This is a genomic window from Bradyrhizobium manausense, from assembly GCF_018129685.1.
In the GTDB taxonomy this organism is placed as follows: Bacteria; Pseudomonadota; Alphaproteobacteria; order Rhizobiales; family Xanthobacteraceae; genus Bradyrhizobium; species Bradyrhizobium manausense_D.
This window is the reverse complement of record NZ_JAFCLG010000001.1, coordinates 1-110872: the sequence shown is the minus strand read 5'-3', so window position 1 is coordinate 110872 and position 110872 is coordinate 1. Positions and strand designations below refer to the sequence as shown.

Genomic DNA, 110872 nt, shown 5'->3' with positions numbered 1-110872 from the left:
ACTGGCGCACTGGCGCCCGACGCCGCCGCAAAGGCGGTTCCTAGCAATGTGGCTTCGAGGACGGTTCGACGGTTCATGGTGTTTCTCCTTGCCGGTCAATCGGCCCATCGGTCGCGGCCGATGGACATGATCATCACAAGGGGGGATCGGCGCCGCGATTACGCGGCAGGTAAGACCGCTCAACGCGATCAGGCGAAATCGCCAGATGAAACCATTTTGCGGAACCCGCGAAACGATCCGGAAACAGATGGCCCTTAAGACATCAGCCTACAGACGGCGCCAAAGCCCGTCGGGAGGCTTCGATGAACCACTCAATTCACTCTGCAGATCGGGGTACCCACCTGAAGATTGTGGTGGTGGCGCTGGTGGCCGGCATTGCAGTCGCCGCCTTTGGGATCGCAGCCCGCACCAATGCCGATTTCAGCCAGACCGCCCAGTCCACCCACGTGATCAAGGCCGGCAAGCCGGTGGCGATCACGAGCTCGGGCACCTCGACGATCCGTTAATTGCGGGAAAAAGGTCCGATTTGAGATGCAACGGCCGCCTGTGGCGGCCTTTTGCTGTTTTGGCATAGCCTCAACATTTCAGGCCAAGCCCTTGAATCAATGGGCCTGCGCCGCGCAATAGTCGCGCCAGAACTGGCGGTAGGCTGCTTCCACATGGCGTGTGTAGGTCGCGCCATTGCCCGCCGCAGAAGCCGCGATCAGGGCCGGCAATTGCTGTCGCAACCCGGCCAGGGCGGCCGGGTCCCCGGCAAACCGCTTGGCGACCGCGATGTAGGCTTCGTCGTCCTCGACGACCCAGTCGTCCAGCCCGACCGCCTTGAGGATGCTGCCAGCCGCCCGCCCCGACGTCGTCTGGCCGAGCTTGGCGAGGACAGGCACACCCATATGGAGGGATTCCCAGGTGCCGGCGCCGCCGTTCTGCGGGAACGGATCGAGCGAGATGTCGATCCGGGCGAATTCGGCAAGATGCTCCTCACGGATACTCGCCCCCAGGCAGACCACGTGATCGGGGCCGACGCCATGTTCGACGAAACGGGCCACCAGGCTGTCGCGAAGGCCGGCATCGTCGAGGCTGGTGTGCTTGATGACGAGCTTCGATCCTGGCAACTCTCGCAGCAGCCGCGACCACACCGGCAGGACCTCGTTGGAGATCTTGTCGACCCGGTTGAAGGAGCCGAAGGTGACGTAGCCATTGCGCAGCATCGGCAGGTCCGGCCGGTACAAGCCCGGTGGCGGCTCCGACATCGTCAGCATGCACGGCAGGTCGTGGATCTTCTCGGCGAACTCAGGCCGCGCTGCCTCCGGAATCGCGACCGGGTCCGCGAAGATATAGTCGATGGTCTTCAGGCCCGTGCCGGTCGGCGCGCCCCAGGCCGAGATCTGGATCGGCGCGGGCTTGCGCGAGAACATGCCGAGGCGAGCGCCGGCGGAGTGTCCGGAAAGGTCGACCAGGATGTCGATCCCGTCGGCCTCGATACGTTCAGTCAATTGATCATCGGTCAGCGCAACCGCATCGACCCAGCGGTCCGCGAGCGCGCGGAATTCGTCGGTGATCTCATCCTGAAGCGGCGATGACGAATAGCAGACGATCTCGAAATTGGCATGATCGCTATGACGCAGCACCGGCATGAAGATGAAGCCGGCCGAGTGGCGCCTGAAATCGGCGGAGACGTACCCCACCACCAGACGCCTGTCGGGATCGAGATCACGCGGCCGAAGCGTCCTTTGCGGAATCCTGCTGCCGATATTGTCCCACCAGTATTTGCGCACGGCCTGCAGCATCGCGAAGTCCGCTTCGGGCAGGAAATCGAGCGCAAAGATCTTTCTGTGGATCGCATCCTCGAAATCGGGCTTAAGCTCCAGTGCCCGATCGAAATGTTCGATCGCCGTCGCGATGTCTCCGAAGCTTGCGAAGCACGATCCCATCACGCTGATCGCGGCCTCCGATTTGGGATTCTGCTCGAGCAGCCTTTTGCAGGCCGCCATCGCCTGGGTCGGCTTGTTCAGCAGGAGACAGACACGCGCCTTTTCGCGCAGCGCCATCTCGAGATTGGGATCAAGCCCGAGCGCGGCCTCGAGGTCGCGCTCGGACTGCTCGAGGCGCAGCAGCCGCAGATGGAGCCGCCCCCGATGTGCCAGCACCTTGGCGTTGTTGGGCTTTATCGCCAGGGCGGTGTTCAGCGCGGTTTCGGCAGCTGCGTAGTGGCGCAACTCCAGCAGGGCCATGCCGCGGCCGGCCAGGGCCTCCGGATGGTTCGGCTGAAATGCCAAAGCGCGCTCGAAGCTCTGCAGGGCTTGCTCGGAGCGCCAGATTCGCAGCTCGGCCATGCCGCGATTGCAAAATGCATCGGCGTAGTCGGGCTTCAACCGGATGGCCCGGTCGTGCAGCTCGATCGCCTCCAGCGGCAGCGCCAGATGCATCAGTGTATTGCCGAGGTTGGTCAGGGCCATCGGAAAGTTCGGATTGAGCGCGATCCCCTTCTCCTGACAGGCGCGCGCCTCCTCAAATCGCTTCAGGTCGAACAGCACGGTGCCGAGGTCGCAATAGACGTTGGCCGCGCGTGGACTGATCGCGATTGCGGCGCGCAGGACCTGTTCGGCCTCCCCCAGCCGCTTCGGATCGGCGCTGAGGCAGACCCCGAACAGATGCAACGTGTCAAAATGATCGGGAAGCACCTCGAGGATTCGCCGGCACAGCGCCTCGACGTCGGCGAGCCGTCCCTTGGCATAGGCCTGATGGGCCGCAGCCAGCGCGGCATCCGCCTCCTTCTTGAATTTCTTCTGGAGCCTTGCGTTCTGGAAGGCGCGCGAGCCGACAGTCAAGCCTGATGTCCCCCCGAGAATTTGCCTGTGGAGCTTGTAACACCATTGATTGATTCGAAGCCCGCTGGCAGCGGTCCTGGCCGTAGCGATACGGTCCCGCCCTGCTCCGCACCAGGTTTAGCCCCGTGAACGCAACGTCCTTGACTTCACCATGTCCCCCCTTTAAGTCCCCCCTCGTTCCGCGCGGACATAGACGCGTCACGCGGGAGTAGCTCAGTTGGTTAGAGCGCCGGCCTGTCACGCCGGAGGTCGCGGGTTCGAGCCCCGTCTCTCGCGCCATTTTTGGCAATATCTTCAAAAACTTAAGTGAATATCCTCAGCCCGGTTGACGGCATCGCGCCGCAGCTCGCTCGTTCCGCTTCCCCGGGACCCGCGGAACGCGAGGATTTGTCTGAGAAATCCAGCGAAAATCCAGCTTCCGGGATGGCGGCATAGTCAGTCGCATCCCGAATCGTCTACGCCTGCGGGAACTTGGCAGTTTGGGAGCCGGCAGGCTCCGCACGACACCCGAGGAGGCCAGGACATGGCTAAGAAGGATTCGGCGAAGAAGGCAGCGGCGCCAGCCACGATCACGCTCAAGCATCTGGCGGCCGACATCGCCGAAAGCCAGGACCTCTCGAAGAAGCACGCCGAGGCCGTCCTGACCGACATGGTCGATTTGATCGCCAAGCACCTCAAAAAAGGCGACCGAGTCCGCATCGTCGGCCTAGGCATCCTCCAGGTCCGCAAGCGGGCGGCCCGCACCGGCCGTAATCCTGCCACCGGTGAGGCAATCCACATCAAGGCCAGCAAGAAGGTCGCGTTCCGTCCGGTCAAGGAACTCAAGGAAGCGATCTGAGCGCTCGGTCCTTTGCGTATGATCCGCCCAGCCCGGCCGCAACGCGGCGCGCTTTTCTGGTATACCGGCTGCTTGCCAAGACCTGTTTCCAAAGCCCCGGTGGTTTGACCAGAAATGTCCCTGACCTTCACGCATACCGTGACCGAGCGCTTCCTGCGCTACGTCACCATCGACACCCAGTCCGATCCGAATTCACCGGCCTCACCCTCGACCGAGAAGCAGAAAGATCTCGGCCGTGTGCTCGTCACCGAGCTGAAGGCCATGGGTGTCGCGGACGCCCATCTCGACGATTACGGCTACGTCTATGCGACCATCCCGGCCAACACCGACAAGAAGGTGCCGGTGATCTGCTTCTGCTCGCACATGGACACCTCGCCCGACGTCACCGGCAAGGATGTGAAACCGCAGGTCGTGAAGAACTATCGCGGCGGCGACATCACTTTGGTCGGCGACACCAGTCAGGTGATCCGCTTCGCTGAACATCCTGCGCTGAAGAACCAGATCGGCAACGACATCGTCACCTCCGACGGCACCACGCTGTTGGGAGCCGACAACAAGGCCGGTGTCGCCGAGATCATGGATGCCGCGTACTTCTTCATCAACAATCCCGATGTGAAGCACGGCACCATCAAGATCCTGTTCACGCCCGACGAAGAAATCGGCCGCGGCGTCGACAATGTCGACATCAAGAAGCTGGGCGCCGATTTCGGCTACACCATGGACGGCGAAAGCGCAGGCTCGGTCGAGGACGAGACCTTCTCGGCCGACGGCGCCACCATCACCATCACCGGCGTCAGCGCCCACCCCGGCTACGCCAAGGGCAAGATGGAGCACGCGATCAAGATCGCGGCCGCCATCGTCGAGCGTCTGCCGAAGGAGGGCTGCTCGCCGGAGACGACCTCGGGCAAGCAAGGCTTCCTGCATCCGGTCGGCATCGAAGGCGCGCTGGAGCAGGCAACCCTCTCCTTCATCGTCCGCGACTTCACCGAGGAAGGGCTGAAGGAGAAGGAGGCCCTGCTCGAGGGCATCGTCAAGGACGTCATGAAGGACTATCCGCGCTCGACCTACAAGTTCGAGGTGCGCGAGCAGTACCGCAACATGAAGCAGGTGATCGACCGCCACCCGCACATCCTTGAATACGCCATCGAGGCGATCCGCCGAGCCGGCTTGCGTCCGATGCGCACGGCGATCCGTGGTGGCACCGACGGCTCGCGGCTGTCCTTCATGGGCCTGCCCTGCCCCAACATCTTTGCCGGCGAGCACGCGTTTCACTCGCGCCTGGAATGGGTGAGCCGGCAGGACATGGAGAAGGCGGTTCAGACCATCGTGCATCTGGCGATGATCTGGGAGGAACGGGCATAGGCAGGTCGCGGACGCCGCACGACCTCAGATGTCATTCCAAGTTGTCAGCCGGTGCCCGCCCGCGACCGCAAGAGTTGCAAACTCGACGGTGTCGGCCCACTCGGCTTTTCGCCAAGCCTCGTCGTGGCCCGGGTGAACGCCGACCTCGATGGCATTTCCTGAAAGCCTCTTCAGCAGCTTTGGGCCCCACCCGGCATGTTCGCTGCTGCTGGTCGGCATGAAGAAATGGTCCGTGGTCTTGTATCTCCGGGCAAGATCGCGCCCCCAATAGCTTCCGAACCAGTAAGTGGGGCTGGTGTACGGCTTCTTCAGGTAGATGTCCTGAACGCCGCGAACCTTTCGGATTTCGAACCGCGGCAGGACCGTCGCCAGCGCGCGCCGGAACGGCGCGAACTTGTGCAGGTGACCGTGGGAGTCGACATGAGACAGAGGCACTCCCATGTCCCGCAGCAGGCCGATTTGCGCGCTGGCTTCGGTCACGATTTCGTGGATGGGGATGCGCCCCTGTAGCGCGAGAAGGCGGACGATCGGCGTCGGCCGGAGCCGGCCGTCGGGATGAGCGAGAGTCGGCACGAGGCGCGGGTCGGCGACGGCAGTTTCTTTCGAGCTTTCGGACTCCGCCGCGAACGTGAGGTGGACACCAAAGCTGAACTCGGGATGCGCCCGCGCAAACGATATGGCTGATGTCGATCCCGGCATTTTCGCCATGATCGTCGCACTCGTCAGCGCTCCCGCCCTGAAGCACTCTGCCGTGGCCGCGACGGTTTCGTCGGAGAGGCCGAAGTCGTCGGCGTTGATGATGATATTCACTTGGGACGCTCCAAGTCCCGGGAGGGACCTGCGTATTTCTCCGCTTTCTCGTAAAGCGCGATGTTGTGGCCGGTCAGCTTCCCGAGCAACTCGATCCGATCGCCGTAGTCGGTGATTTTGCTGATGGAACGATCATATTCCAGCGCTTTGGCGGCGACCAGGAAGCGATACCACAATCCCTGCAGCAGATGATATGTGAGCGCCTTCCGCCCATCGAGGAACCCAAGCAATAGAACGTAGCGATACAGGAAATACGCAATCGGCCCAACCGAAAGCGGGAGTCGATTGTAGATCTTGTCGCGCAGCAATTGCTTGAGTCTTGCCTGCCTGGTTACGCCGCCGCGGATGGCGGCATCATTCGCATCCGAATTCGGGTATCGCTCGAGCATGAGCTGGATGGCCTCACGCGTCGCGTAGCCGTTGTGTTTTTTGACGAAACTGGTGAGGTCCTTGAGATTGTGATCGAACATCTCTCCAGAGAACGTCACGATGCGGCCGCTCGTCACCACCAGGTGCTCGTCCATCCAGCGAGGCTCGACCGCGGATTTTCCTCTGCGCACGATTCGCAGCAGACGCAGTCCCCGGCCGCCGAAATTTATCTTCTGGTTCTGGAATATATAGCGCAGCTTCAGGACGACTCCCGTCACGTCTGATGGCAACGAGGGTAGCCGGTTCGCGATTTCCGCAGCGAGCCCGGGCGTCAGCACCTCGTCGGCATCCAGGCGCAGGATCCAGTCACTTTCAATAGGCAGGTTATCGAGCGCCCACTGGAATTGGTACGCCTGATTGACGAACAGATGATCCACGACGTCAGCGCCCATCCGGCGTGCGATATCGACGGTTCGATCTGTTGAGCCAGAATCGACGACAAAAACACGTTCTGCGATATTGCTGATCGATTGAATGGCTCGCTCGAGGTGAGGCTCCTCATTCAAGGTCAGAATAATCGCCGTTAAGGAGACCGGTTGCACAGTCATTAAGGCGGCGCTGCTTCTCGTCTGTACAAGTGAACCTGAGGGAGGGGGTCGGAAATCTCCAATACAAATGTGCTGCAAGAATATTCCCGCCGAGGTGCAATAAATGTCGTAGCGTTGATGCGTCGCAGCTGGGCCATCACAGGCCTATAGCATATCAATTATGTTCGGCATGCGAAGGCGAAGTTGCCTCTGATGGTCAGAGCACCGAAGCGGGACCATCGATGCGATCGTCAAGTTCCCTCGTGTAACATTGTTGCAATAACCTCCCCGATATCATGTTTGTGATCGAACTGGATCGAGCCCCCAAGCAGTTCGAGAATTCAAATGTCTCCAAGTGTCCGCGTGACCGCGATTTCCGGATGCAATTGACCCGGCTGGCTGGAGAGCTGGGGCAGCCTGCAGGCGACGCTCATGGCAGTCATGTCCCCGGCAGCGGTGCTCAAAATGGCGCGCTTGAGATGGATGTCCGTCCAGCGCTGCGAGATCTCATCGGTGCGCGACGAGAGGCCGCAGGCCGCAAGAACTCTCACGCGGAGATCGAAGTCCTGCGACAGATGGAAGCAGAGATGCCGAGTTCCCGGGTCGCCAGATCGAGCAGCCTGATCTGAAGCGCGCCTCGATACCATGTTCCGGTGCCGTGCAGCGGCCGCTCGCGACCGTGGTGATCGGTGGCATGATCTCTTCGACCGGGCTGACGCTTCTGGTACTGCCGGCGCTTTACCTGCTGTTCCGCCGTGACGCAGACGCGCCTACAATGGCGCCTGATTTGGCCGCGTCCGGGGAGCGCTAGAATTGAGTAGCCACGATCATCACGGTCATCATGACCATGCCGGCCATGCGCATGATCATGGGCACGGTCATGATCACGGCCACGCGCATGTGCATGCGCCGGCCAGTTTCGGCAAGTCATTCGCCATCGGCATCACGCTCAACACGGCGCTGGTCGTGGCCGAGGCTGTCTACGGCTATCTCGGCAACTCGACCGCCCTGCTCGCCGACGCCGGCCATAATCTGTCCGACGTGCTCGGCCTGGTCGTTGCCTGGGGGGCCTCGATCGCGGCGCGTCGCGCGCCAAGCGGCCGCTTCACCTATGGTTTCCGTGCCTCCACGATTCTGGCGGCGCTCGCCAATGCCGTGTTCCTGCTGGTCGCAACCGGCGCGATCGGCTGGGAGGCGATCCTGCGGCTGCGCGAACCCGAGCCGGTCGCGGGCGTCACCGTGATGGCAGTCGCCGGCATCGGCATCCTCATCAACGGCTTTACCGCGATGCTGTTCGCGCGCGGCCGCAAGGACGACATCAACATCGAGGGCGCGTACCTGCACATGGCGGCCGACGCGGCGGTCTCGCTCGGCGTCGTCGTCTCGGCGGCGCTGATCATCTGGACCGGCTGGCTATGGCTCGACCCCATCACCAGCCTCGTCATCTGCGCCAGCATCCTGTGGGGCACGACCAGCCTCCTGCGCGGGTCGATCGACATGTCGATGGCGGCAGCGCCGAAGGGCACCGACCTCGCCGCGGTCAAGGCGTTCCTGCTGGCGCGGCCGGGCGTCTCCGCGATCCACGATCTCCATGTCTGGCCGATCTCCACGACCGAGACCGCGCTCACATGTCACCTGGTCATGCCCGCCGGCACCGCCGATGCGTTTCTGATGGAGACGGCAAAGCAGCTGAAGACATCGTTCCGCATTGGCCACACCACGCTCCAGGTCGAGACCCATCCGGACAATGGCTGCGCGCTCGCGCCGGACGATGTTGTGTGAGGGGCGCTTCCATCTCCAATGACGGTCGACAGAGCAGCGAGCGCTCTACCCCGCCTTCGCCGTCACGATCCAGATCGCGCCCTGCAGCGCCACGCTCTGCCCTTTCAGGAACGGCGCGAGCGCCTCGCGGATCGAGGCTTTGGCGGCCGCGACCGTCTCCGGCGGGTGCCCCTGCAGCGCGCGGCTGGCAGGACCGATCTGGAGCGAGCCATCGACGGCAGCATCGAGACCGCCGCCGATGGCAATGTCCATCGGAAGATTGTGCGGCTCCATTGCCACGTCAGCGAAGCCTGCGCCTTTCAGGATGCGCGTCACACGCTCCTCTGACGCAAACGCGAACGGGCCCGGCTCTTCCGGCCCGACCGGCGGCATCTTCGGCACGTGCTTGTAGACCGCCATCAGCGGCGCCATCATCCACGGGTTTTCCTTCGGCTCGCGCCAGCAGACGAAAGCGAGTCGCCCGGTCGGCTTCAGCGCGCGGCGGAGATTGGTAAAGGACGCGACCGGATCGGCGAAGAACATCACGCCGAAGCGCGAGGCGAGCAGATCAAAACTCGCCGGCTCGAACGGATGTACCGTCGCATCCGCCAAAACGAAATCGAGCGGCAGCCCCTTGGGTGCAAACGCGCGCGCCTGCGACAGCATCGGCTCGGACACATCGAGGCCGAGCGCGAAGCCGTCAGGCGCCACGGCTTTCGCGAATGCAAAGGTCGTCGCCCCCGAGCCGCAGCCGACATCGAGAACGCGCTCGCCCGGCCTGGGCCTGGCACGGTCGATCAGCACGTCGGCGATCGGCCCGAGCAGGTTCTCCTGCGCGTCATGACGATCGGCCCAACGCTGGCCGCTGGGGCCGTTCCAATAGGCGATCTGGTCGGCGTTCTGCTCGTGTCCGCTGGGCTGTTGCATGGGAGCCTCTCCGATTTTGCCAGCGGGTGATACCACGCCGGCCGCCCACCAAGCGGTCAAATGAGTGCGGCTTTGTGACGAGGCCGCCTCTTGCTCCTCCCCCCGCCGTGGCGCTAAAGAGGCGCCGTGGGGCGGTTAGCTCAGCTGGTTAGAGCATCTCGTTTACACCGAGAGGGTCCGCGGTTCGAATCCGTGACCGCCCACCAGCCTTCGCCCGCTTCGCGGGCTATGGCTTGCCAAGTCTGCCCTCAATCCCCAGGCCTCCCCGGCAGCAGCGGTACCGCGTCGATCCAGACTGCGGCCGACTGGCACCAGATCTGCCTAGCGGGCCGCAATTGGTCGCGTTGGCGGATCGAGCCCCAGCGGATGCCCCAATCGTCGGCCTGGTCGCCCTCGCCGCTGGTGAACAGCGGGGAACCGCAGTCGCCGCAGAAGTGCTGGAAGCGCATCCGGCCGTTATCGCCACGCTTGCCGTAAACCTTGGGCGTGCCGCCGGTGAGCTTGACGTCGGCAGCCGCGCAGATCGCGGTGACCCGGAACGGAGAGCCCGTCAGGGTCTGGCAATCGCGGCAGTGACAGACCGAGACCGCCTCAGGATCGACCTCGGCTTCGAAGGTGATGTTGCCGCAATGGCATTGCCCGTCGACTTGCATCGCCATCTCCTTCCCCAAAACAAAAACGGCGCCCGAAGGCGCCGTCTTATCATCTTTTCAATCTGCGATCTCAGTGAGCGGTCAGGCCGCCGGCGGCTTCATCGCCGTCGGGCTTCACGGTCACCTTGGTGTCCTCTTCCCAGACGATCGGCACGGGCTTCTTCACCAGCGCCTTGGCAACGACGTCGTCGAGACGGGAGACCGGGATGATCTCCATGCCACCCTTGATCGCATCGGAAATCTCCGTGAGATCCTTGGCGTTGTCCTCGGGGATCAGCACCGTCTTGATGCCGCCGCGGGCCGCGGCGAGCAGCTTCTCCTTGAGGCCCCCGATCGGCAGCACGCGGCCGCGCAGCGTGATCTCGCCGGTCATCGCGACATCGTGGCGGACCGGAATGCCGGTCATGACCGAGATGATCGCGGTGGCCATCGCCACACCCGCCGACGGACCGTCCTTCGGCGTCGCGCCCTCAGGCACATGCACGTGGATGTCGCGCCGGTCGAACAGCGGCGGCTCGATGCCGTAGACGATCGCACGCGAGCGGACGTAGGACGCCGCCGCCGAGATCGATTCCTTCATCACGTCGCGCAAGTTTCCGGTGACCGTCATCTTGCCCTTGCCGGGCATCATGACGCCTTCGATGGTCAGCAGCTCGCCGCCGACATCGGTCCAGGCAAGGCCCGTGACGATGCCGACCTGCGGCTCGCTCTCGATCTCGCCATAGCGGTACTTCGGCACGCCGAGCAGCTCTTCCAGCGTCTTCTCGGTGACCTTGACCGACTTCCTCTTGGACAGCATCAGCTCCTTCACCGCCTTGCGGGCGAGTGTGGAGAGCTCACGCTCCAGATTACGCACGCCCGCTTCGCGGGTGTAGCGGCGGATCAGAAGCAGCAAGGCCTCGTCGTCGATCGAGAACTCCTTGGAGTCCAGGCCGTGCTTTGACACCGCGTTGGGGATCAGGTGCTTGCGCGCGATCTCGACCTTCTCGTTCTCGGTGTAGCCGGCGATCCGGATGATCTCCATGCGGTCCATCAGCGGCCCGGGAATATTGAGCGTATTCGCGGTCGTGATGAACATGACGTTCGACAGATCGTAGTCGACCTCCAGATAGTGGTCGGCAAACGTCCCGTTCTGCTCGGGGTCGAGGACCTCGAGCAAGGCCGAGGACGGATCGCCGCGGAAATCGGCGCCCATCTTGTCGATCTCGTCCAGCAGGAACAGCGGATTGGACGACTTCGCCTTCCGCATCGACTGGATGATCTTGCCGGGCATCGAGCCGATATAGGTGCGGCGGTGACCGCGGATCTCGGCCTCGTCACGCACGCCGCCGAGCGACACGCGCACGAACTCGCGGCCGGTCGCCTTCGCGATCGACTTGCCGAGCGAGGTCTTGCCGACGCCGGGCGGACCGACGAGGCACAGGATCGGGCCCGTCAGCTTGTTGGCGCGTGACTGCACCGCAAGATACTCGACGATACGTTCCTTGACCTTCTCCAGCCCGTAGTGATCGGAGTCCAGAATGGCCTGCGCCGATTCCAGATCCTTCTTCACCTTGGACTTCTTGTTCCACGGGATCGACAGCAGCCAATCCAGATAGTTGCGCACGACGGTCGCTTCGGCGGACATCGGCGACATCTGGCGCAGCTTCTTCAATTCATGCTGCGCCTTTTCGCGCGCTTCCTTGGAGAGCTTGGTCTTGGCGATCTTCTCTTCGAGATCGGCGAGCTCGTCGCGACCGTCATCGTCGCCGAGCTCCTTCTGGATCGCCTTCATCTGCTCGTTGAGATAATATTCGCGCTGGGTCTTCTCCATCTGGCGTTTGACCCGCGAGCGGATGCGTTTCTCGACCTGCAGCACCGAGATCTCGCTCTCCATCAGGCCCAGCACCTTCTCGAGGCGCGTGGTGACGGACAGCGTCTCCAGGATTCCCTGCCGATCGGCGATCTTGACGGCGAGATGCGAGGCGACGGTGTCGGCGAGCTTGGCAAAATCGGTGATCGCCTGCACGACGCCGACGACCTCGGCCGAGATCTTCTTGTTGAGCTTCACATAGCTCTCGAAGTCGGACACGACCGAACGCGCCAGGGCCTCCGCCTCGACCGACTTCGCATCGGTGTCGGCGAGCGCAATTGCGGTGGCTTCATAATAGTCGGCGCGATCGGTGTACTTCTGCACGCGCGCGCGCTCGAGCCCTTCGACCAGCACCTTCACGGTACCATCGGGGAGCTTCAAGAGCTGCAGCACGCTTGCGAGCGTGCCGGTCTCGTAAATGGCATCGGGCGCCGGATCATCATCGGACGCATTCTTCTGCGTCGCGAGCATGATCAGCGCATCGTTCTTCATCACCTCTTCGAGCGCGCGGATCGACTTCTCGCGACCGACGAAAAGCGGAACGATCATGTGCGGGAAGACGACGATATCGCGCAGCGGCAACACGGGGTAAGCGTGCGTCTCGCCATGGACGATGGTTGGCCGGGGTTTTGGATTTGTCATGGCCTTTTCCTTTTGCTTTGCCCCCTCGCACGCAGCCCGCGTCTGTCATGCGCAACCGCCACAAGGTGCCGAGGTGATCCACAAAACCGGTCTACCATTCGAAGGTTGGACCGGGCTTGCCGGATCGGAACTGAGGCGAATCTTGAACAGAATTCTCGCTCGCCGCCGACATTAGGTGGCTATCGACCGGGGGGGTGTCAAGTCATTGAAAAACACGCGCCATCAGGCGCTTACGCACAAGTGTAAGCGACGCAAGCCCGGCTGCGGAGAAGCATTCCGCAGCCGCTACTATGAAAGACGTTTGGAGCGTTCCAGCGCCGCAATTTAGGCGCTGGCGTTCTCGACCGCGCGATCGGAGCGATCGGCGTAGATGTAGAGCGGACGGGCCGTGCCTTCCACGACTTCGCGGGAAATCACGACTTCTTCCACACCTTCCAGGCCCGGCAGGTCGAACATGGTCTCGAGCAGGATCGCCTCGAGGATCGAACGCAGACCACGCGCGCCGGTCTTGCGCTCGATCGCCTTGCGGGCGACCGCGCCAAGCGCCTCGTCGGCGAAGGTCAGCTCGATGTTCTCCATCTCGAACAGCCGCTGGTACTGTTTCACCAGCGCGTTCTTCGGCTCGGTCAGGATCTTCTTCAGCGAGGTCTCGTCCAGATCCTCCAGCGTCGCCACGACGGGCAGACGGCCGACGAACTCGGGGATGAGGCCGTACTTCAGGAGATCCTCAGGCTCGACGTGACGGAATATCTCGCCGGTACGGCGATCTTCCGGCGCCATCACCTGGGCCGCAAAACCGATCGAGGTCGACCGGCCGCGCGCCGAGATGATCTTCTCGAGGCCGGCGAACGCACCGCCGCAGATGAACAGGATGTTGGTGGTGTCCACCTGCAGGAATTCCTGCTGCGGATGCTTACGGCCGCCCTGCGGCGGGACCGAAGCCACCGTGCCTTCCATGATCTTCAGCAGCGCCTGTTGCACGCCCTCACCCGACACGTCACGCGTGATCGAGGGATTGTCGGACTTGCGGCTGATCTTGTCGATTTCGTCGATGTAGACGATGCCGCGCTGGGCGCGCTCGACATTGTAGTCGGCGGCCTGGAGCAGCTTCAGGATGATGTTCTCGACGTCCTCACCGACGTAACCGGCTTCGGTCAGCGTGGTCGCATCCGCCATCGTGAACGGCACGTCCAGGATGCGGGCGAGCGTCTGCGCGAGCAGGGTCTTGCCCGAACCGGTCGGACCGATCAGCAGGATGTTCGACTTCGCAAGCTCAACGTCGTTGTGCTTGGTCTGGTGATTGAGGCGCTTGTAGTGATTGTGCACCGCGACCGACAGGACTTTCTTCGCATGGCTCTGGCCGATGACGTAGTCATCGAGAACCTTGCAGATTTCCTTCGGCGTCGGAATCCCGTCGCGCGACTTGACCAGCGAGGATTTGTTCTCCTCGCGGATGATGTCCATGCAGAGCTCGACGCACTCGTCGCAGATGAAGACCGTGGGACCCGCGATCAGTTTGCGGACTTCGTGCTGGCTCTTGCCGCAGAACGAGCAATATAGCGTGTTCTTGGAGTCGCTCGTGCCGACCTTACTCATTCATGTCTCCGTCCGCGGTTCGATCCCGTCCGCTCGATCGTCCCATCCCGAAACGTTTGCGGGTAAGGGACTCAAATAGAGCAAATTCCGTACCAAAAAAGACCCTACGCGTTACATCGCCGTGCGAATCACGGTCACTCGATTCTCCGCGATCATAGCCGATCATTCGTAGCCAACCATGCTGTCACCCGATGATCAAGAATTCGCTAATCGGGGGTCGTCGGCTACCCGTTACAATACCGTGATTTCAGGTCTTGGCACGGGTGAAGTGACCGAAATCACCCCGACGTTGCTGGATTACCACGAAAAAACGAGCACGAAAGCGGAACTTTCTGCCTGTCGCAGGGCGCAAAAATGGCTTTTCGCGCCATGCGAACGCGTTCCCGACGTGAACGCCGTGCTGGCGAACCCCGCTCAATCCGGGGCTCGCCGTTGCCGTCCCGGTAATGCTACTGGGGCTTCGCCGCCGGCTCTTCGGCGCGCTTTTCGATGACCTTGTCGACGAGACCGAAGTCCCTCGCGTCGTTGGCGGTCAGGAACTTGTCGCGTTCCAACGCGTCCTCGATCGTCTTGTAGGTCTGGCCGGTGTGCTTCACGTAGATTTCGTTGAGCCGCTTCTTCAGGTTCAGGATTTCCTGGGCGTGCAGCATGATGTCGGTAGCCTGGCCCTGGAAGCCGCCGGAGGGCTGGTGCACCATGATGCGTGAATTCGGCAGCGAGAAGCGCATGTCCTTCTCGCCGGCGGCCAGCAGCAGCGAGCCCATCGAGGCCGCCTGGCCGGTGCACAGCGTCGAGACCGGCGGACGGATGAACTGCATGGTGTCGTAGATCGCAAGGCCCGACGTCACCACGCCGCCCGGCGAGTTGATGTACATCGAGATTTCCTTCTTCGGATTTTCCGCTTCAAGGAACAACAGCTGCGCGACGATCAGCGTCGACATGCCGTCCTCGACCGGCCCGGTCACGAAGATGATACGCTCCTTCAGCAGGCGCGAGAAAATATCGTAGGCGCGCTCGCCACGGTTGGTCTGCTCGACCACCATGGGCACGAGGTTCATGTAGGTTTCAACCGGATCGCGCATGAGTCACCTAGGGTTTTAGAGGCGGACATCGCCAGTCTTGGCTGCAATTCCTGGCTGCCGGTTGGACTGGATGTGCCGGAAGGCCGATGGACGTCCCGTGATGCAGGAAGTTGGTAGAGGTAGAACGCGTAGGTACCGACAGATATAGCGCAATTTGCGCCAGACAAGTGCGGAGCGAATTAAGGCTTAATCCATCCGGCCCTTTGGGTCACTTGAAGCTGATTCTCGCAAAAAGGCCCAGCCGGCCATCTGGCTAGCTGGGCCGTGCGCGGATCATCCTTAATGGAAGGCTTCCTTAAGAGAGCTGCTCAAAGCCTTCAGGCTGCAGTCTTTTCGTCTTCGTCCTTGTACAGATCCTCGCGCGAGACCTTCTTCTCGGTCACGTTGGCAAGCTCGAGGATGAAATCGACGACCTTGTCCTCGTAGATCGGTGCACGAAGCTGGGCCAGCGCCTGGGCGTTGTTGCGATAGAAGTCCCAGACCTCCTTCTCGCGGCCCGGCATCTGGCGGGCCCGCTCGATCACGGCGCGGCCGACCTCGTCGTCGGTCACGGTGATCTTGTTCTTCTCGCCGATCTCGGAGAGCACGAGACCGAGACGCACGCGGCGGTCGGCGATCTTGCGGTACTCTTCCTTCGCCTTCTCCTCGGTGGTGTCCTCGTCGGCGAAGGTCTTGCCAGCGGATTCCATCTCGGCCTTGACCGAGTTCCACATCAGATTGAACTCCTCCTCGACGAGCGAGGGCGGCGCCTCGAAGCGGTGCGCCTCGTCGAGACGGTCGAGCAGCGCGCGCTTGACGCGCTGGCGCGTGGCGCCGGCGTACTCGGCGACCAGACGCTCGCGCGCGGCTTCCTTCAGCTTGTCCAGCGATTCGAGCCCAAGCGTCTTGGCGAACTCGTCGTCGATCGTGAGATCCTGCGGCGCCTCGATCAGCGTCGCCGTGGTCTCGAACTCGGCCGGCTGACCAGCGAGCTTCTCGCTCATGTAGTTCTTGGGGAACGTCACCTTCAGCGTGCGCGTCTCGTTTGCGCCGATGCCGATCAGTTGCTCCTCGAAGCCCGGGATGAATGTGTTGGAGCCGATCGCGACCTGGATGCCCTCACCGGTGCCACCCTCAAAGGCTTCGCCGTTGATGGTGCCCTTGAAGTTGATGGTGACGCGGTCGCCCGAGGCGGCCTTCTCGCCCTCAGCCTTGGCCGCATAACCGCGGTTGCTGTCGGCGATGCGCTTGATCGCCTCGTCGACGTCCGAATCGGACACGTCGGCGACGGGCTTCTCGACCTGGAATGACTTGAAGTCGGCGAGCGTGATTGCGGGCACGACTTCGATCGCGACCGTGTAGGTCAGGTCGGTCTTGCCTTTGAGAAGCTCCTCGACCTCGGCCTGCTCGGTCGGCATCGTGATCTTCGGCTCGGTCGCGAGCTTGAAGCCACGCTCGGAGAACAGCTGGGTGTTGGTGTCGCGGATAGTCTGGTCAATGGTCTCGGCCATCACCGAGCGACCATAGACCTTCTTGAGATGAGTGACCGGCACCTTGCCGGGACGGAAGCCGTTGAGGCGGACCTTGTCCTTCAGGTCGACGAGCTTGGCACCAGCCTTGGCGTCGAGATCAGACGCGGGAACGCTGATCTTGAACTCGCGCTTCAAACCTTCCGAGAGGGTTTCTGTGACCTGCATGGCGTCCAATCTTCTTCTCGTTCGGTCCCGGCACGCTATCGCGTCGGGACGCTGTCATTAATCGATCCTGCGCAAGGCAAAACGCCTCAACGCCGGTGGTTCATCGAGCCCGGCCCCAGACGGAAAAGGATCCGCGCGGAGCAAGGCCCCTCAGTAATCCGTGCAAACGCGATAAGCGCTTGGTGCGGGCGGAGGGACTCGAACCCCCACAACTTTCGTCACTGGAACCTAAATCCAGCGCGTCTACCAGTTCCGCCACGCCCGCGTGAATTCGCATCTAGACCGGCCGCGATGCCGCGGGCGGCCGGGCTTATAGCATGTGCCCGACCGTTCGCAGCAAAAAAATGGCCTGATGGAAGCATCCTTCAGGTAGGCATCGCGGCTGGACTTATCCAGCGCCGCGTGGTCCGGATCGGGCCATGAAACCGCGGATTTTTGACCCGACCCGGCGCGAGGTTTTGGCTGGGCTTGGCACCTCACTGGGAGCTACGGCCGCCGGGCTGATGGCCGGCGGCGCATCCCCGCTTCCGACCGCGCAGGTCCTGCTTCAGGCAAGGCCAGCCACGCTGGCTCTGCGGCCGGATCAGGCGGCTACACCGATCTGGGAACTAGCGGCGGCAAGCCATATCGGGAATGTCCGTTTCAAGCGCGGAGATCGCTGCGAAGTGGTGTTTCGGAACGACCTGCCTGTGCCGATTGCACCAGCCTGGTACGGCATCGATGGCCCGACCATGCCGGATCCGCTGGCGGGACGGGCGCCGACCGCGCCGGGCTCGACCGAAACATCAATTATTTCAATACCAAACGCGGGAACCCTGCTTGCCAACTTCTGCCTCTTTGAGGACCGGCTGAGCCAACCGGCCCGCCCGCTCCCGATCCTCGCCGCGGAGACGAGCCCGCCCACCACCGATCGAGACGAGGTCCTCCTGATCGAGGAATGGCGCCTGAAGCCGGATGGCACTGCACTTCCGCCGGGCCGGGATCCCAGGGACGCGACGCCGCTCTACACGCTCAACGGACGGGCTTCATTTGAACTCTCAGCTTCCGCAGGCGAGCGGCTGCGGCTCCGCTTCATCAATGGCTCGCAACGCTCTGTTCTGGCTATCAAATTGGAGGGGCATGAGGTCCACGTGATGGCCCTGGATGGCCAGCCGGCCGAACCGTTCCCGGCCCGCAACGGCGCGCTCGTGCTGGCCCCCGGCGCGCGCGCCGATGCCTTTGTGGATGCGGCTGTTTCGGCGCCCTTCGTGCTGCATGATGGCAAGGAGGCACGTCCGGTCGGGCGCCTGGCGGTCTCCGGCAGGCTTGAGCGGCGCGCTCCGCTGCCATCGCCGCAACCGCTGCCGTCGAACGACCTGCCCGAAAAACTCGACCTCAAGGGCGCCCTGCGGTTCGATGTCGCGCTCGGCGGGATTGAGGCCGGCTGGGCCCGGACGGCCAATTTCTCCACGGCGTCCGCCCCCGCCTTCCGCGCCAAGCTCGGACGCACCGTCGTGATGGCTGTGAAAAACCCCGCCCCTGCGACGACCGTCTTCCATTTGCACGGCCACCATTTCCGCCTGCTTGACCGGCTCGACGACGGCTGGAAGCCTTACTGGCTCGACACGCTCGCCATCGAGCCCGGTCAGACCCAGCGCATCGCGTTCGCCGCGACCTCGCCGGGGCGCTGGCTAATCGAAGCCATCGTGACTGATTGGGCGGCGCCGCGGCTCGTGCGGTGGTACGCAGTGGAGTAAGCTAGCGGCCCGGTCGCGTCCAAACGTAGCGCGCATCGGGTTCCTTCTCCTCGTTCCGCGTTCCGTCCGTTTCCTCGGCCAACACGAAGCCGCGCGCTTCGTAAAATCGCCGCGCCCGCGTGTTGCGCTGGAAGGTCCAGAGTTCGAGTCGCTCAAAAGTGTCGGTGGCGACGCGGAGAAGTTCGGTGCCGATGCCGCGCCCATGCGCGGTGGGACGGACGTAGAACTGCTCGATCCATCCATCATTGAACGCAATGATCCCGCTGAGCTCTTCGCCAGTGAAGCATCCCCAGACGTGACAGGTCGGGAAGACGCGCTCGCGATAGAACCAGTGATCCTCGTCGGGCGTGTGCAGCCCGGCCAGCCATGGCATGGCGTGATCGAACGCGATCCGATGGACCTGCGCCGCTGCACCCATGTCGGTCTGCGCAAGCTGTCTGAGCATCAATACTCGATCCCGAGCGCATGATAGATCCGCCGGTGCACCGCCGGCAGCGTCTCGGTGAGATCTTCGGCGATCAGACCCGGCCCTGCTTCGCTTGCCGCCTCGCCGTGCATCCAGACGCCGATGCTGGCGGCTTCGAACGCCGGCACGCCCTGCGCCAGGAGACCGGAGATGATACCGGCGAGCACGTCGCCGGCGCCCGCGGTGGCAAGCCATGGCGGCGCGTTGGCGGCAATGGTGGCGCGGCCGTCGGGCGCGGCGATCGTGGTGTCAGGGCCCTTCAAAAGCACGATGGCGCCGGAGCGTTCGGCAGCAGCGCGCACGCGCTCCAGCTTCGAACGCCCGGGTGTCTTGTTGCTGAGGTCGGAAAACAGCCGCGGAAACTCGCCCTCGTGTGGCGTCAGCACCACCTGGGCCTCGGGTACGGACTTGATCGATTCAAACAGCCGCTCGGGATTCGCTGCAAAGCTCGTCAGCGCATCCGCATCGAGCACGACATGGCGCTGCGCCGCAATCGCGCTATGAACCATGTCGCGGGTGCGATCGCCGACGCCGGTGCCGGGGCCAATCATGCAGGTATTGTATCTGACGTCGCCGAGCAGCTCGGCGAATTCGACCACGGTGTCGACGGGGCGAACCATCACAGCCGTCAGCGCGCTCGCATTGATCACGAGGGCATCGCGCGGCGTTGCGAGCGTCACGAGGCCCGCGCCAGCGCGCAAGGCGCCACGCGCGGCAAGCCGTGCAGCACCGGTGGCGGCGGCGTCGCCCGACACCGCCAGCACATGGCCGCGCGCGTATTTGTGGCCGTCGATGCGCGGCACCGGGAAGGCTGCGCCCCAGAAATCCGGATCGTTCTCGAAAATCCGCGGCGCGATCTCGCCGAGCACCTGTGCCTCGATACCGATGTCGGCGACGCGCACCCGACCGCAATGCATCCGCCCCGGCAGCAACAGATGCGCGGGCTTCTTGCGGAAGAAGGTGATCGTCTCGGTGGCGTTCACCGCGACGCCGAGCACGGCCGCATTGGTGCCGTTGACGCCGCTGGGCAGATCGACGGCGAGCACCGGCGCGTCGTTGGCGTTGATCGCCTCGATCATCGCGCGCGCCTCGCCGTCGACGGGCCGGCTGAGGCCCGCACCGAACAGCGCATCGATGATCAGCGCGGGCTTGCCGATCGCCTGCGGATTGAACGGCAGCACTGGATGCTTCCAGCCGCGCGCCGCCGAGGCCGCGTCGCCCTGCAGCTGGTCGCGCTCGCACATCAGGATGATCGAGACCTCGCGCCCTTGCGCGGCGAGCTCGGCGGCTGCGACAAAACCGTCACCGCCGTTGTTGCCGGGGCCTGCGACGATCAGGATCGTCCCCTCCTCGACCAGCGCGCTTGCGGCTGCCGCGACCGCCTGGCCGGCGCTCAGCATCAGCTTGAAGCCGGGCGTGCCGGCCGCGATCGAGAGCTGGTCGGCCCGCTGCATTTCCGCGTTGGTCAGAACTTCCATGCCACTTCCCTGGTACAAACGCCTTTTCAACAGGCATTTCCTGTGCCGTTCCGAAACATGAAACTTTCATCTGCACAGAGATTGAACTGTTTGCCTATTCCGTAGTCTTCGGTATTTTGTGCGGGCCGGCACCACCTATCAGGGATGCTCGTTAAAAGGCTGATAACGCTCCCATAATCAGGGCATTTGCAACTTGGCATAGACCCTGCTTTCGAGGAAGCCGCTTCGGTTCGTCGTGCTCACTGGCATCTTTTGGGTGTGGCCGGCCGTTGTTGCCGGGCTGGTCAGGTCCCGGCATGACGAACGCAACATCGTGCGTGAAATAAAGCGCATCCTGACGAAGACGTTGCTATTTGTTCGATAAGGCCGGGAGGCGCGCAGTGAAGAAAATCGAAGCCATCATCAAGCCGTTCAAACTCGACGAGGTGAAGGAAGCGCTTCAGGAAGTCGGCCTCCAGGGCATCACCGTGACCGAGGCGAAGGGTTTTGGTCGTCAGAAGGGCCACGCCGAACTCTACCGCGGCGCAGAATACATCGTCGACTTCCTCCCCAAGGTGAAGATCGAGATCGTGATCGGCGACGACCTGGTCGAACGTGCGATCGACGCAATCCGCCGTGCTGCGCAAACCGGGCGCATCGGCGACGGCAAGATTTTCGTCTCCAATATCGAAGAGGCGATCCGCATCCGAACCGGCGAATCCGGGCTGGACGCTATCTGAGCCGGGTGCTATCCCGAATCTTGCGACACTCTGAAAGAAAAAAGGCTGCTTTGGCGGCCTGATTTCGTTTGTGCGGTTGCGCAAAACTCGCCGAAAGCGAGAACGAATCTGCTCATCTGGAAACCGTCCCGCAGAGCCAAAAGGGGTATGCATGAAGACCGCCAAAGACGTCCTGAAAGCAATCAAGGACAACGACGTTAAGTACGTCGACCTGCGCTTCACCGATCCGCGCGGCAAGTGGCAGCACGTGACGTTCGACGTCAGCATGATCGACGAGGATATTTTCGCCGAAGGAACGATGTTCGACGGTTCCTCGATCGCCGGCTGGAAGGCGATCAACGAGTCCGACATGTGCCTGATGCCCGATCCGGTGACTGCGACGATCGACCCGTTCTTCGCCGAGACCACCATGGTCATCACCTGCGACGTGCTCGAGCCGACCACTGGCGAGCCCTACAACCGCGACCCCCGCGGCATCGCCAAGAAGGCGGAAGCCATGGTGAAGTCGATGGGCGTGGGCGACAGCGTGTTCGTCGGCCCCGAAGCCGAATTCTTCGTGTTCGACGACGTGCGCTATTCGACCGACCCCTACAAGACCGGTTTCCGGCTCGACTCCTCGGAGCTGCCGATCAACTCCGACACCGAATATGAAGGCGGCAATCTCGGCCACCGCGTTCGCACCAAAGGGGGTTACTTCCCCGTTCCCCCGCAGGACTCGGTGCAGGACATGCGCTCGGAGATGCTCGGCGCCATGGCCAAGATGGGCGTCAAGGTCGAGAAGCATCATCACGAAGTCGCTTCCGCCCAGCACGAGCTCGGCATGAAGTTCGACACGCTGACGCTGATGGCCGACCACATGCAGATCTACAAATACTGCATCCACCAGGTTGCGCACATCTACGGCAAGACCGCCACCTTCATGCCGAAGCCGGTCTATGGCGACAACGGCTCGGGCATGCACGTGCACCAGTCGATCTGGAAGGACGGCAAGCCGGTGTTCGCCGGCAACAAATATGCCGACCTGTCAGAGACCTGCCTCCACTATATCGGCGGCATCATCAAGCACGCCAAGGCGATCAACGCCTTCACCAACCCGTCGACCAACTCCTACAAGCGTCTGGTCCCGGGCTATGAGGCCCCCGTGCTGCTCGCCTACTCGGCGCGCAACCGTTCGGCCTCCTGCCGCATCCCCTACACCGCTTCGCCGAAGGCCAAGCGTGTCGAGGTGCGCTTCCCCGATCCGATGGCCAATCCCTATCTCGGCTTCGCCGCGATGCTGATGGCCGGTCTCGACGGCATCAAGAACAAAATGGATCCGGGTCCGGCGATGGACAAGGACCTCTACGATCTGCCGAAGGAGGAGCTGAAGCAGATCCCGACGGTCTGCGGTTCGCTCCGCGAGGCGCTCGAGAACCTCGACAAGGATCGCGGCTTCCTCAAGGCCGGCGGCGTGTTCGACGACGACTTCATCGACGCCTATATCGAGCTGAAGATGACCGAAGTCGCCCGCTTCGAGATGACCCCGCATCCGGTCGAGTTCGAGATGTACTATTCGGGCTAAGCGGCTCGAGATCACGAATGCGAAAGGCGCCCTTTGGGGCGCCTTTTTGTTTGCGGCCGTCGATTTTCGTTCTGCATCCGACTCCATTCCGTTCTCAAAGAACGAATCGGAATCGTGAAAATCGGCACACACCAGATCCTGACAATTGGTTTATTCCGTCCTCCACCCCACCCGCCTTGTTAAAGCAGCGGTCTCAGCCATTCCCGCCCCAGGCGAAGATCATCCTCGGTGATCGAATGACCCGTTGGAAGCTGGTGGTGCGTAATCTCTGCACCCACGTGAGCCAGACGTCTTGCCAAGCGGGCCCCATCGCCAGGCGATCGCCTCTCGTCGTGATGGCCGTCGAGGATGAGGACTGGTGTCCGCGGAAGGCGCGTGCCTGGATCGGTGGCGAACGGGGACAACGGCCTGAGAAGAACGGCAGCCGAGAGACACCTGGGATAGAGCATGAGCAGTGCAGCCGCCATGATTGCACCGTTCGAAAAGCCAATGGCAATCGGAGGTTTGGGGAAGCGATAATCTATGCCGAATTGGGCCACGTCGTCGGCGAGCCGACCGGCACGGGCAAGGAGGTCGCGCTCATCGATGGATCGATCCTCGAACCGGCGAAAGAATGCAAAGCCACCTTCCCAAGGCATGCTGCCCCGAACCGCGACCGCCATCGAGGATGGTGCAAATTGGCCGGCGAGCGGCACCATGTTCTGCTCCGTCCCGCCAGAGCCATGAAGCATCAGCAGCGGGGTGTGATCCAACCTTTCGGCCCCTAGTAGGCTGTGATCGTGTGAGTGCATTCACTGCTCTCGCCTGCATAGCAACTTTCGTTCTGCATCTGACTCCATTTCGTTCACAAAGAACGAATCGGAATCGCAAAAATCAGCGCAAACCAAATCTTGCCGATTGGTTTATTCGAGCGAGGCAATCGGAATCCGGACACGGAAAAAAATTCGATTGCTTCACGGTGCTCGCAATGATGGCCGGAGCAGGAGCATGCTGTACAGCCTCTCGCCTAGGCCGCAGCCCTCTGCTTGGCCACCATCGCCTCGCCGAAGGCCTCGAACAGCTTGCGGTTCACAGGATTGCGCTGCGGATCGTATTCGGCGTGCCATTGCACACCGAGCGCGAAGCTCGGGGCCTCCGCGATGCGGATCGCCTCGATGGTGCCGTCCTCGGCGACGCCTTCGATCAGCACGCGCTTGCCGGGATCGAGGATGCCCTGCCCGTGCAGCGAATTGACGCGGATCTTCTCGCAGCCGAGAAGCTTTGCGAAGGCGCCGCCCGGCGTGAGGTCGACGTCGTGACGGTCGGCGAACACAACGGTCGGATCGGGATGAATCTCGCCATTCTCAAGCCGGGGCATGCGGTGATTCATGCGGCCGGGAAGTTCGCGGATCTCGGGGTGCAGCGAGCCGCCGAAGGCGACGTTCATCTCCTGCAGGCCCCGGCAGATACCAAACAGCGGGATGCCGCGCGAGACGCAGGCGACCGAGAGCGCGAGCGCGACCTCGTCCCGGTGGATGTCGTAGGGCTCGTGCTTCTCGCAAGGGTCGACGTTGAAGCGGGTCGGATGCACGTTGGCGCGGGCACCGGTCAGCACGATGCCGTCAACAGTATCCAGCAAAGCGGCGATATCGGTGATGTCGGGCGAGCCCGCGAACATCAGCGGCAAGCCGCCGGAAACCTCAGCCACGGCGCGCAGATTGCGCTCGCCGACCATCTGGACCTGAAATCGATTTTCGATGCGACTGGCGTTCCCGATCACGCCGACGACCGGCTTTCTCATCTCCCGTTCCGACCTCCCGCCGAAAAAGATTCCCGAACATGCCCCTGGGATGGAACAAATTCAACAGAAGGGATCGCGGGACGGCAATGCTATTTTCGCGCAAATCGCCCGGTCCGGCGTTAGTCCGGCCCCCTTTGGCCCGGGCGGCGTTGGCGTTGAGCGCCGGGAAGCGTCAAAATCAGCGCTTGGGCGCCGCTTGATCCGCGAGGACATTTCGCGAAAGACTGCCTGCTGCAGCCGCCGAAAAGGACATGACGTGACAACTCCCGCGAACGAACGGCTCCAGGCCCGCGCCGATCTGGCCTGGGCGATTTCAGTCGGAGGCATCGGCGTCGTGCTGTTCGCCGTGCTGGTCGTCTTCACCTGGTATTTTGCCGCCACCGTGCTTTTGGTTTTCGCCGGCATGCTGCTCGGCCTCGGCCTCAACGCGCTAGCCAATGGGCTGGGTCGCCGCGTTCACCTTCCTCATGCTGTGCGGCTTGCGATCGTCTGCGTAACGCTCGGCCTGATGCTCGCGGGCGCGGCCTATCTCGGCGGCGCGACCATCGCCGATCAGGCGTCCCTGCTCAGCAAAACCATCAAGTCGCAGCTTGCCAATGTCAAATCCTTCCTCGACAACCACGGTGTCGACACCAGCTTCTTCGACTTCGGTAGCGCCGCGACCGCCTCCCCGGACGCAACGCCCGCCGTCGCCAGCCCTTCACCCGGGGCCGCGCCAAAAAGCGGGCTGTCTGGCGCCGGTGCGCTCGCCTCCAGCGGAGGTGCCATCGTGAGTCAGACCTTCAAGCTGCTGTTCGGCGCGATCAGCGCCGTCGGCAACATTTTCATCGTGTTGTTCCTGGGGCTGGCCTTCGCCGCGCAACCCGGCGTCTATCATGACGGCCTGCTGTTTCTCGCACCGGCCAGGCACCGCATCCGCGCGGCCTTGATCATCGACCGGATCGGCGAGACGCTCGAGCGCTGGCTGATCGCACAGATGATCGTCATGCTGGCGGTCGGCGCGGTCACCTGGATCGGGCTTGCCATCATCAAAATCCCGGGTTCTTTCATCCTGGGGATCCAGGCCGGCCTGCTCGCCTTCATCCCGACCGTCGGCGCCATCATCGCCGGCGCCGTCGTGGTGCTGGCGAGCCTCGCATCGGGCTGGATCGCAGCGCTATCCGCCCTCATCCTCTTTCTGGGCGTGCACGTGATGGAGAGCTACGTGCTGACGCCGCTGCTCCAGCGCCAAGCGCTCGACATTCCGCCGGCCACGCTGTTCGCGTTCCAGATCCTACTCGGCGTCGTTTTTGGAATCTGGGGCCTGGCGCTGGCGCTGCCACTCGTCGCCATCGCCAAGGTCATGATCGACCATTTCAAGACCTATGAGGGGCCGCCTCTCAGCGAAGCGGCCTGACCTCCCTCAGGTCGTCAGCACGGTCTCGGTGTGCTCGACCTCCGGCGGCGAGGCAAAGTACTGGCCGACAAGGCCGCGCCATTCGGTGAAATTCTCCGAGCCGCGGAAATCGACGGTGTGGTTCTCCAGCGTGGCCCACTTGACCATTAGCCGGTAGCGCTGCGGCTTCTCGATCGACTTGTGCAGCTCAAAACCGTGAAAGCCCTTGGAGCGGCCGAAGGCGGCCTTGGCCTTGGCGACGGCGGCCTCAAAGTCCTTCTCGCTGCCCGGCTTGACGTCGATTTGCGCGATTTCGGTGATCATCGTTTCCACCCCTTTTGTCTGGTGGCCGTATCTACCGCAGCCCGGGCCAAAGAAAAAGGCGCCCAAACGGCGCCCTGCCCGGCCTAAAATGCGCCGCGGTCAGGCGAACAGCAGCGCGGTGCCCAATACGATCAGCGTGCAACCGACGAACAATGCGACCGGCCACAAGCTGCGAGCCTGCGTGTAGCGCCCCTGCGCGCGACGCTCGGCGATGAGCGCCGTCTCGTATTCGTCCGCGGTCGAGAACAGGCAGGCGAACCCGCCGCGCGCCGAGCTAGCGGCGGCTTCGAGCGACATCAGGGCAGCTTGCGGACTCTGTCGACGGATCGATTCCATGACAGCAATGATAGGAACCGAGTGGTAAACAGAGGATTACCGCAAGGCCCTTGCGTCTCAGGCCGTCGCCGGCTGTGTGTTGGTCGGTCCCTTGGGAACACCGATCCGCGCCGCGCTCTGGCGGCGCCAGTTCTCCAGCGACAGCGGCAGCTCTTCGGCTGCCTCAACGCGGTTACGTCCGCCGCGCTTGGCCTGGTACAGCGCAGTGTCGGCCGAGGCGAGCAGCACCTCAAGCTCCGTGCCGGCGGGACCGCCCGCCACACCGATGCTGACGGTCGTGTCGACCGCGCCGTCATCGACGACGACGCCGGAGGTCTCGAATGCCTCGCGAACGCGCTCGGCCACCAGAACGCCCTCCTCCAATGCGCAAGGCAAAAGTGCGGCAAACTCCTCACCACCGATGCGGCCCGACAGGTCCGAGATGCGGAGGTTGTTGACGACGATGGTCGAGAACAATTTCAGCATCTCGTCGCCGGCGGGATGGCCGAAGCGGTCGTTGATCGACTTGAAATGGTCGATGTCGAAGATCATCACCGTGACCGGGCGGCCACCCTTGGCCTCGCGCTCGATCATCCGCGCGCAGGCTTCCGAGAAGCCGCGGCGGTTGAGCATGCCGGTCAAGGGATCGGTCGACGCGGCGGTACGATGCGCGGTGACGGTGCGCTCGGACACCAGCATGAAAATCACGAACACGGTGCCGACGGCATAGAGCACGAGTTCGACCGCGAACACGGTGACCCAGACACTGCCGGAGAAGCCGGCATCGTTCGGGCGCAGGAAGCTGCCGAGCAGGATCGGCAGCATCAGCACACAGCCGTGCATGACAGGCACGACGAAAGCTGGCCAGCGCCGTTGCAGGCTCTTGCGCCGTTCGACCCAGAGCTCGCTCGCGGTCAGCGCCGCATAGATCGAGACGATGCCGGCGCCGATGAGCATGCGGAGCATTGAGGCTGTGGGATCGAGCAGCGTCACGGCCGCGACCCAGGCGAGCGCGCCGAGCACGAGACCCGGCCAGTTCGGCTTGCGGCCGTGAAAGACGCGCGCCGCATTCCACACCATGCCGCAGGCGACGAAGCCGACGGCATTGAGCGCGAGATAAAGATGCGGGCCGAGCCTGTCGCCGGTCGCGGTCCACAGCGCGACGGAAGCCGCACCGAGCAGATACGCGGTGCCCCACCATTTCAGCGCGGGGCTGTTCTCCTGCTTGCCGAAAAACACCATCATGGCGCCGAGCAATGCGGCGATCATCGTGGCGACCAAATAGAGCGTGATGCTATCGAGCGACATCATGTCGGCCCCCTTCTGAACATAGCAGTTACGCGATCGGCACATCCGATTTGCGCGCCCTTCCAGATGCGACGCTATGTCCCGCGAGTTCCATTCAGGTTTTCACGCCGCCCCAAGTTTTCGGGAAACACGCGCTGAATTTGCGTACAAACGAACAACAAAAAAGGCGCTGAAATCAGCGCCTTTTTGCATCTCATTGAAGCCGGTTTCGCGGCGAATGTGACCGAAGCGATTAACGCTTCGAGAACTGGAAGGACCGGCGGGCCTTGGCCTTGCCGTACTTCTTGCGCTCGACCACGCGCGAGTCGCGGGTGAGGAAGCCGCCCTTCTTGAGGACCGTGCGCAGCTCCGGCTCGAAATAGGTGAGAGCCTTGGAGATGCCATGACGCACGGCGCCGGCCTGGCCGGACAGACCGCCGCCTGCGACGGTGCAGATCACGTCGTACTGGCCCGAACGCGCCGCCACTGAGAACGGCTGCTCGATCATCATGCGCAGCACGGGACGAGCGAAATAGACCTCGACCTCACGCGAGTTGACGGTGACCTTGCCGGCGCCCGGCTTGATCCAGACGCGGGCGACCGCGTCCTTGCGCTTGCCGGTGGCGTAGGCGCGATTGAACTTGTCGACCTTCTTCTCGTGCTTGGGCGCGTCGGGCGCCGCGGCGGTCTTGAGCTGCGAGAGCTGGTCGAGCGACTGAATGGATTCGGCCATGATTATGCGGCCCTCGTGTTCTTGCGGTTCAACTTGGCGATATCGATCTTCTCGGGCGTCTGGGCCTCGTGCGGATGATCGGCACCGCCGTAAACGCGAAGGTTGCCCATCTGAACGCGACCAAGCGGACCACGCGGGATCATGCGCTCGACGGCCTTCTCGAGCACGCGCTCGGGATGCTTGCCTTCAAGGATCTGGCGCGCGGTGCGCTCCTTGACGTGGCCGACATAGCCGGTGTGCTTGTAGTAGGTCTTCTGCTCGCGCTTGCGACCGGTGAGGACCGCATGCTGGGCGTTGATGATGATGACGTTGTCGCCGCAGTCAACGTGCGGGGTGTAGGTCGGGAGGTGCTTGCCGCGCAGACGCATGGCAACGATGGTGGCGAGACGACCGACGACCAGACCCTTGGCGTCGATCAGCACCCACTTCTTCGTCACCTCGGCCGGCTTTGCCGAAAAGGTTTTCATGTCAGAGTTTCCGTAGACGGGGAATAGCGGCGCGCACACCGCACCGGACTGCGCGGGTTTCTAGAGAAGAGACGCGCGACGGTCAATGCCTCACGACGTGAATTAAGTCAGCGAAATCAATATTTTAAAAATATGGTGTTATATTACCTGAGAAAAGGTCAAACATTTGGAATGGAATAGGTGGAGGTGACGTGGGCGATCGGGTCGGGCGACGTCCCGGACAACAGGTTCACCTCCCCGACCGCAAGGCGCTTGCCGAGCTTGAGCAGCCGGGCCTCCGCCAGCACATCCTGCCCCGGCTGACCCTTGCGCAGGAAATTGATGTTGAGATTGGTGGTCACCGCGAGCCCGATCGGCCCGATCGCTGACAGCAGCACCACGTACATGGCGAAATCGGCAAGCGCCATCAACGTCGGGCCGGACACGGTTCCACCCGGCCGCAGCATGCGCTCGCTGTAGCGCTGGCGCAGCAGGCAGGTCTGGCCGTCCGCGCTCTCGATGGTGATATCGTCGCCGCTGAAGGCCTGGGGAAATTCGTCGCGGAGAAACCGCTCGAGCTCCGCCACGCTCATTTTCGCTGCCGCCATGCCGTTCACCACCCTCGCTTCACGTCCCCTGTTACATTAGGTTATCTGCATCATCCAATTGCAATAATCCAACCGGAAACGCCGCAATGTCCACCCAGGCCGCCCGCGCCCCGTCGCCGCATCAGGCAATTCTGCTGCGCGAAATGGTGGGCCCCATCGCGGTGCTGACCCTCAACCGGCCGGCCGCGCGCAACAGCCTCTCGGTCGCGATGATCGCGAGCCTTCATGCGGAGCTCCATGAGATCAGCAACGACAAGGCTGTCCGCGGTGTCGTGCTGGCAGCCAACGGTCCCGCCTTCTCGGCCGGTCACGACATGAAGGAACTGACCGCGCGCCGCGCAGATCCCGATCGCGGCCGCGCCTTCTTCGCCGAGACCATGAATGCCTGCAGCGCCATGATGCAGGCTATCGTATGTCTGCCGAAGCCGGTGGTCGCCGCCGTCCAGGGCATCGCGACGGCGGCCGGCTGCCAGCTCGTGGCGAGCTGCGATCTTGCGATCGCCTCCGAAGCGGCGAGCTTCGCCACGCCCGGCGTCGACATCGGCCTGTTCTGCTCGACGCCCATGGTGGCGCTGTCGCGCAATGTGCCGCGCAAGCAGGCGATGGAGATGCTGCTGACGGGCGAGCCGGTCCCGGCCGCGCGCGCCCGCGAGATTGGCCTCGTCAATCGCGTGGTCCCCGCCGGTACCGAGCGCGACGCGGCGATAGCGCTGGCGCAACAGGTCGCGCTGAAATCGGCCTACACCGTCAAGCTCGGCAAGGAGGCGTTCTACCGCCAGGCCGAGATGAGCCTTGCGGATGCCTATCGCTATGCGGCAGAGGTGATGACCGAGAACATGATGGCCCGCGACGCCGAGGAAGGCATCGGCGCCTTCATCGAGAAGCGCGCGCCGACCTGGCGGGATGAGTGACAACAAGAAAAGACCGGCAATGAACCACGACGCCTATCCCGACAATTACATCCGCGGCATCCTCAACAGCGTGAAATCGATCGCGATGGTCGGCGCCTCGCCGGTCAATGTGCGGCCCAGCTATTTCGCGTTCAAATATCTGGCGCAGCGCGGCTACGACATGATCCCGATCAATCCCGGCCATGTCGGCAAGGACCTGCTCGGCAAGCCCTTTGTCGCCTCGCTGCGCGACATCGGACGTCCCGTCGACATGATCGACATTTTTCGCAACTCCAGCCACATCATGCCCGTGGTCGAGGAGGCGCTCGCGCTCGATCCGCTGCCGAAGGTGGTCTGGATGCAACTTGGCGCGCGCGACGACGCGGCTGCCGAAAAGGCGGAAGCGGCCGGCATCAAGGTCGTGATGAACCGCTGCCCGAAGATCGAGTATGGCCGGCTGTCGTCGGAGATTTCCTGGATGGGCGTCAATTCGCGCACGCTCAGCTCCAAGCGGGCGCCAGCGCCGACGCAGGGCATGCGTCTATCCCTCAACCGGATGAGTGTCGGCGGCGGCGATACCGCGGCCTCGGATCGCGCAGCCAAGAACAAGAGCGAGCAAAGCTGACGCAATTGCGAAGGATTCATTTCGCGAACGCGACAATGCGTAGCACGATCATTGCGACGTGAAGCGGCGGCTTGACGGCAGGCGCCGCGCCGATCAGCATGCCGCGCGATTTCAGATCACAAGAACAGGACGCCCTCAATGAGCGATCGCCTTCCGGGATTTTCCACCCTCGCCGTGCATGCCGGTGCACAGCCCGATCCGACCACCGGTGCGCGCGCTACGCCGATTTATCAAACGACGTCGTTCGTGTTCAACGATGCCGACCACGCCGCCTCGCTGTTCGGCCTGCAGGCGTTCGGCAACATTTATACGCGCATCGGCAACCCGACCAACGCCGTGCTGGAAGAGCGTGTCGCCGCGCTCGAAGGCGGCACCGCCGCGCTTGCGGTGGCCTCGGGCCACGCCGCGCAGGTCGTGGTGCTCCAGCAATTGCTCCAGCCGGGCGACGAGTTCATCGCCGCCCGAAAACTCTATGGCGGCTCGATCAACCAGTTCACGCACGCGTTCAAGAGCTTTGGCTGGAACGTGGTGTGGGCCGATCCCGATGATATCGCGAGCTTCGAGCGCGCGGTGACGCCGCGCACCAAGGCGATCTTCATCGAGTCCATTGCCAACCCCGGCGGCAGCATCACCGACATCGAGGCGATCTCGACGGTGGCGGCCAAGGCCGGCGTGCCGCTGATCGTCGACAATACCCTGGCATCGCCCTATCTGATCCGTCCGATCGACCACGGTGCCGACATCGTGGTGCACTCGTTGACGAAGTTCCTCGGCGGTCACGGCAATTCGCTCGGCGGCATCATCGTCGATGCCGGAACCTTCGATTGGTCCACCGGCGGCAAGTATCCAATGCTCTCCGAGCCTCGGCCCGAATATCACGGCATCCGCCTGCAGGAGACCTTCGGCAACTTCGCCTTCGCCATCGCCTGCCGCGTGCTGGGCTTGCGCGACCTCGGGCCGGCCCTCTCGCCGTTCAATGCCTTCATGATCCTCACCGGCATCGAGACACTGCCGCTGCGCATGCAGAAGCATTGCGACAACGCCAAGGCGGTCGCCGAATTCCTCGCCGGCCATCCGGCGGTGGCCTCGGTGAGCTATGCGGGCCTTGCGAGTGACAAGTACAACCGGCTCGCGCGCAAATATGCGCCAAAGGGTGCAGGCGCCGTGTTCACCTTCAGCCTGAAAGGTGGCTATGACGCCGGCGTCAACCTAGTGTCGAAGCTGCAGCTGTTCTCGCACCTCGCCAATGTCGGCGACACCCGCTCGCTCGTCATTCACCCGGCCTCGACCACGCACAGCCAGCTCGACGACGCCGCCAAGGTGAAGTCCGGCGCCGGCCCCGACGTGGTGCGGCTCTCGATCGGCATCGAGGACAAGGAAGACCTGATCGCGGACCTGGAGCAGGCGCTGGGCGCGTAGTCGTCACTGTCGTTCAGGGCGCGCATAGCGCGAACTATGGTGCCCACTTGCGCACCTGGGAACCTCAAGATTCCGGGTTCGGTGGTTCGCACCCCCCGGAATGACAGTCGCTTTGGCGACCGCCGGTTAACAGTCATTAACCATAAGTAGCCCATACATCGTCTCGGGATCACATTTGATTCGGAGCCGATGATGCTGCGCTGGATGGTATCTGCCCTTGCGGCAACGCTGACGGTTTCGGCCGCTTTTGCCGCCGATCTGCCGGCCCATCCGAAGCGACGGGCTACAGCTCCGCCAAAGGTCTATGTCGAGACCGATCCGGACGCGCTGATCTCGCCGGCCGATGGCGTCGGCAGCTACGTCAGCAATCTGCCGGGCACGCCGCTGTTGCCGGGCTCGCACACGCTGCCAGGCTATTACGGTCGTCCCTGGGATTACGACTATCAAGGCTCTTATTACGGCGGGAAGCAGGTCGATTATTTCTGGCGCCTGCCCTACGCGTGCGGCATCTACGGCTATTGCTGATCAGCCGGGCTGATAGTGATCAGCCGGGCTGATAGTGATCAGCCGACCTGACCGACCGCAACCGCTGGCAATGGCGCCTCAACCGATTGCCGCGATGCCAGCCGTTCCGCCTGCATGACCGCCAGCGTCAATACAGCGATCGCAACCGCCTGGTGCGACAGTGCAAGATCGATCGGCACCTGGTTCAGCAGCGTCAGAATGCCGAGCACCGCCTGCAGGCTCACGGCCGCGAGCAGCCAGAGCGCACCGCGCGCGGCTGAGCCGGCGCCCGAGCGCAACGCATCGAACGCATGCAGCAACGCCAGCGTGAACAACAGGTAAGCCGTCATGCGATGCTCGAACTGCACTGTCAGCACATTGTCGAACATGTTGCGCCACCACGGCGTCTCGAACCAGAGACGCTCTGCCGACGGAATGAACGCGCCGTCGATCTGCGGCCAGGTGTTGTAGGCGCGTCCGGCGCGCAAGCCCGCGACCAGCGCACCGAAATAGATCTGAATGAAGGTCACGGCCACCAGCACGGCGCTGGCGAGCCGCAATCGCACCGGCACGGCAATCTGCGGCCGCTCGGCGAGCCGCCGTACCGTCCAGACGATGCCGGCGAAGATCAGCAGCGCCAGCACCAGATGCGTCGCCAGGCGATATTGCGACACCTCGACCCGCTCGGAAAGACCGGAAGCCACCATCCACCAGCCAACCGCCCCCTGAAGGCCGCCGAGCGCGAACAGCAGCCACAGTCGCCGCTTCAATTCGCCGGACAGGCCGCCGCGCCACAGGAAGAACAGGAACGGCAGCAGATAGGCAACGCCAATGAAGCGGCCGAGCAGCCGATGGCTCCATTCCCACCAGAAGATCTGCTTGAACTCGGACAGGCTCATGCCGGCATTGAGCTCGCGATATTGCGGGATCTTCTTGTAGGCCTCGAAGGCATCCGACCATTGCGCCTCCGACAGTGGCGGCAGGCTGCCGGTGACCGGCTTCCACTCAACGATCGAGAGACCGGATTCGGTCAGCCGCGTCGCACCGCCGACCAGCACCATCAGTGCGATCAGGCCGGCCACAGAGATCAGCCACCAGCGCACGGCGCGATGCGGGTTGGTCGGAGCGGAAATCGTCGTCATTTCAGAGGCAAAACCAGGACTTGAAGGCTTGAACCGGACTGCGTGCCCCTTATAGTCCCCCGCTCCGACAGCGCAAGTTACGCGAAAGCCGCAAGTCCCGCCATGACGATCCGCACCCGCAAGTTCCTCGGCGCCATCCTGCTCCTGGTGCTGGCCACCGTCTGGGCACTGCTCGGCATGGCGGCGGCGCAGATGCCATGGATCGCCGAGTCCGGATGGCGGCAGGCGATCTATTACGTGGTGGTTGGAATGGGCTGGGTGCTGCCGGCAATGCCAATCGTGAGCTGGATGCAGCGGCCAGATCGCGCCAAATCCGGTTCTTAGCCTCTAGCTCGCCGCGCTGCCCGTCGGTTTCACCGGCGCAAAGGCAACTCCCGATGCCAACACCCGCAGCATGCGCAGCGAGCGCACCCTGCCGTCCCACGGAATCCGCGGCAATGCGTGCAGATTGGTGCGCCCTTCCGCATCCACGATCCCCGGGATAGTGGAGACGGCACTGACGAAGCCGGCCTCCTCCGCCATCACCACATGGTTGCGTCGAAACGAAGCGCGATCGCCGAACGGAAATGCCAGATGCCTGATATCGCGGCGGAACGACGCTTCCGCGACGGCCTTGCCCATCGTCATCTCGCGCAGCGCGGCCGGATCCTTCATGTTGGCGAGAACGGGATAGTTCACGGTCGCGCTGCCGATCGTAACCCGTGGATCTGCAGCGAGCCTTGCCAGATCCTCCCAGTCCATCGATGCCTCGCGCGAGAGGGCGGCAAGATCGATGCGATAGCGTGTACAGAGATCGGCGATCGCAACCGACAGATCCGCCGGCGAGAGCGAACGCAGCCAGCCCTCGAGATGCGAAAACAACGCCTGCTTCTCGGCGAGACCGGTCACAGTGAAGCGCTGTTCCTTGTCGCCCATCATCAGGCTGATCCGGCTCTCGCGCGCGATCACCTGCTCGAGCCCGAGCCACCACGCTTGGCCGACGCCGTCGGGAAACGCGGTGGGAACGTAGAGCGTGAACGGGACGGCATGACGCGCCAGCACCGGATAGGCAAAGCTGATGAAGTCTTTCGGCGCGCCGTCGAAGGTCAGCGCGACGAAGCGTCGCTTCTCGGGCAGCGTCACTGCACGCCGGCAGACTTCGTCCATGCCGAGAAAGTCATAGTTCCAGCGCTTCAGCGCGCGGATGGCACGATCGAGAAATTGCGGTGTGATCTCGCTTTGCCGCAGCGGCTGGAATGCACCGCTCCGCCGCGGCCGCACATGCTCGAAGCGCAGGATCGCGCCCGCGCCGCGGCTGCGCAGCAAAGGCTGGCCGCTGAACCATGCCAATTCGAGCCGCAACCGCTCCAGCCATCTGTCGTCGGATGCCAATGTCACACCTTCGCGTTCGCCGGCAGCCGGTACCCTCGGCCCCTGTCATTACCCTTTGTTGACATTTATTTGCAAAGGTCGGCCACAGGCCGAACTGCGCATTTTCAGTTTCTCGACAGGTTTTCGCGAATGACCATGGCTGCGGCGATGCAAAGCCGGACGGCAGAATCGCCAGCGCGGTCGAAAGCGAGTCGTATCGCGCATGTCGACATCGTCACCGATCTCGGCAAGGCCGAGGCAATCTGGCGCGGTTTCGAAGAGCCCGGTCATCTCTCCACGCCCTATCAGCGGTTCGATCTTTTGAGCCCGTGGCAGCTTCTGGTCGGACGCCACGAAGGCGCCCGCCCCTTCGTCGTGATCGCCCGTGACACCGAGCACAAGCCCCTCGCGCTGCTTCCGTTCGCACTGCGCCAAGGCCACGGCGTGCGCACGGCTTGCTTCATGGGCGGCAAGCACACCACGTTCAACATGGGCTTGTGGAATACCGAGTTCGCGGCACAGATCGTCGCCGCCGATCTCGATGCGCTGTTTGCACCGCTGCGCGATCAGGTGGACGTCCTCGCTCTGACCCAGCAGCCCAAGCGCTGGCACGGTCAGCGGAATCCATTCGCCCTCTTGCCGCAGCAGAGCCCGATCAACGGCTGCCCGCTGTTGGTGATGGAGCCAGGCGGCCCACCGGCATCCCGGATCAGCAATTCGTTCCGCCGCCGGCTGAAGAGCAAGGAGAAGAAGCTCCAGGCGCTCTCCGGATACCGCTATCACGTTGCCACAACGGAGGCGGACGTTACGCGACTGCTCGACTGGTTCTTCCGCGTCAAGCCGGCAAGGATGGCCGAGCAGAGGCTGCCGAACGTCTTTGCCGAACCCGGCGTCGAGCAATTCATCCGCAGCGCCTGCCTTGCTCCGCGCGGCGAAGGCCGTGTCATCGACATCCATGCGCTTGAATGCGACGACGAGGTGATCGCGATCTTCGCCGGCGTCGCCGACGGTCAGCGCTTCTCGATGATGTTCAACACCTATACGCTGTCGGAGCACGCCCGCTATAGCCCGGGCCTGATCCTGATGCGCTACATCATCGACCGCTACGGCGAGCGCGGCTACCACGCACTCGACCTCGGCATCGGCTCGGACGAATATAAGCGGATGTTCTGCAAGGCCGACGAGGACATCTTCGACAGCTTCGTGCCCCTGACCTCACGCGGCAGGCTCGCGGCGATGGCGATGTCCTCTCTGAACCGCGGCAAGCGCCTGGTGAAGCAGAACCAGATGCTGTTCGACCTGGCGCAACGGCTGCGCCGGGCGTTCGGTTAAGCGCCGCAGCGCTCTCCTTCCCTACGCCGCCGCGACCTGCGGCGTCTCGCCCGCATCCGACGGCTGCACCGGCCGGCTCAGCATCGTCACGTCGCTGAAGCCGACGGCTTTGAGCTGCTCGCACATCAGCGTGCGCGCATCGGTGTCCATCGAGACATCGGGAACCACGACGGCGCGGGCATTCGTCGTCAGCAGGTCGGCCGGCAGGTCGGAAGCGGTGCCGGCGTCGAGCAACACGTAGTCGTAAGCGCGCAACAGGGCGTCGACCGCGAGCGTCACCCGCGGCGACTGTAGCAGGCTGTGGTCGAAGCCGGGACGGCCGGCCATGACCAGATGCAGCCGCGAGAGCTTGTCACGGGTAATGACCTGCGCGAACGAGGCCTGCCCTTGCATCAATTCGGCAAGGCCGGGCGCCGAGGCGTCAACAGAGACAGCAGCAATGGTCGGCGAGGATGCGGCCAGATCGATCACAACGACGCGTGCGTCGCGCGCCAAATGCCGGGCCAGCGTCAGCGTTGAAAGCGTGATGGCCTCGCCCGAGGCGGTGCCGAGGACGGTGATCTTTTTCGCCTTCGCCCCCGCAGCCCTCAGGCTCTCGGCCAGCCGCCCGATCTCGGCAAGCTCGCTGACATCGGCATCGGCCGTCATGTCCGGCTGGAGCGGCGCCGGATCCATGTCCGTCTGGTCAACCGCAGGCTCGCGGCGAGCCACCGCGGGCGCGAGCGCGGCGACGGTCCGCGGCGCGGTCTGGCGCAGCAGCTCGCCGGTGACGACGAGACCGGAGGACAGCAGCAGCGTCGCCAGCGTCGCGATCAGCACAATCGGCAGCTTCTTCGGATAGGCCGGCGTGTTCGAGACGATGGCGCGCGAGATGATGCGGCCTTCCGCCGGCGCAGAATCGATGCTCTCGCGCGTGCTGGCTTCGCGGTACTTCCCGAGATAGGTCTCCAGCAGGTCGCGCTGCGCCTTGGCCTCCCGCTCCAGTGCACGAAGCTGCACGTCCTGGCCATTGGTCGACGTCGCCTGCTTCTTCAGCTGCTCGAGGCTCGTGGTCAGGCCGTCGACCCGGCCGCCGGCGATCCGCGCGTCGTTTTCGAGCGAGCGCGAGATCTTGGCGGCCTCGTCGCGAATCTGGTTGTCGAGATCGCCGAGCTGCGCCTTCAATTCCTTGATCCGCGGATGGTTGCCGAGCAGCGTGGACGACTGTTCGGCGAGCTGGGCGCGCAGCGTCACCCGCTGCTCCGACAAGCGCCGCATCAGCTCGGAGTTGACGACCTCGGATGCCTCGATCGGCTTGCCGCTCTGAAGCATCTCCTTGATCAGCCGTGCCTTGGATTCCGCATCCGCCTTGAGCGAGCGTGCGTTGTTGAGCTGGGTGTTGACCTCACCCATCTGCTGGTTCGACAGCGTGGTGTTGTTGGTGCCGACGAAAAGCGACGACTTCGAACGGAAGTCTTCGACCTTGGCTTCGGCCTCCGAGACCTTCTTGCGCAGATTCTCGATCTCGCCCGACAGCCACTGACTGGCGTTGCGTGCCTGGTCCTGACGCGCATTCTGCTGGAGCACGAGATAGCCGTCGGCAATCGAATTGGCGATGCGCACCGCGAGCTCGGGATCCTGCGACTGGAATTCGACCACGATCACGCGCGACTTGTCGACCGCATAGGCCTGGAGGCGATCGTAATAGGCGTCGAGAACGCGTTCTTCCGGCGTCATCGAGAATGGATCACGGCCGATGCCGATCAGCGCCGCGAGCGACTTCAGCGGCGAGACACCCTGCAGCACCGGATCGAACTCGGGACGCTCCGCGAGCTTGTTTTTCTTGATGATCTCACGCGCGAGGTCGCGCGACAGCACGAGCTGAACCTGGCTGGTGACGGCTTCGGGGTCGAGCGCCTGCCGCTCCTCGGTGCTGCGGTCGCTGCTCGGCCGCAGAAACACGTTCTCGCGACCGTCGATCAGGATGCGCGATTCGGATTTGTAGCGCGGGGTGATGAGATTGACGACGGCGACGGACGCGACGAGAGCCAGCACTGTCGGCACGACGATCCAGCTGCGCTTGCGCGCAAGCGCGCCGCCGAGCGCATGCAGATCGATGTCACCGGATTCGGTTGACGACTGCTTCGTGGCAGTGGGCGCGGGCCTGGCTTCAACTCTGGGATTGGCCTCGGGCTTGACCTTCGAGACAACCCGCTCGACGATGGCTTTGTCCTTGCCGGCACGCCAGAACGCTAAACGCATCGAACACTCCCACAGGGCAACGCCACTCACCGACTTCAATGGCCGCGATTACACTTCATTATGGTTGCTGCTGGGTTAACCGCAGACCGCTGCGCCCGGACATACCACTCGTCACCTTTTGTTAACCACGAGGCCCCTTAATCCATCTCGATATTTCGAGAACATTGTTCGGCATCCGCCGTCGAGCGCTGGTTTTGATCATGCCCCCCTCTCCTGACCAGCCGCTTCGAATCCTGCATGCGGTGCGCGCGCCGGTCGGCGGAATCTTCCGCCACATTCTCGACCTAGCCAATGGTCAGGTCGATCGCGGCCATCATGTCGGCATTCTCGCCGACAGCCTCACCGGCGGCGAACGCGCAGAAAAGGCGCTGGCGGAGCTCGCACCGCGCCTGAAGCTCGGCGTTCATCGGCTCGCGATCCGCCGTGAACCCTCGCCGGACGATTTTCTGGTGTGGCTGCGGATGCGGCGCCTGATCGGCCAGCTCAAGCCCGACGTCATGCACGGCCACGGCGCCAAGGCCGGCGCCTTCGTCCGCATGCGGCGGCGCTCCGACGACACCATCCGCATCTACACCCCGCATGGCGGCTCGCTGCATTATCCGCTGCACACATTAAAGGGCGAATTTTACGCCCGTCTCGAACGCACGCTGATGGGCTCGACCGATCTGTTCCTGTTCGAGAGCGCCTTTGCGCGCGACACCTACCAGCGCATCGTCGGCACCCCCAGGGGCGTCGTGCATTGCGTCTTCAATGGTGTGACGCCCGAGGAGTTCGAACCGGTCGTCATTGCGGATGACGCTACCGACCTCGCCTATGTCGGCGAGTTCAGGCACATCAAGGGCGCAGATCTTCTGGTCGATGCGGTGGCCCGGCTGCATGAAAGCGGCAGGAAGGTCACGCTGACGCTCGGTGGCGATGGTGAGGAGACAGCCACGCTGAAGGCGCAGGTCGAGCGGCTGGGCCTGACGCACGCGATCCGCTTCATCGGCCACGTCAAGGCGCGCTACGGCTTCTCCAAGGGACGACTGCTGGTCGTCCCTTCGCGCGGCGATTCCATGCCGTATGTCGTGATCGAGGCCGGCGCCGCCGGCATCCCCATGATTGCGGCACGCGTCGGCGGAATTCCCGAGATTTTCGGCAGCGAGAGCCCGGCGCTGTTCGCGGCCAGCAACGCGGAAGCCATGGCTAAGGCGATCGCGGCCGCGCTCGACAACCCGCAGGGAACCGCGCAGCGCGCATCCGCCTTGCGCGAGCGCATCTCGGCGCAATTCTCCCAGCAGGCGATGGTCGACGGCGTGCTCGCCGGCTACCGCGACGCGTTTGCCAATCATTAACTATTTTACGGCCCGCTTTAGAGAATCTTCCGATTTGTCCGGTACTCCATGCGACGGGGATGCTTTGCCCGGAACGCATTGCTGCGTCGCGGGTCTTTGGAATGGACGTGGACGCCCGTGGAAACGCTCAACGCACGCTCGATGCTCGATGCCGCGACCAGCGCCGCGGCCCGGTCGGCTGACCAGCCCTTCGTCGAACGCCGCCGTCGCCTCACTCCGGCCGCCCTCGACGTCGTCAACCAGAAGGTCGCCCGCGCCTATTCGCCGATCGTGATCGCCGGCATCGCGCGCGCCGCCGATTTCGTGCTGCTGAGCTTCGTCGGCATCGTGCTCTATACCGGCTACGTCATGCCGCTCTCCGGCTTTCACTGGAATTATCTCGTCGCGATCCCTGCCGTGGCCATTGCCGCGGTGGTCTGCTTCCAGGCTGCCGACATCTACCAGGTCCAGCTGTTTCGCGGACAGCTTCGGCAGATGACGCGGATGATCTCGTCCTGGTCGTTCGTCTTCCTGCTGTTCATCGGCGCGTCCTTCTTCGCAAAACTCGGCGGCGAGCTGTCGCGGCTGTGGCTCGCCGCTTTCTTCTTTCTCGGTCTCGCAGTCCTGATCGTCGAGCGCCTCGTGCTGCGCTCGCTGGTGCGCAGCTGGGCGCGCCAGGGCCGGCTCGACCGCCGCACCATCATCGTCGGCTCCGACCGCAGCGGCGAGGAGCTGGTCGAGGCGCTGAAGGCGCAGGAGGATTCCGACATCCACGTGCTCGGCGTGTTCGACGACCGCAATGACGGCCGCGCGCTCGACACCTGCGCCGGCGCGCGCAAGCTCGGCAAGGTCGACGACATCGTCGAATTCGCCCGCCGCACCCGGGTCGATCTCGTGCTGTTCGCGCTGCCGATTTCGGCCGAGACGCGCATCCTTGAGATGCTGAAGAAGCTCTGGGTGCTGCCGGTCGACATCCGCCTCTCCGCGCACACCAACAAGCTGCGCTTCCGTCCCCGTTCCTATTCCTATCTCGGCGAGGTGCCGACGCTCGACGTGTTCGAGGCGCCGATCACCGACTGGGATCTGGTCATGAAATGGCTGTTCGACCGCCTCGTCGGCGGCCTCGCATTGCTCGCGGCGCTTCCGGTCATGGCGCTGGTGGCGCTGGCAGTCAGGCTCGACAGCCCCGGCCCGGTCCTGTTCCGCCAGAAGCGGTTCGGCTTCAACAATGAGCGCATCGACGTCTACAAGTTCCGCTCGATGTATCATCACCAGGCCGACCCGACGGCATCGAAGGTCGTGACCAAGAACGATCCGCGCGTGACCCGCGTGGGCCGCTTCATCCGCAAGACCAGCCTCGACGAGCTGCCGCAGCTTTTCAACGTGGTGTTCTCCGGCAATCTCTCCCTCGTCGGCCCGCGCCCGCACGCGGTGCAGGGCAAGCTCCAGAGCCGCCTGTTCGACGAAGCGGTCGACGGCTATTTCGCCCGCCACCGCGTCAAGCCAGGCATCACCGGCTGGGCCCAGATCAACGGCTGGCGCGGCGAGATCGACAATGAAGAGAAGATCCAGAAGCGCGTCGAGTTTGATCTCTACTACATCGAAAACTGGTCCGTGCTGTTCGACCTCTACATTCTCCTGAAGACGCCGATCTCACTGCTGACCAAAAACGAAAACGCCTATTGAATTTATCCGTCATGCCCCGGCTTGACCTGGCAATGACAGCTGTGGTTGGCCCAAGTGTTGCGTAAGCGTAAGAGAGTGTGATGGCGTATGCGGCAACAGCCGGGGACATGACTGCAGCCGCACGGGCTGCACCCGGCGTGCTGGCCCTTCAGCGCGCGCTGGTGTGGCTGGTCGGTGCGTCCGGCGCGATCGTCTTCATCGAGCCGAGCCCCTACGAGATCGCGACGCTGCTCGCCACCGTGACGTTCTTCGCCACAGGCCTGCGGCTCAGGCTCGTGCTGATGCCGCTGGTGCTGGCGCTGGTCCTGCTCAACGTCGGCTACACCATCAGCGCGATCCCGCTGTACGAACAGTCCGAGGTGGTGAGCTGGATCGCGACCTCCTGGTACATGGCTGTGACCGTTGTGTTCTTCGCCATGGTGATCTCCGAGGACACGGCGGCACGGCTCGACATGCTGCGCCGCGGCCTCGTGGTCGGCGCGATGGTCGCCTCGCTCTCGGCGATAGCAGGCTATTTCAACCTCGTTCCGGGCGGCCACGAGCTGTTGACGCTCTATGAGCGCGCACGCGGCACGTTCAAGGACCCGAACGTGCTCGGCGCTTTCCTGATCCTGCCGGCTTTGTTTGCGCTCCAGAGCGTGGTCTCGGACAAGTTCGCCAAGGCGTTCCGCAATGCCGTCGCCTTCGGCATCATGTCGCTGGCGATCCTGCTCGCCTTCTCCCGCGCGGCGTGGGGTGGGCTGATCCTGACCTCGGCTTTCATGCTGGCGCTGATGGTGCTGACCAGCCGCACCAATGCGCAGCGCTCGCGCATCATCGTCATGGCGATCGTCGCGGCGGTGCTGGGCCTCGCGCTGATTGCGGTGCTGCTGTCATTCGATTCCATCGCCGAGATGTTCAAGCAGCGCGCAAGCTTCGACCAGAGCTATGACGAGGGCCGCTTCGGCCGTTTCGGCCGGCACATCCTGGGTGCGGAAATGGCGCTCGACCTGCCGTTCGGCATCGGCCCGCTGCAATTCCACCGCTTCTTCCCCGAAGACACCCACAATTCCTATCTGAACGCCTTCATGTCGGGCGGCTGGCTCTCCGGCGTATGCTATCCCGCGCTGGTCTTCACCACCGTGATCACGGGCTTCCGCCACATCTTCGTCCGCGTGCCCTGGCAGCGCGCTTATCTCGCGGTGTTCTCGGCCTTCGTCGGCACTGTCGGCGAGAGCTTCGTGATCGACACCGACCATTGGCGCCATTTCTGGATGATGCTGGGCGCGATGTGGGGCATGATCGCGGCCGCACAGGCCTATAAGGTCAGGTTTGACGAGGACGCTTCGTCGGCTTGAGCTTCAGCGCCGGCCGCTTCTCCGGCGATCGGCCTCCTCCCGGTCGCGGCCCGGGAAAGGATCGGAATGATGCAGCTTCCGCAAAATCGGCGCAGGGCGAGGCGAACAAGGCACCTACTTCTCCACCTCGAACCTCAGCCCGGCGTGATCCACCAGCAGCCTGATCAATTTGTGCTGCATCGCTGCGCCCGGCGTCCACAAACCGGCCGGAACATCGGGCGTATCGCGCAGCAGGCAGATCGCACATTCGGAGATCATCCTGGCCGTTGATGCATAGCCGGGATCGAGATCGCCCTTCACCGCTGCGCGAACCTGACGGCCGTCGGGTGCGATCGCGACATAGAGCAGATCGTAACGACCGTTCTCGCGCACTTCCTTCGACGGCCCTTCGCCGGGCTTAAGTGCCTTGGGGCCGGTCTTTTCGCTGTTGGCGGCCATGACGAGTCTGGCGTTGGCCTGCCCTTCGTCGCCCGGCCCGGTCAGAACCATCTCGTCATAGACGAAATCCCGGCCATAAGGGAATCCCATCAGCATGTTGGAGCGATGGACATTGCGCGTGTTCAGCGTCGCCATCGCGAACGGGGCCGACCAGGATTGCAGGTCTTCCTCGAAAACAGGCTTGTTTCCGCGCGGCTGTTTCGGCCCTTCGAAGCCCGGCGTGAGGGCAAAGGGATCCCTCAGGATCGACACCAGGCTGAGATCCCGCGCCACGGCTTCGAAGGTGAACCTTGCGCTCGCCGAAGTGCCGCCGGAGAACTTCCAGCTGAGGTCGCGGACGCGGCCTTTGACGCGTGGTGCCGGCGCGCCGAACACACGCCTTGCTTCCTCCTGCACGAAGAAGGCGCCGAGCTCGAACGGCATGGAATCGAAGCCGCAGGAGAACATGATGCGCGCGCCGCTCGCCTTGGCGGCCGCCTCATGCCTGTCGATCATCTGCTTCAACCAGATCGGTTCGCCGCAGAGATCCATGTAGTCGGTGCCACCAGCGACGCAAGCGGCGAGCAGATCAGATCCGTAAAGCTGATATGGACCGACCGTGGTGACGACCAGGTTCGCGTGATCGACCATCGCGCGCAGCGACGCCGGATCGGCGGCGTCGGCAACGATGAGAGGTGTATCGGCAGGTGCGCCGATCGCATCGCGAACCGAGGCGAGCTTGTCTCTGCTGCGCCCCGCCATCGCCCATGTCGGCGCCCCGTCACCACCATAGTTCGCAGCGAGATATTCGGCGACGAGCTGGCCGGTGTATCCGGTTGCGCCGTAGACGACGATGTCGAACTTCGCGGACACGAACCTTACGCTTCCACCTCGAACGTCAACCCTGCATTGTCCCGCAGCCGCTTGATCAGCTTGTGCTGCATCGCTGCCCCCGGAGTCCAGAAGCCGGCAGCGACATCAGTCGCTTCGCGCAGCATGCAGATCGCGCATTCCGAGATCATCTTGGAGGTCGAGCCGTAGCCGGGATCGCGGTCGCCGGTGACGCCGGCCCGAACCATGCGGCCATCGGGCGCGATCGCGACATAGAGCAAATTGAAGAGCCCGTTCTCGCGCTCCTCCTTCGACGGCCCCTCGCCCGGCTTCGGTGCGCTCGGGCCGGTCTTCTCGGCGTTGGCCGCCATCACGCGCCTGGCGTTGGCCTCGCCCTTTTCGCCGGGACCGGTCAGAACCATCTCGTCGTAGACGAAGTCCTGGCCGTAGGGAAAGCCCATCAGCATGTTGGAGCGATGAACGTTGCGGGTGTTGATCAACGCCATCATGAACGGCGCGGCCCAGGAATTCAAATCCTGCTCGATCAGCGGCTTGTTACCCCTCGGCTGCTTCGGACCGGTAAAGCCCGGCGTCAGCGCGAAAGGATCGTTCAGGATCGCGACGAGGCGCATGTCCTTGGCAACCGCATCGAAGGTCGCCTTGGCGCTCGCCGCGGTGCCACCCGAAAGCGTACCGCGCATGTCACGCACGCGGCCCTTCACCCGCGCAGCCGGTGCGCCGAACACGCGCTTGGCTTCTTCCTGCACAAAGAACGTGCCGAGCTCGAACGGCACGGAGTCAAAGCCGCAAGAGAATACGATGCGCGCGCCGCTATCCTTGGCGGCAGCTTCATACTTGTCGATCATCTGCCGCATCCAGATCGGCTCGCCGCAGAGATCGAAATAATCGGTGCCGGTCGCAACGCAGGCAGCGAGCAGCTCCTCTCCGTAGCGCTGATACGGACCGACCGTCGTGATGACCGACATGGTCTGCTCCGCCATCGCCTTCAGCGAGGCGGCGTCGGATGCATCGGCAACGATGAGCGGCGCGTCCGCGGGCGCGCCGATCGCATCGCGCACGGATTTCAGCTTGTCGAGACTGCGGCCCGCCATCGCCCATTTGAGCTGCGTGTCGTGCTTGTAGTGCGCAGCCAGATATTCGGCGACGAGCTGGCCGGTGAAACCGGTCGCGCCGTAGACGACGATGTCGAATTTCGCAGAGCTCATGGTCGTCCTTTATTTCTTTGCCACTACTTCTTCGCGTAACTCACGCCCATGCCGGCACGGACGTCGCTTTGAATCCCATAGGGCGGTATCGGATAGCGCAGGCCGTTTTTGGCCAGCGCCGTCATGCCCTCGATTGCCTTGGCCAGATGATGTGGCTTGAGCGCCATCAGCATTTCCTCGTCCGGCACGCCGCCATAGCGCCGTTCGGCATAGCATGGCAAGGACAGGCTGGGCTCGCCTGACTTCAACGCGCGCCCCCAGGAATCCGCGCAAGCGGTCTCCCCGACCACGCCCCATTCGAATTTCTTGTAGCCGGTATATTGCAGCCCGTTGATCAGGATGATCATCTGTCCCGGCGTCGCGTAGACGAGGCAGATATCGGGCGGATTGAGCCTGCCGCTCGCGAGCGGGCTCACCGCCAGCGCCTGATACCGGCCGAACGGAACCACGTCCAGTGCCTCTTGGCGCTTGCGTGCGTCCTCGGCGGTGCCATGCCAGACCCCGACATAATTTTCGCCGGCGAGCCATTTCTCGTCCTGCGGCGCGAGCCCGATCACCGCGCGGCACTGCGCGCCGACGAGGTCGTCACCTGTGATGCCGACGGTCCAGCCGAGCCGCGAGGCCATGCTGACGATCTGGTCGGTGGTATGGACGGCGTTGGGTCGCCTGATCTTCGGGATCGCCTCCATGTCTTCGGCGCGGGCGAACAGCTTCATGCCGATCACCGTGGTTTTCAGCCGCAGCAGATTGTTGAGATCGGCAACAAGGCCGGCAAGGTCGACTGTCTCCGCACTCTGCTGCATGGCGTCCTCCGGGCCGGCGATCATGCGCCGATCATCTTGGTATTGTCGTCGTTTCTAGTCCCTGGCGGGATTTCTAGTCCCTGGCGGGATTTCTAGTCCCTGGCGGGGCCTGGAAGCAAATCGCTGGTCCGGCCCGCCAGGCGATAGGCCACGAGGCCGATCCATTCGCGCACGGCGACATCCGTCCGGCCGAGCCCATCCAGACTCATATTGGTGAACGTAAAGAGATCCTCGCGCCCGCCCATGCGCCAGTCCACGGGATAGGCCTCGACGTCGAAACCCGCCTTGCGGAAGATTCCCATCGAGCGCGGCATGTGGAAGGCCGACGTCACCAGCAGCCATCGCTCGCCCGGTTTGGGCGACACGAGTTGCTTCGTGAAGATCGCATTCTCGTAAGTATTGCGCGACTCCCGTTCCAGGATCAGGCGATCCTTGCGGATACCCGCATTCTCCAGGATCGGCGCAGAATAATCGGCTTCCTTGGCGCTATCAAAGAGCAGGTTCGCCGAACCGCCAGTAAAGACGACGCGCGCATTCGGATAATTTCGCGCCAGCTGCGCGGTTGCGAACAGCCGATCGGCCGCGCGTGGCACGACAGGCGTGTTGTGCGCGGCCGACAGATCGGTATCGACGGAGCCACCCAGCACGATGATGCCGTCGGGCGCTCCACGCGACGGATCCCATGGCGGAAATCGCGACTCCAGCGGATAGAGCAAGAGTTGGCCCAGCGGCGAAAAGGCGGCGAGCGCGAGCAACACCAGCGTCGTCGCGGCCAGCTTCCGGCCAAGCCCGGCAAAGCGCGTTGCCATCAGCACGAGCGAAATGATTCCGAGCTCGACCAGAAGATTGACCGGCAGCACCGCGGCGCCAAGAGTCTTGGAAAGAATGAAGAACAGGACAGACCTCGCTGAAAATGATCGTACATGAGCGGGGTTGACCTGCCCGCCTATCTTCAGAAATCTTCTTGGAAGAGGATCGATTACCGGGTCAAGTCCAGGCATAGCAAGATCCGATGAAACCGGATGGACCCCGCAAATGACCCATCATCACCTGCATTCCAGCCCCGAGACCTGCCATTGGGGCTTCTTCGAAGCCGCACTCAAGCCCGTTCTCACAGTCAGGAGCGGCGACGAGGTGACGGTCGATACCATCAGCGGCGGTCCGGACGTCCTGCCCGATCGGACCAAGTTTCACATCCCGCCGGAGACATTCGAGGTTCATGCCAAAAGCGAGCGCATGGTCCCCGGCCACATCCTGACCGGCCCTATCGCGATCGACGGGGCCGAACCCGGCGACGTGCTCCAGGTTGATATCCTCGACGTTCAGCTTCGGCAGGACTGGGGCTGGAATCTGATCAGGCCGTTGTCCGGCACCTTGCCCGACGATTTCCACGAGACGCGCCTCCTCAACATTCCCTTGGATCGGACGCGCATGGTCGGCCGGATGCCCTGGGGCCTCGACCTGCCGCTCCGGCCCTTCTTCGGCGTGATGGGAGTTTCGCCGCCATCGGCCTGGGGGCGCATTTCCTCGCTCGTTCCGCGCGCGATGGGCGGCAATCTCGATAACAAGGAGCTCGGCGCCGGCGCGACGCTGTATCTGCCGGCGTTCGTCCCGGGCGCGATGTTCTCGTGCGGCGACGGCCATGGCGTGCAGGGCGACGGCGAGGTCTGCGTCACCGCGATCGAAACCGCGCTGCAGGGCCGCTTCCGGCTGACGCTGCGCAAGGATTTGCGCTTCGCCTATCCCCGGGCGGAGACGCCGACGCACTACATGACCATGGCGATGGACCCCGATCTCGACCAATGCGCGGTGCGGGCGCTGCGCGACATGATCGTGCTGCTCGGCGAGATCAAAGGCCTGTCGCGCGAGGATGCCTATACGCTGTGCAGCCTTGCGGCCGATTTGCGGGTGACCCAGACCGTCAACGGCTCCAAGGGCATTCATTGCATGGTCGAAAAGGCGATCGTGCACGGCTGAGCCCGAGTCGCTCCTCCCGATCTGCTGGCGCCACACCGCCCGCCCGGCATTCCGCGCGGCAGGTCGGCGCACGCCAATTTTTTGCAGCAATTCCAATGCGCTGCACCCCCGCAAAACCCCGGATTTGACTTCCCTCCTCAAACCTAAATAGAGTCTTAATCGTTACTTTTATGTACCTGAGTAAGAGGCTAGCGTTCGGGCCATGGCCACCGAAAAAGCCGAGACTGACCGCATTCCCGTAACCTTGGCGCTCTCGACCATCACCTATCTGGAAAAACTGGTGAGACAGGGCACCCACGGCACCAGCGTTCCCGGCGTCGCACGTACCTTGATCGAGGAAGGCATCCGTCTCGCCATCAAGGACGGGCTTTTGTCGATTCGCGACAATGGCAGGACGTGAGCGCGCGACTGACGGAAGCGGACGGATCTCGAGCTGCGATTGGCCAGATGTCGCAACCTGGGACCGTTACAAATGCCTGTTCTCTCTCCAACCTGGACCAACGAACGAATTGAACTCCTGAAACAGCATTTCGAGGCAGGCTTGTCCTGTCGCGAGATCGCAGCCGACATCGGCGTCAGCCGCAACGCCGTGATCGGCAAGCTGTCGCGATTGAATCTCACCCGCGGCCGCTCGGTCGACGAGCGCAGGCTCCAGGAAAGAGTTTCAGCCCCGCGCGCGCCAAAAGCGGTGCCCCGGCTGCAATTTGAAATGCTCGCCACGATCTATGGCGAAGTGGACACGCCGGCGGTGACCGGGCCGATCGACGACGCCAATCGCTGTTCGCTGCTGGAGCTCGGTGAATTCAGCTGCCGCTGGCCGATCTCGACGCCGGGTGCGGAGGATTTCTGCTTCTGCGGCAATGCCGCGCACGATGGCCAGCCCTATTGCGCCGGCCACAGCCGCCTCGCCTATCGGCCGAACTCCCGCGCGCGAGTGGTGCGCGGCTGAAGCTGCGCCCTCCCGACAACGAAAAACCTCCGGCAGGGCACTACCGGAGGTTTCTGGAGGCTTAGCGTGAAGCTAAGAGCCGTGACTTTCAAAATCGGCTGATCACTATATAGCTGAGCCACTCAGGTAAGTAAATAAAATTGGTGGCGATCGAATCGCATAGCTCGTCTTCGTCGCCCGCGCAGGAGAATTCTGATTTAGAGAATCACGCTTCTGCAGAAAAAACCCCGGCGGTTGCCCGCCGGGGTTTTCCGATCGATTGACGCGATCGATGATCAGAAGTTGCGCTGAGCGCGCAGCATCATGGTGACCGAGTTCTGGTCCTTCAGCTCATAGACAGCGGCCGGCTTGGCGGCGCTGGCAATTGCCGGAGAGTTGATGAAGCCAGAGTACTTCTGGTCCAGACGCGACCAGCTCAGGTCCGCCGTGAACGCCAGGTTCTTGACCGGGGTCCACACGGTGTTGACACCGAGGACACCGAAGTTGAAGTCCGGATTACAGGTCGAACCGGCCACGGCGATCGTCGCGAAGTTGGTGCAGATCAGGGTCTTGCCCGTCGAGCCGTAGCTCAGCGAAGCGTAACCGCCGTAGATGGCGCTCGCCCAGTTCGGGCTCCAGTTGTGGGTGTAACCACCGCGGACGCCCCAGGTTTTGACGGTGTCGATGCCGGTACCGGTTCCGAAGACGCCGTCAGCAAGACCGGCGAAACCGATGCTCTGATAGGCCCCTGAGCCGCTGCCGCTGAACATGAAGAAGCTCTGCGGGAACAGGCTCTGGAAGTTGTAACGCGTTGCACCGTCCGTGTAGACGGCCTGCAAGTTGATCGAGTCGCCCGCACCGGTCGGGATGTTCTTGATCGACAGCGAACCCTGAACCGCCCAGCCCCACTTGTCGCTGGGATGACCGCTGGGTTCAGTTGCGCCGTAGTAGCCGGAATGAATGTCATGACCGACGACGGAAAGTTGGGCCAGACCCCAGGCCTGGTCAACACGCACCGCACCAATGATATCGGGTGAACGTGTTCCACCCCACGAGTTTGCACCATAAACGCCCGTCACGAACTGAGCGGCCGTGCCCGACGAGACGTTCCACAGGTTCGACTGACCGTTCGACGCCGTCGTTTCTTCCTCCAATGCGATCGAACCGGTGATGCCCTGGCCGAAGTCAGCCGTGTAGGCAGCCTGGTTCACGCCGTTGACGTGGTTGGAGCCGCCCGGAATGGTATCGGGACCGCCAGCCGGATAGGACTGCCACGGAGCGTCGAAGATCGAGACGGTGCGACCGAGGGTGAAGCCGGCAAACTGGATGAACGCGTGGTAGAGACCGAGCGAAGGCGCGCTGGCCGAGATCGCGGACGGGTTGCTGCCGGTGACGTCGGACGTAGTATAGGTATAGGTCATGTCAGCATAGGTGCGGACAACGCCGTATTCCGTGGCCGTGCGGGTATCGATGTTGAGGTCGAGACGAGCGCGGCTGAGATAGTAGTTGGTCAGACGGTTGTTCGACCCACCATTCGCAGAGCTGGTGCTTTTGTTGAAATCGTAGTCGCCGGCGCCGCCGAAAATCGCGTCAGCGCGCAAGTAGCCACCGAACTTGATGCAGGTATCGGTGCCCGGCATGTAGTAGAAGCCCGCACCGTACAGCGAGCAGATCTTCACGTATTCGACCGCCTTGGCCTTGACCGGAAGATCAGCCGCCTGAGCTCCACCGACGGCGATCAGACCCGCCGCAGTGCCGAGCAAAAGGCTCTTCACCACTTTCATTTAAAACCTCCAAGTTGTTCATATTACGGGGATCGGACCGCAAGGCCCCCCAGATCCCCGTCTCTTCATCAATCCGCTCGGCCGCTTCGCGTTTTCGGACACACCCGCATTCGACGCGAGGGACGTGAGCGAACCACCTGCAACGGGACGATCGAGAACCCCCCACCGTCACGGATCAATATGCCTGCGCCGTTCCGTTAATCAAAATAGTTTATTAGATCAGCTTTGTGGTTTCACTAACCCTGTGTCTACGGAGCAACACCGTCCTCGAGCGCCCAAAAAGCTGACAGGATCATATTTGTAATTTCCGTGACACAATTACCCTGCCCTGCACTTGCGTCAGGGCAGACTTGCGTGGACTATGCCCGCAGCAAACACTGGCCGAAATGAATCAGCTTGCGGGAGGGACGCTGTGTCAGCGACGAGGAAAGAAGGAGCGCGCCTCCGCTCCGGCGGCAATCTCGATATCATCAGGCGGTTCACCTGGGAGATATCGTCGATCAACATGTATCTGGAGGAGCTGCGTCAGTTCTGGGCCAGAACGCTCGGCATCAGCGGGCCGCAATGGCTGATCCTGATGGCGATTTCCGACCTCGACAAGGATGATGGCGTGCCCATCAACGTGGTCTCCAAGCTGCTTCACGTCGATCCGTCCTTCGTCACGACCCAGTCCAAACTGCTGGAGAAGAAGGGCCTGTTGCGCCGCCGCCCCTCGCCGACTGACGCCCGCGTGGTGCGACTGTCGCTGGTCGAGAAGACGCAGAAGCACATCGCGAGCCTCAACGAACAGTACAAGACGATTCGCGAATTCGTTTTCCAGGAGTTCGACGAGAACGAGCTGACGGAGTTCACCTCCAAACTCGCGACGCTGAAAAACCGGCTGGAAAAGGCCTGCGTCAGGGTCTCGCTCGACTTCTGAGGCCCAGTTCCGCTTCTCGGCCCAGCGGCCCCACTCAGATCCGCTTGCTGGCGGCGCCGAGTTGCGATTCGAGCCAGTCGAAGATGTATTCGTTGGCAAGGCTCGGATTGTCGGCATGCGCCTGCGCCGCACCGGTCTCCGCTGCGGTGAACACCTTCAGCACGATGTCCGAACTGCCCAGCCGGGATTTCTGCACAATCTGTTGCGCCCGGTCGGCCTCGAGCCATCCTTCCTCACCCAAAGTGATCAGCACCGGGCAATCAGCGCTTGAGGCCATCAGCGGCGCATGCGGCACCGGGACGATGCTGAGGTCCCTCATGGCAAAACGGCTGGCAAAAAACGACCGCTCGTGCAGATCCCACAGACCGCCATCGCAGACCGCCGCAGCAAACCGCGGCTCCTGCAACACCGCGCGGGCAACGAACGATGAGCCCCACCCGTCGGCCACGATCGCAACCCGATCGAAATCGACGTCGCTGCGCAGCTCCAGGTAGTCCATGACGCTGGCGATCGAGCTCTCGATATCCCGACGCTGCAACAGCACATCCATATAGTCGTCGCGCTCGTCGCCGAACAGGTCGAGCGCCAGCATCGCAAATCCACGCTCGCGCGCATGCGGCGCAAGCTTCACCAGGAATTCTTCCTTGCGATGTCCGGGCTCGCCGATGCAAATCACGGTCGGAGCGCGACCGTTCGTCGCAGGCGCAGGCAGGAAGTAGCCCTGCAGCGCGTGTCCTTCGACCCACGGGATTGTCACGACTTCGCCGCCCGGGACCCGCGCCGTGAGGAAACGGCGGGCGCATTCCTGCATCGCGAGCACTGCGACCCAGCGGCGCTCGTCCGCGGAATCGAGCGGCATTGCTGCCGCGCTGTAGTAATTCATCGCGCGCAGCCAGTTGCGCTGCGCGGTGACCATATGGCCTTCCGCAAAAGCCGCCTCGGCACGATGCCGGTTGGCCTGTGCGAGCTTCTTCCACTCGCGATGCCAGGACTGCTCGTCGCCGCGCTTCAGCTGACGCGCGATCATCAGGCATTCGGCGATGGTAGCGCCCCCCTCCTGCGCCGCAGTGAGCAATCGCGTGAATTCGGCAGAGATATCCTCTCTCTCCGGGCAGAGCATGAAGTCGTCGGAGAGTGATGCGGGTATCATCAGAGGCTACGCTTGATCGTGGCGTTACCTTGATTCACTAAACTATTTTGGTTCACCAACCAAGCTGCCGTGCACCAAACGGGGCCCCATCGAGATCACCATCGCTTGAACGCCTGCCTCATGTCGCATGCGTGACATTCCGTATCGTCATGAAGGGTGGCAGCACGCGGAGACAGGTAACTGACTTGCGTAAACTTACTTGCGTAAATTACCTGCGCCGGGCTTGCGATGATGCCCATCATACCTACATCTGCGCGCCACCGTTGATGGTCTCAGCCAAGACGCCAGCCGACCTCCTGGGTAAAGCTTTCGTAGAAGGCCCGGTCGTAGGCCTGCTCGGGCGTCGCGCGCACACGCTCGTCAAGACGCCTTGCGTCATCTCCCACAAGAATCCGCCACCGCTCTGCTTTCACGCCATCCAGAATGATCTTCGCGGCCTGTGCAGCGGTCGTCGGCGCATCCTCGAGGAAGCTGCGGGCGCGCTCGGCGAACACCCCCTGGACATCCTCGTCCGACAATTTGTCAGCATCTGGCACCCCGGCGGCGACCATGCGCTTGCGCGTCAGCACGACCTCGTCGGCGCTGAGGCGCTCTGATCCGTCACCGCTCTGCACCTTGCGCGAGTTGGAGACGATCGAGGTGCCGATGTGGCCGGGCATTACCACCGAGCATTTGACATGCGGTGCATGCAGACGGAGATCGTTGATCAGCGCCTCGGTGAATCCCTTCACCGCGAACTTCGCCGAGCTGTAGGCGGTATGCGCATTGCCCATCCCGATCGAGGCCCAGAAGCCGTTGACGCTGGCGGTATTGATGATGTGGGCTTCATCCGCCGCAACCAGCATTGGCAGGAAGGTGCGGACGCCGAGATAGACGCCGCCCCAACAGATGTTGAAGGTGCGCTCCCACTGCTCGCGCGTGTTGGTGAACAGGCTGCCGCCACCGCCGATGCCGGCATTGTTGAACAGCAAATGGATCTTGTCGGTCTTCTGCTGTTCGGCGAGCTCGTCGCGAAAGCGCTTGAGATGATCCTCGATCGAGACGTCGGCCACATGGGTCGTGACGCGCAGGCCCTGCGGCAGTTTCTCGATCTCGCAGAGCCGCTTGGTCTCGGCCATCGCAGCTTCCGAGATGTCGCACATCGCGACATTGCAGCCCTCGGCAACGAGCTGCCTGGCGAGCTCGCGCCCCATACCCGTGCCGCCACCGGTGATGACGGCGATCTTTCCAGCAAATTCCTTCATGGGACTTCAGTCCCTCCCCTTGTCGGCCTGTTTCTTCGTCATTGGCGCGCCGCGCATGCGACGTGCGCAAATGTAGCAGCACAACATCCAGGCGCAAAAGCCGGCCGAAGCGATGGCAGCGACCAGCGCGGCTTATTTCGACGCACGGATTATTCCGACGTCGCTTGCGCATCCTTGTCCCGCTGCCGTGGCCCTACCGCGACAGGTCGGCGGCCAATCGGGTTCCCCGTAGTTATCCGGCTTCGGTTTAATGACAATTTTTTTACAATCCGAATCGTCAAATGGGGCTCTGGGGCGAGCAGGCACAGCCAGCGTGTCGTTTCCGACACTGGCTGTGGCACTCGGCTTGCATCCTCCTCGTGGTCGAAACTACCGATGAGGTGACTGGAATGTTCATAACCGTCGTTGCCGTACTCTGCCGGCTCGGCGCTGCTGCTTCAGGCAGCTGTGTCGAGGAGATTGTGACCGACAGCAACATGACGCCCGACATGTCGATGATGGCATGTGCCGTCGGCGCGCAGGCTCCGCTCGCCAAATGGATGGATGAACATCCGATCTATCACGCAAATTGGCGCCTCGAGCGCTACAAATGCGTGCCGGGCCACTACGAGATCAAGGGCCACGCCTAAGGCCCCGCAAAACTACTTAGATCGACGAGATGCGCCGGGGGCCGCTTTGTGTGCCTCCGCGCGGGCACCATCAGCGCAGGGAAGCTCAGAGCTGCGCACACTCTGTGACAGCGATCACGGTCTTTCGCTAAGCCACCGTGCCAAAAATCAACGCGCGGACGCGTCGCCCTTCCGGCGTCGGCATCAGCGCATAATCATGCGGCTGCTCTCGCCACAGATGCAGTTCGACCGGTACGCCCGCGCCCCTCGCACGCGCGGCGAGATCGACGCTATCGGGGTAGAGCAGATCACGCGTTCCCGAAAAGATCGTCATCGGCGCGAGCGAACGGAAGGCGCCGTTGAGTGGGCTGACGAAGGGATGGCCGACATCGAGGTCGCCTGCATAGAGCCGTCCCGCCTCGAGGATCCCCGGAATATCCTGCATCGGATCGCGCGATGCGATCTCTACCTGCTCGGGACGGCTGACAGACGCATCAGCCGCAGGCGAAATCAGCACCAGCCGGCTGGGTTGCCGATGGCCATGATCGCGTAGCCATCGGCACGCAGCAAGCGCAAGGCCCGCGCCGGCGGAATTGCCGACCACCGTCACCTTGGCCTGCCCGGCATCCTCGAGCAACATCCGCAACAGTTCGGCCGTCGCCGGCACACTGCCGGACAAGATGGTCAGGACTCTGGTGGACGAGACGACGCGCATGGCGGTGGATATCTGCGGCCCTCCATTTAGCGTTTCGCTGCTGGACCTGGCCTCATCGCCGAAAATCATCGAATCCCAGCCGCGATCGATTCGCGACGATCAGAACGAAGCACTTCGCCTCGTTAAAGAATTGTCGCACTTCAAGAACGCGTGCGCGAACCCGCGCGGGGGTTGAATCCTGCGCAAAAGCCCTATCTAACCGGGCAGGTAATTACCTGAGAAGATCAAATGATTAAGTCACCGGAATGGAAGGCGATGGCCATCGCAGTGACGATTGCATGCGTATCGATGTCGCTTCTGGCCCTCGACGCGGCCCTGGACCTGAATATCGGTGGGCTGTCCAAGCGCCTGGAGAGCGCACAAGCCTCCTTCGTGGACACGATGGGGCAATATCAACTTGCCTTCGCCGTCCCGACATGGGCGCGCGGCAAGGCTCCCGCGGACCAGCAATGTCCGCACAGCCGGTGCTGATCGCCAGCCGCTGACACGGATTGCCGGACGACAGGAGATCGCCCGCTGATCCGCGAAGCCAAACGATTGGTCGATTTCTTGAAGAAAATGGTCGGAGCGAGAGGATTTGAACCTCCGACCCCTAGTCTCCCAGACTAGTGCGCTAACCGGGCTGCGCCACGCTCCGAACGTCGTTCCATTAGCTAGGATCGCCGCTTTGCGCAAGGCAAGCCACACGATTTTGGTGCGTTCGCCGAAAGCCCCGGGAACAGCCGGCACGGCTGAGGAAAGGCGCCTTCAGCCGTCCTTCAGCGCCTGGTCCAGCATGTCCTTGCAGGCGACGAGGTCCGCGAGCACTCGTCCCAGCCGTTCCCGGTCCAGCGCGCTGGGGCCGGCCGGCGCGGCGGTCGTGCCGCCCTTGCGGAAGGTGGTCAGGATGTCCTCGTCGTCGACCTCGGTGAAGCGGAAGTCGATGCCCTCCTCTTCGTCGCCCTGGTAGTCGTCCTCGTCGGCCTCCGTGACGCCCTTGATGGGCGCCTCGTCGTCCGGCTCCATCAGGCTCGCGCCGATGGCGTCCTCGATCGCCCCGAACGAGACCGCCGCCGAGCCGTCGGCCAGACCCTGCACCGATTTGATGCCGTGCTCTTTCAGGATCCGCTGCACACCGCGGATGGTGTAGCCCTCCCCGTAGAGCAGCCTGCGGATGCCCTTGAGCAGGTCGACGTCGTCGGGACGGTAGTAGCGACGGCCGCCGCTGCGCTTCATCGGCTTGATCTGGGAGAAGCGGGTCTCCCAGAACCGCAGCACGTGCTGCGGAATGTCGAGTTCCTGCGCTACTTCGCTGATGGTTCGGAACGCATCCGGCGCCTTGTCCAAATGCCAATCCTTATCCGTTGGGCAATTACGCCTCGGGTTGCGCCTTGCTGGCATCGCCATTGGTGCGGTGCTGGGCGTTGATCCGCTGCTTGAGAATCGCGGACGGCTTGAACACCATCACCCGGCGCGGCGAGATCGGCACCTCGGTGCCGGTCTTCGGGTTACGGCCGATTCGCTGGCCCTTCTTGCGGACCATAAAGGACCCGAACGAGGACAGCTTCACCGTCTCGCCCTTTTCGAGGCAATCGGTGATCTCCTTCAGCACGAGTTCCACGAAGGCGGACGATTCCGTGCGCGACAGTCCCACCTTCTGGTAGACGGCCTCACAGAGATCCACACGCGTTACGGTTTTACTTGTATCGGTCATCGCCCTGCCCCACATCACGGCGAACAATTCTTGTCTGAAATTATGAGCTTACGATACAGGGGTCAACACCGCTCATCAATGCAGACGCATCGATATCAGGCGCTGATTCCGGGAAAATTTTATCGATGTAGCTTTACCAGCGCACCAGCGCAGAGCCCCAGGTGAAGCCCCCGCCCATGGCCTCCAGGAGAACCATATCGCCGCGCTTGATGCGGCCGTCCTTGCGTGCCACCGAGAGCGCCAAGGGGATCGAGGCCGCCGAGGTATTGCCGTGACGGTCCACCGTCAGCACCACCTTTTCCGGCGCGATATGGAGCTTGTGGGCTGAGGCGTCGATGATTCGCTTGTTGGCCTGGTGCGGCACGAACCAGTCGATGCTGTCGGCATTCAAGCCGGTCGCCTCGAACGCATCGACGATCACGTCGGTGATCATGCCGACGGCATGCTTGAAGACCTCCCGGCCTTCCATGCGCAGATGACCGACCGTCCGGGTCGAGGACGGCCCGCCATCGACGAACAGCTTGGCTTTATGACGGCCATCGGAGCGCAGATGCGTGGTCACGACGCCACGATCGGTGGCAGCCTTGCCCTGCTGCTCCTGCGCCTCGAGCACGACCGCGCCGGCGCCATCGCCGAACAGCACGCAGGTGCCGCGGTCGTTCCAGTCGAGGATGCGCGAGAAGGTCTCGGCGCCAATCACCAGAGCCCGCTTGAAGGCGCCGGTGCGCAGGAAGTTGTCGGCGGTCGCGAGCGCGAACACGAAGCCCGAGCACACTGCCTGCAGGTCGAACGCCGCGCCGTGATTGATGCCGAGCCCGTGCTGCACCGCGACCGCGGTTGCGGGAAACGTGTTGTCCGGCGTCGAGGTCGCCAGCACGATCAACTCGATCGACTGCGCATCCACGCCGGCATCGGCAAGCGCGGCCTGCGCCGCCTTGATCGCAAGATGCGACGTGAACTCGCCCTCTGCCGCGATGTGCCGCTCGCGAATGCCGGTCCGCTGCACGATCCACTCGTCGGAGGTGTCGATGCGCGCCGCCAACTGAGCATTGGTCACGACCTGCTCCGGCAAATAGGAGCCGCAGCCCAGCACGACCGAACGAATCTTGGTCACGAAACATCCTCCGGCGCGGTTGGCACGGAACCGAGCGCACCCCCATCGCGGTTGAGCATCTGATTGATCTTGTTCAGAAGATCGAACTTGGCCATCTCATAACCAACATCGATCGCATAGGCAAAGCCTTCGGCATTAATTCCGCCATGGCTTTTGACCACGAGCCCGTTCAGCCCGAGCAGCACGCCGCCGTTCGATTTGTTCGGATCCATTTTGTCACGCAAGGCCTGGAAAGCATTGCGGGCAAAGAGGTAACCGATCCTGGACAGCCAGCTCCGCTGGATCTCGTTGCGGAGCAAGTCCGCCATCTGGCGCGCGGTTCCCTCGGCAGCCTTCAAGGCAATGTTGCCGCTGTACCCTTCGGTGACGATCACATCGGCCAGCCCCTTGCCGATGCCGTCGCCTTCGACGAAGCCGACATAATCGAGTTCCGGCAGGTTCATCGCGCGCAGGATCTCGCCGGCCTCGCGGATCTCCTCGTGCCCCTTGATCTCCTCAGTCCCGATGTTGAGCAGGCCGACGGTCGGGCGCTTCTTGTCGAACACCACGCTCGCCATGGCGGCCCCCATCACCGCGAGCGCCACCAGATGGCGTGCATCGCCGCCGATCGTGGCGCCGAGGTCGAGCACGACGGAAGAGCCTCGCATGGTCGGCCACACCGCGGTGATCGCGGGGCGGTCGATACCGGGCAGCGTGCGCAGATGGAAACGCGCCATCGCCATCAGCGCGCCGGTATTGCCGGCGGAAACGGCCACATCCGCCTCGCCCCTCTTCACTGCGTCGATGGCAAGCCACATCGAGGAGGTCTTGCGGCCGCGGCGCAGCGCCTGGCTCGGCTTGTCCGAGCCGCTCACCGCAACGTCGGTATGGATGATCTTCGAAGCGATCTTGAGCGTAGGATACCGATCGAGCTCGGGCTCGATCCTGGCGCGATCCCCCACCAGCAGAAACTCGGTCTTGGGATGCCTGCCGAGCGAGATAGCCGCACCAGGAACGACGACTGCGGCGCCGACGTCGCCCCCCATGGCGTCAAGCGCGATACGAACCTTGCTTGGCATCAAAATCCCGGAAACCTGGTCTGGCGCGGTCGTCGATCAGCGGGGCCGCGGAATGGGTCGTCATGGATATGACGACCGGCCAAGCGCCACGCTGCACCCGGACCGGGGGCGGACAATAGCGTTTTGTTATCCCGAAACAACCTCTTGCCCCCAGCCTTTTGGATGAGGGGCGATCCTTCAACGGGCATTTAAATCTGAAGAAATGACATGAAAATCAAAAGGATGTGACAAATTTTCAAACCAGTCCGGCAAAGACCTCATACAGGCAACACAGCGGTCTTACGGGGGCGACCGAGCTATTTGCCCCTCTTCTTGTCGTCCTGAAGTGCCTTCAGCGCCGCGAAGGGATGATCGTCGAGATCGGGTGCGGTGACCTCTGCCTCGAACACGGCACCCGGCTTGCGGGGATAAGGGTCGATCGCCAGGAACAGCGCATCCGTCGCAATTCGGCCAAGGTCAATCATTCCGTTGACGATAGCCTCCGGCGGATCGGCGACCTCCGGCGGCTCCGCGTCGTCCTGGCCCTCCTCGATCAGGTCCGCAAGCCGCCGGCGTTCTGCCTCGGGCGCAAAGGTCAGATCGACCTCCTCGTCGATCTCGCTCTCGATCGGATCGAGCGTGACGACACAGGTCTGACCGACCCGGGCCCGGACGCGGCCAATGACCTGGACCCGGCCGCCGCTCTTCGGCTCAACGTCGAAGTCGGCATGGGCCGACACGATGTCGCGCACGCCTGCGAGATCGGCCATCGCCCGACGCTCGGCCGGCGAGGCTTCGAGCTGACGGTGCAGCCCCGTATCCGGAATCTGCGCAACGGTGACAGGCGAGCGCCAGGGATCGGGTTCTGATCCGGTCATCGGTCTGTTCATGATGTTTCACCCTCCCGAAGCGGTGCCGGAAACCTGAAGACTCCGCGCAGCAGCGCGGCATCGTCGGTCTGGCCAAGCTCGGCATCCGCTGCAACCGCGTAGGCAGCGAGCCGCCGCGCCTGATCGACCCCGGTGCCATTCAAGATATTCTTGCAGATCGCCTGCGCCAGCGCTTCTGCGCCTGTCTCAGTCGCCTGGTCGTAAGCCTGGACCCGGCCATAAAAGGCCTCGCCGAAGGCCCGCATGCGCTTCGGGACCGTTTGGTCGCCCACCCCCATCTCGCGCAGATTGTCGTCCATGTCCTCGCAGAAGCGGTCGAACAGGGCCTGCGACAGCTCCGTTCCGCCCTGGGCGACAGTCCTGAGCCGCCGCAGCAACAGCCAGAGGTGCAACAGCAACAGGTCGAAACGGCCGTTAACGGTATCCGGCACGCCCAAGTCCCGGTAAAATATAGGTTCTCGCGCCTGCGTCACGATCATGCCATAGATGGCTTCAATGGTGCCGGCCGGGGTTAGCCGGGGTTTCCTGAAGTGATTGAACGGCCAAAGCATTGTGGTTTCCGCAAGCGGGCGCGCGCGTGTTGCATTCAGAGCCTCCGCCCGGTACTTCAGCGCCTCGCGCGACGCAAGGGGACGGAATCAGTTCCGCTATGACGATAACGAACCAGACCGACCTGCGCGCAACCGAGCGGCGCGGCTTGAATTCTCGTTGGCGCGGCCTGCGCATGCTCGCCGTCGTGACATTGGTTGGCGCTGCGCTCGCCGGCTGCACCGGTGAGCAGTTTCAGAAGGGCTATATCCTGCCGCCCGGCGCCCTCGAGCAGATTCCGATCGGCGCGAGCCAGGACCAGGTGCTGATCGTGATGGGCACACCCTCGACGGTTGCGACGCTGGACGGCGAGGTGTTCTATTACATCTCGCAGCGCTCGGAGCGCATGGTCGCCTTCATGAACCAGAGGGTCGTCGACCAGCGTGTGATCGCGATCTATTTCGACAAGAACAGGCGCGTGCGGCGGCTGGCGAATTACGGCCTCCAGGACGGCAAGATCTTCGACTCCATCAGCCGGACCACGCCAACGTCGGGCCAGGAGATGAGCTACCTCGCGCCGCTGTTCAAGCTGCTCAGCTTCAACTGAAATCGTGAGCTGACACCATCTGCCTGCGGCGTCGTGCCGCTCTCCGCACGCTGCGATTGGTCGCGCGCGACTTGCCGTTGTGCGGCCGGTTCCCTACGCTCCCGGCAAAACAAGAAGCTGGGAGTGGATTCGTGCCCAACAAAGTTCTGTCACGCCGCCACGTGCTTGCGGGGGCCGCTGGCCTGACCGCCGCAGCGATCCTGCCGCGATCGAGCCTTGCGGACTGGAAGCCGACCGAGAATGTCCGCATCATCGTGCCGGCTGCAGCCGGCGGCTCGACCGATGTGATGGGCCGATTGCTCGCCGCCCATCTCCAATCCGCTTGGGGCCAGACCGCGGTGGTGGAGAATCGCTCGGGCGGCGGTGGCACGATCGGGACCGCCGAGGTGGTTCGCTCCAAGGCTGATGGTCACACCATCCTGATCGGCAATCCCGGTCCGAACGCGATCGCCTACAGCATCTTCAAGAACCTCGCCTACAGGCCGGACCAGCTCCAGCCGGTTAGCAACATGATCCGGATCCCGAACATCGTGTCGGCGCATCCCAAGACCGGCATCAAGTCGGTTGCCGAACTGATCGCCTTTCTCAAGGCCAATCCGGACAAGCTCAGCTACGCCTCCTCCGGCGTCGGCCAGAGCCCTCACCTCACGGGCGCGTGGTTTCTGCAACTCACCGGGCTGAAGATGACGCATATCCCGTTCCGCGGCGCTGGACCTGCGCTTCAGGCCGCGCTCGCCGGCGACATCCAGATCCTGTTCGACAATCTCTATCCGAGCCTGCCGCAGGTGCAGAACGGCACGCTGAACGGCCTCTGCGTCACCACCACCGAGCGCAGCGATCTCGCACCGAACCTGCCGACCATGCGCGAGAGTGCGCCGGAGCTTGCGAATTTCGACGTATCGTCGTGGTTCGCAGTGTTTCTGCCCAAAGGCGTCCCCGCCCCCGTGCTCGAGGCAGTCAATCTCCAGGTCAAGGCAATGCTGGAGCGCGACGACATCAAGAAGAACATCGCCGCCATGGGCGCGCGCACCGACTACGGCACTCCGCAGCAATTCGCCGACTTCGTGGACGCCGAGACGAAGAAGTTCGCCGGCATCATCCAAAAGGAAGGGCTGCAGATGGACGTGCAGTGACCAGCAGTCGCGGCTGACGGCTCTGCTGCTGAATCATCCGCCCCGTGTAGCCAGCCAATGCCGGGGCGAGACACCGATCACCTTGGCGAAGCTACGGGTCAATGCCGCCGGGCTATCGTAGCCCACGGCGGCCGCCACGGCTTTCACGGGTTTGCCCTCGCGCAACATGCCTTGCGCCAGCGTCATTCGCCATCGGATCAGGTAATCGATCGGAGTCGATCCGGCGATAGCACGAAATCGGCGCGCGAAAGCGGTGCGCGACATGCCCGCGACGTCCGCGAGGTCGTCCAGTGTCCACGGCCGGGCAGGCTCTTCATGCATCGCGGTCAACGCGCGCGCCAGCGACGGATCGGCCAGCGCCGCCAACACCCCGCCCGTCACGATCCCCTCGCCAACCACATGGCGAACGATCTGGACGAGCAGATATTCGAAGAGGCGATCCAGCGCGACCTGCCGCCCGTCATTCCTGGCGGAAGCCTCGCCCAGCAATAGCTCGAGTGTGGGGGCTATCGTGGGACTACTGTCGAAGGGGATCACAACCAGGTCGGGCAGCCCCACAGCAATGGGATTGGTCTGTTCACCGCCCAGCCGGATGGTGGCGCAGACGAGGTCAGCACCGACGTCGGCATCAGGCTCGAATCTGTGCGCCGTCGGACGCGGCAGCAGCAGCAGGCTCGGACGGGTCAGTTCGAAGGGCGGGCCGTTGCCCGATACCAGCAGCCGGCCGCCGTGGAGGATATGGAGGTAGCCAAGCCCATCGGCGTTCTCGAAGCCGACGCCCTCGCACAGATTACCGGAAAAGAACGTACGGGCGCTGGGCACGCCATGGCGGAACAGGGCTTCAAAATGGTCCATCTGGTACGATCTGCAAAATAACAAGCACCAATTGTGACTGATAAAGGAGCATGAGGGTGTTGTGCAACCCCGGCACCAACCAGAAGGAACCCTGATATGCCCCGTATCCCCACCGTAGACACCACGAAGATCGACACTACGACAAAGGCAACGCTGGATGCCGTGAAGGCCAAGGTCGGCATGGTGCCGAACCTGCATTCCACTCTCGCGCATGCCCCGGCAGCCCTCAACGGCTATCTCGCCCTTGGCAATGCCCTGGCCGCCGGCCTGCTGACGCCACGACAGCGCGAGATTGTTGCTCTCGCCACCGGCCAGGCCAATCAGTGCCAATATTGTCTGTCGGCCCACACCCTGCTCGGCAAGGGTGCCGGCCTGTCACCCGAAGGGGTTCGCGCCGCCCGCGAGGGCAAGGCCCAGGATGCGCAGGACAACGCGGTAGCTGCGCTTGCCGCGCGCCTGATCGAGACGCGCGGCGCAGTGAGCGACGCGGATCTTGCCGCGGCACACAACGCCGGCCTCGACGATGCGCGTATCCTTGAAGTGGTTGCGCATGTGGCGATGAACGTACTGACCAACTTCACCAACAACGTGGCGCACACCGACATTGACTTCCCGGTCGTACCGGTCGCCATCGCTGCTTGAAGTGAGCCCCGTGGGGATTTCGCCGGCCCGGCGCCAAGGACGGTCCGGTTCGAGCTCATCTGCAAAAAAGAGACCCCGCGGCTCGCGCCGCGGGGTCTTGCGTTCGCGGTGTTGTCGCTTCTCAGTGCGCCAGGATCGCCAGCAGCAGCAGGGCCACGATGTTGGTGATCTTGATCATCGGGTTCACCGCGGGGCCCGCCGTATCCTTGTAGGGATCGCCGACGGTGTCTCCGGTCACGGCCGACTTGTGGGCATCAGAGCCCTTGCCGCCGTAATGACCGTCCTCGATGTACTTCTTGGCGTTGTCCCAGGCGCCGCCGCCCGAGGTCATGGAGATCGCGACGAACAGACCCGTCACGATCACGCCGAGCAGCATCGCACCGACGGCGGAGAACGCGGCCGACTTGCCGGCCGCGCCACCGCCCGCGATGGCGTAGATCACGAAGTAGACGAAGATCGGCGACAGCACCGGAAGCAGCGACGGAATGATCATTTCCTTGATCGCCGCCTTGGTCAGAAGGTCGACCGCCTTGCCGTAATCCGGCTTGTCGGTGCCCTGCATGATGCCCGGCTTCTCGCGGAACTGGCGGCGCACCTCTTCGACGATGGCGCTGGCCGCTCGGCCCACCGCCGTCATGCCCATCGCGCCGAACAGATACGGCAACAGACCGCCGAACAGCAGGCCCACCACCACGTAGGGGTTGTTGAGCGAGAAGTCCGGATTGACGCCCTTGAAGTAGACGTGGTTCGCCGCGTCCGCGATGAAGAATTTGAGGTCCTGATTATAGGCCGCAAACAGCACCAGTGCGCCGAGACCGGCGGAGCCGATCGCGTAGCCCTTGGTCACCGCCTTGGTGGTGTTGCCGACCGCGTCGAGCGCGTCGGTGGACTTGCGCACTTCCTTTGGCAGACCCGCCATCTCGGCGATGCCGCCGGCGTTGTCGGTGACCGGGCCGAAGGCGTCGAGCGCGACGATCATGCCGGCCAGCGCCAGCATGGTGGCGGTCGCGATCGCAATGCCGAACAGGCCGGCAAGGCTGTAGGTGACGAGGATGCCGGCGATGATGACGATCGCGGGCAGCGCGGTCGCTTCCATCGAGATGGCAAGACCCTGGATCACGTTGGTGCCGTGACCGGTCACCGAGGCCGCCGCGATCGACTTCACCGGGCGATAGTCAGTGCCGGTGTAGTATTCGGTGATCCAGATGATCAGCGCCGTGACGACGAGGCCGACCACGCCGCATTCGAACAGCGCCATGCCGGTATAGTCGACGCCGTCGAGCTTGCCGAAGCCGATCAGGTAGTAGATCACGCCGGCGATGCCGATCAGCGACAGGACGCCGGTTGCAATCAGGCCCTTGTAGAGCGCGCCCATGATCGACTGGCTCGGCCCGAGCTTCACGAAGAAAGTTCCGATGATCGAGGTGATGATGCAGATGCCGCCGATGGCGAGCGGCAGCGTCATCATGCTCATGAGGATCGGCGTCTTGGCGAAGAAGATCGCCGCGAGCACCATGGTGGCGACCGCGGTCACCGCATAGGTCTCGAACAGATCGGCGGCCATGCCGGCGCAGTCGCCCACGTTGTCGCCGACATTGTCGGCGATCGTCGCGGGGTTGCGCGGATCGTCCTCCGGGATACCCGCTTCGACCTTGCCCACGAGGTCGCCGCCGACATCCGCGCCCTTGGTGAAGATGCCACCGCCCAGACGGGCGAAGATCGAGATCAGCGAGGCGCCGAAGCCGAGCGCCACCATGGCGTCGACCACGGTACGGCTATCGGGCGCGAGCTTCAGCGAATAGGTCAGGAAGCCGAAATAGAGCGTCACACCGAGCAGCGCGAGACCGGCCACCAGCATGCCGGTAATGGCTCCCGCCTTGAAGGCGAGTTCGAGGCCGCCGGCCAGCGACGTCGTCGCGGCCTGGGCGGTGCGCACATTGGCGCGAACGGAAACGTTCATGCCGATGAAGCCGGCTGCTCCCGACAGGATGGCGCCGATGGCAAAACCGATCGCGACATAAAGCCCGAGGAAATAGACAAGCAGCACGAAGATGACGATGCCGACGATACCGATCGTGGTGTACTGGCGCCGGAGATAGGCCTGTGCGCCTTCACGCACCGCTCCCGCGATCTCCTGCATGCGCGGCGACCCCGCATCCGCGCTCAACACTGAAGACGTCGCCCAAATCGCGTAGACGACGGAAAGCACTCCGCAGAGCACTATCAACCATAATGCTGTCATTTGATTTTTGCCTCAGATCCTTGATGTACGTACCCCCGGCGCCTGTTGTTTTTCCGTCAAACGGAGCGGCGCCCTTATGTTGAACAGGGCCGCCCCTTGCCCGAAGGGGCGGCCCTAGTCGACCACAAGCTTGCCAAAATCGAATTGATGGTGCAACGCCGGATAGGGCCGAAAAAGCCGATCTCGGCAAGTATTTAGACCTAATCCCGAGCGCCTGGGACGCCGGCCTCTAAGCTGCCGACCTCACGGGATGAAGGGAGGCCGACGCCAATTCGAGGGTCTGCCCGCCAGCCGTTGCGCGCCGGTTGAAGATCTTGACCTCGTAGGCGCCGCCGCTGGGGCCCGCCTCCAGCGTCACCGAGACGACCTGCTCGAGCGTGAGGACGCCGAGCTGCACATCCTGGTCGGGCAGGATCAGCGTCGCCATTTCGCCGACGAACACGATCACCAGATGGCCTTTGGCCATGTTGCTCTTCGCCAGCGAGCGCAACTGACCGTGATAAGGCTGCCGGGTCCATGCCGACTTCTGTCCGGGATCGACCACGACCTGGATGTTGTTGGTCTGGGGATGCACGGTCAGCACCATCTTCGCCTGATCGGGCTTCCAATGCATCGGCAATGCCGGCATGGTTTTCCAGAGACAATCGAACGCCGCGCACTCCGCCGGCAGATTGTCGTGGATATTGCAGCCTCGACCCGGCGCGCAATGCGAGCACCATTTGCCCGCGGGCTTGCCGAATGCGACCACGTTGTAGACTTTGCAGCAAAGCGTGCAGCCGCCGCACTCCCGTCTCGAAGCGGCCAGCGGCCCGCTCAAACCCGAAACGATCGCTGTCATCGAATCGCACCCATGGGCTGCTTTTGCACCAATGGACGCGATACAAGGGTTGGCTGGCGCGGGGATTGCGGCCCTAAAGCGCGATGAGATTTGGATGAATCGTCATCGCGCTTTAGATTGTCGTTCGCTCATGATCTTTCCGGAAAACCGCTTCGCACTTTTCCGGATCATGCTTTAGAAGTGACTGTAGGACAGACGCTTCAAGGCGAGTTCCTGGCCCTGCCTGTCCAAAAAGCGCGGCTGGTCATGGCCCGCGACAATGGTGCCGATCGCCGTGATGGCCACGCCTGCCGCCTGCCCGGCGGCAATCAGCGCACCGCTTTGCGCCGGCGGAAGCGTGCACAGCACTTCGTAGTCGTCGCCTCCCGCAATGAGCGTCTCAACGCTAACGATATTCCGCGCGATCAGGTCGGCCGCCGCGGCTGACAGCGGCACGCGCGCCACATCAACAATGGCCGAGACGCCGGATGCTGCACAGAGTTTGGTCAGATCGCCGGCGAGCCCGTCGGAGACGTCCATCGCCGCCGTCGCGTGGTCGCGCACGGCCTGCGCCAGCACGTTGCGCGGCTGCGGGACCCGGTAACGCGAGACGAGGACATCCCTCGCAGCCGGTTCGGACGCGAGTGCCGCGGCCGCCGCGCCGCCGGTGAGCACATCAAGGCCGAGCGCGGCATCGCCGATCGTTCCGGTCACCAGGATCAGGTCGCCCGGACGCGCGCCGGTGCGGCCGACCATCCGCCCCTTCGGCACGCGGCCGAACGCGGTGATCGAGATCATCTGCGGTCCCGGCGTCGACACCGTGTCGCCTCCGAGCAACGGGCAGCCGAAGCTCTTGGCGTCCGCGCCGAGCGCATCCGCAAACAACCCGAGCCAGGAATCCTCCGTGCTCCGAAGCGCCAGCGTGAGCACAAAGCCGGCGGGGGCGGCGCCCTTGGCCGCAAGATCGGACAGGTTCACCCGCAGCGCCTTTCGCGCGATGGTATCGGGGGGATCGGTGGCAAGATAATGCACGCCCTCGACAATGGCGTCCGTGGTGACCACGATGTCGTCGCCGGACGAGGACAGCACGGCCGCATCGTCCACCAGCCCGAACGCACCGGGGTCGGTCGCCAGCGGCTTGAAATAGCGCGCGATGAGGGAGTCTTCGGCGGAGGGATTTTGAGAGTCTGACATCTGCCTTGGCCGCACTCACTGCTGTCATCGCCCGGCTTGACCGGGCGATCCAGCAAACCTTGCCGCACGATATCAATAACCGCTGCCGCGGCGTACTGGATCACCCGCCTTCGCGGGTGATGACGGCGGAATGTGTGTCTACCCCCGCCCGAACTCGTTACCGCGAAACTGGCGGCCGATCTGGTCGAGCACGGCGTTGACCATGCCGGTCTCCTCGCGGTCGACGAAGGCATTGGCGACGTCGACATATTCGGACACGACGACGCGGCCCGGAACGTCCTTGCGATGCTGCAGCTCATAGGCCCCTGCCCGCAAGACTGCGCGCAGGATCGCCTCGATCCGCTTGAGCGGCCAGCCCTTCGAGAGCGCCTCGTCGATCAGCGGATCGAGCTGCTTCTGGTCGCGCACGACGCCGGCGACGACGTCGCGGAAGAACGCAGCTTCCGCCGGCAGGTAAGTATCGCCCTCGACCTCATTGCCCAGCCAGTGGCTTTCGAACTCCGCGAAGATGTCGTTGATGCCCGCACCCGCGATGTCCATCTGATACAGGGCCTGCACGGCTGCGAGCCGCGCCGCACCGCGCCGGTTTGCTTTCTTCTCCGTGAGCCCCGCCGGCTTCCTGGTGTCAGCCATTTTCTTAGGATCAGACATGGCTCAGGCCCGCGCCAGGCGACGTTTGATCCGCAGCATCGCAAGCGCCGCGCGCGCGGCATCGCCGCCCTTGTTGAGCTCGCTGGCGCGCGCCCGCGCCCAGGCCTGGTCCTCATTGTTGACCGTGAGGATGCCGTTGCCGAGCGGCAGCTTGCGCGCCACGGCGAGGTCCATCAGCGCGCGCGAGGATTCCTGCGAGACGATCTCGAAATGAATGGTGTCGCCACGGATCACGCAGCCCAGCGCGATCACCGCGTCATAGGGCTTGCCGCTTGCCGCAGCCGCATCGACCGCAATGGCAACTGCCGCCGGGATCTCCAGCGCGCCGGGAACCGTGATGACGTCATGGGTCAGGCCCGCCGCCTTCAGTTCAGCGACCGCGCCGTCCAGAAGAGCGTCCTGGAGGTCATCATAGAACCGCGCCTCGACGACAAGCGCCCGTGCGCCGGAAATGTCGGTCTGGTCCTTCAGGGGTGCGCGCCGCGCGTCTGCCATCGTCAAATCCGTCTATCTGAGGTCGGGCGGTATGTAGTCGCCACAGGCGCGTAAGCCAAGTTTAAAGACGCTGTCATTCCGGAGCGGCCGACGAGCCGAACCCGGAATCTCGATATTCCGGGTTCAATGCGAGCGCATCGCCCCGGAATGACGGCTCCGGTCATTTCATTTCGGTCAGCCGCGCCGCATAGCGGGCCATCAGGTCGACCTCGATATTGACCTCAGAGCCCGCCTTCCAGCCGCCGATTGTCGTAGCGGTCAGCGTATGCGGGATGATCAGCACCGAAAAGGTCGTATCCTTCACCGTATTCACCGTGAGCGACACGCCATCGAGCGTGATCGAGCCCTTGGTGGCGATGAAGCGCGCCAGCTCCCGCGTCGTCGACAGCTCGAACCGCGCCATGTCGGGCAGGTCCTCGCGGCTGACGATGGTGGCGATGCCATCGGCGTGGCCGGCGACGATGTGGCCGCCGAGCTCGTCACCGATCTTCAGCGCACGCTCGAGATTGAGCTTCGTGCCCAGCTTCCAGTGCTTGGCCGTCGTCAGCGCCAGCGTCTCGGCGGCGGCATCGACGTCAAACCAGGTCTTGCCGTCAGCGACGCCGGAGGCGACCACGGTGAGGCACACGCCGTTGTTGGCGATCGAGGCGCCATCGGCGATGGTGGTCTGATCGTAGTTGCAGGCGATGCGCAGCCGGTGCAGCTGCCCCTGCGCCACAGGCGTGAAGCTGACGATCTCGCCGATATCGGTGACAATGCCGGTGAACATGTTAGGCGCGCTCGTAGATGGTCAGAGTATCCTTGCCGAACGTCTCGCTAGCATGAACCTTGTAGGCCCGCGACTGCGTGATTTTCGACAGGGGCAATGCATCGAGCGCATCGACGCCGCCGGGGCCAACGTCTTCCGCTCCGCGGAACAACCAGATCTCGTCGACGAGGTCGGCTGACACGAAGGATGCCGCAACCCGGCTGCCGCCTTCGACCATCAGGCGCGTGATGCCCTTCTCGGCGAGCGCATGCAGCACGGCCGGTAGGTCGAGCCCGGATGCACCGTTTGGCGGCACGCGCATGATTTGCACACCTGCCGCGCCGAGCCGCGTCGCGGCCGCGGCCTCCGCAAGCTCCGATCCAATCACCCAGAGCGGCGTCTCGCGCGCGGAGCGTACCAAATGGCTCGATGCCGGGATGCGCAGGCTCCGGTCGAGCACCACGCGCACCGGGAAACGCGCCGCCATGCCAGGCAGGCGGCAATTGAGCTGCGGATCGTCGGCCAGCACCGTGCCGATGCCGACCAGGATCGCATCGCTCGAGGCGCGCAGGAGATGCACGCGGTCGCGTACGGCTTCGCCGGTGATCGCCAGCGGCTTGCCGCCGGCAGCGCCAATCTTGCCATCAGGGGAGACCGCGAGCTTCAGGATCACGTGCGGACGCTTGTCTTTGATACGGCGGAAATGGCCGGCATGATCGAACGCAGCCTCCGCCGCGCACAGGCCCACGTCCACTGTGATGCCGGCAGCGCGGAGGCGCGCATGGCCTTGCCCTGCGACGTCCGGATTGGGATCCTCGATCGCCGCCACCACCCGCTTGATGCCGGCAGCGATCACCGCATCGGCGCAAGGCGGCGACTTGCCGAAATGCGAGCACGGTTCGAGCGTGACGTAGAGCGTCGCGCCGCGCGCGGCCTCGCCTGCCCGTCGCAACGCCTCAGGCTCCGCGTGCGGCCGTCCGCCAGCTTGCGTCCAGCCGCGGCCGACGATGACACCGTCCTTGACGATAACAGCGCCGACGGCCGGGTTGGGCCAGGTACGCCCCTGCCCGCGCCGGCCCAGCGCGAGCGCCAGCTGCATGAACCGGCGATCGGCGTCCTTGGATTCCTGGATCCTCCGGGCAAACTGATCCTCCAGGATACGGAAGATCATTTGCGGACCGCGGCGAGCCGCGCTTCCTCCTCGCCGGAGAGCTCGCCGAGCACGTCGGCGAAGTCCTTGGCCTCGCGGAAATTGCGGTAGACGGAGGCGAAACGCACGTAAGCGACGTCGTCGAGCGTGCGCAGATGCTCCATCACGGTCTCGCCGATCACCTCGGAGGAAATCTCGGCTTCGCCCCCGGTCTCGAGCTCGCGCACGATGGTGGAGACCATCTTCTCGACGCGCTCAGGCTCGACCGGCCGCTTGCGCAAGCTGATCGAGACCGAGCGCATCAGCTTGTCGCGGTCGAACGGCACGCGGCGACCGTTGCGCTTGATCACCGTGAGCTCGCGCAGCTGCACGCGCTCGAAAGTCGTGAAACGGAATTCGCAGGCGACGCACACGCGCCGCCTGCGGATGACGGATGAATCCTCGGTCGGACGCGAGTCCTTTACCTGCGTATCGAGACTGTTGCAGTTCGGGCAGCGCATCCGTTGAACCTGGCTCTATTGATAGATCGGGAAGCGATCGGTGAGCGCCTTGACCCGTTCCTTGATCGCGGCCTCGACCAGCGGCGCCTTGCCGTCGTCGGACTGCGCGATCGCGTTGAGGACCTCGGCGATCATGCCGCCGACCTGCTGGAATTCGGCGACGCCGAAGCCACGGGTCGTCGCCGCCGGCGTGCCGAGACGAATACCGGAGGTGACAAACGGCGACTCGGGGTCGAACGGAATGCCGTTCTTGTTGCAGGTGATGGCGGCGCGAACCAGCGCCTTCTCCGAGGCATTGCCCTTTAGGCCCTTCGGTCGCAGGTCAACCAGCATCAGATGGTTGTCGGTGCCGCCCGAGACAATGTCGAAGCCGTGGCTCTTCATCGCCTCGGCCAGCGCCTTGGCGTTCTCGACGACGTTCTTGGCATAGACCTTGAAGTCCGGACGCAGTGCTTCGCCAAAGGCGACCGCCTTCGCCGCGATCACATGCATCAAGGGGCCACCCTGCAGCCCCGGGAAGATCGCCGAGTTGAACTTCTTGGTCAGCGCTTCGTCATTCCACAGCATCAGGCCACCGCGCGGTCCACGCAGCGACTTGTGAGTCGTGGTCGTGGTGACGTGGGCATGCGGCACCGGCGAGGCATGCACGCCGCCGGCAACGAGGCCCGCAAAGTGCGCCATATCGACCAGCAGGTAGGCGCCGACGCTGTCCGCGATCTCGCGGAAACGCTTGAAATCCCAGGCGCGCGAATAGGCCGAGCCGCCGGCGACGATCAGCTTCGGCTTGACCTCTTCGGCCTGCTTCTGGACCGCGTCCATGTCGATGATCTGGTCGTCGCGGCGCACGGTGTAGTGCGCGGCCTTGAACCACTTGCCGCTCATGTTGACGGGCGAGCCGTGGGTGAGATGGCCGCCGGCTGCGAGGTCGAGGCCCATGAAGGTGTCGCCCGGCTGGAGCAGCGCCAGGAATACGGCCTGGTTCATCTGGCTGCCGGAGTTCGGCTGAACGTTGGCGAATTTGGCGCCGAACAGCTTCTTGGCGCGATCGATCGCGAGGTTCTCGGCGACGTCGACCCACTCGCAACCGCCGTAGTAGCGCGCGCCCGGATAACCCTCCGCGTATTTGTTGGTCATCACCGAACCCTGCGCTTCCAGCACGGCCCGGCTGACGATGTTCTCGGAGGCGATCAGCTCGACTTCATGGCGCTGCCGGCCGAGCTCGCCCTTGATGGCGGCGGCGATTTCCGGGTCAGCCTGCTCGAGCGAGGCGGTGAAAAACGAATCGGGGGCAGAGGCTGTTTTGGCGAAGGTCATCTTGCGAATATCTCCACCGCCGCGGCCTTTTTGGCGGGCTGCGGGCGGGTCTGGTGTGGCGGTTGGAAGCACGCGCCATCTACCACATCGCCCGTCCCCGGCCAAGCATTTGCGGGTCGGGCGCGGGAATTATGCAAGATATGGTGGGATCGCAGGCAATTGCAGCCCCTCAAGCCTACGGGACCGCCCGCCGAATTTGCCGACCGGTACTTAATGATCCGCCCGGCGGCAATCCGGGGAATTAAATTGCCCAGGCCCCGCAGAGCTTGCCAACTCCGTCGGCAAGCGAGGGCGCTTTGGTTACAGCCCGGTAAACCCGGCCTTTACCGGGTCCACGCTGCCATCGAGCTGACGCAGATAGGTCAGGCCGCAGACGGTCAACCTGTGGGCGTCTTTCTCGCCGGCTTCCATCAAGGTGTTGAGGTAATTGGTCACCTTCGCCCGCGCCTCTGCGCTCGCCGCGGACGTGCGGTTGGCGAGCAGGTCATAGGTCTGCATGATGCGGTCAATGGCGGCTTCCATGGCACCCTCTGGTTCTCTGGGATTTTGGGAGTGGTGATCAGGCAGCTCGGACACCGGACTGCGCCTCGAACCTGACAATGGCCTTGTTGGCCAGCCTGATCTTGTTGAATTCGCCGTGCTGTAGCAGCTTGACGATGATCTCGAGCAGGCGCTCATTGGTCACGAGCGTGTCGGGGATCGCGCCCGAGCGGCGGAGGTAATTTGCGGCGATCGCATAGGAATCGCTGACAAGTTCGACGTTCATCGCCTGCAACCCGCGTTCGACCAGCATCGCATCCTCCGATCCGGAGAGGTAACCGCGACGCAGGGAACTGGTTCCGCCGATCAGGCAGATTTTCGTACGTGCAAAATGACGTCAAAAACGCACCGGTCCGGGCAAAGCCGGGCCGGCGCGCTTGGGGAAGTCAGGCACGTCAGGGACAGGCTTGCCGGTCTTGTTACGGGCCGGCTTGGCCAAATCCCTCGGAAAACTCAGAGGCGATACAGGATCTGGTCGGTCCAGAACCGCTCGAGGCGGTGCAGCGACTTGTTGAGGGTCGAGAACTCCTCGCCCGAGATGCCACCGACCTGCTCCACCGTCTTGACGTGCTTCTGGTAGAGGCTGTCGACGATGCGGCGGACTTCCTGGCCCTGCGGGGTCAGGCGGATGCGCACCGAGCGGCGGTCAACGCGCGAGCGCTGATGATCGAGGAAGCCGAGCTCGACGAGCTTCTTCAGATTGTAGGAGACGTTGGAGCCGAGATAGTAACCGCGCGTGCGCAGCTCGCCCGCGGTCAGCTCCTTGTCGCCGATGTTATAGAGCAGGAGCGCCTGCACGGAATTGATGTCGGCGCGGCCACGACGATCGAACTCGTCCTTGATCACGTCGAGGAGACGACGATGCAGCCGCTCCACAAGAGTCAATGCTTCCAGATAGAGCGACTGCACCGAACCCTGCGGGCCCGAAACGCGCTCTGCGGTATCTGCCGCAGTTGCGACGGCTTTCATCATGACACTTCCCCTGTTGTCGTTTTTATCGACACTTATTCGACGCAACTTGTGTTCCGTCTGATAGGTCCAACTTAAGGGGGCGGTTTGAAGATCGGCTTAAACAAGACAATAAAGAGATCATGAATTTAAGAGAGTGAATTGCGTATTAAGCCTGTGCCACAAGGACTTTTCGCAACCCTCTGTTGACCGTTGCAAGGTCCTGTTCACCCTCCGTCCGCACCTTCTGTCACATTCCAGAACAGCCCCGGCCCGTTTCGAAACGCGCGCGTAAGAGCTGTGGCTGGAATCGCCAGGTCAATGAAAAGTTACCTCAAATTTTGCGAAACCAGCGGTCAACCAAGCGCAACATTCTGGTGTCCCGGACAAACCCAGTGAAGCGGAGCGCAGAGCCGAGACCCGAAAAGCCGCGAAGGGATAGAAGGGATAGACGAACAGAATGGGCTCCGGCTCTGCAACGCATCACGCCGCACTGGACGATGCTTCGCATTGCCAGGGGCGCGCCGCATTGCGTCCGGGGCACGCGAGTTGCCGCTACGGCGGCCGTTCGCGTGCGGCCATCCAGGCGAGCGCGAGATAGGCCGCGAGCATGATGGCTTCGATCGCGACGACGATCAGGCTGCCGCCATAGATGCCCGGAAACATCAGTTCGATCACCGCCATCGAGACAACGGTCGTGAGCCACACCACCGCGCCCCAGGGCGTCGCCAGCCACAGGCCGACGGCAGCGACGAGTTCGATCACCGCGAAGTAGATGGTCGAGGCCTGCCAGGCCATCGACTGGTTCTCGAAAGCCTCGTCCTCGCCGCCGACGAAGCCGGTCACCTGCGCCCAGTGATAAAGGCCCTTGAGGATCGACAGCAGCGCCATCACCCGCAGGAACAGCACGAGGCGCCGCGTCCAGACATTGTCGTCGGACTCGGGCCGCTCCGACGAGATCGCAGCCACCGACAGCGCGTTGTCTCGGGCGCTGTCTCTGAGGACGTCCCTGGCATTGGCGCTATCGCGGGCCGCATCGCGGGTGGAGGTATCGGACATGCCCCCTTCTGGCTGTTTCGCCCCCCAAAATCAATCGGCTGCCATCACCTTGCGGGAGGTCAAGCCGCGGTGACGGGAACCATGCGAACTGGTATAAGAATAATTCGAGCCTGGAGAAGAGTGATGGCGATCAAATACGGACGTCCGATTGAGCTGCGCGAGGTTTCGCGCCGGGATGGCACGGCAGCCTCCCCTGCCCTCGATCTGACCATCCGTCCGCGCCGCAACCGCAAGGCCGAATGGGCCCGGCGCATGGTGCGCGAGAACGTGCTCACCACCGACGATCTGATCTGGCCGCTGTTCCTGATCGACGGCAACAACAAGCGTGAGCCGATCGCTTCGATGCCCGGCGTCGAGCGTCTCAGCGTCGACCAGGCCGTGCGCGAGTCCGAGCGCGCGATGAGGCTCACCATTCCCTGTATCGCGCTGTTTCCCTACACGGACCCTTCCTTGCGAGACGAGGAAGGCTCGGAAGCGACCAACCCGAACAATCTGGTCTGCCAGGCGGTGCGCGCAATCAAGAAGGAGTTTCCCGAGATCGGCGTCCTCTGCGACGTCGCGCTCGATCCCTTCACCAGCCACGGCCATGACGGCCTGATCGCCGACGGCGCGATCCTGAACGACGAGACGGTCGCCGTGCTGGTGCGTCAGGCACTGGTGCAGGCCGAAGCCGGCTGCGACATCATCGCGCCGTCCGACATGATGGACGGCCGCGTCGCCGCGATCCGCGAGGGACTGGATCACGCGCGTTTCATAGACGTGCAGATCATGGCCTATGCGGCCAAATATGCCTCGGCCTTCTACGGCCCGTTCCGCGACGCCATCGGCTCGGCCAAAACGCTCACCGGCGACAAGCGCACCTATCAGATGGACAGCGCCAACACCGACGAAGCGCTGCGCGAGGTCGAGCTCGACATCTCCGAAGGCGCCGACATGGTGATGGTGAAGCCCGGCATGCCCTATCTCGACGTGGTCCGTCGCGTGAAGGACACGTTTGCGATGCCGACCTTCGCCTACCAGGTCTCCGGCGAATACGCGATGATCGCCGCCGCCGCCAACAACGGCTGGCTCGACGGCGACCGCGCCATGATGGAAAGCCTGCTCGCCTTCAAGCGCGCCGGCGCCGACGGCGTGCTCAGCTATTTCGCGCCGAAGGTGGCGGAGAAGCTGCGCGCGGAGGGGTAAGTTCGCGCTGCATCCTCAATGTCGTTCTGGCGAAAGCCGGCAACCACCCCCCGCCCCCGAATCGCCGGAATATTTCGGCTTGTTAATCCTGCTGCGCCCTTGGCAGGGGAAGAGCCTGTTCCCATGTCCTGCCACGGGAGTTTTCCCGGCGGAGGACGGAACGATGTCTTATTCGGACCAAGGCAATGCCTGGCGCAATGACGGCGGCGCCCAGCCGCACGCCTATGATCCCTATCTGCATCCGGAGCTGTTCCGCGGCGTCGCAACCCGTCGCGCGTTCGCATTCCTGATCGACATGGTCGTGATCTCCGTGCCCGTCATCCTGGGCTACATCTTTATTGCGGTGTTTGGCGTGGTGACGCTCGGCATCGGCTGGGCGCTGTTCTGGCTTGCCTGGCCGGCCTCCGTGATCTGGGCCATCGTCTATTACGGCGCCTGCATCGGCGGGCCCTCGTCGGCGACGATCGGGATGCGGATCATGGATCTGGAGCTGCGCACCTGGTACGGCGCGCCCGGCTACTTCGTCCTCGGCGCCACCCATGCAGTGCTGTTCTGGGTGACGGTGTCGTTCCTGTCGCCCTTCGTGGTGCTGGTCGGGCTGTTCAACGGCCGCCGGCGCCTGCTGCACGATTTCGTGCTGGGAACGGTCGTGATCAACAATTCCGTACGCGCGCCCGTCCCTCAGTCAGCCAGAACCTGGTGAGCAAGATCCTACTAACCCGGATCCGCTAGACTGGCTGATCTGAGCAGCCGAGCGGACCGATTGACCGGGAGCTTTCGTAGCGCGATGCTGATACCCCCTTCGGAGGCCCACGACGTCCCTTGACCCAGCACTCGCGCGACACCCCCCAATTTTACCTCACGGCGCCCTCCCCGTGCCCGTATCTGCCGGGCCGGCATGAGCGCAAGGTGTTCACGCACCTCGTGGGTGAACGCGCCGGCGACCTCAACGACCTCCTGACCCATGGCGGCTTCCGCCGTAGCCAGTCGATCGCCTACCGTCCCGCCTGCGACCAGTGCCGGTCCTGCGTCTCGGTCCGGGTCGTCGCCAACGAGTTCCGCCCCTCGCGCAACTTCCGCAAGGTGATGGCGCGCAACGCCGACATTATCGGCGAGCAGCGCAGCGCGGTGCCGACGTCGGAGCAATATTCGGTGTTCCGCGCCTATCTCGACGCGCGCCACCGTCATGGCGGCATGGCCGACATGACGGTGCTCGACTACGCCATGATGGTCGAGGACAGCCATGTCGAGACCCGCATCATCGAGTACCGCAAGCGCGGGCCCGATAGCGGCCTCACCGGCCGCGGCGACGAACTGATCGCGGTGGCGCTGACCGACGTCCTCAGCGATGGTCTGTCGATGGTCTATTCGTTCTTCGAGCCGAGCCAGGTCTCCCGCTCCATGGGCACCTTCATGATCCTCGACCACATCGCGCGCGCCCGCCGGCAAGGCCTGCCTTACGTCTATCTCGGCTATTGGATCGAGGGCTCGAAGAAGATGGACTACAAGGCCCGCTTCCTGCCGCAGCAGCGCCTCGCGCCCTCAGGCTGGCTGCGCATCGACGCGCAGGGCGATGCGACGTCCGAGCCGCAGGATTGATCTAATGAACGAAGGCCCGCGCGAGAGCCGCTCGACCGAAATGAAGCCGGTAGACATTCGCCAAGACGAGCGAGCTATGTCGCTGAAGCAGTTGCGCGCTTTCCGTGATCGCCTTCCACCCGACTTCAAGTTCGACAGGGACGAGGCGAACGCCCGTTAGCGCGCCCTCACCCGAACAGCATATCCGCCAGCAGCTTCAGATTCAGCACCACGATCACGCCGGCGACGATCCACGCGACCGCGGCAACCGACATGGGTATCGCGAACTGGCCCATCTTGCGCCGGTCGGAGACGAAACGGACCAGCGGGATGACGGCAAACGGAAGCTGCATCGACAGCACGACCTGGCTGAACACCAAAAGATCCGCGGTGCCGCGCTCGCCATAGATCGCCGTGACCACGATCACCGGAACGATGGCGATGCCGCGCGTGAGCAGGCGGCGCGCCCAGCTCGGCAACCGCAAATCGAGAAAACCTTCCATCACGATCTGGCCGGCCAGCGTCGCGGTGACGGTTGAATTGAGACCCGAAGCAAGCAGCGCGACTGCGAACAGTGTCGAGGCGATGCCCAGACCAAGCAGCGGTGACAACAACTCGAACGCCTGGCTGATCTCGGCAACGTCGGAATGGCCGCTCGTGTGGAAGGTCGCGGCCGCCACGACGAGGATCGCGGCGTTGACGAACAGCGCCAGCATCAACGCTACGGTCGAGTCCGTCGTCGCCCATTTGATCGCTTCGCGACGCCCCTCGTCGTTGCGCGCATAGGCGCGCGTCTGCACGATCGAGGAGTGCAGGTAGAGATTATGCGGCATCACGGTCGCGCCGATGATCCCGATCGCGATGTAGAGCATCTCGGGGTTGGTGATGATCGCGCTCTTCGGCATGAACCCGCGCAGGACGTCCGCGACCGGGGGCGCCGCGGCCACGATCTGGACCGCAAAGCAGACCGCGATCACCGCAAGCAGCGCCATGACGAAGGCTTCGAGGAAGCGGAAGCCGCGGTTCATCAGGACGAGCAGCAGGAACACATCAAGGGCTGCGATCAGCGCGCCGCCGACCAGGGGTATGCCGAACAGAAGTTTCAGCGCGATCGCGGTGCCGATGACCTCGGCAAGATCGCAGGCGATGATCGCCGCCTCGCAAGCCAGCCAGAGCATGACGTTCACGGCCGGGGAATAGGTGGCTCGGCAGGCCTGCGCCAGGTCGCGGTCGGTGACGATGCCGAGCCTCGCCGCCAGCGATTGCAGCAGGATCGCCATCAGATTTGAGAGCAGGATGACCGAGAGCAGCGTGTAGCCAAACCTCGATCCACCGGCGAGGTCGGTCGCCCAGTTGCCGGGGTCCATGTAGCCGACCGAGACCATGTAGCCCGGGCCGACAAAAGCCAGCAGCCGCCGCCACCAAGCCCCGGCCGCGGGGACGGTGACGGATGCATTCACTTCGGCGAGGCTTTTGGTGGTCGGCGCATCCACGCGCCAGCCGGCAGCGTCTTCCGTCAGGTCCTGGCTCGGATCGGGCGATCGGGCATCCATGGGGGGACAATACCGAAGTCAGGCTTTATTGCAACTCATTTGCAACTGCATCTAGCCACATCCGTTCCCGAGATCGGCCAATTTTGCCCGTTCCTGTCGGAAAGCGGGTGGGTTTGGCCGTGCCGGGGCGCGAAGAGTGACGGCCATCCGATTTTGCATTTTGCAGGAAATGCGCCATGTCAAATCCGCCACGCCTCCCCGACACCTTCAATCGACTGGCCTGGTCAAACCTGGCGGCGCAGTCCGCCGAGCAGATCGCGCTGGCCGCGGCGCCCATCGTTGCGGTGCTGACGCTGGGCGTGGCGGAAGGCCGGACCGGTCTGCTTCAGACCGCCCTCACGATGCCCTTCGTGCTGTTCGCCATTCCGGCCGGGCTGCTCGCCGACCGCATCTCCCGCCGCTCGCTGATGGCAGGCGCGGAGGCGCTACGGACGGTGGCGCTTGCTGCGATTGTGCTCCTGCTCGCGCTCGGCGCGCTCAACCTGCCGCTGCTGGCGCTGCTCGGCTTTGCCGCAGTCTGCGGCACCGTCGTCTACAGTGTTGCTGCGCCGGCCCTGGTGCCCTCGCTGGTGAGCCCAGAATTGCTGCCTGCGGCGAACGCCCGCATCGAGCTTGCCCGCACCGTCGCCTTCGCGAGCGGCCCCGCGCTTGGCGGCGCGCTGGTGGGCTGGTGGGGCGCGAGCCCGGCCTTCGGCTTCGCCGCAGCGCTCTCGGCGCTCGCCGTGGTGCTCCTCTCCGGCCTTTACGAGCCGGCGCGCGCGCCGGTCCCGCGCCGCCATCCGTTCCAGGACATCCGTGAAGGTGCAGGCTTCGTCTTCCACCACGCGCTGCTGCGGCCCGTGTTCATCACCCAGTTCATCTTCAACACCGGCTGGTTCCTGCAGATCGCGGTATTCGTGCCCTACGCGGTACGCCATCTTGGCCTGACCGCTGCCGGCGTCGGCATTGTGCTGACGATGTACGGCATCGGCATGGTGATCGGCGCACTGTTTGCCACGCGCGTGATGAAGCGCATCGCATTTGGCACCGTTGTCGGGCTCGGCCCTGTCACCGGTTTCGTCGCTGCCGTGGTGATGGCGCTGACGGTGCTGGTGCCCTCGCCGTGGCTCGCGGGCCTCAGCTTCTTTCTGCTCGGCGTCGGACCGATCCTGTGGGTGATCTCGACCACGACCTTGCGGCAGTCGGTGACGCCACCGCGTTTGCTCGGCCGCGTCTCCGCGATCAACATCATGAGCTATGGCGCCCGTCCGCTCGGCTCGGCGCTGGGCGCGATCGTCGGTGGGTTCTGGAGCGCAGAAGCCTGCCTCTATCTTGCGGCGGCCGTATTCGGCGTGCAGGCGCTGGCGATCTGGCTCTCACCCGCGGTCGCGCTGGATCGGCAGCCGGCCATGGTGGGGGACGAGGTGGCGGTACGGTGCTAGTTCGCCAGATAGCGTTCGTAGCTGCCGGTAACGGGCTCGCTCGAATCGACCTCGGGATCGAGCGTGTAGAGATCCTGCGCGCGGCCGATGCCACGGAGCGCGTAGCGGCCGGTGGAGACGAGATAGCGGCGACCGGCGGCATCGAGGCCCTTGTAGAATTCCGCTGAGGCCAGCAGCTCGCGATCGACCGAGCGGCTCATCGAGGCGATGCGACTGACCTCGTTCACGGTCGGCCCGACCACCGTGAAATCGAGCCGGTCCTCGCTGCCGATATTGCCGTAAAAGACCTCGCCGACATGCAGGCCGATATAGGCCGACGTGATCGGGCGGCCCTCCGCCGCTCGGCGTGCATTCAGCGCCGCGACATTCTTGCGGAACAGGTGCTCGGCCCGCAGCGCCGCCCGCCGCGCATCGGCCATGTCCTCACCCCAGAACATCCCGAGCACCCCGTCGCCGATCAGCTTCAGCACGTCGCCGCCGGCATCGTGGATCGCATCGATCACGGCCTGGGCATAGTCGTTCAGGAACGGGATGATCTCGTCGGGGCCGATGCTCTCGCTGATCCCGGTCGAGCCGCGCAGATCCGAATACCAGAGCACGGCGTTGATACGCTCGGTGACGCCGCGCGAAATGCGCCCGCGCAGCACCTGCTCTGACGCATCGCGCCCGAGATAGACCCGTCCCAGCGTCCGAACGATGTCGACCTGCTGCGCCGATTTGATCGCAAGCCCCAGCACAGGCACGAGATCGCGCAGCGCGGCGAGCTCGGCTTCCGCAAAGCCGTCGTCACGGCGCGTCGTCCAGTAGGAGTAGAGGCAGTCCATCTGCCCGAGCGCGCCGGTCTCGCCGAAGCGGTGCACGAACGCCAGGAAATGGCGGTGACCGTCTTCGGCGAGATCGCCGATCTGCGAGAAATCCAGCGAGGGCGCATCGGCAAGGTCGAGCACCATCTCGTCCTGCCCATGCTCGAGCAGATGATAGAACACCGAGCGGCGCCAATTCTTGGCGGCGTCGCCCTCCGCCGTCGAGCCGTATTCGAGAACGTCGCTCTCGTTGGTCGGCGTATCGCTCCAGCGGAAGGCACGGCCCTCGTAGATCGGATGCAGCGTGTCGATGACGACGAGCCCGCGCGAGAGTTCCAGCCCCTGGGCGCGGCAGCGCTCGCAGAATCCACGGAGCAGTTCGGGTTCGGGAAGGCCGGTGAGCCCCTGGCCGGCCAGCCAGTTCATCAGCGCGAGGCGGGAGGTTGTTTGCATGCGCTATTATGGCGTGCATTCATGACGAGCGGAAGGCCGCAGACCAGGCGAACCAGGCTGTCGTCCGCAAGCAGATCGAACATGTCCCGGACGCTGTTGACGTGCCGGCAATGCCGGCTGCAAATGGAACCGATGACACTGCCGACCAGAAACATTGGGACATGAGCCGGCGCCAGCTTCCAATCATCCTGGCGCTGGGCACGACGCAGACGCTGGCCTGGGCCTCCAGCTACTATCTGCCGGCCCTGCTCGCCGATCCCATGGCGCACGACCTCGGCATCTCCACGAACTGGATCTTTGGCGCGTTCTCCGCCTCGCTGGTGATCTCGGCGCTGCTGGGACCGCGCATCGGCCGGCAGATCGATCTTTTCGGCGGCCGGCAGGTGCTGTCGGTCTCGAACCTCACCATTGCCGCCGGCCTCGTGCTGCTTGGATTCTCGCAATCCGTTCCGGTGATGGCGTTCGCCTGGTTCGTGCTCGGCATCGGCATGGCGATGGGGCTCTATGACGCCGCCTTCGCCGCGCTCGGCCGCATCTACGGCACGGAAGCGCGCAGGCCCATCACGGGCATCACGCTGATGGCGGGCTTCGCCTCGACCGTTGGCTGGCCTCTCACCGCCTGGGGGCTCGCCCATATCGGCTGGCGCGACACATGTTTCGCTTGGGCCGCCGCCAACATGCTGATCGGCCTGCCCCTCAATTTCTTCGTGCTGCCGGCGATCAAGGGCGCCAAGCAGGCGGCGGCGACGGCGGAGAAGCCGCACGTCCCGCTCGACCGCACCATGATCCTGCTGGCCTTCGTCTTTGCCGCGGTCTGGACCGTCACCGGTGCCATGGCCGTGCATTTCCCGCGCATCCTCGAGGCCACGGGCGCGAGCCATATCGAGGCGATCGCAGCCGGCGCGCTGATCGGCCCGGCGCAGGTGGCCGCGCGCATTCTCGAAGCCAGCGTCCTTTCCCGCTTCCACCCGCTGTGGTCGACCCGGCTCGCCTGCCTGACCCACCCGATTGGAGCAGCCGTCGTCGCGGTTCTCGGCGCACCGGCCGCGACCGCCTTTGCGCTGCTGCACGGCTCCGGCAACGGCATCTTGACGATCGCCCGCGGAACGCTGCCGCTGTCGGTCTTCGGCCCAAAGGATTTCGGCTATCGCCTCGGCATCATCGGCGCGCCGGCGCGGATGGCGCAGGCGATATCGCCGCTGGCCTTTGGGCTGCTGATCGACCTGATGGGCGCCAAGGTGTTGATGGTCTCGTCTGCGCTGAGCCTCTCGGCGCTCGCTGCGCTGTCCCTGATCCGCGCCGAAAAGCGGCCGGATTGACCGTGCCGCCGCTTTCGCGCACAAGCGCAGCATGACCGAAAACAGCCCCCCGCCCCGCACACTCAAAGGCCTTTTGCGCTGGGCGATGACGCCGCCACAGGCCTGGGGCGTCTATCTCCTCGCCGTCCTCCTGGTGTGGCTGGTCTCGTTCTATGCCGGCTCGCTCAAGCCGAAGAAGACGCCGGAGGCGAGCCCGCCGCCCGTCACGGCGCCGAAAGGCTAAGCCAACCTCACTCGTAAAACTCCGGCGACATCTTCTGGCTGTCGCGTTGCGCCTTGTCGTGGTTGATCCAGAGCTGCCCCTTCTCCTTGTCGAGCGTGTCGGCGATCTTCTGCATCGAGGCCGTGGTCTGATCCTTGTTGGTGTTCATGGTTGGCACGCGGTGGTTGTCCCAATTGTCCTTGAAGTGCACCGCATCGCCTGACAGCACCACCGCGCCGGTCTTCGGCAGTCGCACCAGCAGCGATTGGTGTCCCGGCGTGTGGCCGGGCGTCGAGAGGATGGTGATGCTGCCGTCGCCGAACACGTCCTTGTCGCCCGCGAGCAGCTCGACCGGATGCGAGGGCTTGAAGCGCGGCTCGTTGTTGGCACCCGGCCAGTCATATTCGACCTTCTGCACGTAGAGTCTCGCCTGCGGGAACATCTCGACATTGCCGGTGTGATCGGGATGCGAATGCGAGACGCCCATCGCGTTGATGTCGGCCGGCTTGACGCCGATCTGCTCGAGCTGCGATGCGAGCGTCTTCGGCCGTTTCCAGGTGGTAGCCTTGGGATCGGCCGGCACGAGCCCGTTCGGCATCTCCGCGACGGCGTCGGAAATGCCGGTGTCCCACAGGAACCAGCCCTGGCTGTGCTTGACGAGATAGCAGGTGTCGGCAAACTCCATCGACTTGCCCTCGTTCACCCCGGGTGACCAGCGCCCGATGTCGCCGGCAACGCCGTCCCCGCAATTCATGATGTAGAGTCGTTCGACACCTACCTTCTGCGCGAGCGCAGCCTGGGCGGGCAGCGCGAATGCAGCGATGGCCAGAGCGAGCGTGATCTTGCGTGTCATTCTTGGTCCCTCCTGGCAGCGTCCTTTTGCTGCGACCGAGGATCAACCCCGCTTGCACCGCAGAATTCCGCGTCCGCCGCCGATAGGCTCTGGCAGCAATTCTTTCTAATGCCCAACACCGATGATTGACAGCGCGGCGCGGTTTCGCTGTAATTGGCGCCATGGGGATTTGAGCGATCTCCCCACGAGGCGACATGCCCAAGTATCGCGTCCCGTTCGTTCCTACGAGGACGCATCAACATGACGACTTTCACGAACATTTCATCCGACAAATTGGCGCGCCTGATCGGCACGGCCAATGCCCCTGCCCTCATCGATGTCCGCACCGAGGAGGATTTTGCCACCGACCAGCGGCTGATTCCCGGCTCGATCAGGCTCAGCCACGAAACGGTTGCGGAATGGGGCGGCGAATTTGCCGGCCGCTCCGCCATTGTCTCTTGCCTGCGCGGCGCCAAGCTCGCACAGGGCACGGCGGCGTGGCTCCGCCAGTTCGGCGTTGAAGCCGAAACGCTGGAAGGCGGCTTCGAGGGCTGGAAAGCAGCAAAACTGCCGCTGCTCGACGCCCGCAAGCTGCCGCCGCGCGATGCCAAGGGGCGCACCGTCTGGGTGACGCGGGCGCGGCCCAAGGTCGACCGCATCGCCTGTCCGTGGCTGATCCGACGCTTCGTCGATCCCGCCGCGGTGTTCTTGTTTGTCGCGCCATCCGAAGTGGTCGCCGTCGGCGAGCGCTTCAAGGCCGCGCCCTTCGACATCGAGAACGTGTTCTGGAGTCACCGCGGCGAGCTCTGCACCTTCGACGTCATGATCGAGGAGTTCGGCCTTGCGACGCCGGCGCTGCTGCGGCTGGCCACGCTGGTCCGCGGCGCAGACACCGCGCGGCCGGACCTCGCGCCCGAGGCGCCCGGCCTGCTCGCCGCCTCGCTCGGATTGTCCCGCATGTACGACGACGACCTCGCACAGCTCGAGGCCGGCATGCTGCTCTACGACGCCTTCTACCGCTGGTGTCGCGACGCAACGGGCGAGACCCACAACTGGCCGACCAACAAGGTGAAGGCGTAATGGACATCCGCGCCAATCAAGCGGGAGCTGATGCCGGTCATGGCATCAGCTTCCGCGAAGCTTTCCATGTCTGGCTCCGTGTCGCCTGCCTCAGCTTCGGCGGGCCTGCGGGCCAGATCGCGGTGATGCACCGCATCCTGGTCGAGGAGAAGAACTGGATCTCCGAGGGCCGCTTCCTGCATGCGTTGAACTACTGCATGCTGCTGCCGGGTCCGGAGGCACAACAGCTCGCAACCTATGTCGGCTGGCTGATGCATCGCACCGCCGGCGGGCTGATGGCGGGCGGGCTGTTCATCCTGCCCGGCATCATCGCCATCATGGGCCTGAGCTACGTTTACGCAGCGTTCGGCAATGTCAGCTTCGTCGAGGCGCTGTTCTTCGGCCTGAAGGCCGCCGTGCTCGCCATCGTCATCGAGGCCGTGGTCCGCGTCGGCAAGCGCGCGCTGAAGAACCGCATCATGATCGCGCTCGCGGCCATCGCCTTCGTCGCGATCTTCTTCTTCGCGGTCCCCTTCCCTGTTATCATCATTGCTGCCGGCGCGATCGGATATATCGGCGCGAAGCAAGGCCGCCCGGAATTTGCGCCGGCCGCTCACGGCCACGGCGGTGGCAGCGCCGCGATCGACAGTATGCTCGGCGAAGCTGTCCCCGAGCACGTTCGTCCCAACACGCCGCGCGCAATCCGCACCGCCGCGCTGTGGCTTGCGCTCTGGCTGATCCCGGTGGCCGCGCTGCTGTTGATCCTCGGACAGGCGAGCGTGTTCAGCCAGATCGCGCTGTTCTTCAGCAAGATGGCGCTGGTCACCTTCGGCGGCGCCTATGCGGTGCTGGCCTACGTCGCCCAGCAGGCGGTCGAGCATTATCACTGGCTGAAGCCGCACGAGATGCTCGACGGCCTCGGCATGGCCGAGACCACGCCGGGCCCGCTGATCATGGTGCTTCAGTTCGTGGGCTTCATGGCGGCGTATCGTGATGCGAGCGGTCTGTCGCCGATGCTGGCGGCAACGCTCGGCGGATTGCTCGCGACCTGGGTCACGTTCACGCCCTGCTTCCTCTGGATCTTCGTCGGCGCCCCCTATATCGAGCGGCTGCGCGGCAACAAGGGCCTTGCCGGCGCGCTCGGCGCAATCACCGCCGCCGTCGTCGGCGTGATCCTCAACCTCTCGATCTGGTTCGCCCTGCACACCCTGTTCCGCGAGACCGTGCCGGTGCACGCGGTCCCGCTGGATTTCGATATGCCTGTCCTGAACAGCGTCGACATTCCCGCGCTCGTGCTGTCGATCGCAGCGGCAACCGCGATCTTCCGCTTCAAGCTCGGCATGCTGACCGTGCTTGGGGGCAGCTGCGCCGCCGGCCTGGCGCTGCGGATGGCGGGGGTGATCTGAGGCGCGCTCTCATCAAGCGATTGGCCGCGAACGGGTCCGCTCGACTCTCAACAGCGGCAGAAGCGGACATTGCGCATGCTACCTCACCATCGCGTCGAAAATCAGCGGCGCCAACTCCGTCTCGATCCGCCCGCGCTGCAATGGTGACTGCATCATGCAGAGCGCGAACAGATCGTCGCTAGGGTCAACAAAGAAAAAGGTGCCGGCCACGCCATCCCATCCATAGACGCCCGGCGGCCACGGCCTCTTCGGCTGCGGCGATGTGAGCACGGCAACACCCAATCCAAATCCGGCGTGGACTGCCAGAAAATAGATATCGGAGGGTGCGATTCCGCTCCCGGGGCCGATTTGGTCCGACGTCATCAGGGCCATTGTCTCCGGCTTCAGATAGCGACGTCCGTCAAGCGTGCCGCCATTCAGGAGCATCTGCAAAAACCGCGCGTAGTCGCCGATCGTCCCTACCATCCCGGCGCCACCGGATTCCCAGCGCCGATGCACCATCGGGTCCCTGATTCCGGCGATGGGCGGGTCTATCAGATCATCCGGCAGGAACTGGGCAACCAGCGGGCGCTTCGTCTCGTCCGCGACGAAGAACGCGGTATGGCTCATGCCAAGGGGATCCAGCAGGCGTTCCTTCTCGAACTGAAACAGCGATTGTCCCGAAACCACCTCGATCACCCTCCCGAGCACATCGACGGAATGGCTATAGGTCCACGTCGTGCCCGGCTGCTCGGCGAGTGGCAGGTTCGCCAGGCGCGCAGCGAACTCGGCATTGTCAAAATCGCCGCTGTAAAGGTCGGCCTGCCGATAGAGTTTTTGCACGGGGCCGTCGCCGTAAAACCCGTAGGTAATACCGGAAGTCTGTCGCATCAGATCGCGTATGGTGATCGGGTGCTTGAGCGGTTCCAGCGTAAACACTGGCTTTCCAGTCGCGTCGGGCTTTTCCACGCCGACCTTTACGTCGGCAAAGGCCGGAATGTATTTGGAGAGGGGGTCATCGAGCGACATCTTCCCCTCGTCCACCAGCATCAGCGCGGCAACCGATGTGATCGGCTTCGACATCGAATAGAACCGAAAGATGGTGTCATCCGTCATCGGCACTTTGGTTGCGACGTCGCGCAGGCCGAATCTTTCATAATAGGCTGGCTTTCCGTGCTGCTGGATCAACAGGATCGCACCGGGAATCTTACCGATCGCGACCTCATGTCGTAGATAATCACCGATCTGCTGAAGGCCCGGTTGCGAAAAGCTTCGCGCGGCCGGCGTATCTCCAAACGTGGCGTTCAAACTTGCAGCAACGAGCGCGGCGACGAGAACCACCCACCTTGCCGCCGCCTTGATTTGTTGGCCGGCTCGCGTCAGACCTTCGAAACAGCGCGGGCTACCGCGTGACGAGGATGTGCTATCCATGTGAGCCTCGCTACAACGAGTTCGTTTCGCCCCGATAGGCAGCCCTTCAGCTCTGGACCAACTGACTGGCCTCGATCGCTAGTTCACTTCGGCATCGGCGAGCCGTGGTGCTGAGCGATCAGCCATTGGCCATCGACTTTCACCAATGCGAGCGTCAAACGATACGGGATCGTGGTGCCGTCCTTGAGCGTGAAAGTCGCAAAGCCGGAGCTGAGGAGGACGTTAGATCCCACCGCGACAGCTTGTTGGTCGCCCATCTTTACCTGGATGCCTGGCGGCAGCTTGCTGAAGTAGGCACGCACGCCGTCCGAGCCGGAGAAAAGCTGGGCAGTCGATCCAAAAAGCGTCGCATCCTTGGTATAGAGAGCGACGAACTTGTCGGCATCGCCCGAATTGTAGACCTGCTCCCACTGCGCTCTCGCCCCTGCAGCGTCTTCGTTCGGTCCGGCCTTCGCGAGTTGCGGCGACGACAAACCAATGACAATCAGTAAAGTAGCCAACAGCCTTTGCATAACGCTTCCCCATAATTCGGTGTGGTTGCAGGCTGCACGAGCCTGCACCGGAAATTCGGTCCAATTCATCGGAGCACGTTCACCACCGGCAGGCTACAGCCATCGTCCGAGCTGGGTCAAACCCGATTGCCCGTCGGGCGAAACAGGCGCACTGCCGCGGCGCTCGGCCTTCCCTGCGCCCTCGTCTCTGCAGAAGCGCCAGCGAAAGACAAAACTCGGGCGAAAGACGCCGCGAGAGCGCGAACGCTCGCGCGCTGTTTGAAACGTGTCATGGAGCGCCGCTGGTCTTGCCTTAACACTCGCTGTCGTAGCCGATGCTGACGACGACGCTCGGCGGCCTGCGCGGAATTCCGGAAGCATTGACGTGGGTCAATACCACCTACGATCGGAGTGCGACCGGTATGTCGGACCGACTGGAGGAAGCTCCAATGCGCAATTGGACTTTGACGATCTTGACCGTGAGTCTCGCCTTAACGGCGGGCCACGCCCGGGCTCAAAGATACGATCCGGCCTTTCCCGTTTGCTTGAATGTCGTCTCATCCGGAACCAGCCCATATTACCGATGTAGTTACAGGACGATGGACGAATGCCGGGCGTCGGCCAACGGTCAGACATGCGTCCTCAATCCGTATTACGCTGGTGCGACGGCCAAGGGGAACAATCGGCGTCATTCGCGCCAAACATACACGCCAGCTAGGCCGCCGATCCACCACCGGGCCGCGCCGTACAATCAATTCAATGAACCCTACTATGGCGCTTCCCAGGGTTACGCACCGGGCGAGAAAGAACGGTTCCTCCAAAGCACGAGACAATTTATGTGACGGATGACGGGCCGATCGTGTTCTGAAGCGGAGTGAGAAAGAGAGCCGTGCTCTCTCCTCTCGTCATTGCGCTCCAATCTCTCCCGTACCCCGGACGCAGCACAGCGCTCTTTCAGCGGTGCGCTGTAGAGCCGGGGCCCATGTTTCCAAGAGTACCGGTGCAGCATGGGTCCCGGCTCTGCGCAGCAACGCTCATGCGTCGCAGCGCGTCCGGGACAGAGCTCTACCCGATCACTTTGCCGAACTTGTTCGACTTCGGGAAACCCTTCGGCGGCAGCCGGCCGGCGTCGGCGCGGTTGCCCTGCCACTCCGCCAGCTCCTTCATGATCGCGGAGAATTCGCGGCCCGCGGAGTCCTTCCAGGTCAGGCCCGCCTTGGCGTCGAACACGGCGACGTCGGAGAGACCGCCGTCCTTGTACTTCTGCAAGCGAACGCCGCGGCCGCGGGCCATCTCCGGCACCTGATCGAGCGGGAAGATCAGCATCTTGCGGTTCTCGCCGATGACCGCGACGGTGTCGCCGATCACCTCGGTGACCGCGCGCGCCTCGTTCGGCATGTCGACGTTGAGAACCTGCTTGCCCTTCTTGGTGGTGCCGACGCAATCGTCTTCGTTGACGACAAAACCCTGGCCCTCATGGCTGGCGACCAGGAATTTGCGACCGCCCTTGTTGACGAACAGCGTCACCGGCGCGGCCTCCGGTTCGAGATCGATGAACTGGCGGATCGGCTCGCCGTGGCCGCGGCCGCCCGGAAGCTTCGCCACGTCGATGGAGAAGAACTTTCCGTTGGTGGCGAACATCAGCAGTTTCGACGTGGTTTCCGCGAAGAACGCGAAGCCGAGCTTGTCGTCCTGCTTGAAGGCCAGACCCGAGAGGTCCTCGACATGGCCCTTCATGGTGCGGATCCAGCCCTTGTCGGAGACGACGACCGTCACCGGCTCGCGCTCGACGAGGGCTTCCTCCATCGCGGCAAGATCGTGCTCGGGCGCATCGGCAAAGGTGGTGCGGCGCTTGCCGAGCGGCGTCTTCGGTCCGAACATGTCGCGGACCTTGCCGACCTGCTCGCCGACCTTCTTCCATTGCTCGGCTTCGGAAGCGAGCAGGCCTTCGATCCCCTTCAGCTCCTTGCGAAGGGTCGCGTCTTCGTTGCGGATCTCCATTTCCTCAAGCCGGCGCAGATTGCGCAGACGCATGTTGAGAATGGCTTCCGCCTGGATTTCGGTGAGCTTGAACGCCTTGATCAAGGCCGGCTTCGGCTCGTCCTCGGTGCGGATGATCTTGATCACCTTGTCGAGGTTCAGGTAGGCGATCAGTTGACCGCCAAGAACCTCGAGGCGATGCTCGATCTCGCCCTTGCGGAAGTTCGAGCGGCGCAGCAGCACGTCGCGCAGATGGTCGAGCCATTCGCGCAGGCACTCCGCGAGCCCGACCACCTTGGGAATGCGGCCCTTGATCAGCACGTTGAGGTTCAGCGGAATCTTGTTTTCGAGCTCGGTCAGCCGGAACAGCGATTCCATCATGAGCGCCGGATCGACGTTCTTCGACTTCGGCTCGATCACGATGCGGACGTCTTCGGCCGACTCGTCCCTGATATCACCGACCAGCGGCAGCTTCTTCTGGTCGAGCAGCTCGGCGATCTTCTCGATCAGGCGCGACTTCTGCACCAGGAAGGGGATCTCGGTGACGACGACGACCCAGGTGCCGCGGTTGCCCTCTTCCTGCTCCCAACGGGCGCGAACGCGGAAGGAGCCGCGGCCCGTGGTGTAGGCTTCAGCGATGGCCTGCTTGGAATCGACGCAGATGCCGCCGGTCGGGAAATCCGGTCCCTTCACCCACTTCATCAGCGCCTTGGACTTGGCGTCGGGCTTCTCGATCAGATGCAGCGCGGCCTCGCAAAGCTCGGCGGCGTTGTGCGGCGGGATCGAGGTCGCCATGCCGACCGCGATGCCCTGCGCACCGTTGGCGAGCAGGTTCGGGAAGCCGCCGGGCAGAACCACCGGCTCCCTGGACTGGCCATCATAGTTGGGACGAAACTCGACGCCGTCCTCGTCAATGCCGTCGAGCAGAAGCCGCGCGACATCGGTCATGCGCGCTTCGGTGTAGCGGTAGGCGGCCGGATTGTCGCCGTCGATATTGCCGAAATTGCCCTGGCCGTCGACCAGCGGATAGCGGGAGGAGAAATCCTGCGCGAGGCGCACCATGGCGTCGTAGATCGCCTGGTCGCCGTGCGGATGGAACGAGCCCATCACGTCGCCGACGATCTTGGCGGACTTCTTGAAGGCTGTACCGGGGTCGAGCCGGAGCAGGCGCATGCCGTAGAGGATTCGCCGGTGCACCGGCTTCAGGCCGTCGCGCGCGTCGGGCAGCGCGCGATGCATGATGGTGGAGAGCGCGTATGCGAGATAGCGCTCTTCCAGCGCTTCGCGCAGCGGCACCTCGTGAATTTCGGCCGGTTCCTCCGGCGGAACGATTCGTTTTCCCATGCCGCCCGGTTAAACCGTGGAAGCGAATCGGGCAAGGATGGATTGGCTTCCTGTGGGCTTCTAATGCCCTGCCCAGCCCGCCGTCACGGTCGGCTCGACCTTGGCCGGAGCGGTCACCGGCATATTGGCGACGCAGCGGCGCGCCGTCTCGATTTCCGCGTCGGTTGCGCCGTGGGACCGTGCCCATGTCTCTGCGGCCGCAGCGGAATATTTCGCTACATAATACCTGACGACTGTGCAGGAGGCGCGGCGAAGCACGCCGGGTTGCTCGGCTGCGAGGGCCTCCGGCGCCAGCGCGACAAGCGCTGCCGATATCAGAATTCCCTTGATCAACATCAGCTATCCCCGGGGTTGGAACCCCAGGGGCAAGTCCGGGAACCCAAGCTTTGTTCCGGGAACCCCGGGCCTCATTGAGCAATACAGGGGCGCGCTGGTGTCATGGCGCCGGCAGCGCCGCCTTGGCCTGCTGCCGGGTCAGGGCGTTGATGAAGCCGGCCCGCGCATCGGAATGGCCCTGCCCGCGTGGCTCCAGCACATGGCGTAGCAGGAACAGGCCGGTGAGCCGAAAGCCGTCCTGGAGATCCTCGTCGGTGAGGTCGTCGTGGACCTCGCCCTGGCGCAGGAATGGTGGCAGTCGCAGCAACCGGTCGCGCCACGGCTCGCCCGCGCCGCGCGACACCGCGCCGCCGGATTTGGGCGACACATAGATCAGGTCGGTGGTCTCCCCCGTCACCGCGCAATTTTCCAGCGCGAGGCCGAAGCCGAGCTCGGAGAGCATCGCCAGTTCGAAATGGATGACGTGCACCGCCGCGCTGCCGATGTCGTCGAAATCGTCGAGCGAATGTTCGAGCAGCGCAAAGATGTCCTCGTGCGGATCACGCTCGGGAAGGAGCCGCGCAATCGAGGCCAGATGGGTGACGCCATAGACCCCGTGGGAGGATCCCAGCAACGTCGCCGCGCGCAGCTTCAGACCCTCGATGGCGTAGGTGCCCAGATGCTCGTCGAGCCGCGCCCGCCACACCACGCTGACGCTGTTGCCGGGCTGCAAGAGCGGCCGCATCCGCGAACCGGCCCCGCCACGAACGAGACCGAGATGGCGGCCGTGCGCGCGCGTCAGCAATTCGACGATGGCGCTACTTTCGCCATGTCGCCGCACGCCCAGCACGATGCCTTCGTCGGTCCATTCCATGCGGCTGACATATACCTGATCTACCGTGGGAAACGAATATGCGGCTCCTGTCGACCTTGTCGAACATGATCCTGGCGATAATCCAGTTTATGGCAATGTTCCTTGCGTTAATGTCCTGCACCCTCACAGGCGCAGTCGTGAGCGCGACCTGGGCAAGATGGCGAGGTAACCCTTTGCCGACGGTCAATTGGAGGCAGTTTACCGCAGTTGGCATGAGTTTCTGGCTCGGAATCGTGCTCGCGATCTACCTCGCGGTCGGCTTCTACAACGTGATCTTCGGTTCAGCCTGGGAGCCGTGACATCACGCGTCGAACCAGCCCTGGGCATCGCCCGTGAAGGAGAAGTACAGCCCGAACGCCGTCAGCACGCAGGAGACGATCTCGATGGCGCTGTCGAGCTCCATGCCTTTTTCACCGAGGATCTGGGCGAGCGAGATCACCGAGAGCACCAGCGCCGCCGCGAGCACCCAGCGCGGCCAGTTCTTGCGGCCATGCGCAGCCAGCCGGACGAAATAGACCATCAGCAGGATCATTCCGCCGGCGAGCAGCGTCTCCGTCATGATCATCTGTTCGGTCATCTGGGCCGTAGCCGTACGGTCCTGCACCGCCACCGACAATGAGTCCAGCATCAGCGAGGCATAGAGCAGCGCTTCGAAACGCCGGACGTTGCGGGGCACACTCATCAAATACCGATCTGTTCTTGCTTATTCTTTGGGAAATTCCAGACCCATCTCGCGGTAGCGATCGGGGTCGTCACCCCAGTTCTCGCGCACCTTGACGAACAGGAACAGGTGCACCGGCACGCCCAGGATCTCGGCGAGCTCCTTGCGCGAGTCCGCGCCGATCGACTTGATGGTGGCGCCGCCCGCGCCGAGCACGATCTTGCGCTGGCTTTCGCGCTCCACGAAGATCGTCTGCTCGATGCGCACCGACTTGTCCTTGCGCTCCTCCCATTTCTCGGTCTCGACCGTGGACTGGTAGGGCAATTCCTGGTGCAGCTTCTGATAGATCTTCTCGCGCGTGATTTCGGCGGCCAGCTGACGCATCGGCGCGTCCGACATCTGGTCCTCGGGATAGAGATACGGACCCGGCGGCACCATCTCGGCAAGCGTCGTGCGGATGTCGTCGACGCCATCGCCCGAGATCGCCGCAATCATGAAGGTTCTCGCGAACTTCATGCGCTCGTTGGCAGCCTGCGCCAGCGCCAGCAGCTTCTCGCGCTGGACCAGGTCGACCTTGTTGATGACCAGGATCTTGTCGTGATTGACGCTGGCGGCCTTGGTGAGGATCGCCTCGGCCTCCTCGTCGATGCCGGTCTTGGCATCGAGCAGCACGCAGACGAGATCGGCGTCGTGCGCCCCGCTCCAGGCGGTCGAGACCATGGCGCGGTCGAGCCGCCGCTTTGGCAGGAAGATGCCGGGCGTGTCGACCAGGATGATCTGCGCGTGGTTCTCGATGACGATGCCGCGGATCAGCGCGCGCGTGGTCTGCACCTTGCGCGAGACGATCGTGACCTTGGCCCCGACCAGCGCATTGACCAGCGTCGACTTGCCGACATTCGGCGCGCCGATCAGCGCAACGAAGCCGCAGCGCGTCGCGGCGGGCGCCTCGCCGCTTGCTTCAGCCGTCATTGCCGCCACCAACGCCCTCGCGTTCAATCATCACTGAAGCTGCAACCTTCTCCGCCGCACGCTTGCTGCCGCCGATGCCTTCGGCCGGCGCCAGCCCCGGCAGATCCACGGCGACGCGGAATTGCGGATCGTGATGCGGACCGGTCCGCTCGACCTCGCGATAGACGGGCGTCGGCAATCCCTTCCCCTGCGCCCATTCCTGCAGCACGGTCTTGGGATCGCGCAAGGGGCGCCGCGGCTTGTGCATGCGCTCGGTCCAGTTGCGCTTGACGAACTCGTCCGCCGCCGCATGACCGCCGTCGAGGAAGATGGCGCCGATCACGGCCTCGCAGATGTCACCGAGGATGGACTTGCGCAGGCGCGCATCGGCGCTGGAGCCGACCGAGCCGAGCTTGATGTCGTCGAGCAGACCGAGCGACTTGGCGACGTCGGCGCAGCTCTCCTTGCGCACGAGTTCGGCAAGGCGCTTGGACAGCTCGCCCTCATCGGCGTTCGGGTAGGCGTGAAAGAGCATGTCGGAGACGACGAGCCCGAGCACGTGGTCGCCGAGGAATTCCAGTCGCTGATAGCTGTCGCCGCGCTTGCGCCCGGACTTCAACGCGGAGACATGCGTGATCGCCTGCATCAGCAGGTTCGGGTCGGTAAAGCTGTGGCCGATGCGCGCCTCGAGCGCTGCGTTCGCGTCGGCGGCTGCCTTCGCCTTGTCCTTGCTGCTCCGCGTCCGCTTCTTCTTCGCCGGAGTCTTCGCGTCAGCCGCCTTGGATTCGGGAGTCTTGGATTCAGGAGTCTTGGGTTCAGGAGTCTTGGGTTCAGGAGTCTTGGGTTCAGGAGTCTTGGGCGCAAGCGTCTTGCTTGCAGCTTCGCCCTCAGGAGCGGCTTGCGCCTCGATCGATTGGGTCGCGATGTCCTTGGCTTCGTCTTTCATCGGACGATTTTGAAGAAGCGCGTCCAGCGTACCGACCACGGCCAGCGCCAGAACATCCAGGCCTGCTCGCCTTCGCCGATGGAGAAGAAGATCATCTGCGCGCGGCCGATCAAATTCTCCTGCGGCACGTAGCCGACCTGGCCGAGGAAGCGGCTGTCCGTGGAGTTGTCGCGGTTGTCACCCATCATGAAGAAATGGCCGGGCGGCACGGTGTAGACGTTTGTGTTGTCCATGTAGCCGTTGTCGGCGCAATCGAGCGTCTCGTAGGAGACGCCGTTCGGCAGCGTTTCCTTCCAGCGCTTCACCCGCGAGATGCCGCCGCCTTCGGAGCCGCACGGATCTTCGCCGACGAACTCGCTCATGCGCTGGCGCTCGACCGGGGTGTCGTTGATGTAGAGCAGACCATCCTTCATCTGGATATGGTCGCCGGGAAGGCCGATCACGCGCTTGATGTAGTCGGTCGAGTCGTCCTTCGGCAGGCGGAACACGACGATGTCGCCACGGTTTGGATCCGAGCCCCAGATCCGTCCCGAGAACAGCGGCGGCGAGAACGGGATCGAGTAGTGGCTGTAGCCGTAGGAATATTTCGAGACGAACAGGTAATCGCCGACCAGCAGCGTCGCCTTCATCGAGCCCGACGGAATGTTGAAGGGCTGGAACAGGAAGGTGCGGATCACCAGCGCGATCAGGAGAGCGTGGATCACGACCCGGATCGTCTCGCCGACGCCGCTCTCGGTTTTGGTTCCTGAAGTCACGCTCATTGCTCTCTCAATTCCGGCCGGCGGTCACAGAACACCCTCCTCCCGCGAACGGCCCACCGGTTCGCGGCCCAAGGAGATTGTCCTGATTCTGATAGTGAGGGCCAATTCCGGCGTAAAGCCGAATTCGCCCAGCCTGATTTGCGTTCGCGGACTTTTAGACTGATGTCGCAGGCCACGCAATCAAGGATCCCATCAAAATCTCTTAAGTATTTGATATACAAAGCAAATTATAAAATGCCCATCAGCCGATCAGGGCCCGGCCAGCGGCATCGCGGAAATGATCACGAAGGCCTGCGCCAACGGCCAGTCGTCGGTGATCGACAGATCGATCTGGGCCTCGAAGCCCTCCGGGGTCAGGGCCTGGAGCCGGGCCAGCGCTCCACCCGTCAACCGCATGGACGGCCGGCCTCCGGGCAGGTTGACCACCCCCATGTCGCGCCACCAGACGCCCTGCCGGATGCCGGTGCCAAGCGCCTTGGAGCAAGCCTCCTTGGCGGCAAAACGCTTGGCGTAGGTTGCCACCACCATCTTCTGGTTCTTGGCACGCCGCTCCGCCTTGGCCCGCTCGGCCTCGGTGAAAATCCGGTCCAGGAAGCGCTCGCCGTGGCGCTCGATCACCTTGGCCACGCGCGTGATGTTGATCAGGTCGGAGCCGATGCCGATGATCATGCCCGGCTCCGGCCGCGATCCATCGCCTCACGCATCCTGCGCACGGTCTCGGCGAGACCAACAAAGAGCGCCTCGCCGATCATGTAGTAACCGATGTTGAGCTCCATGATTTCAGGCAGCGCAGCGATCTTCTCTGCGGTCGCGTAATCGAGGCCGTGCCCGGCATGGACCTCGAGACCCGCATCCTTCGCGATCTTCACCCCGGCCAAGATCCGCTGCCATTCGGCATCGGCCTTGTCGGCATGGCCGTCGGTGACGGCGTCGCACCAGGCACCGGTGTGGATCTCGATCACGGGCGCGCGCAGCCGCGCCGCCATCTCGATCTGCGCGGGGTCCGCGGCAATGAACAGCGAGACGCGGATACCGGCGTCGTTCAGCCGCGCGATATAGGGCGCGAGCGCATTGTGCTGGCCGACCACGTCGAGCCCGCCCTCGGTCGTCACCTCCTGCCGCCGCTCCGGCACCAGGCACACCGCATGCGGCCTGGTCGCAAGCGAGATCCGCATCATGTCGTCGGTCGCCGCCATCTCGAAATTCAGCGGCTTGGAGATCTCGGCCTTCAGCCGCGCCATATCCTCGTCGCGGATGTGCCGGCGGTCCTCGCGCAAATGCGCGGTGATGCCATCGGCGCCGGCCTCGATCGCCAGCAGTGCAGCGCGGAGCGGATCGGGATGACGGCCGCCGCGGGCGTTACGGACGGTCGCGACATGGTCGATGTTGACGCCGAGGCGGAGCGGAGGAACAGGCATATCAGGACTCACGAGATCGGAGGGACAGGCGGCGACGAAGGACGCCTATCCATTAACACGTTCGACTTTGGCGACGACGGCCTTGGCGCGCAGCTGGGCCAGAATCGCGCTCAAATGCTTGAGATCGTAGACTTCGAGATCGATCGTCGTCTCGGTGAAATCAGGCGAGCGGCGTTGCATGCTGATATTGTCGATGTTGCCGTCATGCTCGGCGATCACGGTCGCGATCTGCGCCAGCGCGCCGGGCTCGTTGACATTCTCGACCTTGATCCGCGCCGGGAATCGCTGCGGCGCGGAGTCCTCGATGTCCCAGCGGACATCGAGCCAGCGCTCCGGCTCCTCCTCGAAATCCTTCAGCGCCGGCGACTGGATCGGATAGATCGTGATCCCCTCGCCCGGCGTGACGATGCCGACGATGCGATCGCCCGGCACGGCGCCGCCGTTCGGCGCGAACTTCACCGGCAGGGCGGAATTGTTGCCCCCGATCGGGATCGCGACCGGGCTGCGCGACGGCTCCGGCGACTTCTCCTTGAGCTTGGCCGCGAGGCCCCCCTTCTTGACGCCGTAGCGCGCGACGCGCTCTTCCTTGTAGTCGGGATACATCGCGCGCGCGACGTGTGATGCCTTGATCTCGCCGCGCCCCACCGCCGCCATGACGTCTTCGATCGAGGTGCGCGCAAGTCGCGGCAGCGCACCCTTCAGCTTGTCGTCGGCGTATTCGATCTTGGCGCGCTCGAACAGGCGCTCGACGATGCGCCGGCCGAGGCCGACATACTGGTCGCGGACCGCGGTGCGGGTGGCTCGGCGGATCGCGGCGCGCGCCTTGCCTGTCACCGCGAGCGTTTCCCAGGCCGAGGGTGGCGCCGACTGCGCTTCCGAGGTCAGCACCTCGACCTCGTCGCCGTTCTGCAGCTCGGAGGACAGCGGCGCGAACTTGCCGTTGATCTTGCACCCCACCGCGCTGTTGCCGACGTCGGTATGCACGGCATAGGCGAAGTCGATCACGTTGGCATGGCGCGGCAGCGCGATCAGCTTGCCTTTCGGGGTGAAGCAGAACACCTGGTCGTGGAACAGCTCGAGCTTGGTGTGCTCGAGGAATTCTTCGGGATTGGCGCTCTCCGACAGGATGCCGATGGTGTGGCGCAGCCAGGCGAACGCGTTCGACTCGCGCTTGAGGAATTCGGTCGGCGAGCCCACACCTTCCTTGTAGAACACGTGCGCGGCGATGCCGCGCTCGGCGATCTGGTCCATCGCTTCGGTGCGAATCTGCAGCTCGACGCGCTGGTTCCCAGGGCCGATCACGGTGGTGTGGATCGAGCGGTAGTCGTTCTGCTTCGGCGTCGAGATGTAGTCCTTGAAGCGCCCCGGCACGACCGGCCAGGTGGTGTGGACGATGCCGAGCGCGCGGTAGCAGGCCTCGATGTCGTTGACGACGACGCGGAAGCCGAAAATGTCGGACAGCTGCTCGAAGCCGACCGACTTGCGTTCCATCTTGGTCCAGATCGAGAACGGCTTCTTGCGGCGGCCATAGACCCGCGCGCCGAGACCGCGATGACGCAGATTGTTGGAGAGCTGGTCTTCGATCTCGCCGATGAGGTTGCGGTTGCGCTCGGCGAGCCCATCGAGCCGCTGCATCACCACTGAATAGGCTTCGGGATCGAGCGTGCGGAAGGACAGATCCTCCAGCTCCTCGCGCATCTCCTGCATGCCCATGCGCCCGGCCAGTGGCGCGTAGATGTCGAGCGTCTCCTCGGCAATTCGCCGCCGCGATTCGGTGGGCACGAAGTCGAGCGTACGCATGTTGTGCAGGCGGTCGGCGAGCTTGACGAGCAGAACGCGGACATCGTCGGCAATGGCCAGCAACAGCTTGCGCAGGTTCTCGGCCTGCTTGGCCTCGCGCGACACCAGCTCGAGCCGCTTCAGCTTGGTCAGGCCCTCGACCAGTGCGCCGATCTCGGGACCGAACAGCTGGTCGATCTCGGCCCGCGTCGCCTCGGTGTCCTCGATCGTATCGTGCAGCAGCGCGGCGACGATGGTGGCGTCGTCGAGCTTCAAATCGGTGAGAATCGCCGCGACTTCGAGCGGGTGCGAGAAATAGGGGTCACCGGAGGCGCGGGTCTGCGAGCCGTGCGCCTTCATGGCGTAGACATAAGCGCGGTTCAGCAGGTCTTCGTCGGTGTTCGGATTGTAGGATCGCACGCGCTCGACGAGATCGTATTGACGCATCATCCGCGCACGCGGCTTCGCTGGCCGTGCGACCGGCGCAGTCGGGGCCACGGCAACCGATTCGGTTGCGGCCTGCATCTGCGTGGGTCTGCGTCGATACACCATACCGTCCTGCCTTCAAACGAACTATGCAAGGGTCCGTTGTATACATCTTAAGCCCCGATCGCTGACGCCGCCGATCAATTCACTGACAGGCTTGCGGCACGAACCGACGACGCTATGGTAACCACGAAAAGGCCAACAAAAGCAAAGGCCCGAACGCGGGTTCGGGCCTTTGATAAGATCACAAGAATTCGACGATCGCGAGTAAGACGATTACTCGTCCTCCTCGGGCTGCTCTTCCGGCGGCGCGAGGCCCTCGAGGCCCTTCAGGAGCTCTTCTTCGGTCATGCGTTCCACAGCAACTTCGGTGTCGTCAGCATCGACGCTGGCGCCGGCGGAACCGATCAGCGGCACAGTGTCCGGCTCGGGCTCGTCCACCTCGACGAATTTCTGGAGGGAGTGCACCAGCTCTTCGCGGAGATCCTCCGGCGAAATGGTCTGGTCGGCAATTTCGCGCAAGGATACAACGGGGTTCTTGTCGTTGTCGCGATCAACCGTTAGTTGCGAACCGGACGAAATCATGCGGGCACGGTGGGCGGCCAGCAGGACCAGGTCAAACCGGTTGTCGACCTTGTCGATACAATCTTCTACGGTGACGCGAGCCATAGACTGTCGCTCCGTTGTGGGTGAGACGAAAGATGTGGATGATCGGGGCTAGTTATAGGGGCTGGGGCGATTTCGCAAGGCAAATTTGTGATTTGGCCTCGCCAAACGGCTCTGCTACGCCCACATTGGGGCTGGGATCGGTGGTTTCCCGGGCTGCCATTGAGGGCGGCGCCGGGTATAGGCAGGGCGGCCATAACTATACCTTGATTGCCCCGACTTCTCCGGATTTGCGGTTTCGACGGGTTTCGGCGGCAATTTGAACTGCGCGGCTTGCTGCCGTCGCGCCAACAATAAACGAATTTATCACGAACACTACGCGAGCAACTGAATGTCACCTTCCCCTACCAACAAGATCGCGCTCTTCATCGACGGGGCCAATCTTTACGCAACGGCGAAAACTCTCGGCTTCGACATCGACTACAAGCGCCTTCTGAAGGAATTTCAGAGCCGCGGGACGCTGCTGCGGGCGTTCTACTACACAGCGATCATCGAGGATCAGGAATATTCCTCGATCCGCCCGCTGATCGACTGGCTCGACTACAACGGCTACACCGTCGTCACCAAGGCGACCAAGGAATTCATCGACGCCTCCGGCCGCCGCAAGGTCAAGGGCAACATGGACATCGAGCTTGCGGTCGATGCCATGGAGCTCGCCGAGCACATCGACCAGATGGTGCTGTTCTCGGGTGACGGCGACTTCCGCTCCCTGGTCGAGGCCGTGCAGCGCCGCGGCGTGCGGGTCACGGTGATCTCGACGATCGCCAGCCAGCCGCCGATGATCGCTGACGAACTGCGCCGCCAGGCCGATGTCTTCACCGACCTCGTCGAGTTGCAGTCCAAGCTTGGCCGCGATCCGTCCGAGCGCCCCGCCCCGCGCGATCGCGCCGAGCGTGAGGCACGCCACCACGCACCGCAGTTCCTGCAGCGCGCGACGACGATGGCGCCGAGGGGCGATGACGACTTCGAGGAGTAAGGCGGCCCGGTTAAGTCACCAGGCCTCCCCCACCCTCGTCCCCGACCGTGACTGTCCGCTCTGTCCGCGCCTGGTCGCCTTTCGCGAGGCGAACCGTGCGCGCGAGCCGCTGTGGCACAACGCTCCGGTCGCGCCGTTCGGCGACATCACGGCGCGCCTCCTGATCGTTGGTCTCGCGCCGGGGATGCAGGGCGCCAACCGGACGGGCCGGCCGTTCACCGGCGACTATGCCGGCGACCTGCTCTACGCCACGCTGCTCGAATACGGCTTTGCCAAAGGCAATTACCAGGCGCGTCCCGACGACGGCCTGAAGCTGGTCGACTGCAGGATCGCCAATGCCGTGCATTGCGTTCCGCCGCAGAACAAGCCGCTGCCGGTCGAGATCAACACCTGCCGTCAGTTCCTGGTCGCCAATCTCGAAACGATGCCGAAGCTGCGCGCGATCATCGCGCTCGGACGGATTGCGCACGACAGCGTGCTTAAGCCGCTGAAGCTGAAGGCCTCGCAAGCGCCCTTCGGCCACGGCGCCGTGCATCAGGCAGGCAGCTTCAGGCTCTACGACAGCTATCATTGCTCGCGTTACAACACGAACACGGGCGTGCTGACCGCGGACAAGTTCCGCAGCGTGTTCGCGAAGGTGAAGGCCGACCTCGACTAGAGCACGATCCGGAAAAGTGTGCAGTGGTTTTCCGAAAAGATCATGCTCAAACAAGAACCTAAAGCGCGATGACGATTCAACCCAATCTCATCGCGCTTTAGGCCTTGGCCGGTGTCCGGGCGGGGTTGGCCTTCAGCCAGTCCAGCACATCGCCGGCGTTTCTGTCGGGCGGGAACACCGGATAGAACACCTGCGAGATCTTCGCATCGTCGATGATCAGGGCGAGCCGCTTGATCAGCGTGAGGCCCGCGACCTCCATGGTCGGCAGATGAAGGGCGCGGGTGAGCTCCAGCTTCTCGTCCGAGAGCACCGGGAACGGCAGGTGCAGCCGTGACGCCATCTCCGTCTGGTATTCATTGCTCTGGGTGGAAAGCCCGAACACGTGCGAAGCACCGGCCGCCTTTAGCTCGGCGAACAGGTCGCGAAACGCGCAGGTCTGCGGCGTGCAGCCCCGCGCACCCGGAATCATGTCCCAGTCGTCGACCAGGGCGATCTTGCCGGGCTCGCCGGTGCGCGGATAGGCGAATAGGACGGTGCGGCCTGAGAGAGCGGAGAGATCGACCGACGTATCGTCAGTCGCAAGCAGGCTGACCGCAGGCAGCATCAGGCCTTTGAGATGCGCAGCGCCGCCGTCGTCAACAGGTGCTGGAATCTGGCTCCAATCGACCTCAAGCAGGTTTTTCTGGGTCATCCCGTCGTCCTCTTGGCCTTATCCCCTCGCCCGCATCAGCCGGCCCTTCTCCCGGCTCCAGTCGCGCTTCTTTTCGCTCTCGCGCTTGTCGTGCAGCTTCTTGCCCTTCGCGACGGCGAGCTGCAGCTTGGCGCGCCCGCGCTCGTTGAAATAGAGCTTGAGCGGGATCAACGTCATGCCCTCGCGGTCGACCGCGCCCATCAGCTTGTTGATCTGCCGGCGATGCAGCAGCAGCTTGCGCGGCCGCTTGGGCTCGTGGTTGAAGCGGTTGCCCTGGAGGTATTCCGGGATCGTGGCGTTGATCAGCCAGATCTCGCCGTTCTTGGAATCGGCGTAAGATTCCGCAATCGTGCTCTTGCCGTTGCGGATCGACTTCACCTCGGTGCCGGTCAGCGCAATGCCCGCCTCGATCGTATCCTCGATCGCATAGTTGAAGCGGGCCTTGCGGTTCTCCGCCATCACCTTGATCGGGCGTTCGTTCTTATCGGCCATGGTAAAAATACCTGATCAGGATACGCGACGACGCTAACAGTTTGGTTGAAGCGCGCGCGTCAAGACTTCTTGAGGAGATCGCGGATCTCGGTCAGCAGTTCGACCTCGGCCGACGGCTTTGGTGGCGCGGCGGGCTTGGCCTCTTCCTTGCGCTTCAACGTGTTCATGGCGCGGATCACCAGGAACAGCACGAAGGCGACGATGATGAAGTTGATCGTCACCGTGAGGAAGCTGCCGTAAGCAAGGACTGCACCTTGCTTTTTCGCATCCGCCAAATTGGCTTGTGTGACCGCCTTCGACAAGGGGACGAAGTAGTTCGAGAAGTCGAGGCCGCCGGTCGCGGCGCCGATGAGCGGCATGATGATATCACCGACCAGTGAGGTGACGATGCCCCCGAACGCCGCGCCGATGATCACGCCGACCGCGAGGTCGACGACGTTGCCCTTCATGGCAAAGTCACGGAACTCCTTGAGCATCTGCCTGCCCTTTTCGTCGACTGCGCTCATGAGAGGCTCCCCGGTTGCCAACGCGTCAATTGATCAGGCCGGCGTGCACCATCGCCTCGCGCACGGCAATACGGGTCGGCTCGGAGACCGGCACCATCGGCAGGCGCAGCGTCTCGTCCATCTTGCCGAGCAGCGTCATGGCATACTTGATCGGCGCCGGATTGCTCTCGATGAAGAGGTTGTTGTGCAGCGGCATCAGCTTGTCGTGGATCGCGAGCGCCGCCTTGGTGTCGCCCTTCTGCCAGGCCGCGTGGAACTCGGCGCACAGGCGCGGTGCGACGTTCGACGTTACCGAGATGCAGCCATGGCCGCCATGCGCCATGTAGCCGATGATGGTGGCGTCCTCACCCGAGAGCTGGTTGAAGTCTTCACCCATCGCGGCGCGCTGCTGCGACACGCGCACCATGCTGGCAGTGGCATCCTTGACGCCGGCGATGTTTTTCAGCTCCCAAAGGCGCTTCATGGTGTCGACCGACATGTCGATCACCGAGCGCGGCGGGATGTTGTAGATGATGATCGGAATCCCGATCGCATCGTTGATCGCCTTGAAGTGCTGGTACATGCCTTCCTGGGTCGGCTTGTTGTAGTAAGGCGTCACCACCAGCACGGCGTTGGCGCCAGCCTTCTCGGCGTGCTGGGCCAGCTCAATGGCCTCCTTGGTCGAATTGGAGCCGGCGCCGGCGATCACGGGAACCCGTCCCTTGGCCTCCTCGATGCACCATTCGACGACTTTCTTGTGCTCGTCGTGGGAGAGCGTCGGGCTCTCGCCGGTGGTGCCGACCGGTACCAGGCCGTTGGTGCCTTCCGAAATCTGCCAGTTAACCAGGGAGCGAAACGCCGCCTCGTCCAGCGAGCCATTCTTGAACGGCGTGACCAAGGCGGTGAATGACCCCCGGAATTTCGTCTTGGCTGCCATGGACTTCCTCCGTACGCGGCGAGTTTTAGAGCAAGCCCCCTTCATATCGGGTCTCACCGATCGGTAAAAGGGCCGCATCCGTGTGACGCACCGTTTAAGCCGCGATTTTGCCGCGGTGGTGGTGCAAACCCGGCGAAGGTAAGCGGCTGTTGGTATTTTGTCCGTATATTCAATCAAATACAGCCAGATCTTGTACAGATAGGTCTTGAGCCAATTGACTGATTCGGGGCGACGAAACGCCGTGACCTCTCTTCCGCACGCAGTGTGGAGATCCGCCGGTCTGGCTGTTCTCCTGATGGCCGGCTTGTCCATTGGCTGTGTCGCCCTGGCCAAGTCCAATGAGGCGACCGAGGACACGGCGAAGGACCCTGCCAAGCCAGCGACCAAGGGACCCGCAAAGCCGGCCGCGAAACAGCCCGCGAAGGACGCGACGAAGGGATCGGCCAAGGACGCGGCAAAGAGCACGGCAAAGGGCGTCAGCAAGGGGGCAGCTGCCGCTCCCGCCAAGGACGCGGCGAAGATATCCGCAGGCAAGGACACCGCGACGGACAAATCCAAGCCGGCAGCCGCAGCTGGCGCACCAAAATCGCGGCCGGCCGCGAACGCGCCGGTCCGTCAGGCCGCGCCGGCCGTGACAGCCACCATCAAGCCCGCCGCCCCCGCCTCCGCCAGACCTGCTGCAGCGCCCGTGCTGGCGCCGGCGACCCGCCAGCATGCCGCGCCGATCAAGCCCGTCACGCCGGCCGCGGTCGCGGCGACCTCGTCGACGTCGCAAGCCGACAAGGACACGCTGGAAAACGTCATCGAGCTTGTGCGCAAGCGCAAGGCGGGCGATGCCAGCAGCTACGCGGATTCGATTTCGGATCCGGTGGCGCGAAAACTCGCCGAATGGATCATCCTGCGCAGCGAGGACAATGGCGCGAGCGTCGAGCGCTACCGCGCCTTCCTCTCCGCCAATCCGAGCTGGCCGTCGCAAACCTTCCTGCGCCGGCGGTTAGAGGCCGCGATGTGGGACGACAAGCGCGACGATTCCGTTGGCTGGTCGTGGTTCGAGAATGAATCCCCCGTTTCGGCCAAGGGCCGCTTCGTGCTCGCCAAGGCCTTGCTGGCGCGCGGCGACCGCGCCAACGCCGAGCGGCTGGTGCGCGAAGCCTGGCGCAGCGATCCCATGTCGGAGGACACCGAGAACGCCGCGCTCGACCTGTTCGGCGCCCTGCTGACGCCGGGCGACCAGAAGGCGCGCATGGATGCGCTGCTCTATGGCAGCGAGACCGAGGCGGCGATGCGCGCCGCAAGGCGTCTCGGCGCTGGCTATGTCGCGCTTGCCAAAGCCCGCATCGCGTCCAACAAGAAGGCGCCGAATACCCGCGCGCTGCTGGAAGAGGTGCCGCGCGAGCTGCACAGCGATCCCGGCTTCATCTTCAGCAAGATCCAGCTGCTGCGCCGCGAGGAGAAGTTTCCGGAAGCAGCCCAGCTCATGCTGTCGGCGCCAAAGGACCCGAACCGGCTCTACAATCTCGACGAATGGTGGATCGAGCGGCGCCTGCTGGCGCGCAAGATGATCGACACCGAGGATTTTCGCAGCGCCTATCTGATCGCGCGCGATGCCGCCCTGCCCTCGCGCGACATCTACAAGACCGAGCAGGAGTTCACGGCGGGCTGGATTGCGCTGCGCTTCCTGGGCGATCCCGCAGCTGCCAGCCAGCACTTTGCCCGGATCGGCGTCGGCAGTGTCAATCCGACGACTCTCGCGCGCGCCGGTTACTGGCAGGGCCGCGCAGCCGAGGCTGCCGGCCGACAGCAGGAGGCGCACAACGCCTATGCCCGCGCCGCCGAGCAGTCCACGAGCTATTACGGTCAACTCGCACGCGCAAAACTCGGGCTGCCGCAGATCGAGCTGAACAGCCAGCCGCGCGGCCGCGGCGCCGAGCGCCTCGAGATCGTGCGTGCCGCACAATTGCTTTACGAACTCGACGAGCGCGAGATGGCTGTGCCCATGCTCGCCGACATGGGCGAGAACGGCGATCCCGAGGCGCTGGCCGGCCTTGGCGAGCTCACCCAGCGCTACAACGACGCGCGCGGCATGTTGCTGGTCGGCAAGGCCGCGCTCAATCGTGGGCTGCCGTTCGATTTCTACGCCTACCCCGTCAACGGCATTCCGCAATTCAGCCAGATCGGCCCCGCGGTCGAGCGCAGCATCGTCTACGCCATCGCGCGGCAGGAGAGCGCGTTCAATCCGGCCGTGGTCTCACCGGCACAGGCCTATGGCTTGATGCAGGTCACCCCCGATGCTGCGCGCTACGTCTGCAAGCGGCACGGCGCGACGTATGACCTGTCGCGGCTGAAGAACGATTCGTCTTACAACGCCACGCTCGGTGCGGCCGAGCTCGGCGGCCTGCTCGAGGATTATCGCGGCTCCTACATCATGACCTTTGCCGCCTATAATGCCGGCCGAGGCAGCGTGAAGAAATGGATCGACCGCTACGGCGACCCGCGCGATGCCAAGATCGATGCGGTCGACTGGGTCGAGCTGATCCCGTTTTCCGAGACGCGCAATTACGTGCAGCGTATCATGGAGAACCTGCAGGTCTATCGCGCCCGCTTCGGCGGCGGCACGAAGCTGCAGATCGAGGCCGATTTGCGCCGCGGCGCAGGCAGTGTGGAATAGAGCCACCCTCGCTCGAAGGGAAGACGTCCACCTCAATCACTGGCCGTGCTGCGATGGAGGCTGCGCCATCGCCGGCCCTCTTGCGCTCTGTCTGGCGCAGACAACCTGTTGCCCCGGACAACAAAGAGCTGAAGGCCTGATGGCGCCGACAACGATTGCTTGAGCCGCCGTCCGCCGCCATCTGATTACATCAGCGCGCGTGCCCTCAAGGCCGCAGCCAATGGCAAGCGACAAACGCCTGGTCGGACACCCACTGTCGGACAGCTGAGGGTCGAAACGAATGAGGCCGCCTCAAGAGGCGGCCTCATTCGTTTCGACAGACCAGATCCGGCTTCGTCCGCTCCCCGCCTCGTCGACGATCCCATGTCGACTTGAGCCTCTCGCGACCTCTGCCCTTGCCCAAAAAAAGCAAGAGCCCCCGGCGGTTTCGCGCCGGGGGCTCGAGTAGGTAGTCAGTATCAGAAGTTGCGCTGAGCGCGAAGCATCAGGGTCAGGGAATTCTGATCCTTCAGCTCATACACTGCAACCGGCTTGGCAGCCGTGGCAACCGCGGTGTTCGCACCCGTGATCGTGCCCGAGTACTTCTGATCCAGACGCGACCAGCTCAGGTCAGCCGTGAACGCCAGGTTCTTGACCGGGGTCCAGACGGTGTTGACGCCGATGACGCCGAAGTTGAAGTCCGGGTTACAGGTCGCGGTAGCCGCAGCACCGGCGAAGGTGTTGAAGAAGGCGCCGCAGATCAGGCCCTTAGCGGTGGTGCTGTAGCTCAGAGCAGCATAGCCGCCGTAAATGGCGCTAACCCAGTAGGGGTTCCAGTTGTGGGTGTAGCCACCGCGAACGCCCCAGCTCTTGGTCGTTTCGATACCACCGCCAGCCGAGCTGAACACGCCGTCAGAGATACCAGCGAAGCCGACGCTCTGGTACGCACCAGCCAGGCCGGTGCCGCTGTACATGAAGAACGTCGCCGGGAACAGGACCTGGAAGTTCTCCTTGGACATGCCATCGGTGTAGACGGCGTTCAAGTTGATCGAGTCGCCCGCACCGGTCGGGATGTTCTTGATGGACAAGGAGCCCATCACAGCCCAGCCCCACTTGTCAGACGGATGACCCGTCGGTTCCGTGGTGCCGTAGTAAGCCGGATGCAGATCGTGGGCAGCGACCGAAATCTGACCCAGACCCCAAGCCTGGTCTACGCGGATTGCACCGACGATATCGGGCGAACGCGTTCCACCCCAACCGTTGGCACCGTAGGCACCCGTGATGAACGCGGGCACAGCACCAGCGGCGGCAATGTTCCACAGATTGCCCTGACCGTTTGACTGCGTCGTGGGCTCCTCCAAAGCGATCGAGCCGGTGATGCCCTGGCCGAAGTCAGCGGTATAGGCGAACTGATTGATACCGGTCACGTGGTTGGAGCCGCCCGGGACGGTATCGGGACCGCCCGCATTGTAGCTCTGCCACGGAGCATCGAAGATCGAGACCGTACGGCCCATGGTGAAGCCAGCGAACTGGATGAACGCATGGTAGAGGCCCAGCGACGGGTTGCCAGCAGAGAAGGCCGACGGCGCGCTGCCGGTGACGTTTGCGGTATCGTAGCTGAAGATCATGTCAGCAAACGTGCGGACCACGCCGTATTCGGTCGCCGTGCGGGTATCGACGTTGAGGT

General features: G+C 63.6%; 114 protein-coding genes, 4 tRNA genes and 1 pseudogene (1 of these 119 cut by a window edge). 45 read left to right on the top strand and 74 right to left on the bottom strand.

What is annotated here, in order from left to right; all coding sequences use genetic code 11:
* On the bottom strand, positions 1-77 hold the beginning of the coding sequence (locus tag JQ621_RS00595) for an alpha/beta fold hydrolase (protein WP_212232494.1). Its footprint begins 832 nt before the window's first position; 77 of the gene's 909 nt are visible here — the first part of the coding sequence; its start codon is at positions 75-77; the stop codon falls past the left edge of the window.
* Positions 78-302: 225 nt separating this feature from the next.
* On the opposite strand from JQ621_RS00595, the gene JQ621_RS00590 reads away from it, so the two are divergent.
* Positions 303-506 (top strand): hypothetical protein, encoded by a 204-nt coding sequence (locus tag JQ621_RS00590; protein WP_212232493.1) that lies wholly within the window; start codon positions 303-305, stop codon positions 504-506.
* A gap of 96 nt (positions 507-602) precedes the next feature.
* On the opposite strand, the gene JQ621_RS00585 is transcribed toward JQ621_RS00590, so the two are convergent.
* Positions 603-2828 (bottom strand): O-linked N-acetylglucosamine transferase family protein, encoded by a 2226-nt coding sequence (locus JQ621_RS00585; protein WP_212232492.1) that lies wholly within the window; start codon positions 2826-2828, stop codon positions 603-605.
* Between the two features lie 202 nt (positions 2829-3030).
* Here JQ621_RS00585 and JQ621_RS00580 point away from each other — a divergent pair.
* The 3 genes from JQ621_RS00580 to pepT all read left to right on the top strand — a co-directional run bounded on the left by JQ621_RS00580 (position 3031) and on the right by pepT (position 5028).
* Positions 3031-3107: transfer RNA gene (locus tag JQ621_RS00580), tRNA-Asp, on the top strand.
* Between the two features lie 244 nt (positions 3108-3351).
* A complete protein-coding gene (locus JQ621_RS00575; protein WP_212232491.1) occupies positions 3352-3666 on the top strand; it encodes an HU family DNA-binding protein in 315 nt (104 codons plus the stop codon).
* 114 nt (positions 3667-3780) lie between these two features.
* Positions 3781-5028, top strand: a complete 1248-nt coding sequence (pepT, locus tag JQ621_RS00570; protein ID WP_212232490.1) for a peptidase T — start codon at positions 3781-3783, stop codon at positions 5026-5028.
* 24 nt (positions 5029-5052) lie between these two features.
* Here the strand turns inward: pepT and JQ621_RS00565 are convergent, their stop codons facing one another.
* Together JQ621_RS00565 and JQ621_RS00560 are read right to left on the bottom strand one after the other, a co-directional pair.
* The gene (locus tag JQ621_RS00565) at positions 5053-5838 is read right to left on the bottom strand and encodes a carbohydrate deacetylase (protein WP_212232489.1); all 786 of its coding nucleotides are present in this window, start codon (positions 5836-5838) and stop codon (positions 5053-5055) included.
* Entirely contained in the window at positions 5835-6815 is a 981-nt protein-coding gene (locus JQ621_RS00560) for a glycosyltransferase family 2 protein (protein ID WP_212232488.1), read from the bottom strand. Before JQ621_RS00560 ends, JQ621_RS00565 begins: the two co-directional genes overlap by 4 nt.
* A 275-nt stretch (positions 6816-7090) precedes the next feature.
* Here JQ621_RS00560 and JQ621_RS00555 point away from each other — a divergent pair, with 275 nt between their 5' ends.
* From JQ621_RS00555 to JQ621_RS00545, 3 genes and pseudogenes are all read left to right on the top strand, one after another.
* Positions 7091-7423, top strand: a complete 333-nt coding sequence (locus JQ621_RS00555) for a hypothetical protein (RefSeq protein ID WP_212232487.1) — start codon at positions 7091-7093, stop codon at positions 7421-7423.
* A gap of 29 nt (positions 7424-7452) precedes the next feature.
* Positions 7453-7605 (top strand): annotated as a pseudogene (locus JQ621_RS35960) (efflux RND transporter permease subunit); the annotation flags it as partial.
* Between the two features lie 2 nt (positions 7606-7607).
* Entirely contained in the window at positions 7608-8576 is a 969-nt protein-coding gene (locus JQ621_RS00545) for a cation diffusion facilitator family transporter (protein ID WP_212232485.1), read from the top strand.
* Between the two features lie 45 nt (positions 8577-8621).
* Here JQ621_RS00545 and JQ621_RS00540 read toward each other — a convergent pair whose 3' ends face one another.
* Positions 8622-9482, bottom strand: a complete 861-nt coding sequence (locus JQ621_RS00540) for a class I SAM-dependent methyltransferase (RefSeq protein ID WP_212232484.1) — start codon at positions 9480-9482, stop codon at positions 8622-8624.
* A 129-nt stretch (positions 9483-9611) separates the two neighbouring features.
* Here JQ621_RS00540 and JQ621_RS00535 point away from each other — a divergent pair.
* Positions 9612-9688: transfer RNA gene (locus JQ621_RS00535), tRNA-Val, on the top strand.
* Positions 9689-9730: 42 nt separating this feature from the next.
* On the opposite strand, the gene JQ621_RS00530 is transcribed toward JQ621_RS00535, so the two are convergent.
* The 6 genes from JQ621_RS00530 to JQ621_RS00505 form a co-directional block, all read right to left on the bottom strand.
* Positions 9731-10135, bottom strand: coding sequence for a GFA family protein (locus JQ621_RS00530; RefSeq protein WP_212232483.1), 405 nt, complete (start codon positions 10133-10135; stop codon positions 9731-9733).
* A gap of 70 nt (positions 10136-10205) precedes the next feature.
* Positions 10206-12629: an endopeptidase La gene (gene lon, locus JQ621_RS00525; protein ID WP_212232482.1), complete on the bottom strand. Its 2424-nt coding sequence runs from the start codon at positions 12627-12629 to the stop codon at positions 10206-10208.
* 324 nt (positions 12630-12953) lie between these two features.
* Positions 12954-14225 carry an ATP-dependent Clp protease ATP-binding subunit ClpX gene (gene clpX, locus JQ621_RS00520; protein WP_018320118.1) on the bottom strand — a complete coding sequence of 424 codons (1272 nt, stop codon included), beginning with the start codon at positions 14223-14225 and terminating at the stop codon, positions 12954-12956.
* Between the two features lie 449 nt (positions 14226-14674).
* Positions 14675-15307, bottom strand: coding sequence for an ATP-dependent Clp protease proteolytic subunit (locus JQ621_RS00515; protein ID WP_212232481.1), 633 nt, complete (start codon positions 15305-15307; stop codon positions 14675-14677).
* A 317-nt stretch (positions 15308-15624) separates the two neighbouring features.
* A complete protein-coding gene (tig, locus tag JQ621_RS00510; protein ID WP_212232480.1) occupies positions 15625-16983 on the bottom strand; it encodes a trigger factor in 1359 nt (452 codons plus the stop codon).
* A 180-nt stretch (positions 16984-17163) separates the two neighbouring features.
* Positions 17164-17248: transfer RNA gene (locus JQ621_RS00505), tRNA-Leu, on the bottom strand.
* 154 nt (positions 17249-17402) lie between these two features.
* On the opposite strand from JQ621_RS00505, the gene JQ621_RS00500 reads away from it, so the two are divergent.
* Entirely contained in the window at positions 17403-18719 is a 1317-nt protein-coding gene (locus tag JQ621_RS00500) for a multicopper oxidase family protein (RefSeq protein WP_212232479.1), read from the top strand.
* 1 nt (position 18720) lies between these two features.
* Here JQ621_RS00500 and JQ621_RS00495 read toward each other — a convergent pair whose 3' ends face one another.
* Together JQ621_RS00495 and JQ621_RS00490 are read right to left on the bottom strand one after the other, a co-directional pair.
* Positions 18721-19164, bottom strand: a complete 444-nt coding sequence (locus JQ621_RS00495) for a GNAT family N-acetyltransferase (RefSeq protein WP_212232478.1) — start codon at positions 19162-19164, stop codon at positions 18721-18723.
* Positions 19164-20663 (bottom strand): NAD(P)H-hydrate dehydratase, encoded by a 1500-nt coding sequence (locus JQ621_RS00490; RefSeq protein WP_212232477.1) that lies wholly within the window; start codon positions 20661-20663, stop codon positions 19164-19166. The genes JQ621_RS00495 and JQ621_RS00490 overlap by 1 nt, the downstream gene beginning before the upstream one ends.
* A 380-nt stretch (positions 20664-21043) precedes the next feature.
* On the opposite strand from JQ621_RS00490, the gene JQ621_RS00485 reads away from it, so the two are divergent.
* Both JQ621_RS00485 and glnA read left to right on the top strand, forming a co-directional pair.
* Positions 21044-21382, top strand: a complete 339-nt coding sequence (locus JQ621_RS00485; RefSeq protein ID WP_007603495.1) for a P-II family nitrogen regulator — start codon at positions 21044-21046, stop codon at positions 21380-21382.
* Between the two features lie 151 nt (positions 21383-21533).
* The gene (gene glnA, locus JQ621_RS00480) at positions 21534-22943 is read left to right on the top strand and encodes a type I glutamate--ammonia ligase (RefSeq protein WP_212232476.1); all 1410 of its coding nucleotides are present in this window, start codon (positions 21534-21536) and stop codon (positions 22941-22943) included.
* 179 nt (positions 22944-23122) lie between these two features.
* Here the strand turns inward: glnA and JQ621_RS00475 are convergent, their stop codons facing one another.
* Both JQ621_RS00475 and JQ621_RS00470 read right to left on the bottom strand, forming a co-directional pair.
* Positions 23123-23641 carry an alpha/beta hydrolase gene (locus tag JQ621_RS00475; protein WP_212232475.1) on the bottom strand — a complete coding sequence of 173 codons (519 nt, stop codon included), beginning with the start codon at positions 23639-23641 and terminating at the stop codon, positions 23123-23125.
* A gap of 308 nt (positions 23642-23949) precedes the next feature.
* Positions 23950-24723: a gamma-glutamyl-gamma-aminobutyrate hydrolase family protein gene (locus tag JQ621_RS00470; protein ID WP_212232474.1), complete on the bottom strand. Its 774-nt coding sequence runs from the start codon at positions 24721-24723 to the stop codon at positions 23950-23952.
* 256 nt (positions 24724-24979) lie between these two features.
* On the opposite strand from JQ621_RS00470, the gene JQ621_RS00465 reads away from it, so the two are divergent.
* Positions 24980-26119 carry an AI-2E family transporter gene (locus tag JQ621_RS00465; protein ID WP_212232473.1) on the top strand — a complete coding sequence of 380 codons (1140 nt, stop codon included), beginning with the start codon at positions 24980-24982 and terminating at the stop codon, positions 26117-26119.
* 6 nt (positions 26120-26125) lie between these two features.
* On the opposite strand, the gene JQ621_RS00460 is transcribed toward JQ621_RS00465, so the two are convergent.
* From JQ621_RS00460 to JQ621_RS00435, 6 genes are all read right to left on the bottom strand, one after another.
* A complete protein-coding gene (locus tag JQ621_RS00460) occupies positions 26126-26422 on the bottom strand; it encodes an antibiotic biosynthesis monooxygenase family protein (protein WP_035673823.1) in 297 nt (98 codons plus the stop codon).
* Between the two features lie 99 nt (positions 26423-26521).
* Positions 26522-26758 carry a hypothetical protein gene (locus tag JQ621_RS00455; protein WP_212232472.1) on the bottom strand — a complete coding sequence of 79 codons (237 nt, stop codon included), beginning with the start codon at positions 26756-26758 and terminating at the stop codon, positions 26522-26524.
* Positions 26759-26815: 57 nt separating this feature from the next.
* Positions 26816-28048 (bottom strand): GGDEF domain-containing protein, encoded by a 1233-nt coding sequence (locus JQ621_RS00450; protein ID WP_212232471.1) that lies wholly within the window; start codon positions 28046-28048, stop codon positions 26816-26818.
* 229 nt (positions 28049-28277) lie between these two features.
* Complete coding sequence (gene rpsI / locus JQ621_RS00445) at positions 28278-28757, bottom strand: 30S ribosomal protein S9 (protein WP_007611021.1); 480 nt, start codon at positions 28755-28757, stop codon at positions 28278-28280.
* 2 nt (positions 28758-28759) lie between these two features.
* Complete coding sequence (rplM, locus tag JQ621_RS00440; protein WP_008137961.1) at positions 28760-29224, bottom strand: 50S ribosomal protein L13; 465 nt, start codon at positions 29222-29224, stop codon at positions 28760-28762.
* A gap of 158 nt (positions 29225-29382) precedes the next feature.
* Complete coding sequence (locus JQ621_RS00435) at positions 29383-29811, bottom strand: PaaI family thioesterase (RefSeq protein WP_212232470.1); 429 nt, start codon at positions 29809-29811, stop codon at positions 29383-29385.
* A gap of 86 nt (positions 29812-29897) precedes the next feature.
* On the opposite strand from JQ621_RS00435, the gene JQ621_RS00430 reads away from it, so the two are divergent.
* The 4 genes from JQ621_RS00430 to JQ621_RS00415 all read left to right on the top strand — a co-directional run bounded on the left by JQ621_RS00430 (position 29898) and on the right by JQ621_RS00415 (position 33270).
* The gene (locus JQ621_RS00430) at positions 29898-30722 is read left to right on the top strand and encodes an enoyl-CoA hydratase (protein ID WP_212232469.1); all 825 of its coding nucleotides are present in this window, start codon (positions 29898-29900) and stop codon (positions 30720-30722) included.
* Between the two features lie 19 nt (positions 30723-30741).
* Positions 30742-31326, top strand: a complete 585-nt coding sequence (locus JQ621_RS00425; RefSeq protein ID WP_212232468.1) for a CoA-binding protein — start codon at positions 30742-30744, stop codon at positions 31324-31326.
* A 138-nt stretch (positions 31327-31464) separates the two neighbouring features.
* Complete coding sequence (locus JQ621_RS00420) at positions 31465-32745, top strand: O-acetylhomoserine aminocarboxypropyltransferase (RefSeq protein WP_212232467.1); 1281 nt, start codon at positions 31465-31467, stop codon at positions 32743-32745.
* 192 nt (positions 32746-32937) lie between these two features.
* Positions 32938-33270, top strand: a complete 333-nt coding sequence (locus JQ621_RS00415) for a hypothetical protein (RefSeq protein ID WP_212232466.1) — start codon at positions 32938-32940, stop codon at positions 33268-33270.
* Between the two features lie 38 nt (positions 33271-33308).
* On the opposite strand, the gene JQ621_RS00410 is transcribed toward JQ621_RS00415, so the two are convergent.
* The gene (locus JQ621_RS00410) at positions 33309-34391 is read right to left on the bottom strand and encodes a COX15/CtaA family protein (RefSeq protein ID WP_212232465.1); all 1083 of its coding nucleotides are present in this window, start codon (positions 34389-34391) and stop codon (positions 33309-33311) included.
* Between the two features lie 102 nt (positions 34392-34493).
* Between JQ621_RS00410 and JQ621_RS00405 the strand changes: the two genes are divergently transcribed.
* Complete coding sequence (locus JQ621_RS00405; RefSeq protein ID WP_212232464.1) at positions 34494-34715, top strand: DUF2842 domain-containing protein; 222 nt, start codon at positions 34494-34496, stop codon at positions 34713-34715.
* Positions 34716-34718: 3 nt separating this feature from the next.
* Here the strand turns inward: JQ621_RS00405 and JQ621_RS00400 are convergent, their stop codons facing one another.
* Complete coding sequence (locus JQ621_RS00400) at positions 34719-35762, bottom strand: polysaccharide deacetylase family protein (protein WP_212232463.1); 1044 nt, start codon at positions 35760-35762, stop codon at positions 34719-34721.
* Between the two features lie 129 nt (positions 35763-35891).
* On the opposite strand from JQ621_RS00400, the gene JQ621_RS00395 reads away from it, so the two are divergent.
* Positions 35892-37073, top strand: a complete 1182-nt coding sequence (locus JQ621_RS00395) for a GNAT family N-acetyltransferase (RefSeq protein WP_212232462.1) — start codon at positions 35892-35894, stop codon at positions 37071-37073.
* Positions 37074-37094: 21 nt separating this feature from the next.
* Here the strand turns inward: JQ621_RS00395 and JQ621_RS00390 are convergent, their stop codons facing one another.
* A complete protein-coding gene (locus tag JQ621_RS00390; protein ID WP_212232461.1) occupies positions 37095-39314 on the bottom strand; it encodes a GumC family protein in 2220 nt (739 codons plus the stop codon).
* A gap of 200 nt (positions 39315-39514) precedes the next feature.
* Here JQ621_RS00390 and JQ621_RS00385 point away from each other — a divergent pair, with 200 nt between their 5' ends.
* The 3 genes from JQ621_RS00385 (at position 39515) to JQ621_RS00375 (ending at position 43650) form a co-directional block, all read left to right on the top strand.
* Positions 39515-40648: a glycosyltransferase family 4 protein gene (locus JQ621_RS00385; RefSeq protein WP_212232460.1), complete on the top strand. Its 1134-nt coding sequence runs from the start codon at positions 39515-39517 to the stop codon at positions 40646-40648.
* Between the two features lie 117 nt (positions 40649-40765).
* Positions 40766-42313, top strand: a complete 1548-nt coding sequence (locus tag JQ621_RS00380) for an undecaprenyl-phosphate glucose phosphotransferase (RefSeq protein WP_212232459.1) — start codon at positions 40766-40768, stop codon at positions 42311-42313.
* Between the two features lie 80 nt (positions 42314-42393).
* On the top strand, positions 42394-43650 hold the full coding sequence (locus tag JQ621_RS00375; protein ID WP_212232458.1) for an O-antigen ligase family protein: 1257 nt from the start codon (positions 42394-42396) through the stop codon (positions 43648-43650).
* Between the two features lie 114 nt (positions 43651-43764).
* On the opposite strand, the gene JQ621_RS00370 is transcribed toward JQ621_RS00375, so the two are convergent.
* From JQ621_RS00370 to JQ621_RS00355, 4 genes are all read right to left on the bottom strand, one after another.
* Positions 43765-44940, bottom strand: a complete 1176-nt coding sequence (locus JQ621_RS00370; protein WP_212232457.1) for a saccharopine dehydrogenase family protein — start codon at positions 44938-44940, stop codon at positions 43765-43767.
* 5 nt (positions 44941-44945) lie between these two features.
* Positions 44946-46124: a saccharopine dehydrogenase family protein gene (locus JQ621_RS00365; protein ID WP_212232456.1), complete on the bottom strand. Its 1179-nt coding sequence runs from the start codon at positions 46122-46124 to the stop codon at positions 44946-44948.
* 23 nt (positions 46125-46147) lie between these two features.
* Positions 46148-46951, bottom strand: coding sequence for a DUF169 domain-containing protein (locus tag JQ621_RS00360; protein WP_409334160.1), 804 nt, complete (start codon positions 46949-46951; stop codon positions 46148-46150).
* A gap of 68 nt (positions 46952-47019) precedes the next feature.
* Positions 47020-47787 (bottom strand): YdcF family protein, encoded by a 768-nt coding sequence (locus tag JQ621_RS00355; RefSeq protein ID WP_312015379.1) that lies wholly within the window; start codon positions 47785-47787, stop codon positions 47020-47022.
* 175 nt (positions 47788-47962) lie between these two features.
* Here JQ621_RS00355 and JQ621_RS00350 point away from each other — a divergent pair, with 175 nt between their 5' ends.
* The 3 genes from JQ621_RS00350 to JQ621_RS00340 all read left to right on the top strand — a co-directional run bounded on the left by JQ621_RS00350 (position 47963) and on the right by JQ621_RS00340 (position 49853).
* Positions 47963-48904 (top strand): acetamidase/formamidase family protein, encoded by a 942-nt coding sequence (locus JQ621_RS00350; RefSeq protein ID WP_212232454.1) that lies wholly within the window; start codon positions 47963-47965, stop codon positions 48902-48904.
* Positions 48905-49106: 202 nt separating this feature from the next.
* Positions 49107-49304: a hypothetical protein gene (locus JQ621_RS00345; protein WP_007603456.1), complete on the top strand. Its 198-nt coding sequence runs from the start codon at positions 49107-49109 to the stop codon at positions 49302-49304.
* 72 nt (positions 49305-49376) lie between these two features.
* Complete coding sequence (locus JQ621_RS00340; protein ID WP_212232453.1) at positions 49377-49853, top strand: GcrA family cell cycle regulator; 477 nt, start codon at positions 49377-49379, stop codon at positions 49851-49853.
* A gap of 275 nt (positions 49854-50128) precedes the next feature.
* Here the strand turns inward: JQ621_RS00340 and JQ621_RS00335 are convergent, their stop codons facing one another.
* Positions 50129-51616: a porin gene (locus JQ621_RS00335; protein ID WP_212232452.1), complete on the bottom strand. Its 1488-nt coding sequence runs from the start codon at positions 51614-51616 to the stop codon at positions 50129-50131.
* 412 nt (positions 51617-52028) lie between these two features.
* On the opposite strand from JQ621_RS00335, the gene JQ621_RS00330 reads away from it, so the two are divergent.
* Positions 52029-52535 carry a MarR family winged helix-turn-helix transcriptional regulator gene (locus JQ621_RS00330; RefSeq protein WP_212232451.1) on the top strand — a complete coding sequence of 169 codons (507 nt, stop codon included), beginning with the start codon at positions 52029-52031 and terminating at the stop codon, positions 52533-52535.
* A gap of 34 nt (positions 52536-52569) precedes the next feature.
* Here JQ621_RS00330 and JQ621_RS00325 read toward each other — a convergent pair whose 3' ends face one another.
* Both JQ621_RS00325 and JQ621_RS00320 read right to left on the bottom strand, forming a co-directional pair.
* Positions 52570-53685, bottom strand: coding sequence for an alpha/beta hydrolase family protein (locus JQ621_RS00325; RefSeq protein WP_212232450.1), 1116 nt, complete (start codon positions 53683-53685; stop codon positions 52570-52572).
* A gap of 272 nt (positions 53686-53957) precedes the next feature.
* Entirely contained in the window at positions 53958-54929 is a 972-nt protein-coding gene (locus JQ621_RS00320) for an SDR family NAD(P)-dependent oxidoreductase (protein ID WP_212232449.1), read from the bottom strand.
* A 389-nt stretch (positions 54930-55318) separates the two neighbouring features.
* Between JQ621_RS00320 and JQ621_RS00315 the strand changes: the two genes are divergently transcribed.
* Positions 55319-55558: a hypothetical protein gene (locus tag JQ621_RS00315; protein WP_102667339.1), complete on the top strand. Its 240-nt coding sequence runs from the start codon at positions 55319-55321 to the stop codon at positions 55556-55558.
* Positions 55559-55685: 127 nt separating this feature from the next.
* Here the strand turns inward: JQ621_RS00315 and JQ621_RS00310 are convergent, their stop codons facing one another.
* A complete protein-coding gene (locus JQ621_RS00310) occupies positions 55686-56252 on the bottom strand; it encodes an alpha/beta hydrolase fold domain-containing protein (RefSeq protein WP_249124553.1) in 567 nt (188 codons plus the stop codon).
* Between JQ621_RS00310 and JQ621_RS00305 the strand changes: the two genes are divergently transcribed.
* Positions 56251-56427 (top strand): hypothetical protein, encoded by a 177-nt coding sequence (locus tag JQ621_RS00305; RefSeq protein ID WP_212232448.1) that lies wholly within the window; start codon positions 56251-56253, stop codon positions 56425-56427. The genes JQ621_RS00310 and JQ621_RS00305 overlap by 2 nt on opposite strands.
* Before the next feature lie 53 nt (positions 56428-56480).
* Positions 56481-56723 carry a hypothetical protein gene (locus JQ621_RS00300; RefSeq protein ID WP_249124551.1) on the top strand — a complete coding sequence of 81 codons (243 nt, stop codon included), beginning with the start codon at positions 56481-56483 and terminating at the stop codon, positions 56721-56723.
* Between the two features lie 88 nt (positions 56724-56811).
* Here the strand turns inward: JQ621_RS00300 and JQ621_RS00295 are convergent.
* From JQ621_RS00295 to JQ621_RS00265, 7 genes are all read right to left on the bottom strand, one after another.
* Positions 56812-56889 (bottom strand) — tRNA-Pro (locus JQ621_RS00295).
* Positions 56890-56999: 110 nt separating this feature from the next.
* Positions 57000-57578, bottom strand: coding sequence for a MerR family transcriptional regulator (locus tag JQ621_RS00290; protein WP_212232447.1), 579 nt, complete (start codon positions 57576-57578; stop codon positions 57000-57002).
* Between the two features lie 25 nt (positions 57579-57603).
* The gene (locus JQ621_RS00285) at positions 57604-57945 is read right to left on the bottom strand and encodes an integration host factor subunit alpha (RefSeq protein WP_177243187.1); all 342 of its coding nucleotides are present in this window, start codon (positions 57943-57945) and stop codon (positions 57604-57606) included.
* 133 nt (positions 57946-58078) lie between these two features.
* A complete protein-coding gene (locus JQ621_RS00280) occupies positions 58079-59059 on the bottom strand; it encodes a beta-ketoacyl-ACP synthase III (protein ID WP_212232446.1) in 981 nt (326 codons plus the stop codon).
* Positions 59056-60117 carry a phosphate acyltransferase PlsX gene (gene plsX / locus JQ621_RS00275; protein WP_212232445.1) on the bottom strand — a complete coding sequence of 354 codons (1062 nt, stop codon included), beginning with the start codon at positions 60115-60117 and terminating at the stop codon, positions 59056-59058. Before plsX ends, JQ621_RS00280 begins: the two co-directional genes overlap by 4 nt.
* A gap of 296 nt (positions 60118-60413) precedes the next feature.
* The gene (locus JQ621_RS00270; protein WP_212232444.1) at positions 60414-60986 is read right to left on the bottom strand and encodes a YceD family protein; all 573 of its coding nucleotides are present in this window, start codon (positions 60984-60986) and stop codon (positions 60414-60416) included.
* Complete coding sequence (locus JQ621_RS00265; RefSeq protein ID WP_212232443.1) at positions 60983-61537, bottom strand: ubiquinol-cytochrome C chaperone family protein; 555 nt, start codon at positions 61535-61537, stop codon at positions 60983-60985. The genes JQ621_RS00270 and JQ621_RS00265 overlap by 4 nt, the downstream gene beginning before the upstream one ends.
* Before the next feature lie 98 nt (positions 61538-61635).
* On the opposite strand from JQ621_RS00265, the gene JQ621_RS00260 reads away from it, so the two are divergent.
* Together JQ621_RS00260 and JQ621_RS00255 are read left to right on the top strand one after the other, a co-directional pair.
* Positions 61636-62121 carry an outer membrane protein assembly factor BamE gene (locus JQ621_RS00260; RefSeq protein ID WP_212232442.1) on the top strand — a complete coding sequence of 162 codons (486 nt, stop codon included), beginning with the start codon at positions 61636-61638 and terminating at the stop codon, positions 62119-62121.
* A 131-nt stretch (positions 62122-62252) separates the two neighbouring features.
* Positions 62253-63254 (top strand): Bug family tripartite tricarboxylate transporter substrate binding protein, encoded by a 1002-nt coding sequence (locus JQ621_RS00255; RefSeq protein ID WP_212232441.1) that lies wholly within the window; start codon positions 62253-62255, stop codon positions 63252-63254.
* Between the two features lie 33 nt (positions 63255-63287).
* Here the strand turns inward: JQ621_RS00255 and JQ621_RS00250 are convergent, their stop codons facing one another.
* Complete coding sequence (locus JQ621_RS00250) at positions 63288-64109, bottom strand: helix-turn-helix transcriptional regulator (RefSeq protein WP_212232440.1); 822 nt, start codon at positions 64107-64109, stop codon at positions 63288-63290.
* A 96-nt stretch (positions 64110-64205) separates the two neighbouring features.
* Between JQ621_RS00250 and JQ621_RS00245 the strand changes: the two genes are divergently transcribed.
* Entirely contained in the window at positions 64206-64751 is a 546-nt protein-coding gene (locus JQ621_RS00245; protein ID WP_212232439.1) for a carboxymuconolactone decarboxylase family protein, read from the top strand.
* A gap of 121 nt (positions 64752-64872) precedes the next feature.
* Here the strand turns inward: JQ621_RS00245 and JQ621_RS00240 are convergent, their stop codons facing one another.
* The 13 genes from JQ621_RS00240 to JQ621_RS00180 form a co-directional block, all read right to left on the bottom strand.
* Positions 64873-66993 (bottom strand): sodium-translocating pyrophosphatase, encoded by a 2121-nt coding sequence (locus tag JQ621_RS00240; protein ID WP_212232438.1) that lies wholly within the window; start codon positions 66991-66993, stop codon positions 64873-64875.
* A 229-nt stretch (positions 66994-67222) separates the two neighbouring features.
* Entirely contained in the window at positions 67223-67831 is a 609-nt protein-coding gene (locus tag JQ621_RS00235; RefSeq protein ID WP_212232437.1) for a hypothetical protein, read from the bottom strand.
* A gap of 174 nt (positions 67832-68005) precedes the next feature.
* Positions 68006-69004, bottom strand: a complete 999-nt coding sequence (thiL, locus tag JQ621_RS00230) for a thiamine-phosphate kinase (protein ID WP_212232436.1) — start codon at positions 69002-69004, stop codon at positions 68006-68008.
* Positions 69005-69142: 138 nt separating this feature from the next.
* Positions 69143-69637, bottom strand: a complete 495-nt coding sequence (gene nusB / locus JQ621_RS00225; RefSeq protein ID WP_212232435.1) for a transcription antitermination factor NusB — start codon at positions 69635-69637, stop codon at positions 69143-69145.
* 21 nt (positions 69638-69658) lie between these two features.
* Positions 69659-70150, bottom strand: coding sequence for a 6,7-dimethyl-8-ribityllumazine synthase (gene ribH, locus JQ621_RS00220; RefSeq protein ID WP_212232434.1), 492 nt, complete (start codon positions 70148-70150; stop codon positions 69659-69661).
* 160 nt (positions 70151-70310) lie between these two features.
* Positions 70311-70919: a riboflavin synthase gene (locus JQ621_RS00215; protein ID WP_212232433.1), complete on the bottom strand. Its 609-nt coding sequence runs from the start codon at positions 70917-70919 to the stop codon at positions 70311-70313.
* A 1-nt stretch (position 70920) separates the two neighbouring features.
* Positions 70921-72069, bottom strand: coding sequence for a bifunctional diaminohydroxyphosphoribosylaminopyrimidine deaminase/5-amino-6-(5-phosphoribosylamino)uracil reductase RibD (gene ribD, locus JQ621_RS00210; protein WP_212232432.1), 1149 nt, complete (start codon positions 72067-72069; stop codon positions 70921-70923).
* Positions 72066-72548, bottom strand: a complete 483-nt coding sequence (gene nrdR, locus JQ621_RS00205; RefSeq protein WP_212232431.1) for a transcriptional regulator NrdR — start codon at positions 72546-72548, stop codon at positions 72066-72068. The genes ribD and nrdR overlap by 4 nt, the downstream gene beginning before the upstream one ends.
* Before the next feature lie 15 nt (positions 72549-72563).
* Complete coding sequence (gene glyA, locus JQ621_RS00200) at positions 72564-73862, bottom strand: serine hydroxymethyltransferase (protein ID WP_212232430.1); 1299 nt, start codon at positions 73860-73862, stop codon at positions 72564-72566.
* Between the two features lie 300 nt (positions 73863-74162).
* Entirely contained in the window at positions 74163-74384 is a 222-nt protein-coding gene (locus JQ621_RS00195; RefSeq protein ID WP_212232429.1) for a hypothetical protein, read from the bottom strand.
* A 37-nt stretch (positions 74385-74421) separates the two neighbouring features.
* On the bottom strand, positions 74422-74655 hold the full coding sequence (locus tag JQ621_RS00190; RefSeq protein WP_212232428.1) for a hypothetical protein: 234 nt from the start codon (positions 74653-74655) through the stop codon (positions 74422-74424).
* Positions 74656-74855: 200 nt separating this feature from the next.
* The gene (ldtR, locus tag JQ621_RS00185; RefSeq protein WP_027529973.1) at positions 74856-75374 is read right to left on the bottom strand and encodes a transcriptional regulator LdtR; all 519 of its coding nucleotides are present in this window, start codon (positions 75372-75374) and stop codon (positions 74856-74858) included.
* Positions 75375-75905: 531 nt separating this feature from the next.
* Positions 75906-76409, bottom strand: coding sequence for a DUF6163 family protein (locus tag JQ621_RS00180; RefSeq protein WP_212232427.1), 504 nt, complete (start codon positions 76407-76409; stop codon positions 75906-75908).
* Between the two features lie 123 nt (positions 76410-76532).
* Between JQ621_RS00180 and hemB the strand changes: the two genes are divergently transcribed.
* The 4 genes from hemB to JQ621_RS00160 all read left to right on the top strand — a co-directional run bounded on the left by hemB (position 76533) and on the right by JQ621_RS00160 (position 79353).
* The gene (hemB, locus tag JQ621_RS00175; protein WP_212232426.1) at positions 76533-77594 is read left to right on the top strand and encodes a porphobilinogen synthase; all 1062 of its coding nucleotides are present in this window, start codon (positions 76533-76535) and stop codon (positions 77592-77594) included.
* Positions 77595-77757: 163 nt separating this feature from the next.
* Positions 77758-78297 carry an RDD family protein gene (locus JQ621_RS00170; protein ID WP_212232425.1) on the top strand — a complete coding sequence of 180 codons (540 nt, stop codon included), beginning with the start codon at positions 77758-77760 and terminating at the stop codon, positions 78295-78297.
* Positions 78298-78416: 119 nt separating this feature from the next.
* Positions 78417-79193: an arginyltransferase gene (locus tag JQ621_RS00165; protein ID WP_212232424.1), complete on the top strand. Its 777-nt coding sequence runs from the start codon at positions 78417-78419 to the stop codon at positions 79191-79193.
* A 4-nt stretch (positions 79194-79197) separates the two neighbouring features.
* A complete protein-coding gene (locus JQ621_RS00160; protein ID WP_212232423.1) occupies positions 79198-79353 on the top strand; it encodes a hypothetical protein in 156 nt (51 codons plus the stop codon).
* Between the two features lie 7 nt (positions 79354-79360).
* Here JQ621_RS00160 and JQ621_RS00155 read toward each other — a convergent pair whose 3' ends face one another.
* On the bottom strand, positions 79361-80725 hold the full coding sequence (locus tag JQ621_RS00155; protein WP_212232422.1) for an Nramp family divalent metal transporter: 1365 nt from the start codon (positions 80723-80725) through the stop codon (positions 79361-79363).
* Positions 80726-80901: 176 nt separating this feature from the next.
* Here JQ621_RS00155 and JQ621_RS00150 point away from each other — a divergent pair, with 176 nt between their 5' ends.
* On the top strand, positions 80902-82146 hold the full coding sequence (locus JQ621_RS00150; protein ID WP_212232421.1) for an MFS transporter: 1245 nt from the start codon (positions 80902-80904) through the stop codon (positions 82144-82146).
* Here the strand turns inward: JQ621_RS00150 and JQ621_RS00145 are convergent.
* On the bottom strand, positions 82143-83402 hold the full coding sequence (locus JQ621_RS00145) for an adenylate/guanylate cyclase domain-containing protein (RefSeq protein ID WP_212232420.1): 1260 nt from the start codon (positions 83400-83402) through the stop codon (positions 82143-82145). The two genes, JQ621_RS00150 and JQ621_RS00145, sit on opposite strands and share 4 nt — an antisense overlap.
* A 161-nt stretch (positions 83403-83563) precedes the next feature.
* Between JQ621_RS00145 and JQ621_RS00140 the strand changes: the two genes are divergently transcribed.
* Positions 83564-84721, top strand: a complete 1158-nt coding sequence (locus JQ621_RS00140; protein ID WP_212233751.1) for an MFS transporter — start codon at positions 83564-83566, stop codon at positions 84719-84721.
* Positions 84722-84752: 31 nt separating this feature from the next.
* Positions 84753-84944, top strand: a complete 192-nt coding sequence (locus JQ621_RS00135; RefSeq protein WP_212232419.1) for a hypothetical protein — start codon at positions 84753-84755, stop codon at positions 84942-84944.
* 7 nt (positions 84945-84951) lie between these two features.
* Here JQ621_RS00135 and JQ621_RS00130 read toward each other — a convergent pair whose 3' ends face one another.
* Positions 84952-85776, bottom strand: a complete 825-nt coding sequence (locus JQ621_RS00130; RefSeq protein ID WP_212232418.1) for an N-acyl homoserine lactonase family protein — start codon at positions 85774-85776, stop codon at positions 84952-84954.
* A gap of 240 nt (positions 85777-86016) precedes the next feature.
* Between JQ621_RS00130 and JQ621_RS00125 the strand changes: the two genes are divergently transcribed.
* The gene (locus JQ621_RS00125) at positions 86017-86835 is read left to right on the top strand and encodes a chromate resistance protein ChrB domain-containing protein (RefSeq protein WP_212232417.1); all 819 of its coding nucleotides are present in this window, start codon (positions 86017-86019) and stop codon (positions 86833-86835) included.
* Positions 86835-88220 carry a chromate efflux transporter gene (chrA, locus tag JQ621_RS00120; RefSeq protein ID WP_212232416.1) on the top strand — a complete coding sequence of 462 codons (1386 nt, stop codon included), beginning with the start codon at positions 86835-86837 and terminating at the stop codon, positions 88218-88220. The genes JQ621_RS00125 and chrA overlap by 1 nt, the downstream gene beginning before the upstream one ends.
* Before the next feature lie 78 nt (positions 88221-88298).
* Here the strand turns inward: chrA and JQ621_RS00115 are convergent, their stop codons facing one another.
* Positions 88299-89630 carry a serine hydrolase domain-containing protein gene (locus JQ621_RS00115; protein ID WP_212232415.1) on the bottom strand — a complete coding sequence of 444 codons (1332 nt, stop codon included), beginning with the start codon at positions 89628-89630 and terminating at the stop codon, positions 88299-88301.
* Positions 89631-89713: 83 nt separating this feature from the next.
* Complete coding sequence (locus tag JQ621_RS00110; RefSeq protein WP_212232414.1) at positions 89714-90211, bottom strand: SgcJ/EcaC family oxidoreductase; 498 nt, start codon at positions 90209-90211, stop codon at positions 89714-89716.
* A gap of 245 nt (positions 90212-90456) precedes the next feature.
* Here JQ621_RS00110 and JQ621_RS00105 point away from each other — a divergent pair, with 245 nt between their 5' ends.
* Positions 90457-90963: a DUF3551 domain-containing protein gene (locus JQ621_RS00105; protein ID WP_312015378.1), complete on the top strand. Its 507-nt coding sequence runs from the start codon at positions 90457-90459 to the stop codon at positions 90961-90963.
* 223 nt (positions 90964-91186) lie between these two features.
* On the opposite strand, the gene parC is transcribed toward JQ621_RS00105, so the two are convergent.
* From parC to recO, 3 genes are all read right to left on the bottom strand, one after another.
* Positions 91187-93445, bottom strand: a complete 2259-nt coding sequence (gene parC / locus JQ621_RS00100; protein WP_212232413.1) for a DNA topoisomerase IV subunit A — start codon at positions 93443-93445, stop codon at positions 91187-91189.
* Positions 93446-93505: 60 nt separating this feature from the next.
* Positions 93506-93781, bottom strand: coding sequence for a hypothetical protein (locus JQ621_RS00095; RefSeq protein ID WP_212232412.1), 276 nt, complete (start codon positions 93779-93781; stop codon positions 93506-93508).
* A gap of 100 nt (positions 93782-93881) precedes the next feature.
* Entirely contained in the window at positions 93882-94634 is a 753-nt protein-coding gene (recO, locus tag JQ621_RS00090; protein WP_212232411.1) for a DNA repair protein RecO, read from the bottom strand.
* A gap of 38 nt (positions 94635-94672) precedes the next feature.
* On the opposite strand from recO, the gene JQ621_RS00085 reads away from it, so the two are divergent.
* Positions 94673-94933 carry a hypothetical protein gene (locus JQ621_RS00085; RefSeq protein WP_212232410.1) on the top strand — a complete coding sequence of 87 codons (261 nt, stop codon included), beginning with the start codon at positions 94673-94675 and terminating at the stop codon, positions 94931-94933.
* 2 nt (positions 94934-94935) lie between these two features.
* Here the strand turns inward: JQ621_RS00085 and JQ621_RS00080 are convergent, their stop codons facing one another.
* The 8 genes from JQ621_RS00080 to rpoZ all read right to left on the bottom strand — a co-directional run bounded on the left by JQ621_RS00080 (position 94936) and on the right by rpoZ (position 102302).
* Positions 94936-95316: a hypothetical protein gene (locus tag JQ621_RS00080; RefSeq protein ID WP_212232409.1), complete on the bottom strand. Its 381-nt coding sequence runs from the start codon at positions 95314-95316 to the stop codon at positions 94936-94938.
* A gap of 21 nt (positions 95317-95337) precedes the next feature.
* A complete protein-coding gene (era, locus tag JQ621_RS00075) occupies positions 95338-96264 on the bottom strand; it encodes a GTPase Era (RefSeq protein ID WP_212232408.1) in 927 nt (308 codons plus the stop codon).
* The gene (rnc, locus tag JQ621_RS00070) at positions 96254-97189 is read right to left on the bottom strand and encodes a ribonuclease III (RefSeq protein WP_212232407.1); all 936 of its coding nucleotides are present in this window, start codon (positions 97187-97189) and stop codon (positions 96254-96256) included. Before rnc ends, era begins: the two co-directional genes overlap by 11 nt.
* Positions 97186-97950, bottom strand: coding sequence for a signal peptidase I (gene lepB / locus JQ621_RS00065; protein ID WP_212232406.1), 765 nt, complete (start codon positions 97948-97950; stop codon positions 97186-97188). The genes rnc and lepB overlap by 4 nt, the downstream gene beginning before the upstream one ends.
* Before the next feature lie 249 nt (positions 97951-98199).
* Positions 98200-98619, bottom strand: a complete 420-nt coding sequence (gene acpS / locus JQ621_RS00060; protein ID WP_212232405.1) for a holo-ACP synthase — start codon at positions 98617-98619, stop codon at positions 98200-98202.
* Positions 98616-99368 carry a pyridoxine 5'-phosphate synthase gene (locus JQ621_RS00055; RefSeq protein WP_212232404.1) on the bottom strand — a complete coding sequence of 251 codons (753 nt, stop codon included), beginning with the start codon at positions 99366-99368 and terminating at the stop codon, positions 98616-98618. Before JQ621_RS00055 ends, acpS begins: the two co-directional genes overlap by 4 nt.
* A gap of 45 nt (positions 99369-99413) precedes the next feature.
* Positions 99414-101699, bottom strand: a complete 2286-nt coding sequence (locus JQ621_RS00050; protein ID WP_212232403.1) for a RelA/SpoT family protein — start codon at positions 101697-101699, stop codon at positions 99414-99416.
* A gap of 210 nt (positions 101700-101909) precedes the next feature.
* A complete protein-coding gene (gene rpoZ / locus JQ621_RS00045; RefSeq protein WP_027522935.1) occupies positions 101910-102302 on the bottom strand; it encodes a DNA-directed RNA polymerase subunit omega in 393 nt (130 codons plus the stop codon).
* Positions 102303-102630: 328 nt separating this feature from the next.
* Between rpoZ and JQ621_RS00040 the strand changes: the two genes are divergently transcribed.
* Positions 102631-103275, top strand: coding sequence for a LabA-like NYN domain-containing protein (locus tag JQ621_RS00040; protein ID WP_212232402.1), 645 nt, complete (start codon positions 102631-102633; stop codon positions 103273-103275).
* Positions 103256-103933: a uracil-DNA glycosylase gene (locus JQ621_RS00035; protein ID WP_212232401.1), complete on the top strand. Its 678-nt coding sequence runs from the start codon at positions 103256-103258 to the stop codon at positions 103931-103933. Before JQ621_RS00040 ends, JQ621_RS00035 begins: the two co-directional genes overlap by 20 nt.
* 97 nt (positions 103934-104030) lie before the next feature.
* On the opposite strand, the gene JQ621_RS00030 is transcribed toward JQ621_RS00035, so the two are convergent.
* Genes JQ621_RS00030 through dapA form a run of 4 tightly spaced genes read right to left on the bottom strand, consistent with a single transcriptional unit; the run spans position 104031 to position 106538 of the window.
* Positions 104031-104624 carry a peroxiredoxin gene (locus tag JQ621_RS00030; protein WP_212232400.1) on the bottom strand — a complete coding sequence of 198 codons (594 nt, stop codon included), beginning with the start codon at positions 104622-104624 and terminating at the stop codon, positions 104031-104033.
* An 18-nt stretch (positions 104625-104642) separates the two neighbouring features.
* Positions 104643-105116, bottom strand: coding sequence for an SsrA-binding protein SmpB (gene smpB / locus JQ621_RS00025; RefSeq protein WP_024341117.1), 474 nt, complete (start codon positions 105114-105116; stop codon positions 104643-104645).
* 59 nt (positions 105117-105175) lie between these two features.
* Complete coding sequence (mscL, locus tag JQ621_RS00020) at positions 105176-105592, bottom strand: large conductance mechanosensitive channel protein MscL (RefSeq protein ID WP_212233749.1); 417 nt, start codon at positions 105590-105592, stop codon at positions 105176-105178.
* A 55-nt stretch (positions 105593-105647) separates the two neighbouring features.
* Positions 105648-106538 (bottom strand): 4-hydroxy-tetrahydrodipicolinate synthase, encoded by an 891-nt coding sequence (gene dapA / locus JQ621_RS00015; protein WP_212232399.1) that lies wholly within the window; start codon positions 106536-106538, stop codon positions 105648-105650.
* A 295-nt stretch (positions 106539-106833) separates the two neighbouring features.
* Between dapA and JQ621_RS00010 the strand changes: the two genes are divergently transcribed.
* Entirely contained in the window at positions 106834-109206 is a 2373-nt protein-coding gene (locus tag JQ621_RS00010; protein ID WP_212232398.1) for a lytic transglycosylase domain-containing protein, read from the top strand.
* A gap of 458 nt (positions 109207-109664) precedes the next feature.
* Here the strand turns inward: JQ621_RS00010 and JQ621_RS00005 are convergent.
* Positions 109665-110872: porin (locus tag JQ621_RS00005; protein ID WP_212232397.1), on the bottom strand; the 1208-nt coding region annotated here is incomplete at its 5' end.

What these genes read in the sequence shown, in the direction of transcription:
- JQ621_RS00590 (WP_212232493.1), top strand. Translation starts at nt 303, where the DNA reads ATGAACCACTCAATTCACTCTGCAGATCGGGGTACCCACCTGAAGATT.
- JQ621_RS00575 (WP_212232491.1), top strand. Translation starts at nt 3,352, where the DNA reads ATGGCTAAGAAGGATTCGGCGAAGAAGGCAGCGGCGCCAGCCACGATC.
- pepT (WP_212232490.1), top strand. Translation starts at nt 3,781, where the DNA reads ATGTCCCTGACCTTCACGCATACCGTGACCGAGCGCTTCCTGCGCTAC.
- JQ621_RS00560 (WP_212232488.1), bottom strand. Translation starts at nt 6,815, where the DNA reads ATGACTGTGCAACCGGTCTCCTTAACGGCGATTATTCTGACCTTGAAT.
- JQ621_RS00555 (WP_212232487.1), top strand. Translation starts at nt 7,091, where the DNA reads ATGTTTGTGATCGAACTGGATCGAGCCCCCAAGCAGTTCGAGAATTCA.
- JQ621_RS00540 (WP_212232484.1), bottom strand. Translation starts at nt 9,482, where the DNA reads ATGCAACAGCCCAGCGGACACGAGCAGAACGCCGACCAGATCGCCTAT.
- JQ621_RS00530 (WP_212232483.1), bottom strand. Translation starts at nt 10,135, where the DNA reads ATGCAAGTCGACGGGCAATGCCATTGCGGCAACATCACCTTCGAAGCC.
- lon (WP_212232482.1), bottom strand. Translation starts at nt 12,629, where the DNA reads ATGACAAATCCAAAACCCCGGCCAACCATCGTCCATGGCGAGACGCAC.
- clpX (WP_018320118.1), bottom strand. Translation starts at nt 14,225, where the DNA reads ATGAGTAAGGTCGGCACGAGCGACTCCAAGAACACGCTATATTGCTCG.
- JQ621_RS00515 (WP_212232481.1), bottom strand. Translation starts at nt 15,307, where the DNA reads ATGCGCGATCCGGTTGAAACCTACATGAACCTCGTGCCCATGGTGGTC.
- tig (WP_212232480.1), bottom strand. Translation starts at nt 16,983, where the DNA reads ATGCAGGTCACAGAAACCCTCTCGGAAGGTTTGAAGCGCGAGTTCAAG.
- JQ621_RS00500 (WP_212232479.1), top strand. Translation starts at nt 17,403, where the DNA reads ATGAAACCGCGGATTTTTGACCCGACCCGGCGCGAGGTTTTGGCTGGG.
- JQ621_RS00495 (WP_212232478.1), bottom strand. Translation starts at nt 19,164, where the DNA reads ATGCTCAGACAGCTTGCGCAGACCGACATGGGTGCAGCGGCGCAGGTC.
- JQ621_RS00490 (WP_212232477.1), bottom strand. Translation starts at nt 20,663, where the DNA reads ATGGAAGTTCTGACCAACGCGGAAATGCAGCGGGCCGACCAGCTCTCG.
- glnA (WP_212232476.1), top strand. Translation starts at nt 21,534, where the DNA reads ATGAAGACCGCCAAAGACGTCCTGAAAGCAATCAAGGACAACGACGTT.
- JQ621_RS00475 (WP_212232475.1), bottom strand. Translation starts at nt 23,641, where the DNA reads ATGGTGCCGCTCGCCGGCCAATTTGCACCATCCTCGATGGCGGTCGCG.
- JQ621_RS00470 (WP_212232474.1), bottom strand. Translation starts at nt 24,723, where the DNA reads ATGAGAAAGCCGGTCGTCGGCGTGATCGGGAACGCCAGTCGCATCGAA.
- JQ621_RS00460 (WP_035673823.1), bottom strand. Translation starts at nt 26,422, where the DNA reads ATGATCACCGAAATCGCGCAAATCGACGTCAAGCCGGGCAGCGAGAAG.
- JQ621_RS00455 (WP_212232472.1), bottom strand. Translation starts at nt 26,758, where the DNA reads ATGGAATCGATCCGTCGACAGAGTCCGCAAGCTGCCCTGATGTCGCTC.
- JQ621_RS00450 (WP_212232471.1), bottom strand. Translation starts at nt 28,048, where the DNA reads ATGATGTCGCTCGATAGCATCACGCTCTATTTGGTCGCCACGATGATC.
- rpsI (WP_007611021.1), bottom strand. Translation starts at nt 28,757, where the DNA reads ATGGCCGAATCCATTCAGTCGCTCGACCAGCTCTCGCAGCTCAAGACC.
- rplM (WP_008137961.1), bottom strand. Translation starts at nt 29,224, where the DNA reads ATGAAAACCTTTTCGGCAAAGCCGGCCGAGGTGACGAAGAAGTGGGTG.
- JQ621_RS00435 (WP_212232470.1), bottom strand. Translation starts at nt 29,811, where the DNA reads ATGGCGGCAGCGAAAATGAGCGTGGCGGAGCTCGAGCGGTTTCTCCGC.
- JQ621_RS00430 (WP_212232469.1), top strand. Translation starts at nt 29,898, where the DNA reads ATGTCCACCCAGGCCGCCCGCGCCCCGTCGCCGCATCAGGCAATTCTG.
- JQ621_RS00425 (WP_212232468.1), top strand. Translation starts at nt 30,742, where the DNA reads ATGAACCACGACGCCTATCCCGACAATTACATCCGCGGCATCCTCAAC.
- JQ621_RS00420 (WP_212232467.1), top strand. Translation starts at nt 31,465, where the DNA reads ATGAGCGATCGCCTTCCGGGATTTTCCACCCTCGCCGTGCATGCCGGT.
- JQ621_RS00415 (WP_212232466.1), top strand. Translation starts at nt 32,938, where the DNA reads ATGCTGCGCTGGATGGTATCTGCCCTTGCGGCAACGCTGACGGTTTCG.
- JQ621_RS00410 (WP_212232465.1), bottom strand. Translation starts at nt 34,391, where the DNA reads ATGACGACGATTTCCGCTCCGACCAACCCGCATCGCGCCGTGCGCTGG.
- JQ621_RS00405 (WP_212232464.1), top strand. Translation starts at nt 34,494, where the DNA reads ATGACGATCCGCACCCGCAAGTTCCTCGGCGCCATCCTGCTCCTGGTG.
- JQ621_RS00395 (WP_212232462.1), top strand. Translation starts at nt 35,892, where the DNA reads ATGACCATGGCTGCGGCGATGCAAAGCCGGACGGCAGAATCGCCAGCG.
- JQ621_RS00390 (WP_212232461.1), bottom strand. Translation starts at nt 39,314, where the DNA reads ATGCGTTTAGCGTTCTGGCGTGCCGGCAAGGACAAAGCCATCGTCGAG.
- JQ621_RS00385 (WP_212232460.1), top strand. Translation starts at nt 39,515, where the DNA reads ATGCCCCCCTCTCCTGACCAGCCGCTTCGAATCCTGCATGCGGTGCGC.
- JQ621_RS00375 (WP_212232458.1), top strand. Translation starts at nt 42,394, where the DNA reads ATGGCGTATGCGGCAACAGCCGGGGACATGACTGCAGCCGCACGGGCT.
- JQ621_RS00365 (WP_212232456.1), bottom strand. Translation starts at nt 46,124, where the DNA reads ATGAGCTCTGCGAAATTCGACATCGTCGTCTACGGCGCGACCGGTTTC.
- JQ621_RS00360 (WP_409334160.1), bottom strand. Translation starts at nt 46,951, where the DNA reads ATGATCGCCGGCCCGGAGGACGCCATGCAGCAGAGTGCGGAGACAGTC.
- JQ621_RS00350 (WP_212232454.1), top strand. Translation starts at nt 47,963, where the DNA reads ATGACCCATCATCACCTGCATTCCAGCCCCGAGACCTGCCATTGGGGC.
- JQ621_RS00345 (WP_007603456.1), top strand. Translation starts at nt 49,107, where the DNA reads ATGGCCACCGAAAAAGCCGAGACTGACCGCATTCCCGTAACCTTGGCG.
- JQ621_RS00340 (WP_212232453.1), top strand. Translation starts at nt 49,377, where the DNA reads ATGCCTGTTCTCTCTCCAACCTGGACCAACGAACGAATTGAACTCCTG.
- JQ621_RS00335 (WP_212232452.1), bottom strand. Translation starts at nt 51,616, where the DNA reads ATGAAAGTGGTGAAGAGCCTTTTGCTCGGCACTGCGGCGGGTCTGATC.
- JQ621_RS00325 (WP_212232450.1), bottom strand. Translation starts at nt 53,685, where the DNA reads ATGATACCCGCATCACTCTCCGACGACTTCATGCTCTGCCCGGAGAGA.
- JQ621_RS00320 (WP_212232449.1), bottom strand. Translation starts at nt 54,929, where the DNA reads ATGAAGGAATTTGCTGGAAAGATCGCCGTCATCACCGGTGGCGGCACG.
- JQ621_RS00315 (WP_102667339.1), top strand. Translation starts at nt 55,319, where the DNA reads ATGTTCATAACCGTCGTTGCCGTACTCTGCCGGCTCGGCGCTGCTGCT.
- JQ621_RS00305 (WP_212232448.1), top strand. Translation starts at nt 56,251, where the DNA reads ATGGCGGTGGATATCTGCGGCCCTCCATTTAGCGTTTCGCTGCTGGAC.
- JQ621_RS00310 (WP_249124553.1), bottom strand. Translation starts at nt 56,252, where the DNA reads ATGCGCGTCGTCTCGTCCACCAGAGTCCTGACCATCTTGTCCGGCAGT.
- JQ621_RS00300 (WP_249124551.1), top strand. Translation starts at nt 56,481, where the DNA reads ATGATTAAGTCACCGGAATGGAAGGCGATGGCCATCGCAGTGACGATT.
- JQ621_RS00285 (WP_177243187.1), bottom strand. Translation starts at nt 57,945, where the DNA reads ATGACCGATACAAGTAAAACCGTAACGCGTGTGGATCTCTGTGAGGCC.
- plsX (WP_212232445.1), bottom strand. Translation starts at nt 60,117, where the DNA reads ATGCCAAGCAAGGTTCGTATCGCGCTTGACGCCATGGGGGGCGACGTC.
- JQ621_RS00270 (WP_212232444.1), bottom strand. Translation starts at nt 60,986, where the DNA reads ATGAACAGACCGATGACCGGATCAGAACCCGATCCCTGGCGCTCGCCT.
- JQ621_RS00265 (WP_212232443.1), bottom strand. Translation starts at nt 61,537, where the DNA reads ATGCTTTGGCCGTTCAATCACTTCAGGAAACCCCGGCTAACCCCGGCC.
- JQ621_RS00260 (WP_212232442.1), top strand. Translation starts at nt 61,636, where the DNA reads ATGACGATAACGAACCAGACCGACCTGCGCGCAACCGAGCGGCGCGGC.
- JQ621_RS00250 (WP_212232440.1), bottom strand. Translation starts at nt 64,109, where the DNA reads ATGGACCATTTTGAAGCCCTGTTCCGCCATGGCGTGCCCAGCGCCCGT.
- JQ621_RS00245 (WP_212232439.1), top strand. Translation starts at nt 64,206, where the DNA reads ATGCCCCGTATCCCCACCGTAGACACCACGAAGATCGACACTACGACA.
- JQ621_RS00240 (WP_212232438.1), bottom strand. Translation starts at nt 66,993, where the DNA reads ATGACAGCATTATGGTTGATAGTGCTCTGCGGAGTGCTTTCCGTCGTC.
- JQ621_RS00235 (WP_212232437.1), bottom strand. Translation starts at nt 67,831, where the DNA reads ATGACAGCGATCGTTTCGGGTTTGAGCGGGCCGCTGGCCGCTTCGAGA.
- thiL (WP_212232436.1), bottom strand. Translation starts at nt 69,004, where the DNA reads ATGTCAGACTCTCAAAATCCCTCCGCCGAAGACTCCCTCATCGCGCGC.
- nusB (WP_212232435.1), bottom strand. Translation starts at nt 69,637, where the DNA reads ATGGCTGACACCAGGAAGCCGGCGGGGCTCACGGAGAAGAAAGCAAAC.
- ribH (WP_212232434.1), bottom strand. Translation starts at nt 70,150, where the DNA reads ATGGCAGACGCGCGGCGCGCACCCCTGAAGGACCAGACCGACATTTCC.
- JQ621_RS00215 (WP_212232433.1), bottom strand. Translation starts at nt 70,919, where the DNA reads ATGTTCACCGGCATTGTCACCGATATCGGCGAGATCGTCAGCTTCACG.
- ribD (WP_212232432.1), bottom strand. Translation starts at nt 72,069, where the DNA reads ATGATCTTCCGTATCCTGGAGGATCAGTTTGCCCGGAGGATCCAGGAA.
- nrdR (WP_212232431.1), bottom strand. Translation starts at nt 72,548, where the DNA reads ATGCGCTGCCCGAACTGCAACAGTCTCGATACGCAGGTAAAGGACTCG.
- glyA (WP_212232430.1), bottom strand. Translation starts at nt 73,862, where the DNA reads ATGACCTTCGCCAAAACAGCCTCTGCCCCCGATTCGTTTTTCACCGCC.
- JQ621_RS00195 (WP_212232429.1), bottom strand. Translation starts at nt 74,384, where the DNA reads ATGGAAGCCGCCATTGACCGCATCATGCAGACCTATGACCTGCTCGCC.
- JQ621_RS00190 (WP_212232428.1), bottom strand. Translation starts at nt 74,655, where the DNA reads ATGCTGGTCGAACGCGGGTTGCAGGCGATGAACGTCGAACTTGTCAGC.
- ldtR (WP_027529973.1), bottom strand. Translation starts at nt 75,374, where the DNA reads ATGATGAAAGCCGTCGCAACTGCGGCAGATACCGCAGAGCGCGTTTCG.
- JQ621_RS00180 (WP_212232427.1), bottom strand. Translation starts at nt 76,409, where the DNA reads ATGTCCGATACCTCCACCCGCGATGCGGCCCGCGATAGCGCCAATGCC.
- hemB (WP_212232426.1), top strand. Translation starts at nt 76,533, where the DNA reads ATGGCGATCAAATACGGACGTCCGATTGAGCTGCGCGAGGTTTCGCGC.
- JQ621_RS00170 (WP_212232425.1), top strand. Translation starts at nt 77,758, where the DNA reads ATGTCTTATTCGGACCAAGGCAATGCCTGGCGCAATGACGGCGGCGCC.
- JQ621_RS00160 (WP_212232423.1), top strand. Translation starts at nt 79,198, where the DNA reads ATGAACGAAGGCCCGCGCGAGAGCCGCTCGACCGAAATGAAGCCGGTA.
- JQ621_RS00155 (WP_212232422.1), bottom strand. Translation starts at nt 80,725, where the DNA reads ATGGATGCCCGATCGCCCGATCCGAGCCAGGACCTGACGGAAGACGCT.
- JQ621_RS00150 (WP_212232421.1), top strand. Translation starts at nt 80,902, where the DNA reads ATGTCAAATCCGCCACGCCTCCCCGACACCTTCAATCGACTGGCCTGG.
- JQ621_RS00145 (WP_212232420.1), bottom strand. Translation starts at nt 83,402, where the DNA reads ATGCAAACAACCTCCCGCCTCGCGCTGATGAACTGGCTGGCCGGCCAG.
- JQ621_RS00140 (WP_212233751.1), top strand. Translation starts at nt 83,564, where the DNA reads ATGAGCCGGCGCCAGCTTCCAATCATCCTGGCGCTGGGCACGACGCAG.
- JQ621_RS00135 (WP_212232419.1), top strand. Translation starts at nt 84,753, where the DNA reads ATGACCGAAAACAGCCCCCCGCCCCGCACACTCAAAGGCCTTTTGCGC.
- JQ621_RS00130 (WP_212232418.1), bottom strand. Translation starts at nt 85,776, where the DNA reads ATGACACGCAAGATCACGCTCGCTCTGGCCATCGCTGCATTCGCGCTG.
- JQ621_RS00125 (WP_212232417.1), top strand. Translation starts at nt 86,017, where the DNA reads ATGACGACTTTCACGAACATTTCATCCGACAAATTGGCGCGCCTGATC.
- chrA (WP_212232416.1), top strand. Translation starts at nt 86,835, where the DNA reads ATGGACATCCGCGCCAATCAAGCGGGAGCTGATGCCGGTCATGGCATC.
- JQ621_RS00115 (WP_212232415.1), bottom strand. Translation starts at nt 89,630, where the DNA reads ATGGATAGCACATCCTCGTCACGCGGTAGCCCGCGCTGTTTCGAAGGT.
- JQ621_RS00110 (WP_212232414.1), bottom strand. Translation starts at nt 90,211, where the DNA reads ATGAATTGGACCGAATTTCCGGTGCAGGCTCGTGCAGCCTGCAACCAC.
- JQ621_RS00105 (WP_312015378.1), top strand. Translation starts at nt 90,457, where the DNA reads ATGCTGACGACGACGCTCGGCGGCCTGCGCGGAATTCCGGAAGCATTG.
- parC (WP_212232413.1), bottom strand. Translation starts at nt 93,445, where the DNA reads ATGGGAAAACGAATCGTTCCGCCGGAGGAACCGGCCGAAATTCACGAG.
- JQ621_RS00095 (WP_212232412.1), bottom strand. Translation starts at nt 93,781, where the DNA reads ATGTTGATCAAGGGAATTCTGATATCGGCAGCGCTTGTCGCGCTGGCG.
- recO (WP_212232411.1), bottom strand. Translation starts at nt 94,634, where the DNA reads ATGGAATGGACCGACGAAGGCATCGTGCTGGGCGTGCGGCGACATGGC.
- JQ621_RS00085 (WP_212232410.1), top strand. Translation starts at nt 94,673, where the DNA reads ATGCGGCTCCTGTCGACCTTGTCGAACATGATCCTGGCGATAATCCAG.
- JQ621_RS00080 (WP_212232409.1), bottom strand. Translation starts at nt 95,316, where the DNA reads ATGAGTGTGCCCCGCAACGTCCGGCGTTTCGAAGCGCTGCTCTATGCC.
- era (WP_212232408.1), bottom strand. Translation starts at nt 96,264, where the DNA reads ATGACGGCTGAAGCAAGCGGCGAGGCGCCCGCCGCGACGCGCTGCGGC.
- rnc (WP_212232407.1), bottom strand. Translation starts at nt 97,189, where the DNA reads ATGAAAGACGAAGCCAAGGACATCGCGACCCAATCGATCGAGGCGCAA.
- lepB (WP_212232406.1), bottom strand. Translation starts at nt 97,950, where the DNA reads ATGAGCGTGACTTCAGGAACCAAAACCGAGAGCGGCGTCGGCGAGACG.
- acpS (WP_212232405.1), bottom strand. Translation starts at nt 98,619, where the DNA reads ATGATCATCGGCATCGGCTCCGACCTGATCAACATCACGCGCGTGGCC.
- JQ621_RS00055 (WP_212232404.1), bottom strand. Translation starts at nt 99,368, where the DNA reads ATGCCTGTTCCTCCGCTCCGCCTCGGCGTCAACATCGACCATGTCGCG.
- JQ621_RS00050 (WP_212232403.1), bottom strand. Translation starts at nt 101,699, where the DNA reads ATGGTGTATCGACGCAGACCCACGCAGATGCAGGCCGCAACCGAATCG.
- rpoZ (WP_027522935.1), bottom strand. Translation starts at nt 102,302, where the DNA reads ATGGCTCGCGTCACCGTAGAAGATTGTATCGACAAGGTCGACAACCGG.
- JQ621_RS00040 (WP_212232402.1), top strand. Translation starts at nt 102,631, where the DNA reads ATGTCACCTTCCCCTACCAACAAGATCGCGCTCTTCATCGACGGGGCC.
- JQ621_RS00035 (WP_212232401.1), top strand. Translation starts at nt 103,256, where the DNA reads ATGACGACTTCGAGGAGTAAGGCGGCCCGGTTAAGTCACCAGGCCTCC.
- JQ621_RS00030 (WP_212232400.1), bottom strand. Translation starts at nt 104,624, where the DNA reads ATGACCCAGAAAAACCTGCTTGAGGTCGATTGGAGCCAGATTCCAGCA.
- smpB (WP_024341117.1), bottom strand. Translation starts at nt 105,116, where the DNA reads ATGGCCGATAAGAACGAACGCCCGATCAAGGTGATGGCGGAGAACCGC.
- mscL (WP_212233749.1), bottom strand. Translation starts at nt 105,592, where the DNA reads ATGCTCAAGGAGTTCCGTGACTTTGCCATGAAGGGCAACGTCGTCGAC.
- dapA (WP_212232399.1), bottom strand. Translation starts at nt 106,538, where the DNA reads ATGGCAGCCAAGACGAAATTCCGGGGGTCATTCACCGCCTTGGTCACG.
- JQ621_RS00010 (WP_212232398.1), top strand. Translation starts at nt 106,834, where the DNA reads ATGGCCGGCTTGTCCATTGGCTGTGTCGCCCTGGCCAAGTCCAATGAG.